The organism is Novosphingobium sp. BL-S-21 (assembly GCF_055521655.1).
This window is the reverse complement of sequence record NZ_CM145495.1, coordinates 377,501-492,843: the sequence shown is the minus strand read 5'-3', so window position 1 is coordinate 492,843 and position 115,343 is coordinate 377,501. Positions and strand designations below refer to the sequence as shown.

80 protein-coding genes (2 of these 80 running past the window's edge) are annotated in these 115,343 nt (G+C 66.0%); 47 read left to right on the top strand and 33 right to left on the bottom strand.

The window, feature by feature from the left end:
- From ACZ1J6_RS01890 to ACZ1J6_RS01880, 3 genes are all read left to right on the top strand, one after another.
- Window positions 1-509: the 3' end of a metal-dependent hydrolase family protein gene (locus ACZ1J6_RS01890; RefSeq protein ID WP_134094247.1), read on the top strand. The gene continues 787 nt to the left of window position 1, outside the view; the window shows 509 of its 1,296 coding nt (coding positions 788-1,296); its start codon lies off the left edge, out of view; the stop codon is at window positions 507-509.
- Complete coding sequence (locus ACZ1J6_RS01885) at window positions 506-1,918, top strand: aromatic ring-hydroxylating oxygenase subunit alpha (RefSeq protein ID WP_134094246.1); 1,413 nt, start codon at window positions 506-508, stop codon at window positions 1,916-1,918. The genes ACZ1J6_RS01890 and ACZ1J6_RS01885 overlap by 4 nt, the downstream gene beginning before the upstream one ends.
- Window positions 1,919-1,982: 64 nt before the next feature.
- The gene (locus ACZ1J6_RS01880; RefSeq protein ID WP_134094245.1) at window positions 1,983-5,444 is read left to right on the top strand and encodes an indolepyruvate ferredoxin oxidoreductase family protein; all 3,462 of its coding nucleotides are present in this window, start codon (window positions 1,983-1,985) and stop codon (window positions 5,442-5,444) included.
- Window positions 5,445-5,448: 4 nt separating this feature from the next.
- Here the strand turns inward: ACZ1J6_RS01880 and ACZ1J6_RS01875 are convergent, their stop codons facing one another.
- The 4 genes from ACZ1J6_RS01875 to ACZ1J6_RS01860 are packed head-to-tail and all read right to left on the bottom strand — an operon-like array spanning window position 5,449 to window position 8,837.
- Entirely contained in the window at window positions 5,449-5,778 is a 330-nt protein-coding gene (locus tag ACZ1J6_RS01875) for a 2Fe-2S iron-sulfur cluster-binding protein (RefSeq protein ID WP_208324844.1), read from the bottom strand.
- A 5-nt stretch (window positions 5,779-5,783) separates the two neighbouring features.
- Window positions 5,784-6,629, bottom strand: coding sequence for an SDR family NAD(P)-dependent oxidoreductase (locus ACZ1J6_RS01870; RefSeq protein ID WP_134094243.1), 846 nt, complete (start codon window positions 6,627-6,629; stop codon window positions 5,784-5,786).
- Between the two features lie 11 nt (window positions 6,630-6,640).
- On the bottom strand, window positions 6,641-7,969 hold the full coding sequence (locus tag ACZ1J6_RS01865; protein ID WP_134094242.1) for a cytochrome P450: 1,329 nt from the start codon (window positions 7,967-7,969) through the stop codon (window positions 6,641-6,643).
- A gap of 16 nt (window positions 7,970-7,985) precedes the next feature.
- Window positions 7,986-8,837 carry an SDR family NAD(P)-dependent oxidoreductase gene (locus tag ACZ1J6_RS01860; protein ID WP_134094241.1) on the bottom strand — a complete coding sequence of 284 codons (852 nt, stop codon included), beginning with the start codon at window positions 8,835-8,837 and terminating at the stop codon, window positions 7,986-7,988.
- A 305-nt stretch (window positions 8,838-9,142) separates the two neighbouring features.
- Between ACZ1J6_RS01860 and ACZ1J6_RS01855 the strand changes: the two genes are divergently transcribed.
- Together ACZ1J6_RS01855 and ACZ1J6_RS01850 are read left to right on the top strand one after the other, a co-directional pair.
- On the top strand, window positions 9,143-11,596 hold the full coding sequence (locus tag ACZ1J6_RS01855; protein WP_134094240.1) for a TonB-dependent receptor: 2,454 nt from the start codon (window positions 9,143-9,145) through the stop codon (window positions 11,594-11,596).
- Window positions 11,597-11,701: 105 nt separating this feature from the next.
- Window positions 11,702-12,673 carry an AraC family transcriptional regulator gene (locus tag ACZ1J6_RS01850; RefSeq protein ID WP_165921433.1) on the top strand — a complete coding sequence of 324 codons (972 nt, stop codon included), beginning with the start codon at window positions 11,702-11,704 and terminating at the stop codon, window positions 12,671-12,673.
- 36 nt (window positions 12,674-12,709) lie between these two features.
- Here ACZ1J6_RS01850 and ACZ1J6_RS01845 read toward each other — a convergent pair whose 3' ends face one another.
- Window positions 12,710-13,027 carry a Rieske (2Fe-2S) protein gene (locus tag ACZ1J6_RS01845; protein WP_134094239.1) on the bottom strand — a complete coding sequence of 106 codons (318 nt, stop codon included), beginning with the start codon at window positions 13,025-13,027 and terminating at the stop codon, window positions 12,710-12,712.
- A gap of 269 nt (window positions 13,028-13,296) precedes the next feature.
- On the opposite strand from ACZ1J6_RS01845, the gene ACZ1J6_RS01840 reads away from it, so the two are divergent.
- The 3 genes from ACZ1J6_RS01840 to ACZ1J6_RS01830 are packed head-to-tail and all read left to right on the top strand — an operon-like array spanning window position 13,297 to window position 17,376.
- Window positions 13,297-13,437, top strand: a complete 141-nt coding sequence (locus tag ACZ1J6_RS01840; protein WP_165921434.1) for a hypothetical protein — start codon at window positions 13,297-13,299, stop codon at window positions 13,435-13,437.
- A gap of 29 nt (window positions 13,438-13,466) precedes the next feature.
- A complete protein-coding gene (locus tag ACZ1J6_RS01835; RefSeq protein ID WP_134094238.1) occupies window positions 13,467-15,281 on the top strand; it encodes a hydantoinase B/oxoprolinase family protein in 1,815 nt (604 codons plus the stop codon).
- Window positions 15,282-15,291: 10 nt separating this feature from the next.
- Window positions 15,292-17,376 (top strand): hydantoinase/oxoprolinase family protein, encoded by a 2,085-nt coding sequence (locus ACZ1J6_RS01830; protein WP_134094237.1) that lies wholly within the window; start codon window positions 15,292-15,294, stop codon window positions 17,374-17,376.
- 38 nt (window positions 17,377-17,414) lie between these two features.
- On the opposite strand, the gene ACZ1J6_RS01825 is transcribed toward ACZ1J6_RS01830, so the two are convergent.
- A complete protein-coding gene (locus tag ACZ1J6_RS01825; RefSeq protein ID WP_134094236.1) occupies window positions 17,415-19,790 on the bottom strand; it encodes a CaiB/BaiF CoA transferase family protein in 2,376 nt (791 codons plus the stop codon).
- Between the two features lie 177 nt (window positions 19,791-19,967).
- Between ACZ1J6_RS01825 and ACZ1J6_RS01820 the strand changes: the two genes are divergently transcribed.
- The 3 genes from ACZ1J6_RS01820 (at window position 19,968) to ACZ1J6_RS01810 (ending at window position 23,618) form a co-directional block, all read left to right on the top strand.
- Window positions 19,968-21,695, top strand: a complete 1,728-nt coding sequence (locus ACZ1J6_RS01820; RefSeq protein ID WP_134094235.1) for an FAD-dependent oxidoreductase — start codon at window positions 19,968-19,970, stop codon at window positions 21,693-21,695.
- Between the two features lie 28 nt (window positions 21,696-21,723).
- Window positions 21,724-22,509, top strand: coding sequence for an enoyl-CoA hydratase/isomerase family protein (locus ACZ1J6_RS01815; RefSeq protein WP_134094234.1), 786 nt, complete (start codon window positions 21,724-21,726; stop codon window positions 22,507-22,509).
- Between the two features lie 143 nt (window positions 22,510-22,652).
- Window positions 22,653-23,618, top strand: coding sequence for an enoyl-CoA hydratase/isomerase family protein (locus ACZ1J6_RS01810; RefSeq protein ID WP_134094233.1), 966 nt, complete (start codon window positions 22,653-22,655; stop codon window positions 23,616-23,618).
- Between the two features lie 10 nt (window positions 23,619-23,628).
- Here ACZ1J6_RS01810 and ACZ1J6_RS01805 read toward each other — a convergent pair whose 3' ends face one another.
- The 6 genes from ACZ1J6_RS01805 to ACZ1J6_RS01780 all read right to left on the bottom strand — a co-directional run bounded on the left by ACZ1J6_RS01805 (window position 23,629) and on the right by ACZ1J6_RS01780 (window position 32,640).
- Window positions 23,629-24,180 carry a hypothetical protein gene (locus tag ACZ1J6_RS01805; RefSeq protein WP_134094232.1) on the bottom strand — a complete coding sequence of 184 codons (552 nt, stop codon included), beginning with the start codon at window positions 24,178-24,180 and terminating at the stop codon, window positions 23,629-23,631.
- A 78-nt stretch (window positions 24,181-24,258) separates the two neighbouring features.
- Window positions 24,259-25,959, bottom strand: a complete 1,701-nt coding sequence (locus tag ACZ1J6_RS01800; protein WP_132267240.1) for a cation acetate symporter — start codon at window positions 25,957-25,959, stop codon at window positions 24,259-24,261.
- 14 nt (window positions 25,960-25,973) lie between these two features.
- The gene (locus ACZ1J6_RS01795; protein WP_132267076.1) at window positions 25,974-26,297 is read right to left on the bottom strand and encodes a DUF485 domain-containing protein; all 324 of its coding nucleotides are present in this window, start codon (window positions 26,295-26,297) and stop codon (window positions 25,974-25,976) included.
- Between the two features lie 230 nt (window positions 26,298-26,527).
- On the bottom strand, window positions 26,528-28,120 hold the full coding sequence (locus ACZ1J6_RS01790) for an amidohydrolase (protein WP_134094231.1): 1,593 nt from the start codon (window positions 28,118-28,120) through the stop codon (window positions 26,528-26,530).
- A 5-nt stretch (window positions 28,121-28,125) separates the two neighbouring features.
- Window positions 28,126-29,730, bottom strand: a complete 1,605-nt coding sequence (locus ACZ1J6_RS01785) for an amidohydrolase (RefSeq protein ID WP_134094230.1) — start codon at window positions 29,728-29,730, stop codon at window positions 28,126-28,128.
- 75 nt (window positions 29,731-29,805) lie between these two features.
- Window positions 29,806-32,640, bottom strand: coding sequence for a TonB-dependent receptor plug domain-containing protein (locus ACZ1J6_RS01780; RefSeq protein ID WP_465127381.1), 2,835 nt, complete (start codon window positions 32,638-32,640; stop codon window positions 29,806-29,808).
- A 676-nt stretch (window positions 32,641-33,316) separates the two neighbouring features.
- On the opposite strand from ACZ1J6_RS01780, the gene ACZ1J6_RS01775 reads away from it, so the two are divergent.
- The 4 genes from ACZ1J6_RS01775 (at window position 33,317) to gstA (ending at window position 37,453) form a co-directional block, all read left to right on the top strand.
- A complete protein-coding gene (locus ACZ1J6_RS01775) occupies window positions 33,317-35,770 on the top strand; it encodes a zinc-dependent metalloprotease (protein ID WP_134094229.1) in 2,454 nt (817 codons plus the stop codon).
- A 49-nt stretch (window positions 35,771-35,819) separates the two neighbouring features.
- Window positions 35,820-36,404 (top strand): Lrp/AsnC family transcriptional regulator, encoded by a 585-nt coding sequence (locus ACZ1J6_RS01770; protein ID WP_207913003.1) that lies wholly within the window; start codon window positions 35,820-35,822, stop codon window positions 36,402-36,404.
- 109 nt (window positions 36,405-36,513) lie between these two features.
- Complete coding sequence (locus tag ACZ1J6_RS01765) at window positions 36,514-36,837, top strand: hypothetical protein (RefSeq protein ID WP_134094227.1); 324 nt, start codon at window positions 36,514-36,516, stop codon at window positions 36,835-36,837.
- Window positions 36,838-36,856: 19 nt separating this feature from the next.
- Window positions 36,857-37,453 carry a glutathione transferase GstA gene (gene gstA / locus ACZ1J6_RS01760; protein ID WP_134094226.1) on the top strand — a complete coding sequence of 199 codons (597 nt, stop codon included), beginning with the start codon at window positions 36,857-36,859 and terminating at the stop codon, window positions 37,451-37,453.
- A 47-nt stretch (window positions 37,454-37,500) separates the two neighbouring features.
- Here the strand turns inward: gstA and ACZ1J6_RS01755 are convergent, their stop codons facing one another.
- On the bottom strand, window positions 37,501-38,910 hold the full coding sequence (locus ACZ1J6_RS01755) for a dihydrolipoyl dehydrogenase (RefSeq protein ID WP_134094225.1): 1,410 nt from the start codon (window positions 38,908-38,910) through the stop codon (window positions 37,501-37,503).
- 397 nt (window positions 38,911-39,307) lie between these two features.
- On the opposite strand from ACZ1J6_RS01755, the gene ACZ1J6_RS01750 reads away from it, so the two are divergent.
- From ACZ1J6_RS01750 to ACZ1J6_RS01725, 6 genes are read left to right on the top strand one after another with little or no spacing between them, the layout of a single operon-like run.
- Window positions 39,308-39,397: a potassium-transporting ATPase subunit F gene (locus tag ACZ1J6_RS01750; RefSeq protein WP_132267089.1), complete on the top strand. Its 90-nt coding sequence runs from the start codon at window positions 39,308-39,310 to the stop codon at window positions 39,395-39,397.
- 11 nt (window positions 39,398-39,408) lie between these two features.
- Window positions 39,409-41,112 (top strand): potassium-transporting ATPase subunit KdpA, encoded by a 1,704-nt coding sequence (gene kdpA / locus ACZ1J6_RS01745; protein WP_134094224.1) that lies wholly within the window; start codon window positions 39,409-39,411, stop codon window positions 41,110-41,112.
- A gap of 10 nt (window positions 41,113-41,122) precedes the next feature.
- Complete coding sequence (gene kdpB / locus ACZ1J6_RS01740; RefSeq protein WP_134094223.1) at window positions 41,123-43,171, top strand: potassium-transporting ATPase subunit KdpB; 2,049 nt, start codon at window positions 41,123-41,125, stop codon at window positions 43,169-43,171.
- A gap of 11 nt (window positions 43,172-43,182) precedes the next feature.
- Window positions 43,183-43,773 (top strand): potassium-transporting ATPase subunit KdpC, encoded by a 591-nt coding sequence (kdpC, locus tag ACZ1J6_RS01735; protein WP_134094222.1) that lies wholly within the window; start codon window positions 43,183-43,185, stop codon window positions 43,771-43,773.
- Window positions 43,770-46,415 (top strand): DUF4118 domain-containing protein, encoded by a 2,646-nt coding sequence (locus tag ACZ1J6_RS01730; RefSeq protein ID WP_134094221.1) that lies wholly within the window; start codon window positions 43,770-43,772, stop codon window positions 46,413-46,415. The genes kdpC and ACZ1J6_RS01730 overlap by 4 nt, the downstream gene beginning before the upstream one ends.
- Window positions 46,412-47,113: a response regulator gene (locus ACZ1J6_RS01725; protein WP_134094220.1), complete on the top strand. Its 702-nt coding sequence runs from the start codon at window positions 46,412-46,414 to the stop codon at window positions 47,111-47,113. The genes ACZ1J6_RS01730 and ACZ1J6_RS01725 overlap by 4 nt, the downstream gene beginning before the upstream one ends.
- 46 nt (window positions 47,114-47,159) lie before the next feature.
- Here ACZ1J6_RS01725 and ACZ1J6_RS01720 read toward each other — a convergent pair whose 3' ends face one another.
- From ACZ1J6_RS01720 to ACZ1J6_RS01680, 9 genes are all read right to left on the bottom strand, one after another.
- Window positions 47,160-48,575, bottom strand: a complete 1,416-nt coding sequence (locus ACZ1J6_RS01720) for a glycoside hydrolase family 28 protein (RefSeq protein ID WP_208324841.1) — start codon at window positions 48,573-48,575, stop codon at window positions 47,160-47,162.
- 15 nt (window positions 48,576-48,590) lie between these two features.
- Window positions 48,591-50,804, bottom strand: a complete 2,214-nt coding sequence (locus ACZ1J6_RS01715) for a galactocerebrosidase (protein WP_208324840.1) — start codon at window positions 50,802-50,804, stop codon at window positions 48,591-48,593.
- Window positions 50,805-50,956: 152 nt separating this feature from the next.
- Window positions 50,957-52,036: a PepSY-associated TM helix domain-containing protein gene (locus ACZ1J6_RS01710; protein WP_134094219.1), complete on the bottom strand. Its 1,080-nt coding sequence runs from the start codon at window positions 52,034-52,036 to the stop codon at window positions 50,957-50,959.
- Window positions 52,036-54,180 carry a TonB-dependent receptor gene (locus ACZ1J6_RS01705; RefSeq protein WP_166675241.1) on the bottom strand — a complete coding sequence of 715 codons (2,145 nt, stop codon included), beginning with the start codon at window positions 54,178-54,180 and terminating at the stop codon, window positions 52,036-52,038. The genes ACZ1J6_RS01710 and ACZ1J6_RS01705 overlap by 1 nt, the downstream gene beginning before the upstream one ends.
- A 303-nt stretch (window positions 54,181-54,483) precedes the next feature.
- Window positions 54,484-55,623 (bottom strand): IS110 family RNA-guided transposase, encoded by a 1,140-nt coding sequence (locus tag ACZ1J6_RS01700; protein WP_431567454.1) that lies wholly within the window; start codon window positions 55,621-55,623, stop codon window positions 54,484-54,486.
- Window positions 55,624-55,949: 326 nt separating this feature from the next.
- A complete protein-coding gene (locus ACZ1J6_RS01695; protein WP_134094217.1) occupies window positions 55,950-58,844 on the bottom strand; it encodes a TIM-barrel domain-containing protein in 2,895 nt (964 codons plus the stop codon).
- A gap of 37 nt (window positions 58,845-58,881) precedes the next feature.
- Window positions 58,882-60,519, bottom strand: a complete 1,638-nt coding sequence (locus ACZ1J6_RS01690; RefSeq protein ID WP_134094216.1) for a DUF5597 domain-containing protein — start codon at window positions 60,517-60,519, stop codon at window positions 58,882-58,884.
- A complete protein-coding gene (locus ACZ1J6_RS01685) occupies window positions 60,516-62,786 on the bottom strand; it encodes a WD40/YVTN/BNR-like repeat-containing protein (RefSeq protein ID WP_243841000.1) in 2,271 nt (756 codons plus the stop codon). The genes ACZ1J6_RS01690 and ACZ1J6_RS01685 overlap by 4 nt, the downstream gene beginning before the upstream one ends.
- Before the next feature lie 246 nt (window positions 62,787-63,032).
- Complete coding sequence (locus tag ACZ1J6_RS01680; RefSeq protein ID WP_431567555.1) at window positions 63,033-64,133, bottom strand: LacI family DNA-binding transcriptional regulator; 1,101 nt, start codon at window positions 64,131-64,133, stop codon at window positions 63,033-63,035.
- Between the two features lie 359 nt (window positions 64,134-64,492).
- Between ACZ1J6_RS01680 and ACZ1J6_RS01675 the strand changes: the two genes are divergently transcribed.
- The 4 genes from ACZ1J6_RS01675 to ACZ1J6_RS01660 all read left to right on the top strand — a co-directional run bounded on the left by ACZ1J6_RS01675 (window position 64,493) and on the right by ACZ1J6_RS01660 (window position 72,377).
- Window positions 64,493-67,390, top strand: coding sequence for a TonB-dependent receptor (locus tag ACZ1J6_RS01675; protein WP_431567554.1), 2,898 nt, complete (start codon window positions 64,493-64,495; stop codon window positions 67,388-67,390).
- Window positions 67,391-67,449: 59 nt separating this feature from the next.
- Entirely contained in the window at window positions 67,450-69,030 is a 1,581-nt protein-coding gene (locus ACZ1J6_RS01670; protein ID WP_134094213.1) for a tryptophan halogenase family protein, read from the top strand.
- A gap of 111 nt (window positions 69,031-69,141) precedes the next feature.
- On the top strand, window positions 69,142-70,704 hold the full coding sequence (locus ACZ1J6_RS01665; protein ID WP_134094212.1) for a GH39 family glycosyl hydrolase: 1,563 nt from the start codon (window positions 69,142-69,144) through the stop codon (window positions 70,702-70,704).
- A 50-nt stretch (window positions 70,705-70,754) separates the two neighbouring features.
- Window positions 70,755-72,377 carry a family 43 glycosylhydrolase gene (locus ACZ1J6_RS01660; RefSeq protein ID WP_134094211.1) on the top strand — a complete coding sequence of 541 codons (1,623 nt, stop codon included), beginning with the start codon at window positions 70,755-70,757 and terminating at the stop codon, window positions 72,375-72,377.
- A gap of 120 nt (window positions 72,378-72,497) precedes the next feature.
- Here ACZ1J6_RS01660 and ACZ1J6_RS01655 read toward each other — a convergent pair whose 3' ends face one another.
- Entirely contained in the window at window positions 72,498-73,334 is an 837-nt protein-coding gene (locus tag ACZ1J6_RS01655; protein WP_243840998.1) for a LytTR family DNA-binding domain-containing protein, read from the bottom strand.
- A gap of 274 nt (window positions 73,335-73,608) precedes the next feature.
- Here ACZ1J6_RS01655 and ACZ1J6_RS01650 point away from each other — a divergent pair, with 274 nt between their 5' ends.
- The 10 genes from ACZ1J6_RS01650 to ACZ1J6_RS01605 all read left to right on the top strand — a co-directional run bounded on the left by ACZ1J6_RS01650 (window position 73,609) and on the right by ACZ1J6_RS01605 (window position 82,082).
- Complete coding sequence (locus ACZ1J6_RS01650) at window positions 73,609-74,406, top strand: sterol desaturase family protein (RefSeq protein ID WP_134094210.1); 798 nt, start codon at window positions 73,609-73,611, stop codon at window positions 74,404-74,406.
- 70 nt (window positions 74,407-74,476) lie between these two features.
- Window positions 74,477-74,935, top strand: a complete 459-nt coding sequence (locus tag ACZ1J6_RS01645) for a c-type cytochrome (protein ID WP_132267121.1) — start codon at window positions 74,477-74,479, stop codon at window positions 74,933-74,935.
- Window positions 74,936-74,954: 19 nt separating this feature from the next.
- Window positions 74,955-75,779 carry a COG4315 family predicted lipoprotein gene (locus tag ACZ1J6_RS01640; protein WP_134094209.1) on the top strand — a complete coding sequence of 275 codons (825 nt, stop codon included), beginning with the start codon at window positions 74,955-74,957 and terminating at the stop codon, window positions 75,777-75,779.
- Window positions 75,780-75,806: 27 nt separating this feature from the next.
- The gene (locus tag ACZ1J6_RS01635; RefSeq protein WP_243840997.1) at window positions 75,807-77,033 is read left to right on the top strand and encodes a hypothetical protein; all 1,227 of its coding nucleotides are present in this window, start codon (window positions 75,807-75,809) and stop codon (window positions 77,031-77,033) included.
- Window positions 77,030-78,721 carry a DUF1592 domain-containing protein gene (locus ACZ1J6_RS01630; RefSeq protein WP_431567553.1) on the top strand — a complete coding sequence of 564 codons (1,692 nt, stop codon included), beginning with the start codon at window positions 77,030-77,032 and terminating at the stop codon, window positions 78,719-78,721. The genes ACZ1J6_RS01635 and ACZ1J6_RS01630 overlap by 4 nt, the downstream gene beginning before the upstream one ends.
- Before the next feature lie 14 nt (window positions 78,722-78,735).
- A complete protein-coding gene (locus ACZ1J6_RS01625; protein WP_134094207.1) occupies window positions 78,736-80,076 on the top strand; it encodes a DUF1552 domain-containing protein in 1,341 nt (446 codons plus the stop codon).
- Window positions 80,073-80,570 carry a VOC family protein gene (locus ACZ1J6_RS01620; protein WP_166675240.1) on the top strand — a complete coding sequence of 166 codons (498 nt, stop codon included), beginning with the start codon at window positions 80,073-80,075 and terminating at the stop codon, window positions 80,568-80,570. The genes ACZ1J6_RS01625 and ACZ1J6_RS01620 overlap by 4 nt, the downstream gene beginning before the upstream one ends.
- The gene (locus ACZ1J6_RS01615; RefSeq protein ID WP_134094205.1) at window positions 80,567-80,899 is read left to right on the top strand and encodes a high-potential iron-sulfur protein; all 333 of its coding nucleotides are present in this window, start codon (window positions 80,567-80,569) and stop codon (window positions 80,897-80,899) included. The genes ACZ1J6_RS01620 and ACZ1J6_RS01615 overlap by 4 nt, the downstream gene beginning before the upstream one ends.
- Window positions 80,896-81,555: a cytochrome b/b6 domain-containing protein gene (locus ACZ1J6_RS01610; RefSeq protein ID WP_134094204.1), complete on the top strand. Its 660-nt coding sequence runs from the start codon at window positions 80,896-80,898 to the stop codon at window positions 81,553-81,555. Before ACZ1J6_RS01615 ends, ACZ1J6_RS01610 begins: the two co-directional genes overlap by 4 nt.
- 146 nt (window positions 81,556-81,701) lie before the next feature.
- The gene (locus ACZ1J6_RS01605) at window positions 81,702-82,082 is read left to right on the top strand and encodes a response regulator (protein WP_134094203.1); all 381 of its coding nucleotides are present in this window, start codon (window positions 81,702-81,704) and stop codon (window positions 82,080-82,082) included.
- On the opposite strand, the gene ACZ1J6_RS01600 is transcribed toward ACZ1J6_RS01605, so the two are convergent.
- Window positions 82,079-83,956: an ATP-binding protein gene (locus ACZ1J6_RS01600; protein ID WP_134094202.1), complete on the bottom strand. Its 1,878-nt coding sequence runs from the start codon at window positions 83,954-83,956 to the stop codon at window positions 82,079-82,081. The two genes, ACZ1J6_RS01605 and ACZ1J6_RS01600, sit on opposite strands and share 4 nt — an antisense overlap.
- A gap of 644 nt (window positions 83,957-84,600) precedes the next feature.
- On the opposite strand from ACZ1J6_RS01600, the gene ACZ1J6_RS01595 reads away from it, so the two are divergent.
- The 4 genes from ACZ1J6_RS01595 to ACZ1J6_RS01580 all read left to right on the top strand — a co-directional run bounded on the left by ACZ1J6_RS01595 (window position 84,601) and on the right by ACZ1J6_RS01580 (window position 90,389).
- Window positions 84,601-85,290 (top strand): cold-shock protein, encoded by a 690-nt coding sequence (locus ACZ1J6_RS01595; protein ID WP_132267139.1) that lies wholly within the window; start codon window positions 84,601-84,603, stop codon window positions 85,288-85,290.
- A gap of 288 nt (window positions 85,291-85,578) precedes the next feature.
- Window positions 85,579-87,609 carry an RNA polymerase sigma factor RpoD gene (gene rpoD, locus ACZ1J6_RS01590; RefSeq protein ID WP_132267141.1) on the top strand — a complete coding sequence of 677 codons (2,031 nt, stop codon included), beginning with the start codon at window positions 85,579-85,581 and terminating at the stop codon, window positions 87,607-87,609.
- A gap of 132 nt (window positions 87,610-87,741) precedes the next feature.
- Entirely contained in the window at window positions 87,742-89,637 is a 1,896-nt protein-coding gene (locus ACZ1J6_RS01585; protein WP_166675239.1) for a TonB-dependent siderophore receptor, read from the top strand.
- A gap of 2 nt (window positions 89,638-89,639) precedes the next feature.
- The gene (locus ACZ1J6_RS01580) at window positions 89,640-90,389 is read left to right on the top strand and encodes a hypothetical protein (protein WP_132267145.1); all 750 of its coding nucleotides are present in this window, start codon (window positions 89,640-89,642) and stop codon (window positions 90,387-90,389) included.
- Window positions 90,390-90,539: 150 nt separating this feature from the next.
- Here ACZ1J6_RS01580 and ACZ1J6_RS01575 read toward each other — a convergent pair whose 3' ends face one another.
- The 3 genes from ACZ1J6_RS01575 to ACZ1J6_RS01565 all read right to left on the bottom strand — a co-directional run bounded on the left by ACZ1J6_RS01575 (window position 90,540) and on the right by ACZ1J6_RS01565 (window position 94,833).
- Window positions 90,540-91,166, bottom strand: coding sequence for a carbonic anhydrase (locus tag ACZ1J6_RS01575; protein WP_132267147.1), 627 nt, complete (start codon window positions 91,164-91,166; stop codon window positions 90,540-90,542).
- Between the two features lie 436 nt (window positions 91,167-91,602).
- Complete coding sequence (locus ACZ1J6_RS01570; protein ID WP_134094200.1) at window positions 91,603-94,512, bottom strand: PAS domain-containing protein; 2,910 nt, start codon at window positions 94,510-94,512, stop codon at window positions 91,603-91,605.
- Window positions 94,513-94,647: 135 nt separating this feature from the next.
- Window positions 94,648-94,833: a DUF1289 domain-containing protein gene (locus ACZ1J6_RS01565; RefSeq protein WP_134094199.1), complete on the bottom strand. Its 186-nt coding sequence runs from the start codon at window positions 94,831-94,833 to the stop codon at window positions 94,648-94,650.
- A gap of 425 nt (window positions 94,834-95,258) precedes the next feature.
- Here ACZ1J6_RS01565 and ACZ1J6_RS01560 point away from each other — a divergent pair, with 425 nt between their 5' ends.
- The 3 genes from ACZ1J6_RS01560 (at window position 95,259) to ACZ1J6_RS01550 (ending at window position 98,749) form a co-directional block, all read left to right on the top strand.
- Window positions 95,259-97,835 carry a TonB-dependent receptor gene (locus ACZ1J6_RS01560; RefSeq protein WP_208324839.1) on the top strand — a complete coding sequence of 859 codons (2,577 nt, stop codon included), beginning with the start codon at window positions 95,259-95,261 and terminating at the stop codon, window positions 97,833-97,835.
- A gap of 218 nt (window positions 97,836-98,053) precedes the next feature.
- Window positions 98,054-98,368, top strand: coding sequence for a hypothetical protein (locus ACZ1J6_RS01555; RefSeq protein WP_132267153.1), 315 nt, complete (start codon window positions 98,054-98,056; stop codon window positions 98,366-98,368).
- 90 nt (window positions 98,369-98,458) lie between these two features.
- Window positions 98,459-98,749, top strand: coding sequence for a hypothetical protein (locus tag ACZ1J6_RS01550; protein ID WP_243840996.1), 291 nt, complete (start codon window positions 98,459-98,461; stop codon window positions 98,747-98,749).
- A 74-nt stretch (window positions 98,750-98,823) separates the two neighbouring features.
- On the opposite strand, the gene ACZ1J6_RS01545 is transcribed toward ACZ1J6_RS01550, so the two are convergent.
- On the bottom strand, window positions 98,824-99,696 hold the full coding sequence (locus ACZ1J6_RS01545; protein WP_166675238.1) for a S1/P1 nuclease: 873 nt from the start codon (window positions 99,694-99,696) through the stop codon (window positions 98,824-98,826).
- 224 nt (window positions 99,697-99,920) lie between these two features.
- Here ACZ1J6_RS01545 and ACZ1J6_RS01540 point away from each other — a divergent pair, with 224 nt between their 5' ends.
- From ACZ1J6_RS01540 to ACZ1J6_RS01520, 5 genes are all read left to right on the top strand, one after another.
- Entirely contained in the window at window positions 99,921-100,526 is a 606-nt protein-coding gene (locus ACZ1J6_RS01540) for an RNA polymerase sigma factor (RefSeq protein WP_132267159.1), read from the top strand.
- Window positions 100,495-101,496 carry a FecR family protein gene (locus ACZ1J6_RS01535; protein ID WP_166675237.1) on the top strand — a complete coding sequence of 334 codons (1,002 nt, stop codon included), beginning with the start codon at window positions 100,495-100,497 and terminating at the stop codon, window positions 101,494-101,496. The genes ACZ1J6_RS01540 and ACZ1J6_RS01535 overlap by 32 nt, the downstream gene beginning before the upstream one ends.
- A gap of 85 nt (window positions 101,497-101,581) precedes the next feature.
- Window positions 101,582-104,497, top strand: a complete 2,916-nt coding sequence (locus tag ACZ1J6_RS01530) for a TonB-dependent receptor (protein WP_166675236.1) — start codon at window positions 101,582-101,584, stop codon at window positions 104,495-104,497.
- An 11-nt stretch (window positions 104,498-104,508) separates the two neighbouring features.
- Entirely contained in the window at window positions 104,509-105,738 is a 1,230-nt protein-coding gene (locus ACZ1J6_RS01525) for an SGNH/GDSL hydrolase family protein (RefSeq protein ID WP_134094195.1), read from the top strand.
- A 2-nt stretch (window positions 105,739-105,740) separates the two neighbouring features.
- A complete protein-coding gene (locus ACZ1J6_RS01520) occupies window positions 105,741-107,837 on the top strand; it encodes a glycoside hydrolase domain-containing protein (protein WP_243841041.1) in 2,097 nt (698 codons plus the stop codon).
- A 36-nt stretch (window positions 107,838-107,873) separates the two neighbouring features.
- Here ACZ1J6_RS01520 and ACZ1J6_RS01515 read toward each other — a convergent pair whose 3' ends face one another.
- The 5 genes from ACZ1J6_RS01515 to ACZ1J6_RS01495 form a co-directional block, all read right to left on the bottom strand.
- Complete coding sequence (locus ACZ1J6_RS01515) at window positions 107,874-109,205, bottom strand: hypothetical protein (RefSeq protein ID WP_243840995.1); 1,332 nt, start codon at window positions 109,203-109,205, stop codon at window positions 107,874-107,876.
- Window positions 109,206-109,548: 343 nt separating this feature from the next.
- Entirely contained in the window at window positions 109,549-112,779 is a 3,231-nt protein-coding gene (locus ACZ1J6_RS01510) for an efflux RND transporter permease subunit (protein WP_134094194.1), read from the bottom strand.
- A gap of 4 nt (window positions 112,780-112,783) precedes the next feature.
- Window positions 112,784-113,941, bottom strand: a complete 1,158-nt coding sequence (locus tag ACZ1J6_RS01505) for an efflux RND transporter periplasmic adaptor subunit (RefSeq protein WP_134094193.1) — start codon at window positions 113,939-113,941, stop codon at window positions 112,784-112,786.
- On the bottom strand, window positions 113,938-115,224 hold the full coding sequence (locus ACZ1J6_RS01500; RefSeq protein WP_134094192.1) for a TolC family protein: 1,287 nt from the start codon (window positions 115,222-115,224) through the stop codon (window positions 113,938-113,940). The genes ACZ1J6_RS01505 and ACZ1J6_RS01500 overlap by 4 nt, the downstream gene beginning before the upstream one ends.
- A 70-nt stretch (window positions 115,225-115,294) precedes the next feature.
- Window positions 115,295-115,343, bottom strand: partial view of a hypothetical protein gene (locus ACZ1J6_RS01495; RefSeq protein WP_134094191.1) — the final stretch only. Its footprint extends 281 nt past the window's final position; 49 of the gene's 330 nt are visible here — the last part of the coding sequence; its start codon lies beyond the right edge, outside the window; its stop codon occupies window positions 115,295-115,297.

The window sequence follows — 115,343 nt, the reverse complement described above, 5'->3', positions numbered from 1 at the left end:
GGATGTTCGTGGTGCCCACGGTCGGGCTGTTCCACCAGATCCTCAAGGGCGAAGCCTCCGCATTCGGCCTCACGCCCGAAGTCGGCGGATATATGAACATTCCCGAGCTGATGGAAAACTCCATCCGCACGCACACGGAACTGCGCAAGCGCGGCGTGCGCCACCTGATCGGCGGCGATTACGGCTTCGGCTGGAGCAAGCAGGGCGAACAGGCGCGGGACCTGCAGTTCTTCGTCGAATACTACGGCTATAGCCCCGCCGCTGCGCTGGTCTGCGCCACCCGCAACGGCGGGCTGGCGATGAGGGCACAAGGCGATCTCGGCACCCTGACCGAAGGGGCGCTGGCCGACCTGATCCTGGTCGACGGCGATCCATTGGCGGACGTCTCCGTGCTGACGGAAACCGCCAGGCTCGTCCTGATCATGAAGGACGGCCAGATGCACAAGAACGACAGCGGCGCCCGCGCGAAAGCATCGCCCGCCGGCCGCAAGGTGGAGAAAGTGGGATGAAGCCTGAGCCAGACACTCTCGCGCTTGGCGAAGCGCGCTGCCCTGCGGAAAGCACGCAGGACATCATCGCCCGCGACCGGGTTCCCGCCCCGGACTGGGCGACCTCGCAATCCTACGAATACCTGGGCAGCCAGGACATATCGAAGGATCGCTACGTCGATCCCGCGTTCCAGAAACAGGAATTCGACAAGCTCTGGACCCGCACCTGGCAGATGGCCTGCCGCGAGGAGCACATTCCCGAAGTGGGCGACTATTACGTCTACGACATCGGACCCTACAGCTTCATCGTCACCCGCGTGGCCGAGAACGAGATCAAGGCGCATTTCAACGCCTGCCTTCATCGCGGCACCAAGCTGAAACCGTCGAACACCCTGGGCAGCGGCAACCAGATCAAGTGCCCGTTCCACGGCTGGAGCTGGAACCTCGACGGCACCAACCGGCACATCCCCTGCCAGTGGGACTTCGCCCATGTCGACCCGGAGCGGATGCGCCTGCCCGATGCCCGGGTGGAGCGCCTGGGAGGCTTCGTGTTCATCAACATGGACCCCGACGCGCCGACGCTGGCGACATATTTCGGCCCAGAAATCATGAAGCATTTCGAGGCCTGGAAGCTGGAAGACCGGTACATCTATCTCCACGTCCAGAAGAGCTATCCGGCGAACTGGAAGCTGACGGTGGAAGCCTTCCAGGAGGCTTACCATGTGCTCGACACCCATCCCCAGGTCGCCCCGGCCAACGGCGACGTGAATTCGCAGTACGACGTCTATGGGCAGCATGTGAACCGGTTCATCTCCACGCTCGGCGTGGTCAGCCCGAACCTGGCCGGCAAGTACAGCGAACAGGACATCATCGACAATTTCACGCTGGGAGACAGCTCCGCGCTGGGCGGCAGCAAGCCGCAGCTGGCCCCGGGCGAGCGCGCGCGGCAGGTCATGGCGGACATGTTCCGCGCCATGTTCGAAAAGGCCGCCGATGCCGACCTCAGCCAGGTTTCCGACACCGAGCTGCTCGACACTTATTCCTATACGATGTTCCCCAACCTCTACGTCTTCCCCGGCATTTCCCTGCCCATGCTCTACCGCTTCCGGCCCGACGCCCGCGACCATCGCCGCTGCATCTACGAGGTCATGTTCATGCGGCCGATCCCCCGCGGCGGACACCGCCCGGAAACCGCGGAAGTGCAGATCCTGGACGACGACCAGTCCTTCGCCGAAGCCGAAGGGATGGACCCCGGCTTCGGCCGCATCCTCGACCAGGATACCGACAATCTCCATGCCCAGCAGGAGGGCCTGGAAGCCAGCGCCAAGCCCGGCATAACGCTTGCCAACTATCAGGAAATCCGCATCCGTCACTTCGAGGCCGCCGTGGACAGGTACATGGCGATGGAGCCGTTCAGGCCCCAATGGTAATGCAGGAAAGCGCGCAGCAGCCCAGGGGAACCGAGACACCGGGGCCTTGCCCGAAGGAATCTGTGTGACCAAGTCCGTCGCCGCCTTGCAGGACCGGTTCGAGCAGACCTCGGGGCAAGTGTTCCTGACATCGATGCAGGCGCTCGTGCGCCTGCCGCTCGACATGGCGCGGCGGGACCGGGCGGCCGGGCGCGACACGGCAGGCTATGTCACCGGCTATCGCGGATCGCCGATCACGACGCTCGACGCGCAATTGTGGTCGGCCAAGGCCTTGCTCGACGCGCACCGGATCCACTTCGAGCCCGGCCTGAACGAGGAACTGGCCGCCACCAGCCTGCGCGGAACCCAGCAAGTGGACTGGTTCGGCAAGCCGCGCTTCGATGGCGTGTTCGCCCTCTGGTACGCCAAGGGCCTTGGCGTCGACCGCGCCTGCGAAGCGCTGAAACTGGCAAACTTCGAAGGCACCCACGCAAACGGCGGCGTGCTGGTGGTTGCGGGGGACGATCATGCGGCCAAGTCCTCGGCTTCCGCACACCAGTCCGAACACACGCTGATCGCCGGATTCCTGCCGATCCTGGCCCCTTCCACCACCGACGAGATCATCGCCTATGGCCTGCTCGGCTGGGAGATGTCGCGGTTCAGCGGCCTCTACGTCAGCCTCAAGGCCGTCACCGATACGCTGGACCTGACCTCCTCGGTCATCCTGCCCGATCTGCGGATCGTGCGTCCCGACCGTCCGGCAGGGGTGGATCTCAACATCCGCCGCAGCCTGCCGCCGCTGACGCAGGAATCGCTGGTGGTGAACGAGCGCCTGCCTGCGGCCGTCCAGTTTGCGCGCGCAAACGGCCTCAACCGGGTGCTCATCGCGCCCGAGCGGCGCAACCTGGTGATTTTGACCGCGGGCAAGCCCTATCTCGACGTCTGCGAAGCCTTGCTGGCGCTTGGCCTCGACGCAGCCCGATGCCAGGCCCTCGGCATCGCGCTGGTCAAGCTGGGCATGACCTGGCCGATGGACGAGGCGTTCCTGCGCAGCGCCTGCGCCGGGGCGCGCGAGATCCTGGTGGTGGAAGAGAAGCGCCCGGTGATTGAGGAGCAGCTGGCCGCCGCCCTCTTCGCCATGCCCGGCCCGCGTCCCCTCCTTCTCGGCAAGCGGGACGAGCATGGCCGCGCGCTGCTGCCGCTCGACAATGTCCTGGATGCGGGACTGGTGCGACGCGTCCTCGTTTCGCGGCTGGCGGGGCTCGGCGTTCTCGATGGGGCCGCCCGCGACGCCGCCGAGCGGCTTGCCACGCTGGAAGCGGCAGCGGCGGAGCCAGCCCGAGCGGTTCGCCCGGCCTACTTCTGTTCGGGCTGTCCCCATAACACCAGCACCCATGTGCCCGAGGGCAGCCTGGCGATGGGCGCAACGGGCTGTCACGGCCTGGCCGCCTTTATGCCCGAGCGCCGCACGATGAATGTGGTCGGCATGGGCGCCGAGGGACTGCCCTGGCTGGGCGCCCAGCATTTCACCGAGACCGGGCATGTCTTCTCGAACATGGGCGACGGCACTTATACGCACTCGGGCATATTGGCGATCCGGGCAGCGCTGTCCGCCTCGGCGAACGTGACGTTCAAGATCCTCTACAACGATGCCGTGGCGATGACCGGGGGCCAGCCGCTGGAAGGCAATATCCAGCCGGAGCAGATCGCCGCCGAATTGATCGCGGAAGGCGTCGATCCGGTGGTCCTGGTCTCGGACCGGCCCGAGCACTGGCGCGGCAAGCTCCCGGCGCAAGTCCGCGTGCTCGATCGCGACCGGCTGGACACGGTCCAGCGCGACCTGCGCACGGTGCCCGGCGTCTCCGCCATCCTCTACGAACAGACCTGCGCCAACGAGAAACGCCGCCGCCGCAAGCGGGGCGATGCGCCCGATCCGGACATGCGGCTCTACATCAACCCCGCCGTCTGCGAAGGCTGCGGCGATTGTTCGCGCCAGTCCAACTGCGTCAGCATCACCCCGCTTGAAACCGCCTTCGGGCGCAAGCGCGCCATCGATCAGTCCGGGTGCAACAAGGACTACAGCTGCGTCAAAGGCTTCTGCCCCTCGTTCGTTTCCGTGCGCGGCGCCCGGGTCGCGCGGCGCGGCGCCGATATGGGCGCACTGGAACCGCTGATCGCAAGCCTGCCCGAACCGGCGCTCGCCGCTGTCTTGGATAGCTATGCCATGCTGGTGACGGGGATCGGCGGCACCGGCGTGCTGACGGTGGGCGCTGTGCTGGGCATGGCCGCGCATATCGAGGGCAAGGCGGCCAAAGTGCTCGACATGACGGGCATGGCGCAAAAAGGCGGCGGGGTGATGAGCCACATCCGCTTCGCCGCGGATCCTGCGCGCATTCCGAGCGCCCGACTGGGCACCGGCCAGGCCGACCTGCTGCTCGCCTGCGACCTCGTGGTCGCCTCTGCCCCCGATGTCGTCAGAACCTTGCGACCGGACAGTCGGGTGGTTGCGAATGTGGATGTCGTGCCGACCGGCGAATTCCAGACCCGCAGGGACATGGACTTGCGCGCCGCCACCTTCTTGCCTGCCATCGCCGCACAGGTCGGGGAGGGAAACGTCGCATCGGTACGCGCGCTCGCCCTTGCGGCCCGGTTGATGGGCGACACGATCTTCACCAACCTGCTGATGGTCGGCTTCGCCGCGCAGAAAGGGCTTCTGCCGGTGAGCGTGAGCGCCATTGCCGAGGCGGTGCGGCTGAACGGCACCGCCGTGGAGGCCAACTTGCGCGCGCTGGCGCTGGGCCGGATCGCTGCGGCGTTCCCCGAGGAACTGGAACCCGTCGCCAGGCTCGATCCGGTTTCGCCCATGCCCGCCGATCTGGAGACCCTGACGGAAAGCCGCAGCCGCCACCTCGCCGCCTATCAGGACGAGGCCCTGGCGGCAGACTATCGCGCGTTCCTGCATGACATCGCCGGGCGGCTGGCGGCGCGCGGGATCGCCGATCCGCAGCCGTTTCTCATGGCCGCGGGAGAGCAGCTTGCCCGCCTGATGTCGTACAAGGACGAGTACGAAGTGGCACGGCTCTACACCGCGCCGGCGTTCCGGGCCGGCCTCGCCGCGCAGTTCGACGGCGACTACCGGCTAGAGGTCAACCTGGCCCCGCCCCTCCTCGCCTTTCGCAAGGATGCGAAAACAGGAAGGCCGCGCAAGATCGCGATGGGGCGCTGGATCTTCCCCCTCTTCGCGCTGCTCGCCCGCATGAAAAGCCTGCGCGGCACCCGGCTCGACCCTTTCGGCATGACTGCGGAGCGCCGCATGGAGCGGGCGCTGATCGGCGAATATCGCGCGCTGATTAGCTCGCTGGCCGATCGCATGACCGAGGACGGGCTCACTGCCGCGACCGAAATCGCCACATCGGCAGCACTCGTCTGCGGGTTCGGGCCGGTGAAGATGGCCGGTGTCGCTGCCTATCGCGAACAGCTCGGCCCCTTGCTGGAACGGTTCGATGCCATCGCCACCGGCGCGGCGCCGAGACAGGCGGCGGCCTGACCGCTCAATAGCCGTTAGGCGCCACTTCGACGCGCAGCCCGTCCAGCTCTTCCCGCAAGCGGATCTGGCAGGAGAGCCGGCTGTTCGGCTTCTGGAATTCCGAAACGAGGTCGAGCATTTCCGCCTCGATCGCATCGGCACCGCCGACTTTCTCCATCCAGGCATCGTCGACATAGACATGACAGGTCGCGCAGGCGCAGGCGCCCCCGCAGTCGGCCAGAATGCCGCTCACGCCGTGCGTGCGGCCCACTTCCATCAGGGACTGGGACGGCTCCACGCCCTCGAACTTCCGCTCCGCGCCGCCTTCCTCCACGAATGTCACTGTCACGCCCATCGCCATCACGCCCCTTCGCCCAGAGCCGCGGCACGCGCTGCCATCAGCTCCCTGAAATGATTGACCGGGTCGCCTGCGGATATGCCGCCATCCACGGCGAGCACGGTGCCGGTGATCTGGGCCGATCGGCCGCCCGCGAGGAACAGGACCGCCTGCGCCACGTCTTCGGGCGTACCCTGGCGCTTCAGCGGCTTGTTCGCATCCCACACCGGCTTCATGGCCACCTGGATACGCGCGGCCGCCTCTGGCGATGCGCCCGGGGGCGCGAAGGCATTGAGATCGGTGGGAATATGACCGGGGGCCAGGCAGTTCACCCGGATGCCATATTGCGCCAGATCGATCGCCATGGACTTGCTGGCATGGATCGCGGCCACTTTCGAGGTGCGATAGGCGAGCATGGCCAGACCCGGAATGAGCCCGGCGATGGACGTGTTGTTGATGATAGATCCGCCGCCGTTCCTGGCCATGTGCCGCGCGGCGCGCTGCGTCCCCAGGATCACCCCCAGCACGTTGACGCGCATCACCTGTTCGAAATCCGCAAGATCGTCGTCGAGGAAATCGGCGCTCGGCCTGCACGAGACGCCGGCATTGTTGAACATCACGTCCAGGGCGCCGAAGCGGTCGACGGCCGCCGCCACCAGCGCGTCGATGTCCTCAGTCCGGCCGACATCCGCCTTTCGGAAGATCGCGGCCTCCCCCAGAGCTAGGGCGGCGGCCTGTCCGGCCTCCTCGTCGATATCGCCGATCACCACCCTTGCGCCTTCGGCCACGAACAGCGCGGCGGTCGCGCGGCCGATGCCCCGCGCCGCGCCGGTGATCACGGCGACTTTTCCTGCCAGCTCCTGACCCAAGTGCCGCTCCCTCATGCCCGCTTGGAGAAGGCGATCGGCAGGCACTCGATCGAATGCGTGGCGACCGTGGGCAGGTACTTCAGGTCCCCCGCCGGAACGGTCAGCCTGAAATCCTCCATGCGCCGGATCACCTCGCGCGCCGCCACCCGGATCTCCATGCGCGCCAGCGACAGCCCGATGCAGCGGTGGGGACCGCCTCCGAACGAAACGTGACGGCCCAGGTTGGAACGCTCCATGTCGAACGTGCGCGGACAGGGGAACACGTCCTGCTGGTCATTGGCCGAGGCATACATGAGCAGCAGATGCGCGCCTTCGGGCAGGCTCCTGCCGCCCAGCTCCACCGGCCGCGTGGTCATGCGCGAAAGGCCGCGCACGGGCGGCTCGATCCGCAGAAGCTCCTCGACGAAGCGCGAGAGCAACCGGTCATCGTCGGCCGATTCCTTCAGCAGTTCCGCGACCTGCGGCTGCGTGGCCAGGATGTAGAGCATGTTCGACATCGCCGTCGCCGTCGTTTCGTTGCCCGCGATCATCAACGCGCGCACCAGCGAGACGGCTTCCCCGAAAGCAAGGGTGGGGTTGTCCTCCCCTTCCGCCCGGGCGTGGACGAGATCGGAGATCATGTCCTCGCCCGGGTTCGCCTCACGGTCGCGCATATGGGCGATCAGGAAGTTCTGGAGGTCGCAGATGTCCCTGGCATTGGCGATCATCTGCTCGCGGTTCTGCATGCGGCCGATCTGCTGAGTCACGGCGATGGACCAGCGCTGGATCTTGTCCGCGTCGTAGACGTCGATGCCCAACTGCTCGCAGATGACGCGGATGGTGACCGGCACTGCGAAGTCCTTCACACCGTCGCACTCTCCCCGATCGATGAAGCCCTCGATCGTCTCGCGCACGATGGTCTCGATCAGGGGTTCCAGCTGCCGGACGCGGTGGGCCGAAAAGGCATTGTCCATCAGCTTGCGGATGCGCGTGTGGTAAGGCGGGTCGGACATGATGGCGTCGGGGAAATAGCCCTGCCCGTCGCGTTCCAGGATCTGCTGGAACTCCTCGAAGAAACCGGCCGCATATTGCGCCTTGTAGCCATGCTCGACCGAATAAGTGATCGGATCGCGCTGGACGGTCTGGATGTCCTCATAGCGCGAGACCAGGTACATCCGCAGCTTCTCGTCGTAATGGACGGGATCGAGCGCCCGCATCGCATCGTAATAGGCAGTGGGCTGGGCCGAGATGGCCGGATCCGTCAGCGAGGCACTGCCGAGAAGCGCCGATCCCTGCGCCGCGGGGCATTGTCCCGCCTCACGGGGCGCGGGGCCGGTGACCTGAGTTTCAGCAGCAGCCATGTCGTATCTCCGCTTTTCAGAGGCTTGCAGCGGCACCGGCCGCCTGCGGAAGCACGCGGTCCGCGACGAGCGCCTCGGTTGCCAGGAACTTGGTGGTCGTCCAGCCGCCGTCCACGGCGATGGATTGCCCGTTGATGTAACTGCCCTCCGGCGAGGCCAGGAAGAACACCGCATTCGCCACGTCCTGAACCGTGCCCTCGCGGTCGAACGGGGTCATTTCCTGGTTGAGGCGCCGGAATCCCTGCAGGTCCCAGTGGTCGCGGGTCATGTCGGTCTTGATGACGCCGGGCGCCACCAGGTTCGAGCGGATGCCCTGCGGTCCGTACTGGGCGGCCAGCGTCTGCGTCAGCCCCACCAGCGCCGCCTTGACGGCACAGTAGATGCCTCCGTCCAAGCCGCCGATCAGGCCGAAGGTCGAGCCCACCGTGACGATCGAGGAGCCGCGCCCAAGGGCGGGCACGGCCTCTCGGCAGAAACGGAACGTGGCCTTGAGGCTGATGTCGATCACTTCGTCCATCGCTGCGTCGTCGGTCTGGTGGACCGGCGCCCAGCGGCCGGAACCGGCGTTGTTGACCAGGCAGTCGAGCCGGCCGAACCTGTCGAGCGCGAAACGGACGGCACGAGCGGCGCTAGCGGGCTCGGCCACGTCGAGCGAGAGGGCCTCCACTTGCGTCAGGTGCGACAGGCCGCGCGCCAGCGCATCCAGCTTTTCCTGCCGCCGCGCCACGGCGACGATCCGGTAGCCCGCCGCCGCGAAACGATGCGCAATCGCCTCGCCGATGCCGGCGCTGGCGCCGGTGATCAACACGACCGGCGCGGATGCCGGATGATGCCCCGAACCCTTGCCCAAGCCCGCTTGCTCCCTCATCCGCCATCCTGCTCCGTGCTTCCGGTTTTCGGACGCAGCGCCTGCCTGCAAGGGCTTGGGCCACGTCCCCGGTGCCGCCACTTAGCCCGAGGGAAGAAGACATCGCCAAGGCAAAACGTGCCTTCGCAGAGCGCTGACAGGCCTGAGCAATTGCCATGGCAGTTTCCGGCAAGGCCCATCGATCGCGCGGCGGTATCTCGCCCACAGGCGCTTGCCGTTGCTGATGCAGGCATAGCGGATCACTCTGGGGCAACTTAGAGTCGAACCGAACTGGGGAAGGTTCCGGCAAGGACAACTTGCGGAAAATGCCAAGCGGGGAGGACCATCTGAAAACCTATCGCAGCCGCTCGCACGTTTCCGGCACAGGCACGGCCGGTCTCGCTTCGCCGACGGCCATGGCCGTGGCTATGGCAATCACCGCGCTGACGCCTGCGCCGGCCTTCGCGCAGGAGGAGCAGTCGACCGCCACCGCCCCGATCGGTCCCGACGAAAGCGGCGTCATCGTCGTCACGGCGCGACGGCGCGAAGAAAGCCTGGCCGACGTGCCGATCTCGATCACGGCAATCGGAGCCGAGGATCTCGTCTCGCGCGCGGTGGTAACCGATGCCGATCTCCAGCGGACGGTACCCGGCCTGACGATCCGCCAGACGCAGGGCAACAATTCGCTGACCTACTCCCTGCGCGGGCAGAGCGCGGACATCTTCAGCGGCTCGCCCTCGGCAGTCGTCACCTACCTGAACGAAGTGCCCATGCCGGTGAGCGGCGCCGCCACCTTCTTCGACCTGCAATCGGTGCAAGTGCTGAAAGGGCCGCAAGGCACGCTGTTCGGCCGCAACGCAACGGGCGGCGCCGTGCTGTTCACTTCGGCCCGGCCGACCGACAGGTTCGAAGGCTATCTGCGCGGCCGCTACGGCAATTACGACCGCCGCGAAGTCGAAGGCGCGATCAACATTCCGCTGGTGGCGGACAAGGTGCTGCTGCGCGCCGCCTTCAACCTGACATATGCAGACGGATATATCCGCGATCTCTACACAGGCGAGGACCTCGGCAGGGTCAATCGCGAAAGCGGCCGCATCTCCCTGACGCTCAAGCCCACGCCCGACCTCGTCAATACGACGGTGGTGCAATATGCGCGCAGCGGAGGGAACAATACCGGCGCCTCCTATACCTACAGCGTCTACGGCTGCGGAGAGACGAACAACGGCTTTGCCCTGTCGTGTAGCGCGGGCCTGCTGTTCGGCCCTTCGCTGGACGGCGTGCTGGGTCCGGGCGCCTGGGCACGGTACCTTGCCGCGCATCCGAACGCCTATGCTCCGGGCCTGATCGCCTATGTCGAGGAGCAAAGACGTCTCGGCCTCTACAAGACCAACCACCCTGCCGGAGCCGATCATTTCGGCGAGAACTGGAACGTCTCGAACACGACGGAGATCGAGCTGGGCGGGGACTTGCGGCTGCGCAACATCTTCGGCCTGGTGGATTCCTACACGGATTCGCAGCAACCCCAGCTCGGCGCGCCCTTCGCCACCATCCTGACCGCCAATGCTCCCGCAGGCGAGTTCGGAAACGTGGAGGACCTGCGCTCCTATTCGGAGGAACTGCAGCTACAGGGCAAGGCCGCCGACGGCGCGCTGGAATTCATCGTCGGGCTCTATCTCCAGCGGCAGAACACCCGGTCGCTCTACCCGCAGACCTATTTCGATCTCTCCCCCAATCCCGGTTTCCCGACTTATGCGGTCAACCATTTCCGCATCAAGAACCACACCGACGCGCTCTACGCGCAGGGCACTTACGATCTCGGGCGCATCGGTGCGCCGGGCTTCCGGCTGACGGCCGGGCTGCGCTACACGCGCGAGCGGGTCTACGGGGTGCAGCTTGCCGGATCGGACAATTTCGGCCCGCCCCAGCAGAAGCGCACCTACCAGGATCCGAGCTGGGAGGTCGGCCTGGAATACAAGCCCGATGCCGACTGGCTGCTCTATCTCAAGACACGCGGCAGTTTCCGCAGCGGCGGCTACAACGGCACGCTCGATCCGGTTGGCATCGTCACGCTGGGCGGCAGCAACTTCTTCGATTCCGAAACGACACAGGACATAGAGGCCGGCGTCAAGTACGGCGGCCGCGCCTTCGGCCGGCCCGCCTCGCTGAGCCTGGCGCTGTTCAACCAGTGGATCCAGCACGTCCAGCGCGTGGAGTTCCCGGATCCCGACGGCCCTGCAGGTCCCCTTGCCTCCATCGCCTTCACCACCAATGTGCCGGCCGAGCGGGTGCGCGGCATCGAGGCCGAGGGTACGGTGATGCCCATGGAATGGCTGCGCCTCGGCGGCCAGCTGGCCCTGACCGATGCGGACTTCACCCGCAACCAGGTGGAGCTGTTCGGCAGCACCTACTTCTACGGCCCGGTTGGCGACACGCCCAAGGCCTCTGGCACCGGCTGGGCGGAAGTGATCCTGCCGGTGGCGCAGGATGCCGGCGAGATCAGCCTGCGCGGCGAAGTCTATGCGCAGACCGGCCAGTATTTCTCGAATGCCGCGGCCAGCGTCTCGCCGCGCACGAAGCTGCCCGGCTATGCCCTGGTGAACAGCCGCCTTAGTTGGAAGAAGATCATGGGTTCGGACTTTTCCGCGGCGCTCTATGGCGAGAACCTGTTCGGAGAGGACTATTTCGTGGGCGGCATGCAGCTTGCCGTCGCGCTGGGCCACAACGGCGCCGTCGTGGGCAAGCCGCGTACCTACGGGCTGGAGCTGTCCTACGCATTCTGACCGGGCCCACGACCGGGCTTCACGACCAGCCTACTGTCGCCGGGCCCACGAATGAGCTATGGTAGATCACAATGCCGCAAGAGCATTTCGGAGAAGGATAAGCAGATGCCCGTTCTCGCGTTCGACATGACCACGGCGAACCACGAATCCCGACGGTTCGAATTTCGAGGCACGAACAAGGCGGACTACTACGACGGCGATCTGGTGCCCTTGTCGTCGCACAATATCGACGTGCGGATCGAGAAGAGCCTCGCGGGCGAATACACGATCTGCAAGGAAGTTTCGCGCTCGGGCCTCGCGTTCCGGCGCTCCTGGGGCCATATCCGCAACGACAAGACCAACCTGGTGATCTTCTGGTTCCTGCGCCGGGGCCAGATGACCATTTCCCACGCCGGCGGCCGGCACGTCGTGAACGCCGGCGAATGTGCGATCACGCGCTCCACGCGGCCGTTCTACATGGAGCTTGTCCCGCCCGAGAACAGCGAGCTGGAGGTGATGCACGTCGTCGTCCCCTCCCACAAGATCTACGCGGTCCTCAGCGAGAACATCGAAGCGGGCCGGGCCTTCCCGGCCTCCAGCGGCGAACTGGCCCTGACCGACCGCATACTCGAACTGGTGTTCGAACAGGACGACCAGATCGACCAGGACATGGCGGAGCAACTGGTGCAGGCGCTGCTCACCGGCATCAGCAAGACGATCACGCGGCTTTCAGGAAACCCGCCCGCGCGCGAGACAATCTGCGACAAGCGGATCGGCGACATCACCCGCTACATCAACCAGAACTTCGCCAACCCCGATCTCAATGCCCGGATGGTGGCGGACAGCTGCGGCATTTCGCTCCGGTACTTGTGCCATGTGCTGAAGAAGAGCGCGCTTTCGTTCTCCAACCTGATCTGGGACAAGCGCATGACCACCGCGCACGACTGGCTGGGCGACGAGAAGATGCAGCACTATGCCATCAGCGAGATCGCCTATCTGGCCGGGTTCAAGAGCAGCGCGCATTTCAGCCGCATGTTCAAGTCACGCTACGGCCTCGCTCCGCGCGAGTATCGTGGCCATCCGTCCATCCCGGCGTAACGGCAACGGACCAGTCGAGCCTCCGCCGGATGGAGCCTAAGGCATTTCCACCTCGATCCATCCTTCGACAAGGCGAACCGCATAAGTAGCGATGGGGCGTTTTGCCGGCGGGTTTCTGGGCTTTCCGCTTGCCAGATCGAAGCGCGCGCCGTGGATGGGACACGCGATCCAGCCATTGCCCATCCGGCCACACTCCAGCCGCTCCTCCGCGTGGGAGCAGATGTTGGACACCGCGAAGAACCGGCCGCCGACATGGCAGATCAGGATGGACCTGCCTGCCAGGTCGACGGCTTTCTTCCCGCCCGGCGGCAGGTCGTTTTCGTGCAGGGCGCGCAGGAATGTGGGCTCGGTCATAGGATCGCAGGTTCGCTCGCCATGGCTGGGTCGCCTCAGCGCTAGCACGGGCCGGGCCTTGCCCGCTGTGCTGACGTTGCACTCTGTCTTGCCGGACGTTGCAGCCGCTGCGGCACTGCTTGCGGGGCCGGAAATGCGGCCGTAGCGACCGGATGCAGAGGCGGCGCGATCGCGCGATGCTCAGGAGGGGGGACAGGATGCGGCGAAGCCCAAGATCCGCAGGATCCGGTCGCGAGAAGCGCGGCGCCGCCAGGCCAAAGCAGCCCCCCGTGGTAGCCGGCGAAGTCGATCTCGGCCTCGCGCTTTCCATCTACGGCAAGCGGGAGGACGGCTCGCTGGTGGAAATCGGCGATCCCGCCTCGCCGCTGGCCCATCAATCCGCCGCCGGCACCTGGCCGACCGAACAGTGACGAGCGAACAATGAGGAGCAACTGGCACCGTGTCCTTTGAACTCAACCGCAAGCTCGCGGCCCGGCGTGCTCCTCTGCCCACGGGGGCCGGGATCGATGCCGTCACCGCCGAGATCATCCGGGGCGCCTTCGAGACGGTGTGCTTCGAGGCCGCGACCCATCTCGGCCGCGCGGCATCCTCGCCGATCATAAATCAATCGAACGAGCGCAATGCCGCGATCGTGGATGCCCACGGCCGCCTTGCCATGGGCGCCATCGGCACGCCGCACCTGACTTTCGTCAATCCGATGATGGTCCGCTGGGGCCTGATGAACTTCGAGACGTTCGACTGGGGACCGGGCGATGTCTTCCTCGCCAACGACCCCGACCATGGCGGCGGCCATCTGCCCGACTACTGCATCTATGCGCCCGTTTTCGACGATGCGGGCGAGCTGATCGTGGTGCAGACGCTTCAGGCCCACCAGGGCGACACCGGCGGCAAGGACCCCGGCGGTTTCACGCTGGAGGCCACCGACATCTTCACCGAAGGCGTCTCCTATCCCTGCCTGAAGCTCGTGCACCGCGGCGAGCCGCGCAAGGACGTGCTGCGCATGGTGGAGCGCAACAACCGCTTTCCCTCGTTCTCAGGCGATCTCGCCGCCATGATAACCGGCGTTCAGAAAGGGGCGGCGCGGTTGCAGGGCCTGATCTCCCGCTATGGCTCGGACCGGGTGAAGGCGGCGATCAATCACTCGATCGCTCACACCGCCGCGCGTTGCCGCGAGGAAGTGTCCGGTTGGCGAGACGGCACGTACGAGGCCACCGTCTTCATCGACTACGACACGGCGGGAACCAAGGACATCCGGGTTCAGGTCGCCTGCCGCGTGGCGGGGGACCGGCTGACGATCGACCTCACCGGAACCGACGCGCGGCCCGAGCTGGTGGGCGTGTGGAACACTTTCGCGAACACGCGCAGCTATATCATGACGCAAGTCGTGGCGGCGATGGCGCCGGACATCGTCAAGAACGAAGGCTTCTTCGATGCCGTGGAGATGATCGTCCCCGAAGGCTCGATAGCGCAGCCACCGCCGAACAAGCCTGCCGCGCTCGGCTCTTTCCATCCGGCCTGCGAGATCACCGAAGCCGTGTGCCTCGCACTCAGCAACGTCGCGCCGCAGCGCTCCGCCCCGCAGCTCTACAAGATCGGCATGCCCAATGCCGTGATCGGCTTCGACGAAGCCGGCACGATGTGGATGGACCAGGGCGTCGATTGCCGCTCGATGGACGTATCCGCCGTGCCGGGGATCGACGGCTGGGGATCGTGCCCGGTCAGCCTGGGCAGCCTGATCCTGTCCGAGGCCGAGGATGCCGAAACGCGCTATCCCATCCTCAACATCAGCCGCGAGATGACGACCGACGCCGGCGGCGCCGGGCAGTGGCGCGGCGCGCCGGGCAGCCTCAACGTCAAGCAGGTGCTGCAACCCGTCACGGCGATGGCCTGGATGGTCTCGGCCGACCACCCCTTGCGCGGCATGTGCGGCGGCGAGGACGCCATTCCCTATTCCAACCGGTTCGAGGTGGGCACGCCGAACGAATACCGGATCGAGCAGACCGCCCAGGCCATGCTCCCGGCAGGCGCGGTGATCGCCTATCAGCATGGCGGCGGCGCGGGTTTCGGCCCGCCGCTGGCGCGCGATCCCGAAGCGGTCAAGGAGGACGTGCTGGACGAATACGTCAGCATCGAGGCCGCGCGCAGCCGCTACGGCGTGATCCTCAAGGGAAGCATCGAGGAATACGACCTCGAAGTGGACCACGATGCCACGGCAGCGCTGCGCCGGAACATGACCATGGCTGCGGCCGCCTGAGGGGAAAACGATGGGCTATCGCGTCGGCATCGACATCGGGGGAACGTTCACCGACTTCGCCCTGCTCAAGGGCACGGAGGTCCGCCTTCACAAGAACCTCTCCACGCCGGAAGACCGCTCGCTCGGCGTCATGACCGGGCTGCAGAAGCTGGCCGACATGGAAGGCCTCGCGCTCGGGGACTTTCTGGGCGCCTGCGATACCATCGTCCACGGCACCACTGTCGCGGACAATACCCTGATCGAGATGAACGGCGCCGTCACCGGCCTCATCACCACCGAGGGGTTCCGCGACGAAGTGGAGTACCGCCGGGGTTTCAAGGAAGACATCTGGGACGTCCGCCTGGAGCCGCCCATCCAGATCGCCCCGCGCCGCCGCCGCCTGACGGTGCCCGAACGCATGTTGCATGACGGGACGGTGCACAAGCCGCTCGACGAAACGGCCGTGCGCGAGACTTGCGCGCGGCTGCGGAAGCAAGGCGTGGAATCGGTGGCGATCTCGCTCCTGTTTTCCTTCGTGAACCCCGCCCACGAAAGGCGCATCGCGGCGATCCTGGCCGAGGAACTGCCCGGCGTGCAGGTCTGCGCCAGCCACGAAGTGCTGCCCCGCGCACCGGAATACGACCGGACCAGCACCACGATCGTCAACGCCTATGTCGCCCCGCGGGTCTATTCCTATCTCGAAAAACTGGTGAACCGCGTCAGGGACGCCGGCTATGCCCGGCAGCTCATGGTCATGCAGGCGAGCGGCGGGGTCATGACCGTCGACTATATAGAAGGCGCGCCGATCCGCGTGCTGGCCTCGGGGCCGGCGGGGGGCGTGATCGGCTCGGCCCATGTCGGATCCGCCAAGGGTTACCGCGATATCCTGTGCGTCGACATGGGCGGAACCTCCTACGACATCTCCGTCGTGCGGGATGGCGGCGCGCCGGCCGAGGCGGGCTGGAACATGCACCACCGCTACCTGATCGGCGTGCCCATGGTGAAAGTGGAAACCCTGGGCGCGGGCGGCGGTTCGATCTGCCACGTCAGCGGCGGCGCGCTTCAGGTCGGCCCTGCCTCGGCCGGGTCCGAGCCGGGACCGATCTGCTACGGGCGCGGCGGCAGCGAACCGACGATTACCGATGCCCTGGTCATGCTGGGCATCCTCTCGACCGACGCGGGTTTTGCCGGGGGCAGCTTCTCACTCTCACGCACCGGCGTGGACGAAGCCTTTGCCGCGCTGGGGCGGGAACTGGGCTACGACGCGGAGCAGGCCGCCTTCGACTGCTGGCGCATGGTCAATGCCAGGATGTCGCAAGGCGTGCGGCGGATCACCGCGGGCAAGGGCATGGATCCCGCCGAAATGGTCATGCTGGCCTATGGCGGCAACGGCCCGGTGTTCGCGGCGATCCAGGCCGAAGATCTGGGCATCGCGCGCGTGCTCGTGCCCAAGGCCTCGCCGACGTTTTCCGCCCTCGGCACGCTCGTGGCCAATCCGAGCATAGACGAGGAGCGATCCTATATCGTGCCCGCGCTTGCCGCCGACAACGACCGCCTGCGGGCGATGTGGCGGGAACTCTCCGATCGGGCGCAGCGCCATTTCGAAGCCGCGCAGTTCGCCGCCGAACGAATCACCGCGCGCTACCAGATGAACATGCGCTATCCCGGGCAGAATTTCGCGCTGACTTTCGACATCCACGCCGGAGACCGGCTGGGCGACCTGACTTTCGTCGATGAAGATCTGCCCGCCCGCGCCATCGCGCTGTTCAACCAGCGCCATCAGGAAGAATACGGCCACATTCGCGAGCACGAACTGCCCGAGATCACCGGCGTCCGTCTCGCCAGTTCGGTGGAGACGCCCTCTCCCGCGGTAGGCAGGGGAACCAGCGTCGCCGCCCATGCCCCGCAGCCGGCCCTGATGCGCCGCGCCAACCTGGGCCAGGGCTTCGAGGAAACGCCGATCCACCGGGGTGCCGAGCTTGGGCCGGGGCACGAGATCCTTGGCCCCGCGATCATCGAGGAAACCTTCACCACCATCGTCGTCTACGCCGGCTGGAAGTGCCTGGTCGACGATGCGGGCGATTACGAACTGGTCAAGACGAGCGAAAGCGGCTGACGCCATCCCGCGCTGGGGACAGACCTTCGCGCGGGTTCTCAGCGCAAGGCGCCTGCTTCGTGGAGGCGGGCCTGCTCTTCCGCCGAAAGCCCCATGATCTCGCCCAGCACATAGCCATTGTGCTCCCCGAGGCGCGGCGCCGCGAGCGTGATGGCAGCCGGGTCCGACATGCGCCATGACGGGCCGAGAACCGCGCGCGGCTGACCGTCCTGATCCTCGACATGACGGTAGAACCCCCGCGCCCAGAGGTGCCCGTCGCCGATCAGGTCCACCGAATTGGCGCTCTTGGCGGCGGCCAAACCCGCCGCCTGCAACGCAGCGGTGAGCACGGCGGCATCCTGCTTGCGCGTCCACTGCGCGATCAGGCCGTCCAGCGCGGCCTCGTTGGCCTTGCGATCCGCAAGCGCGGCGAAACGCCGGTCCTCGGCCAATCCCGGCACGCCGATGCGGGAAGCCAGCTCGCGCCACTCCGCATCGGACTGGACGGCCAGCGCAATCCAGTCCTCACCGGTGCAGCGATAGAGGCCGTGCGGCGCCATGTCCGCATGGCGATTGCCGTCGCAGGCAGCCACCCTGCCGTTCAGGCTGAAATCCATGACCGTATCGCCGATCAGGCTGGTCAGGGTCTCCACCGCGGAGACGTCCACGAACTGGCCTTCGCCGGTCGCCTCGCGGTGGCGCAGCGCAACCAGCGAGGCGAAGGCCGCCGCCGCGCCGAAGCTGGAATCGGCATAGCGGACATTCATGCCGGAAGGCGCCTCGCCTTCGTAGCCGACCAGCGAACTCATCCCGCTGAGCGCCACGAAGCACGGCGCATAGCCGGTCTGGTAGGCAAGCGGCCCATCCGCCCCATACATGCTCATCGATGTGAGAATGATGTCCGGACGCACCGCCCTCAGGGCCTCGTAGCCCAGCCCCAGCCGCTCCAGCGCGCCGGGGCGCATGTTTTCGAGCACGATGTCGCATGTACCCGCCAGCCGCTTGAGCAGCGCCCGTCCCGCCTCGCTCTTCATGTCGATCTGGACCGACAGCTTCTGCGGATTGACCGCCATGAACCCCGGCGCCTTGTTCACATCGCTGACGCCGTAGCTCCGCGTCACGTCCAGCGAGCCCAGACTCTCCACCCGGATCACCTCGGCGCCCAGGAACGCCAGCAGCTTGCCGGCGTAGGGTCCGGCCCAGACTTTGGTCAGTTCCAGCACACGGACCCCGGCGAGCGGCCCCTTTCCGGCCACCTTGCGGGCTGGCGGTCGCGGCGGGCAGTGGTCCGGCGCGGCGCTCCCAAGCTCGGGAGCCGCCGCCGCGATCCTGGCAGGGGTTGCCGCGAGCCGGTAGCCGACGGTCGGGAACAGCGCGCTTCCCGCCCCGCCCGGCAGTTCGGCGCGGGTGAAGTAGTTCCGGTGGCGGACTTGCGGCGATTGGCCGAGATCGCCCATATCGTTGATCGGGACCAGCGTGATGCCGCTGGCCTGCGCCGATGCCGCCGCCTCGTCCTTGTCCAGCCCCGCCAGCCAGCCCACCATGTGCTTGCGGCAGGCCGCGATGCGCTCCGGCGACAGGCCCCGCTCCAGCCAGTCGGCCGGGAAGTCGCGCAGTTCCTCGGGGTCTCCCATCAGGCCGCGCAGCGCATGCCAATGGCCCGGCGTGGTCAGGAACACGTAGATGAACCCATTGCGGCACGGGAAGATGCCGCCCGGCCCGCCAAGATCGAACTGCCGCCGGCTCTCGCTGACGTCCATGTCCCCGGCGATCATCTGACCGAGCACGTAATCGAGCCGTCCCGCGAGCACCTCCTGCGCCGAGACATCGATGAAGGTCCCCTGCCCCGTTCGCCCCTGCCGGTGCAGCGCCGCGGCAAGGCAGAGCGCGCTTTCGAGGCCCGCCTCGTAGCTGGCCAGGAAGCGCCCCGGTCCCTTCAGCGGCGGCCGCTCGGCATCGGCGGCGCTCGGCGTATGATAGCCCAGGCCGCTGGCGTGCGTGACGATGAGGTCCGTCGCATGGGCGCGCTCGGGTGGTGGGTCCAGCCCGAACGGCGTCACCGAGCATAGGATCAGGCCGGAATGATCCGCCCGGAACGTGGCGGGAGAGAGGCCGAGCGCGGTCAGCCAAGCGCCGCCGTGGTCGTCGATCACCGCGTCGGCGCCGGCCAGGAGCCGGTCCAGTCGCAGACGCCCCGCACGCGTGGCCAGGTCCAGCACCAGCGACTGCTTGTTGCTGTTGAGGTAGGCGAAAAGCCCGCTGCATCCGCTTTCCGGGCGGTCATGCAGGAACGGGCCGAGGCGCCGGGTCGGGCTGCCTGCGGGACGCTCCACCTTGATGACTTCCGCGCCGAAATCGGCCAGCAGCTTGCCGCAATATTCCCCCGCGATCTGCTCGGCCAGTTCGACGATCCTTAGCCCCTTCAAAGCCGACACGTCCGCTCCCCCTGCGCGCTGATGCTGTCTCGTCTTGCGGTATAGGCCGGGGCCGGGCGGGCATAGTTGTCCTGATTTGCAGCCGCACCAGCCCGAGAACGCAGTGAGTGAAGAAGGGCAGCGAAGGCGCGGCCGATCATGGCTAGGCCAGGCAGGGAACAGAACGGGAGGATGGCGATGAGCGACATTTTCGACGTGATCGTCGTCGGTTCGGGTGCGGCCGGGCTGACTGCCGCCCTGCGCGCGCACGATCTCGGCCTGCGGGTATTGGTGGTGGAAAAGGCGCACAAGTACGGGGGCACGTCCGCCACCTCGGGCGGCGTCGCCTGGATCCCCAATCACGGGCTGGGCGGCACCAGCGACACGCGCGAAGAGACGCTGACTTACCTCGACGCCGTCATCGGCGGGCCGATCGACCGCGACCGGCTGGAAGCCTATGTCGATACCGGGCGCGAAATGCTGGACTGGCTCGGGCGGGAGGGCATCGCGATGATGCCGATGCCCTGGCCGGACTACTTCGCCGAACTGCCCGGATCGCGCAGCGACCGCAGCCTGGTGATGCCGCCCTGGGACGGTCGCCTGCTGGGAGACAGGTTCCCGCTGGTGCGCGAGCAATATCCCCGCTTCAAGCTGTTCAACCGCTATGCGATGAATCTGGAGGAAACCTTCACCATCGCCGCCCGCAGTGCCGGCTGGAAGCGCATGATCGCCAGGGTTATCGGGCGGTACTGGAAGGATCGCAGCACCCGCAGGATCACTCGCCGCGACCGGCTGTTCGTTTCCGGCGCGGCGCTGATCGGCCCGCTGCTCGCCAGGCTCTTCGAGAAGGGCGTCGAGATCCAGCTGGAGACCGGGCTGGAGCGGCTCCTCATCGCAGACGGCAAAGTCACCGGCGTCGCGGTGAGCCATCGCGGCCGCCGCCATGAGATAGAGGCCCGCCACGCCGTGGTGATCTGCGCGGGCGGGTTCGAGTGGAATCAGGCGCTGCGCGATCGCTTCTATCCGGTCAGGACCTCGATCTGGTGGAGCAGTACGCCGCAGGGCGCGAATGCCGGCGAGGCGCTGATCGCCGCCGAAGCGATCGGCGCGGCCACCGAACATACCGGCGAAGGCTGGTGGGCACCGACGATGATCCTGCCCAGCCGCTCCGCCTCCAATTTCGAGGAAGTGCACCAGGCGGTGTTCGACGTGGGCCGTCCCTACAGTGTCTGCGTCAACCGCGAGGGGGACCGGTTCGTCAACGAAGCCTGCTCCTACGATCGCTTCGGCGCGGCCATGGTGGCCGATCAGCGCGCAACCGGTGCCAACACGCCGTGCTGGCTGGTGTTCGACGCCGCCTTCCGCAGGAAGTTCACGGCGGGCGGCATCCTGCCCGCCGCGATCATGCCGGACCGCGCGATCCCGGTCGACTGGTGGGATCACTATATCTTCCAGGGAGACACCGTGGGCGAACTGGCGCGCAGGATCGACGTCGATCCGGTCAAGCTGGAAAACGTGACGCGCCGGATGACCGAGTATGCCCGCAAGGGCGAGGACCCCGAATTTGGCCGTGGCTCGACGATCTATGACAAGACCTTCGGCGACCCTACCTGCAAGCCCAATCCCGCACTCGGCGCGATCCGCGAGGCGCCCTTCTACGCGGTGCAGATCCACCTGGGCGACCTGGGCACCAAGGGCGGTCTGAAGGCGGACCGCCAGGCGCGCGTGGTCGATACCGGGGGCACACCCATCGCCGGTCTCTATGCGGCCGGAAACGCCGCCGGAAGTCCATTCGGCCTCAACTATCCCGGCGCCGGGGGGACGATCGGCCCGGCCATGGTGTTCGGCTACATCGCCGCGAACGACATCGCACGGCGGGCCGCCATGCCTGAGGCCGTGGACGTGCGGGAACCGGCGACAATCTGAGCGCGATCACAGCCTTGCAGGAGGGCCCATGGCCTCTATCACCGTCGAAAGGATTGCGAACCTGGCTTTGGTACGGCTGGCCCGCGCCGAGGCGCGCAACGCGCTCACCGTCGCCATGGCGCAGGAGCTGACCGCTACGCTGGCCGGCGTGAGCGCCGACGATGCGTGCCGGGTCGTCGTGCTGGGGGGAGACGGCGCGACGTTCTGCGCGGGCCTAGACCTGAAGGCGGCGATTGCGGAAGGGCCGGAAAACGCGCCGGAATGGATGGCGCTTCAGGAAGTGTTCTCGCGCCTGATCGAGCAAATCCGCAAGATGCGCCAGCCGGTCATCGGGGCGATCCAGGGGGCGGCGGTGGGCGCCGGTCTGGGCATCGCGCTCGCCTGCGACGTGCGCATCGCCGCGCCGTCTACGCAGTTTCTGGTCGGAGCCGTGAAACTGGGCCTCAGCGCGGGCGAGTGCGGTATCAGTTATCACCTGCCCCGCCTGATCGGCGCCGGCCGGGCCTTCGAGATCATGCTGACCGGCCGCCCCGTAAACGGCGAGGAAGCGCTGGCCATCGGCCTCGTCAACCATCTGGCAGAACCCGGTAGCCTGCTCGACCGTGCGCTGGAAGTGGCACGAACGATCGCGGCCAACGCGCCTTATGCCGTCAAGCACACCAAGCAGGTGATGTGGGCCAATCTCGATGCCCCGCTCCAAAACGCCCTGGAACTGGAGAACCACGTCCAGGTCCTGGGGTTGCTAACCCAGGATTTCGCCGAGGCCGCCCGAGCCTTCGCCGAAAAGCGCGCGCCCGTTTTCACCGGCCGGTAGCGGCGGGATGGCGCGAAGAGGGTGGTGTCAGTTCACTGCCAGTCATTGCCGCCGCAGGACCGCAAGCCGAGTGATGGGCCGAAGTCGGCCCGACATCCGGGCGGGCCGCCGAATGAGCGTCCTTGCGCGAAAAGGAGAAGACGATGGCTGAAGCGGATCGCCCGAACCCGGAGGACATCATCCTCTACGAAAAGGATCCCGCCACCAAGATCGCCACGATCACGCTCAATCGTCCGGACCTCCTGAACGCACCCACCACCGCGGCGCGGCTGCGCTATGCCGATCTCATCCACCGCGCGAACGTGGACGATGACGTCAAGGTGCTGGTGATCCGCGGCGCCGGCAACAACCTGGGCGGCGGCGCAGACCTTCCCGAACAGGAAGAGATGCTGGCCGCGGAAGGCGAATATTCGCTGCTGCACGAATTCCGCATCGGTCCGGGGGAAGACGTCCGCTATCCTCCCAAGGGCAGCTATCGCTATCTGGCGCAACTGACGCAGCTATACGCCAATTCGAACTTCGGGTGCCGCACGCTGCAGGACTTCAAGAAGATCAGCATCCTGGAGGTGAAGGGCTATTGCTACGGCTGGCACTTCTATCAGGCCGCCGATGCCGACCTGGTGATCTCGTCCGACGATGCGCTCTTCGGCCACCCCTCGTTCCGCTATGTCGGCTGGGCCCCGCGCATGTGGCAGTGGGCCCAGATGATGGGCCTGCGCAAGTTCCAGGAGATGGTCTTCACCGGACGCCCCTTCACCGCAAAGGAGATGCAGGACTGCAACTTCCTGAACAGCGTGGTCCCGCGGGACCGGCTCGAGGCGGAAGTCGCGAAATATGCCCATGCCTGCTCGATCACGCGGCCTACCGATGTCGTCTTCATGCAGAAGACCCTGTTCGAGACCTACAAGCAGCAGCAGGGCGAATACATGGGCTCGATCATGACCGCATGGCTGGAATCGATGCTGGCCCAGGTGAAGAACGATGCCGACGAATTCACGCTCAACAAGGAGACGTTCGACCGGGGTCTCAACAATGCCGTGAAGGACAACGATTCGCTCTACCCGCCCGAATGGCGCCTGAGCAAAGGCGGTCGCAAGGCGGCGGAATGAAACGAGCCGGTCAGTAGGGAACCGCTGCGGCGGCGAGGGTTGAAGAGTTCGGCGCCGAAGAGTTCGGCGTTGGGGCATTCGCTGCCGGGGCTATCGACACGGGCGCGCGGGGGGCTTCCAGATCGCCCACTTCGGCTTCCTTTACTTCAGCCGCTGCCCGCGCGGCGGCGGCCGCGGCTTCGGAGGCCTTGTCCGGTGATGTCGATCCCGGATCGTCGGACAGCGGATCTTCCGCTGCGGTATAGGCCTCATCGAAGCTCTGCCCTTCGGCGCCATATGTCGCGGCCTGCCAGAGCTGGCCGTCCGCGCCTGCGCCATGGTCGTCCTGGCTCTCCAGCCATCGCGGCATGCCCTGGCCGGTGAAGCCGGTATCGCTGACGAAAGAGGCTCCGCTTCCCGATTCGCCATAAGCCGGATCGTAGGCGGGCAGCGCATCCGAAGAACCTGACCGTTGCGCGGCTTCCTCCGGCATCTTCATATGCGTGGGAATCACGCTGGTCGCCGCGAACCCGAGGGCGGCAGCACCCAAGGCACCCGCTGCGACTAGAACGTAACTGGGCAAAGCATCGGCTCCGGCTTGCCCCCCTCCTCCCTCTCAACGCGGCTTGCGCCCGGCCGTTCCTCGGCCGCTGCAATTCGCCTAGTGCGCGCTCGCGCCTGCTGCGCCGATCCCGGTTTCCGACCGTATGCGCTGTGCCGGATAGCCGCTTCTGTCCACCGCCGCCCGCCCGGACCGGTCCAGCAGCGAGACGATCCAGATGGTGAAGAAGGCCAGCGGCATCGAGAACAACGTGGGCGAGGAATAAGGGAACACCGGCTCTGCATTGCCCAGCACCGTCACCCATACCGTGGGCGAAAGAACCGTAAGCACGAGCGCGAGGGCCAGGCCGAGCGAACCGCCCCAGACGACCCCGCGCGTCGTGCAGCCCTTCCACAGCACGGACAGAAGCAGCACGGGGAAATTGCCGGAAGCCGCCAGCGCGAAAGCCAGGCTGACCATGAAGGCCACGTTCTGCTTCTCGAAGAGAATGCCCAGCACGATCGCGATTGCGGCGAGAACTAGCACCGTGCGCCTGGAAATGCGCAGTTCTTCCGCCGAGCTGGCCTGTCCCTTGCGCAGGACCGAGGCGTAGAGATCGTGGCTCACCGCCGAAGCACCGGCCAGCGTCAGCCCCGAGACGACGGCCAGGATCGTCGCGAATGCCACGGCGCAGACGAAGCCGAGGAACAGATTGCCGCCGATCGCGTCGGCCAGGTGGAGAGCCGCCATGTTGCTCCCGCCGCGCAGGCCGCCCGTCAGCGGGTCCAGGAATGCGGGCTCGGTAGCGACCATGACGATGGCGCCGAAGCCGATGATGAACGTGAGCAGATAGAAATAGCCGATCCAGCCCGTGGCCCAGAGCACCGACTTCCGCGCCGCCTTGGCATCGGGCACGGTGAAGAAGCGCATCATGATGTGCGGCAGCCCCGCCGTACCGAACATGAGCGCCATGCCGAAGGAAATCGCCGAGATCGGGTCCTTGATGAAATTGCCCGGCCCCATGATCGAGCGCCCCTTCGCTGCGGCCGAGGCCGGGTCTGCCCCGGCCTGCCCGGCCAGCATCGTCTTCACTTCCACCGCTTTGGCGAACAGGGCGTCCGGCGAAAAGCCGAAGCTGGCCATGACGGCGAAGGCCATGACGGTGGCGCAGCCCAGCAGCAACACCGCCTTGATGATCTGCACCCATGTCGTCGCGATCATGCCTCCGAACAGCACGTAGAGCGTCATGAGCACGCCGACGATGACCACGGCATAGGAGTAGGGCAGGCCGAACAGGAGCTTGATCAGTTGCCCGGCGCCGACCATCTGCGCGATCAGGTAGAACAGGACGACCGCCAGCGTGCTGAAGGCCGCGAAAAGCCGAACCGGGGTCTGCGCGAAGCGGAACGAGGCGACATCGGCGAAAGTGTAGCGGCCCAGGTTTCTCAGGCGCTCCGCCAGCAGGAACAGGATGATCGGCCAGCCGACCAGGAAGCCGGTGGAGTAGATCAGCCCGTCATAGCCGTCCGCGAAGATCTGCGCCGAGATGCCCAGGAACGATGCGGCGGACATGTAGTCGCCGGCGATCGCCAGGCCGTTCTGGAAGCCGGTGATGCCGCCGCCCGCCGTGTAGAAATCGGCGGTGGTCCGGGTCTTACCCGCCGCCCAGCGCGTGATCATCAGCGTGCAGAGCACGAAGGCGCCGAACATGAGGATGGCGGGCCAGTTCACGGCCTGCTGCCGGGTTTCCTGCGTCAAGGCATCGGCCAGGGCGGGCAGCGGCAGGCAACAGGCGGAAACGACAGCGGCCCAGCGCGTCATGCGGAACGGCGCGATCACTGTTCGGCATCCTTCCTGATGGCCTGCAGCAGCGGATCGAATTCGCGATTGGCGCGGGACACGTAGATCCCCGTCAGCGCAATGCCCACAAGGATCACGCCCAGACCCACCGGGATCCCCCAGGTCGTCACATGGTTGCCGATCGGCGTCGCCAGAAGGTCCTTGCGGAAGGCTATGGCCAGGATGTAGCCGAAGAACACCGCCAGCATCACCCCTGTCAGTGTCCAGCTGAAACGCGACCTTCGGGCCACCAGCGCGTGATAGCGCGGGTCTTCGGCAACACGCTGCAACGCGCCGCCTGCCGGTTCTGCAGGATCCATGCTTCGCACCCTCTCTCGCAATATTGCGGCGGATGCTATGCCGAATTTCCCGGAATATCTAATGTTTAATGCGCAGCCGCGACGGGCCTTCCGGGCCATGTCCGCCCGGCAGCCGGGCTGCGCGGCAAGCCGATGCCGCCGCCGAAAGCGCAGTACGAGGAAAGAAGCCGGCCGGGGCAGTTGGCTTTCGTCAGGGTGATCTTGGCCCCGGCCGGTCGGCGCGCCTGAGGCTAAGCGCCGGAGTTTTCGCGACCCGCGGCTTCGTAGTCTATGCCGAGCTGCTGCAGGTAGGAATCGTACTTGGCCGGATCGTAGTATTTGGGCTGCATCGCCGGCCGGATCTGCGCCATCGTGCGCGCATTGCGGTCTATCGCGGGCATGTCGGCGGCGGCGATGAGCGGATCGTACTTCTGGTCCTTCAGCTGGACATCGCGCATCCAGCCCTTGGCATCGGTGATGAGCTGCGGCGTGGTGACGAGGTCGAGTATCGTCATCGCCACTGCCTTGGCGCCGACGACGGTGCCCTTGTGCGCGATCGGCGTGGCCATCGCCATCGCGGCGGTGGCGTGGTGGAAGATCACGTTCGGCACGTTCGCCGGATAGCCGATGGTCACGGTGGGCACCGTCCACATCACGTCGCCGATGTCGTCCGAGCCGCCGAAGCTGGCATTGCCGCGGGTGTCCGGTGTCGAAAGCGGCGCCACCTTGTCGGGCAGCGGCTCGACCTTGAGGTGGTTCTTCACCTGCACGGCCCGGGCAAAGCCCTGGTCCGCGGCGGACCATTGCGGAACACCCACCGCCTCGATATTGGCATAGAGTGCCTCTGCCAGGGGCTTGTTACCGTAGTTCGGCGCGGCGAAGCCCAGGACCTTGCGGCTCACCGTCGTACCCGTAGCCAGCGCCGAGGCTTCGGCCACCTGGTTCCCGGTCTCATAGAGACCGCGCAGCGCGGCGAAGTCCTTCTCGCGGAAATAGTACCAGCTGCTGGCCTTGTCGGGCACGACATTGGGCTGGCCGCCGCCATTGGTGATGACATCGTGCGAACGCTGCGTGAGCGGCAGATGCTCGCGCCGGAAGTTCCACATGACGTCCATCAGCTCCACGCCGTCCAGCGCGCTGCGGCCTTCCCACGGCATGGCCGCGGAATGCGCAGTCTTGCCCTTCCATTCGTATTCGACCGAGATCATCCCGGTCAGCCCGAGATCGCCCCAGCCGGTGCCGAAACCGGTGTTGACGTGAGCGAAGATCGACGCGTCGACATCCTTGAACAGGCCGGCGCGCACGTAATAGGCCTTGGTTGCCAGCAGTTCCTCGGCAACCCCCGGCCAGAGCATCAGCCGCCCCTGGATGCCGTGCCTGGCCATGACCTGCTTGGCGGCAAGGGCCGCGGCCACCATCAGCGGCATGCCCGAATTGTGCCCCTCGCCATGCCCCGGCGCGCCCTCGACCAGCGGCTTCACGTCCGCCACGCCGGGAACCTGGGACACGCCGAGCAGCCCGTCGATGTCGCTGCCCAGCGCGATCTTCGGCCCGCCGGTCCCCCATGTCGCGGTAAAGGCCGTGGGCACGCCGGCAACGCCGCGCTCCACCTTGAAACCGTTCCTTTCGAGGATCCCGGCGAGATATTCGCTGGTCTTCACTTCCTGGAAGCCGGGTTCGGCGAAAGAGTAGATCTCGTCCACCATGACCTGGATCTGCTTGCGCTGCGCCTCCACGGCGGCGCTGACTTCCTGCTTCAGCGCCGGATCCGCGGCGGCCTGTGCGGCGCCGGGGAGGAGCGAGGCTGCCGCAAGGGCGGCGGCGACAAGGGCTTTCTTGCGCATTCGGCTCACTCCGCCGGCTTCGTCAGCGTGGGATACTTCACCCCGAGCTGGTCGAGGTACGAGGGGTACTTGGCGGGATTGTAGTAATACTTCTCCATCAGCGGGCGGTAGAGCTGCATGTTGCGCTCGTTCAGCCAGATCGCGGGCACGTCCTTGTCCGTGAGGACAGGCGCGTAATTGTCCGTCTTGAGCTGGACGTCGGTGAAATAGGCCTTGGCGTCAGTGACCAGCTGCGGTGTGGTCAGGATGTCGAGCACGGTCATCGCCACGGCCTTGGCCCCCGCTTCCACGCCCTTGTGGGCGATCGGGGTCGCCATCGCGAAGGCCGAAGTGGAATTGTGGCCGATCATGTTCGGGATGTTCGACGGGAAGCGGATGGTGATCGTCGGCACGGCCCACATGATGTCGCCGATGTCGTCGGAACCGCCGCCCGTGGAAGGCTTGCGGTTTTCAGGCGTGGAGAGTTCGGTGACCTCGTCCTTCAGCGGCTCCATCTTGCGCTCGTTGAAGGTCTGCGCGGCCTTGGCGAAAGCCTGGTCGTCGGCGCTCCATTTCGGCATGCCCACCGCCTTGATATTGGCATAGGCCGCCTCTGCCAGCGGCTTGTTGCCGAAGTTGGGCGCCGCATAGCCGAGCGTCTGCTGGCTCATCGTCGTGCCGGTGGCCAGAGCAGCGGCCTTGGCGATGTCGTTGCCGGTTTCGTAGAGCTTGCGGATATCGTCGAAGGTGCGTTCGCGGAAGAAGTACCAGATGCTGGCCTTGTCCGGCACCACGTTGGGCTGTCCGCCGCCGTTGGTAATGATCATGTGCGAGCGCTGGGTCAGCGGCAGGTGCTCGCGCCGGAAGTTCCAGGCGACATCCATGATCTCCACCGCGTCAAGCGCGCTGCGGCCTTCCCACGGCATGCCCGCAGAGTGCGCGGTCTTGCCGTGGAAGGTATATTCCACCGAGACCATGCCGTTGCCCCCCATCTCGCCGTAGCCGGTCGAGAAGTCCGAGCTGACATGCGTGAAGATCGAGGCATCGACATCCTTGAACAGACCGGCGCGCACGTAATAGGCCTTGGTCGCCAGCAGTTCCTCGGCAACGCCCGGCCAGAGCATCAGGCGGCCTTCGAGCCCGTGCCTGGTCATGACCTTCTTCACCGCGATGGCCGCGGCCACCATCAGCGGCATGCCGGCATTGTGCCCCTCACCGTGCCCGGGCGCGCCTTCTACCAGCGGCTTGAGGTAAGGCAGGCCGGGGGTCTGCGAGACGCCGAGCACGTCGTCGATGTCGCTGCCCAGCGCGATCTTCGGGCCGCCCTTGCCCCATGTGGCGGTGAAGGCGGTGGGAATGCCGGCAACGCCGCGCTCCACCTTGAAGCCGTTCTTTTCCAGGATGCCGGTGAGGTATTCGGACGTCCGGACCTCCTGGAAGCCGGGTTCGGCATAGCTGAAGATCTGGTCCACCATGACCTGGATCTGCTTGCGCTGGGCCTCCACTTCGGCGGAAACTTCTTCCTTCAGCGCCTGAGGCGCGGCGGCATGGGCTGGCACGCTGCCCAGCCCGGTGGATAGGAGAGCGGCTGCAAGGGCGGCCGCGAACGCCGGGCGCTTGAACGTCTTCATGATACGATCATCCTCTCATGGAGCGTTTTTCCACCGGGCACCGCCGCCCGATGGAAAAACGCGGCAATTGGAAACTCAGAACTCGACCTTGGCGGACATGCGGAAAGTGCGGCCGATCACGTCGTAGCGGCTGCGGTTGGTCTGGGCGTAAGCCGGCACGTTGTTGCCGTCAGGCCCGTTGCCCACGAGCACGGGATCCTTGTTCAGCAGGTTGTTGACGATGAAGGTCAGGTGCCCGACCCCGCCGATCGCCGGGAACTTGAAGTCCACCGAAGCGTCGAAATAGGTCGCGCCCTTGATCGAGTTGTCGTTGATCGTGCGGTATTGCGCGGTGCTGACCGGGCAATCGCCGTCGCATTCGATCCAGTCGTTGCCGTAGACCCCATCGGTGAAGCCGCGCGCCACCAGGTTGAAGCTGACCGGGTCGATGTCGTAGAAGGCGCTCAGTCGGTAGACCCAGTTGGGCGAGGCATACGTGCCGCTGGTCAGGACGCCGGCATAGTCGATCGGGAAGCTGATGCCGTCGTCGACGACGTTCTTGATGTAATGGGTGGTCTGCCCGTGCAGGCGCAGGGTGCCCGGGCCGACCGGGACCGCGTAGCTGGCCTCGATATCGAAGCCGCTGGTTTTCTGGCGCGCGAAGTTGATCGGCGTGAGGTCGATCGTGCTGAGCTGCCCGTTCACGAAATGAATGTTCGGGCAATAAGAGCTGATCCCCTGCTCATAGCACAAGTCTACGGTCTGCTGGGCGGTGATCGAACCGATCGCGTCCTTGATCCGGATGGAATAGTAATCGAACGAGAGCGAGAAGCCCGGCAGGAACGTCGGTTCGAACACGGCGCCAAGAGTCCAGCTGTCGGCGACTTCGGGCTTCAGGTTGCGATTGCCGAAGGCGTTCTGCACGAATTGCAGCGATCCGGTCTGCGGGGCATCGGCGCCGGTCGGGATGATGACCGAATTGGTGCGCGCGGTACCGGCCGCGAACAGTTCCTCCAGGTTGGGCGCGCGGATGTCGTGGCTGATGTTGCCGCGCAGGCGCAGGGAGTCGATGGCCTGCCAGTTGGCGCCGACCTTCCACGTGCCGACCCAGCCCGACGTCGAGTAATGCGTGCCGCGCGCGGCGGCATTGACGTTCATGCCGTCGAAGATGGGCACGTCGAGTTCGAGGAAGCCCTCGTAGACGTCGTACTTGCCCTGGTTCACGCGGAAGTTGCCGTAGAGCCAGCCGGAATTGTACTGCGGATCCACCGAACCGTCGATCTGCTCGCGCCGCCATTCGACGCCGGTGGCGAAGGCCAGGTCTCCGGCCGGCAGCGCAAAGGCCTTGCCCGAGATCGTGGCGGCGGCAACGTCCTGCTTGATCGTCTGGTGGCGCAGCGGCTGGTTGCCGTCGTTGTAGATGTAGTTGAGCGCTTCCTGCGAGGGACCGTCGGTACCCAGCCTGTCGATGGGCACGCAGCCGTTACCCGGATTGGTCAGGGTGGAGCGGCAGACGATATTGCCCGTACCGTCGAACACGGCGTCCTGCGCCAGGGCCATGCGGGAATTGAGCCAGGTATTGGTCAGCTCCTCGCGCGCCTTGGTCACGCCCTTCTGGTAGTAGACATCCCAGTTCATGGCCTTTTTGAACATGTCGAACTGGCCCTTGGCGCCCACGACGCCGCGATAGACCTCGCGCTTGATATTGCTGCCCGGGATCGGGAAGCCGGCATTCGACGTGCCCACCGTGATCGAGGACAGCCCTTGCGCCGCCATCGCCGCGGCAACGGCCGGATACTGGCTGAGCAGGTAGGCATTGTCGGCCGCGATGGAAACGCCGGTGCTGGGCGTCTGCTGGTACGAGCTGGCGCTGACCGAGCGGTTGTAGGAGAACTGCCCGAAGATCTCGATATCCGGCGTGATCTCGAAGCCGGCGCGCTGGAACAGGCTCAGTCGCTCGTCGAGGGGGACCAGGGTATTGGTGCCGAGGTGCCCGTCCAGCGTGGTCTGCCAGTCGCCGCCGATCATCCAGGGGCTGGAGACGGTTCCATAGGTGAGCTGGGCGGTCTGCCCCTCGCCCAGGAAATACGTGCCGCGCAGCGGTCCGCTGGAGATCAGACCGCCTGCCGTGTAGCCGGCCGGGCCGATGCCGCTGCCGACCAGGCGCTGCGGCGCGCCGTTGGTGCCGTCATAGGCGGGGTTGTTGATCTGGAAGTAACCGCTGTCGTTCCAGTCGCGGTTGATCCCTTCCTCGCGGGTCTGCTTGAAGTAGGACACGTTGGTCAGCAGGTGCAGGCGGTCATCCAGCAGCGAGAAGCCCGCGGTGCCGGTGAAACGGTAGTTGTAGGCGTCGCCATAGGTGGAGAGGCCGGTATCGACCCCCAGCTTGACGCCTTCGTATCCCGTATCGAGGATGAAGTTGACCACGCCGCCCACCGCGTCCGAACCGTAGGCGGCAGAGGCGCCGCCGGTGATGACTTCGACGCGCTTCACCAGGTCCTGCGGGATCGTGTTGATGTCCACCGTGCCGCCCACGGTCGAGGCCACCGAGCGCTGCCCGTCGACCAGCACCAGCGTACGGCCCACGCCGAGGCCGCGCAGGCCGATCGAGTTGATGCCCGCACCCGCGTTCGACAGGCCGCCCGAGCTGTTCCCGGACGTGCCGCTGCCGGCGATGGCGGGAAGCTGGTTCACGAAATCGGAGATGTTCGCAGGCGCCTGGGCGGCGATATCCGCCTCTCCCAGTACCGCCACGGGGGTCGGCGCGCTGTAGCCGTCGCCGACGATGCGCGAGCCGGTGACGACGATATCGTTGACCGGTTGCTCATCGACCGCAGCGCTCTGGGCCAGCGCCGGCGTCGCCACCAGCAAGGGCGCCGCCACGCCTGCCAGCAGCAGGGCACGGATCGAGCGCGCTGAAAAGGTATCCATATTGCCTCGGCGCCGCGAGGTCTGGACTGCATTGCGCATCGCGAAAACTCCCTGTGACTGTTTCTCGCCACAGGCGCCCTCATCCCGATGGATGGAGAACTGGCAGCCCCGGACAGGCGAACACGCACCGCCCTCACGGTGCCTTGTCGACGCCCAACTGTGTCGGAACCCCTGTTCCCCGCACCCGCCAAATCCGCGGGCACTCCATCATCCGGCAATGTCCGCTTCGATGTCGGTTGCTCCCGACCCGGACTGCTGCCTGACTACTGCGATACTATCCGCAAGGGTGCGAACGATCCCACGAAAGTTCAGGAGATTTTCACCCCCTCGCGACGGATTTCATCACCGATTAGCAATATCGCGCAAGAAAGATGCATCCGCTCTCGCGAAGACGCACGTTCCTGAAATCAGCCATGGCCTGATTCGCGAAATGCAGTGCAGCATCGCACCTAAGGGCTGGGACTTTCACGAGAGGCAGCCCGCCCGCGCCGGAATTTCACGTCCTTGCGATCGTTTGCGCAGGATTCCATCACGGCGCGGTGCGGCCGGCCCGATAAGTTCGGGGAAGCTGCGTCCGGTTTCGGCTAGGCTTGCTGCAAGAGCGAGACAAGCGCGGCGAACAGGGGCCGCCGTCTCGTTGTCCTTCGAACGTCCGCTTCCAGGGGAACCTTCCAAGATGTCCATCGTCGCCCGCATGAAATCCATTCTCGCCGCCGGTTGCGCCGTAGCCTGCCTCACGCCCATGGCCGTGGCGGCGGCACCGGCCGCGGTGGTCTCGTCGCCGGACGGGGCCCTGCTTCCGGTTCTGGTCGACGCCGCCAAGGGGCGGTTGCTGCTTTCCCTGCCCGCGGCCGACGCGGAGGGTCTGTCGGGCCGCTACCTGTTCACGCAGGCGATCAAGACCGGCCTCGGCTCGGCGGCGATCCGCATCGACCGCGGCATGCAGGGCGATACCAAGATCCTGGTCTTCCGCCGCATGGGCGGCAAAGTCGCGGTGCTGTTTGAAAACCCCCGCTACCGGGCGAGCGGCGATGCCGAAGTGGCCAAGGGCGCCCGCGCGAGCTTCCCCTTCAGCACGGTAGCCATGCTCGAAATGGTGAGTGAAGCGGGCGGCGGCGTGACGGTGGATGCGACGCCGCTCGTCACCAGCGACGCCATGGACCTTGCCGGCGCCATCGGCGAAAGCGCCAAGGGCTACAAGCTCTCGGAGAAACTCAGCGCCCTCGACCCGGCGTCGGTCAAGGTCTTTCCCCGGAACGTCGAGTTCGAAACCGTCCAGACCTTCACCGCCGATAGCGCGGGCAAGGAACTCGACGTGCTCGCCCCGGATGGCCGCGCCGTGAGCGTCACCGTCCATTCCTCGCTGGTGGCCCTGCCCGAGCCCGGCTTCGTGCCGCGCAAGTTCGACATTCGCTCCGGCAGCCACGCCACCCAGGTCTACGATTTCGGCACGCCGCTGGGCAGCCCGATGCTGGTGGAATATGCCAACCGCTTCCGGCTGGAGAAGACCGACCCCACCGCGGCCCGATCGCCGGTGAAGAAGCCTATCGTCTTCTACATAGACAGCGCCGCGCCCGAGCCGATCCGCTCCGCCCTGGCGAGCGGCGTGCGCTGGTGGGCCGATGCCTTCGACGCAGCCGGCTTCATCGACGCCTTCCAGGTGGCCATCCTGCCCGCCGGCGTCGACCCGCAGGATGTGCGCTACAACGTGGTCAACTGGACCGACCGGCAGAACCGCAGCTGGTCCTACGGCGGGGGCGTGATCGATCCGCGCACCGGCGAGATCGTGAAGGGCGTGGTCGTGCTGGGCGCGCTGCGCGTGCGGCAGGACATCACCGTGTTCGAAGGCCTGGTCGGCACGGCGCAGAACAATACCGGCGGCGCCAACGACCCGGTTCGCGTGGCCCTCGCTCGGATCAGCCAACTGGGCGCGCACGAAGTGGGCCATGCCATCGGCTTCGTGCACAACTTCAAGGCCAGCCTGCAGGACCGCGCCTCGGTGATGGACTATCCGGGGCCTAAAGTGGGCATTGCCGACGGCCGGCTGGACCTCGGCGATGCCTATGCCACAGGCATCGGCAAGTGGGACAAGTTCACGGTAGACTGGCTATACGGCCAGCCCGCACCCGGCGTCGACGGCGATGCCGAAGCAGCGGCCAAGGCCGATGCCATTCGCAAGGCCGGCCTGATCTACGGCACCGACATCGACGGCCGCGCCCCCGATCTCGCGGTGCCCGGCGTCAACATGTGGACCGAAGGGCAGGACACCCCCGCCGATCTCGCGCATACGATGGCGGTACGCCGGCTCGCGCTGTCGGGCTTCGGTCCGAACGTGCTGCTGGCGGGTGAGCCGCTCTCCAACTTGCGCCGCAAGTTCGTGCCGATCTGGCTGTTCCATCGCTATTCCATCGACGCCACCGGCAAGCTGGTAGGCGGGGTGAACTACGAATACGCGGTCGTCGGCGATGGACGCGACACGCCCCGCCCTGTCCCGGCCGCCGACCAGATGGCGGCGATGGATGCGCTCATCGCCACGCTCTCCCCCCGCGAACTGACGGTTCCGGCGGCGCTCTCCATGCTGCTGTCCAGCGGCACAAGCGCCCGCACCGATGCCGAGGCAGCGCCCGAAGTGCTGCGCGGGGCCGGATCGGCAGTGTTCGATCCGCTCGTCGCCGCGCAAGTGGGCGCGCAGATGACGCTCGACAGCCTGCTTGCCCCCGCGCGCCTGACGCGCCTGCACATCCAGCATGGCTACGATGCGGCCCAGCCCGGCGTCGCCACGCTGCTCGACAAGCTGTCGCCCGTCATCGCCGCCCATGGCGATGCGGTTTCGCGCCGGATCGCCCAGACCGCCCTGCTGGCGATCGCCTCGGCCCGGCGCGATCCGGACACCCCCGCAGACGTCGCCGCGCTGCTGGACGGCTATCTCAAGGATACCGCCAAGGGCTTTGCCCGGGCCAGGAGCGGCTCCGAGGACGGCCTGTGGCAAGTCTCCATGGCAGCCCTGCTCGGCGATCCCGAGCGGCTGGAAACCGAAATCGGCAAGCTCAGCCGCCCGCGCCCGCCGATCCCCGCCGGCATGCCGATCGGGGGCGAAACCGGCTGGTTCGACAACATTCTGTCCGAATAACGCCTCAGACCCGCACCTTTTGTTTGAAATCGAAGGGAAACCCGGCACTATGGTTTCGAAACAAAAAAGAGGGGCGCTCATCAGGATGGATATGCAATCCAGCAAGCTGCATTGGCTTGAGGCAGCACGCGGCAAGCCAATGCAGCACGAACTGGACGACACCGACCTTCGCCTGATGCGCGCGCTCGTTTCGGACGGGCGTGCATCGGACGTGTGGCTGGGCGAAAAAGTGCACTTGTCCAGCACCGCCGTGGCCCGCCGCCGCAAGATCCTGGAGGAAGCGGGCTACATCACCCATTACTCGGCCAACCTCAACGTCCGCGCGCTGGGTTACGGAACATTGGTGATGGTCTCGATCGAGCTTGTCTCGCAGGCCGAATCCGTGCTGCAGGACTTCGAGAAGGCCGTGCTCGACAGCCCCTCGATGCAGTTCTGCGCCTTCGTCACCGGCGATACCGATTTCCTGATGATCCTCAATGTCCAATCGCTGGAAGACTACGACATGATCTACCGCAAGGAACTGTCGGTGCTGCCGCATGTCCGCCGCATCCGATCGAGCTTCGTGCTGCGGGAAGTGGCCAGCCGCCAGATCGCGCCGGCCATTCTCAACCGGCCGCTTCACGCCGCGAAGTAGTCGCCCCGCGCCGGTATTCCGGCCGGGAAAACCGACAAGGCGCGCGTCCGCCGCGAAACCGCCCGATGCCTGGCGACGTTGACCTGTCGTCAGATCGGGAGAGCGATGGATGACCGAGCCGCATTTCAGGCCCACGATGAAGATGGCCGCAGCCGCGAGACGCGGGCTCCGCCTGCGCGAAAAATTCGGCCGCGGCGGGACCAAAGTGGGCGTCGAGCGCGCGCACCAGCTGGCTAGGCGCCACGATCTTCGTGCAGGCGACGTGAAGTCCATGCACAGCTACTTCGCCCGTCACGCCGTGGACAAGGACACCGCGACCCACAAATGGAATTCGAACAGCGACCCTTCGGCCGGGTTCATCGCCTGGCTGCTGTGGGGCGGGGACGCCGGCAAGGAATGGGCCGATCGCAAGGCCCGGACGCTTGAAGCCTGATCCAGGAAGAGGAACCGTCATGAAGCTCTATTACGCACCCGGCGCCTGCAGCCTTGCCGACCATATCGCGCTGATCGAAAGCAAGCTGCCCTTCACCATCGACAAAGTCGATCTCAAGGCCCGCACCACCGCCGAAGGCGAGGACTATACTGCCGTCAATCCCAAGGGCTATGTCCCGGCCCTCGGTCTCGACACAGGGGGTGTCCTGACGGAGAACGTGGCGATCCTCGGCTATATCGCCGACCGGGCCGGAAACCTCATGCCGCAGGGGCCGCTCGGCCGGTTCCGGGCGCTCGAGGCCCTCGCCTATATCTCGACCGAATTGCACAAGAGCTTCGCGCCCTTCTTCAAGCCGGGCTCCTCGGACGAGGCAAAGTCCGCCGCGAAGACCCAGCTGGGCAAGCGCTTCGGCCTGTTCGAGGATGCGCTGGCCAGCCAGGAATTCGCGCTGGGCGATCAGTTCGGCGTCGCCGACTGCTACCTCTTCGTCATGCTGTTCTGGGCCAGGGAGAAAGTCGGCCTCGACCTGCCGCCCAACCTCTCATCCTACTACGAGCGTCTCTCGCAGCGCGCCGCGATCCAGCAGGCGTTGGCAGAGGAGGGGCTAGGGGACTAGGGGGCTAGAAGGCTAGGCGGCCCAGAGTCAGGACCTGGCCCGGGCCGTCATCCCCCGGGCATGAAGCCATCGTCCCGGTCGGAGGCGGTGGGTGCGCTGATCGCATCGCAGATCGCCCGAAGCGCCGGTTTCAGGCCTTCCTCGTAAGTGGGATGATAGAACGGCATGGCGAGCATCTGGTCGGCGGTAAGCCCCTGGTCGATGGCCAGCGCGAACAAATGGGCGCTGTGTTCCACGGCCGGCCCGACCATCTGGACCGCCAGCAGCCGGCCGCCTTTCGCATCGGCATCGATCTTCACGCAGCCCGCGTTCGTGGCGAAGACCTTGGCGCGTCCCTGGTCTTCGTAGGAGGCGGCGCCGCGCACCGTTGCGGCGCCTTCCGGCACTTCGCCGACCCGAGCCATGGCGGGCGAAGTGAACATGATCGAGAGCGGCGGCATGCGGCGCCCCGGCTTCACCTCGGGGAAGCGGGCGGCGTTGCGACCGGCGATGGCGCCTTCGGCCTGCGCCTCGTGCAGCACCGGCCGGCCATGCTCGGCGTCACCGGCGATGAAGATGGCCTGATCGCCGCACTGCATCGTCCGCGGGTCGGTCTTCGGCGCCCCATGCTTGTCGAGAGCGAGGCCGGTGGTTTCCAGCCCCAGATCGGCAAGCTGCGGAGGGCGCCCCGCCGCGGCCAGGATATGGTCGAAAGTCGCATCCCCCCTGGACTTTCCCGTCCAGGACAAGCGGACCTGCTTGCCCGAGGCTTTCGCCGAGAGCTTCACGCCGAGATGGACGGCAAATTCGGCTTCCAGACATTGGCGCAGGCTTTGCGCGATCGCCTCGTCTTCCAGTCCTGCCAGGCTTTCGCCTTCATCGAACACGGCAACGTCCACTCCCAGCCGCGCCAGCGCCTGCGCCAGTTCGAGGCCCAGGGGGCCCGCACCGATCACGCCGACGGAGCCGGGCAGCGCCTCAAGCTCGAACAATGTCTCGTTCGTCAGCACGGCATGACCGACTTCGCTGAGGAAATCGGGAACCGAGGGTCTGGCCCCCGCGGCGATCACGACGGCTTTCGCCGTGACGCTGGTGCCGTCGTCGATGACCAGCTTGCCCGCACCTTCGAACCGGGCGCGTCCCTTTAGCATCGTGCCCTTGGGCAGCTTCCCGAACTCGGCCTTCACGCCGGCCACGAACCCGTCCCGCAGCGCCCGCAGCCGCGCCATGACCGCGGCGCCATCCACCACAGGCTCCGCGCGGACGCCGAAGACTTGCGCGTGACGGGCCGCATGGGCCGCCTGGCCCGCGGCGATCAGAAGTTTCGAAGGCATGCACCCCACCGTGGTGCAGGTGGTGCCGGCAAAGGCCGGATCGATCAGCAGCGTGGAGGCGCCATTGGTCCGGGCCGCACGCTCGGCAGCAAGGCCCGCCGTGCCCGCGCCGATGATGGCGACATCGCAGGTCCGGTCAGTCATGCCGGGCCGCACCGCCATGGCTGTTCCAGCGGGCCCTGTCGCCCGGCTGCCGTATCTTCGTCATCGCTGTCTCCTTTGCCTGGAACAACTCGCGAGGGCGCCAAGTGTTCGCGCCTTCCGCCGGGACTTGCGGCTCATGAAGCAGGCGGCCAAGGCAGCGGCCCCGTGCGGGCCATCATATGCAAATCCTATGCGACCGGCCCCAGCCTCGTCTCGAATGTTTACGGCGGATGGGGCTAGCGGGGCTGCTGCAATCGCTTCCGCCGCACCGCGCGGCGATGGGCGTGCAGGAGCATCACCATGCAGGACATCCTCTGGATCGGCCTCTTCCTGACCTTGCTGGCGGCGAGCCTCGGCTACGCGGCGCTGTGCGACAGGGCGTGAGGAGCAGGCAGCCATGACCATCGATCTCTGGCTGGGCGCGGGAACCGCGCTCGGTCTTCTCGTCTACCTCGTTGCCGTGCTCGCGCGGCCCGAACGCTTCTAGGAGGCGATCCCATGACTTATCAGGGATGGCTGCTGATCGCAGCTTTCGTCTGTCTGCTGCTGGCGCTCGTCCGGCCGATGGGCCTCTGGCTCTTCGCGCTCTACGAAGGCCGCCGCACCCCGCTTCACTCCGTGCTCGGCCCGGTCGAGAGCGGTTTCTACCGCCTCTCCGGCATCGATCCGCAGGAGGACCAGTCCTGGCGGCGCTACGCCGTGCACATGCTGATCTTCAACGCCGTGCTGCTCCTGCTGACTTATCTCGTGCTGCGGATGCAGGCGCTGCTGCCGCTCAACCCGCGCGGCCTTCCCGCCGTGGGCGAGCACCTCGCGTTCAACACGGCGGTGAGCTTCACCACCAACACCAACTGGCAGAGCTACGCAGGCGAATCGACGATGTCGAACCTCAGCCAGATGCTGGGCCTGACACTGCACAACTTCCTTTCCGCCGCCACCGGCATAGCGCTCGCCTTCGCGCTGTTCCGCGGCTTTGCCCGAAGGAGCGCAGCGGGCATCGGCAATTTCTGGGCCGACATGACGCGGGTGACGCTTTACCTGCTGCTGCCGCTCTGCACCGTGCTGGCGCTGTTCTACATCGCCAGCGGCGTGCCGCAGACCCTGGCGGGATCGGTCGATATCACGACCCTGGAAGGCGTGAAGCAGACGCTGGCGCTCGGCCCCGTGGCGTCGCAGGAGGCGATCAAGATGCTGGGCACCAACGGCGGCGGCTTCTTCAACGCCAACTCGGCCCATCCCTTCGAGAACCCCTCGGCACTGACGAACCTGGTGCAGATGCTCTCGATCTTCGCGATCGGGGCCGGGCTGACTCACGCTTTCGGCAAGGCCGTGGGCGATGCGCGCCAAGGCTGGGCGATCCTGGCCGCGATGATGGCGCTGTTCCTGGCGGGCACGGCCGTGACGTACTGGCAGGAAGCCGCCGGCAACCCGGTGCTTCATCATCTCGGCCTCGGCGGCGGCAACATGGAGGGCAAGGAAGTCCGCTTCGGCATCGCCGCTTCCGCACTGTTCTCGGTTGTCACGACGGCGGCGAGCTGCGGCGCGGTCAATGCCATGCACGACAGTTTCACCGCGCTCGGCGGGCTGGTGCCGCTGTTCAACATCCAGCTGGGCGAAGTCGTGGTCGGCGGCGTGGGCGCGGGGATCTACGGGTTCCTGCTGTTCGCGATCCTGGCCGTTTTCGTGGCGGGGCTGATGGTCGGGCGCACGCCGGAATATGTCGGCAAGAAGATCGAAAGCCGCGAGGTCAAGCTGGCGGTGCTGGCCATTGCCGTCCTGCCGCTCGTCATCCTGGGCTTCACCGCCCTCGCCTCGGTCCTGCCCGCCGGGCTGGCCGGACCGCTGAACAAGGGACCGCACGGATTTTCCGAGATCCTCTATGCCTTCACCTCCGCGGTCGGCAACAACGGCTCCGCCTTCGCCGGGCTGACGGCCAATACGCCCTTCTATGACGGCATGCTGGGCATCGCCATGTGGATCGGCCGCTTCTTCATCATCATCCCGATGCTGGCCGTGGCAGGCAGCCTCGCCGCCCGCAGGCACACCCCGCCCACCGCGGGCAGCTTCCCCACCACCGGCCCGCTCTGGACCGGCCTGCTGATCGGCATCGTGCTGATCGTCGGCGGCCTGACCTTCCTGCCCGGCCTCGCCCTTGGCCCCGTTGCCGATCATCTCGCGATGATCCGCGGCCAGCTTTTCTGAGGATCAACCCATGGCTCGATCCGCCAAGACTTCGCTTTTCACCGCAGACCTGATCCTCCCCGCGATCGGCGATGCGTTCCGCAAGCTCGACCCGCGCGAACTGATCCGCAATCCGGTGATGTTCACCACTGCCGTCGTCGCCGTCCTGCTCACGATCCTGCTGATCGCCGGGCATGACGGACTGGCCGCCGGCTTCAAGATCCAGCTCGTGCTCTGGCTCTGGCTGACCGTGCTGTTCGGCACGTTTGCCGAAGCGCTGGCCGAAGGGCGCGGCAAGGCGCAGGCCGCGTCCCTGCGCGCCGCCAAGGCCGAACTGACCGCCAGGCGGCTGAAGGGAGACGGCCTCGGCGCGGACGACCGCTACGAGGAAGTGCCCGCCAGCGCCCTGCGGCGCGGCGACGTGGTACTGGTCCGGACCGGCGACCTCATCCCCTCCGACGGCGAAGTGATCGCGGGCGTCGCCTCGGTCAACGAAGCCGCCATCACCGGCGAGAGCGCCCCCGTCATCCGCGAGGCGGGCGGCGACCGCTCGGCCGTGACCGCCGGCACCCGCGTGATCTCGGACGAGATCCGCGTGCGTGTCACCGTCCATCCCGGCCAGGGGTTCCTCGACCGCATGATCGCGCTGGTCGAAGGCGCGGAACGCCAGAAGACCCCCAACGAGATCGCGCTGACCCTGCTGCTGGTGGGCCTGACCATCATCTTCCTGATCGCCGTGGGCACGATCCCGGGCTTTGCCAGCTATGCCGGCGGCACAGTGCCGGTGGCGATCCTGGCCGCCCTGCTCATCACCCTGATCCCCACCACCATCGCCGCGCTGCTTTCCGCCATCGGCATTGCGGGGATGGACCGTCTGGTGCGCTTCAACGTGCTCGCCAAGTCCGGCCGCGCGGTCGAGGCGGCGGGAGACGTCGACGTGCTGCTGCTCGACAAGACGGGCACGATCACCGTGGGAGACCGCCAGGCCAGCGAGTTCCGCCCGGTCGGCGGCGCCACCACGGCCGAACTGGCCGAAGCCGCGCTGCTCGCCAGCCTGGCCGACGAGACGCCGGAAGGGCGGTCGATCGTCCTGCTCGCCCGCGAGACATGCGGACCTGGCCCGGACGCGCTGCCCGAAGGTGCGACCGTCATACCCTTCACGGCGCAGACCCGCATTTCCGGCATCGACACCGATGAACGCATGGTTCGCAAGGGCGCGGTCCAGGCGATCCTGCGCGCCCATCCCGGGGCCGCCGCCACCGTTGCGGCCACCGAATTGCGCCGCGTGACGGACGAGATCGGCCGGGCTGGCGGCACCCCGCTGGCCGTCGCTTCGAACGGCCGCCTGCTGGGCGCGATCTTCCTCAAGGACATCGTCAAGGCCGGCATCCGCGAACGCTTCGGCGAACTGCGCGCCATGGGCATCCGCACCGTCATGATAACGGGTGACAATCCCCTGACCGCCGCCGCGATCGCTGCCGAGGCCGGGGTGGACGATTTCCTGGCCGAGGCCACGCCGGAGGACAAGCTGGCACTGATCCGCAAGGAACAGCAAGGTGGACGCCTGGTCGCCATGTGCGGAGACGGCACCAACGACGCACCGGCACTGGCGCAGGCGGACGTGGGCGTCGCCATGAACACCGGTACCCAGGCCGCGCGCGAGGCGGGCAACATGGTCGATCTCGACAGCGATCCCACCAAGCTGATCGAAGTCGTGGGCCTCGGCAAACAGCTGCTGATGACCCGCGGCGCCCTGACGACGTTCTCGGTCGCCAACGACGTCGCCAAGTACTTCGCGATCATTCCCGCCATGTTCGTGGCGCTCTATCCAGGGCTCGGCGTGCTCAACGTCATGCGCCTCGGCACCCCGGAAAGCGCGATCCTTTCGGCGATCGTCTTCAACGCCCTGATCATCCCCTGCCTGGTGCCGCTGGCGCTGCGGGGCGTGACGTACCGGCCGATGGGCGCCGGCCCGCTGCTGGCGCGCAACCTGGCGCTCTACGGGCTGGGCGGACTGATCGCGCCCTTCATCGGCATCAAGCTCATCGACATGGCCGTGAACGGCCTGGGCCTCGCCTGAGGAGACATGGAATGAACCGGGATATCCTTTCGTCGCTGCGTCCGGCCCTCGTGATGACGGTGCTCTTCGCGCTGCTGCTGGGCCTCGCCTATCCGCTGGCCATCACCGGACTGGGGCAGTTCCTGTTCCCCGCCCAGGCGGGCGGCAGCCTCATCGCGGAACGCGGCAGGATCGTCGGCTCCTCCGTGGTGGGGCAGGCCTTCGTTACCGAACGCTACTTCCACACCCGCCCCTCGGCAGCGGGCAAGGGCTACGACGGCCTTGCCTCCTCCGGGTCGAACCTCGGTCCCGCCTCGCGCGTGCTGGCCGAGCGCGTGGGGGGCGACATTCACGCGCTGCAGACTGCGGCACCCGGTCGACCCGTTCCATCCGACCTGGTGACCACCTCCGCCTCGGGGCTCGATCCCGACATCAGCCCCGAGGCGGCCTTGTACCAGGTGGACCGCGTCGCCCGTGTCCGCAATCTCGATCGCGCGGCGGTCGAGACCCTGGTCGAACAGTCCGTGGAGCGGCCGATCCTGGGCTTTCTGGGCGAACCGCGCGTGAACGTCCTGATGCTCAATCGGCGGCTCGATGCCATTGGCCGCAAGCCCGTGCCGTGACCGAAGCCGATCGGCCTTCACCCGAAGCCCTCCTGCGCGCCGCCGCGCGGGAGGGACGCGGCCGTCTCAAGATCTTCCTCGGCGCCGCACCGGGGGTGGGCAAGACCTGGGAAATGCTGACCGAAGGCCGCCAGCGCCGGGAAGCCGGCGCCGACGTCATCGTGGGCGTGGCCGAAACCCATGGCCGGCGGGACACCGAGGCACTTCTGGGCGGCCACGAGATCATCCCCCGGCGGCAGATCGATCACCGGGGCCATGCGCTGGACGAGATGGACCTCGACGCCATTCTCGAACGCTGCCCCGGCCTGGTGCTGGTCGACGAACTGGCGCACAGCAATGCGCCCGGCAGCCGCCATCCCAAGCGCTATCAGGACGTGGTGGAACTGCTCGACGCCGGGATCGACGTCTATTCCACACTGAACATCCAGCACGTCGAGAGCCTGAACGACGTCGTCGCCTCCTTCACCCGCGTCCGCGTGCGCGAGACGGTGCCGGATTCGATCCTCGAACAGGCCGAGATCGAAGTGGTGGACATTCCCCCGGACGAGCTGATCGAGCGGCTGCGGGACGGCAAGGTCTATATCCCGCATGAGGCGACGCGGGCGCTCGGCCACTTCTTCTCGAAATCCAACCTCACGGCCTTGCGCGAACTGGCTCTGCGCCGCGCGGCTCAGGCGGTCGACGCGCAGATGCTGGAGCACCTGCGCGCCCATGCCCTCGCAGGCAGTTTCGCCGCGGGCGACCGGATCATGGTCGCCATCGGCGCGGATGCCCACGCGGCCGGGCTGGTTCGCGCGGGCAAGCGCCTGGCCGATGCGCTGAGGGCGCCCTGGAGCGCGGTCCATATCGAAACCCGGCGGGACCATCACTTCCGCGAGGAGGATCGACGCCGGTTGGCCGAAGCACTGGCGCTGGCCTCCCGGCTCGGCGCATCCACCGCCAGCATTCCGGCCTTCGGTGTAGTCGAAGGTCTGCGCGACTTCGCCCGGCAGGAACGGGCGACCCAGTTGGTGATCGGCCAGATCGCGACTGGTCAGATCATGACTGGCCAGATCCTGCCCGGAACGTCTCACCGCTCCCACTGGCGCGTGCGGCGGCGCGGGTCGGCGGTGGACCGTCTGCTGGGCAGCATTGGCGACGTGGCGATCCATGTCCTGCCGTTCGCGGCGGAGCCCGTCCCGCGAGGCCGGAGGGGACGTGGCCCGCGCCGGCGCTGGGGGCCGCCGTCGCACTATCTCTGGTCCCTGCTGATGGTCGCCGCAGTGACCGCGGCCGGGCGGGTGCTCGTCGAAGTGCTCGATCTTGGCAATATCGCGTTGCTGTTCCTGGTGCCGGTCATGTTCGCCGCCGCGACATTCGGCCTGCGCGCCGGACTGTTCACCGGGCTCGCGGCCAGCCTCGCCTACAATTTCTTCTTCCTGCCGCCCACCGGCACACTGACGGTCAGCAACCCGGAGAACGTCGTCTCCATCCTCGTCCTCCTGGGCGTGGCCTTTGCCACCAGCCAGTTCGCAGCCCGCGTCCACGCGCAGGCGGAACTTGCCGGATCGAGCGCGCGCCAGAACGCCGCGCTGGCCGGCTTCTCGCGCCAGCTCACCGCCGCGGCGACGCAGGAGGCGCTGCTCCAGGCGATCTGCGCGGAAGTCGCCCGGCTGCTCGACGTGAAGACGGTGCTGCTGCTCCCCACCCCCCAGGGCCCCGAGCTTCGCGCCGCCTTTCCGCCCGAGGACCGACTGGGGCAGATCGAGATCGCCGCCGCGCAGTGGGCGCTGGACAGGGGTTTGCCCGCCGGACGCGGTTCCGCCACGCTGACCGCATCGGACTGGCTGTTTCACCCGCTGCGCACCGCGCGCGGTGTCCTTGGCGTACTCGGGATCGCCCGGAGCGACGCCCGCGACCCGCTCCGGTCCGACCGACTGCCCCTGTTGATGAGCCTGCTCGACCAGGCCTCCATCGCCTTCGACCGCATGGCGCTGGAAACGGAGCATTCGCAGGCGCGCCGGATCGCCGCGCCGGACGGGCTGAACGCGGCCTTGCTTTCCGCGCTGGACCAGGATCTGCGCAGCCCCCTCTCCGCAATCGTCGCCGCGGCCCGGGACATGAAGCGACGTCCCTCGGCAGACCTGGCGGGCATCATCGAAACCGAGGCCGCCCGGCTCGACCGCCTGGCAGCGGCGCTCATCGATCTGGCCCGCCTGGAAACCGGCGCCCTGCCCGTGCAAGCCGAAGCGACGGACCTGTTCGGCGCCGTCGCGGATGCCTTGCACGAAACCCGCCGGTCACGGCAGGATTCCGGCGTGACCATAGATATCGCGCCCGGCATGCCCCCCGTGCAGGTCGACCCGGTGCTTCTGCGCCATTGCCTCGTCATCCTGCTCGACAGCGCCGGCAGCGCCGCGGAACGGGAACTCCTGATCCACTGCCGCCGCCTGCCCGACGCGATCACGCTCTCGATAATCGGGGCCGCGCCCCAGCACGCCACCGGGTCCGCGCGCGTTCAGGGCATTGTGAAAGCCTTCGCCCGGGCTATGGATCTGTCGGTGGAAGCGGCGGGCGATGACGCGGCCCCGGGCCCCGGCTTCACCATTCGCATTCCCGCAGCGCTGATCGGCGTGCCTCTCGATAGCAAGGACCTTCCATGACGGCCCCGAAAGTCCTCATCGTCGACGACGAACCGCACATTCGCTCCCTCGTGCAGAGGGCCATGGCGGACGCGGACTATGCCGTGGTGGCGGCGGAAAACGCGCGCGAGGCGCTGGAACTGCTGGCGCAGGAGGAGCCGGACCTCGTCCTGCTCGATCTCGGCCTGCCCGATCGCGATGGCCTGGAACTGGTGCCGCTGATCAAGCGGCATGGCGACAAGGCGCTCATCGTCATTTCGGCCCGCGACGCGATAGAGGAAAAGGTCGCAGCGCTCGACCTTGGCGCCGACGACTATCTCACCAAGCCCTTCGACATCGCCGAACTTCTCGCCCGCGCGCGCGCGGCGCTGCGGGGCAGAATGACACGCGGCGGCAGCGGGAACGGCCGCGTTCTCGTGATAGGCGATCTCTCGATCGACCTGGCCTCGCGCCGGATCGTGAAGGGCGGCCGCGAAGTCCGCCTGACCCCCAAGGAATATGCCGTGCTGTCCCAGCTCGCGGAATTCCCCGGCCGGGTCATCACCCATGACCGGATCATGGCACATGTCTGGCCCGACGCCGCAGAACGCCATGTCGAATACTTGCGCGTCCTGGTGCGGGCCTTGCGCCAGAAGCTGGAAACCGACCCCCAGCGCCCGCGGATCATCGGCAACGACGCAGGCATCGGCTACCGCCTGCGCCTTGCGGAAGACCTCTGATACCGCGTTCCGCGTTCCTAGCCACTGGCCGCTCGCCACCGGCCGATCAGGCGCGGTTCGTGAAGCCTTCGACGTTCTTCGTGACGACCGCGGGGCCGGTGAGCGCGCGAACCTCCACGCCTTGCAGCGATACGTTGCGCACGGGGAGTTCGCTTTCCCCGGCGATCGCGCAGACCGAGCGGGCATGGCCGACTTGCACGTTCCGAACGTGAAGCCCTTCGATGGGGGTCAGCTTGCGGACATACGTGGGCAGCAGGGTCTTCCACTGGTAGAGCACGTCCGTCTCCACGGCCAGAACGCTACCGGCCAGCGTCGTGGCCGTGACGTTCGACATGTGGATGTTGCGGACGAAGCCGCCCCGGCGCTCGTTGGTCTTGACGAACAGCAGGTTGTCGATCGGCACTGCCGTGCCGTCCTTCTTCTGCCCGTCTCCCACGAAGTGGCAGTTGTCCACCCAGACGTTCTCGATCCCTGCCGATAGCTCGCTGCCGATCGCCATCAGTTGATGGCCGTTCACGATGCGGCAATTGCGCATGACGATGTTCTTCGCGGGCACGCCCAGTCTCCAGGCGTCCATGTCGCGCCCCGATTTCACCGATACTGCGTCGTCGCCCTGGTCGAACTGGCAATCCTCGATCAGCACGTTCTGGCTCATCTCCGGATCCACGCCGTCGTTGTTGTGGCCATGCGCGTGGATCCTGACCCGGCGGATGACCACGTCGCGGCAAAGCAGCGGATGCAGGGTCCAGAACGGGCTGCCCTCTATCGAGATGTCCTCCACCAGCACGTTGCGGCAGCGGTTGAACTGGATGAAATGCGGCCGCAGGTTGTTCTCACCCACCGCCATCTGCCGCTCGGCCACCGGCCTGTCGCTGCGCGCCATTTGATAGAGCGCGACCAATGCGTCCATATGCGCCTTGGGGCGGGCGTACCACCGGCTCCAAAGCTCAAGTTTCGCCTGAAGCTTCCCCGGCCCGCTGATCGCGACGTTGTGGCACCCATAAGCATAGATCAGCGGCGAATAGTTGAAGCATTCGATCCCTTCCCACGATGTCTGCACCGCTGGCAGATAGTCCTGCGGATCGTCGGAAAAGAGCAGCGTCGCGCCTTTCGCGAGGTGAAGATTGACGTTGCTGCGGAGGTGGATCCTGCCGGTCGGCCACAGGCCCGGCGGGACCAGCACCGTGCCGGCCCCCGCAGCGCTGGCCGCTGCCACCGCCTTGTCGATGGCCATGCCGGTGCGCTGCTGGTCGTCCTGCCGCGCGCCGAAATCGGTGATCGGGAAGATCCGGCTCGCGGAGAAATCGGGCACCTCGATATCGGGCATGGCGAAAGGCGCTTTCACGCGCACACGCTGCTGCCGCGGGGCCGTTCCGCCAGCGGCAGCGAGGGCGGGCATGGTCAGCAGCGGCGCGGCGCTCGCCGCCTGGAGCAATGTGCGGCGGGAAAGGATGCGGTTCAACGGCCTGGCTCCTGATCAGCTTCGATAGATGGGCACATGGCGAGCACCCGGCACGAAGGGCGCCGGCTCAGGCCCGCCCAGCGGCTTGACGATGATGTTCGCGAACCAGGGACGACTGACCCGGTCGGCTGTCTGCCCGACCAGCAAGCCGGCCATGCCCTTTCCGTAAAGCCCGTCCCGCGCCGTGAGCACGGGCTTGCCGTCCAGCAGGGCCGTGATCTCTTCGCCCTGAAAGCGCAGGCTCAGGTCATGCCAGCGGCCCGGACGCAGCGTCGGCACGGCAGCATGGGCGAGCAGCAACTCCCCGCCCTGCGCGGCGCCTGCCGCCTTGCCGAGAAGCGCCTGCTGTTCGGCATCGCCGACCGGGGCCTTGGGATCCTTCTTCCCGCGAATGGCGACCAGACGGCAATGGCCCCCGTCGGCGACTTCAAAGAAATAGCCCTTGGGGATGAAGCCATAGCCGGTGCCGACATGGTTGATCCGCCCCATGATGCCCGCGACGTCCCCGGCGCCAAGCCAGACCCGGCTCGCGATCTCGTAATCGGACCAGGCCGCGTCGCCCAGGATCGTATAGGGCCGCCAATCCGGCGCCCAGGAGATCGTGGGCACCGGCACGACCTGCCGCAGGCACTGGCCTTGGCCGTCGGGCCGGTCGGTGAGTTCGAAGACTCCGGCGATATCCGCCGTATATCGCGGCAGGTACCCGCTCGCTTGCGGCGCGGAATAGTCGCCGAAGCGGTCGTGATAGGGAAAGGGAAAGGCTTTCGGCGCCGGGATATCGGAGAAGGCGCCCTTCTGCTGGCCGGTGGTGGTCGACAGCGAGTAGATCGCGTCCGGCTCCAGCATGACCGAGACGCTGCCGCCTTGCGGGTGGAGATCCCCCTGCCGGGCGAACTGCTCGCGCGCGGTGCTGCGCCAGAGGCAGAGCGGCCGGCGCGCAAGCCCCGGGCCGATGTCCAGCCGGATCCGCTGCTGCCCTTGGGCGCCCTTCGTCTCGATGATCGTGCTGAAGTTGCCGTCCGGCGATTTCAGCGTGACGAAAGAGCCGCCTTTCGCCAGCACCCCGCTGCCGCCCGGCACGTAAGTCCAGCCGATCTCGGTGAACTGCCCGTAATGCGCATAGCCCCAGAGCGCCTCGCGCACCCGGTAGTGCCCGCTCCATGGTTCGTGCGCCAGCAGGGCTGCGGGGTCTTCGGAGTAAGGCTCCAGCGGATAGAGCGCGGCGATATCATACCAGTTGACGATCTTGGTCGCGCCGCTGTCGATATAATTGCGATTGAAGCATTTGACGATGCCCAGGGCGCAGTCGAAACCCTTCTTGTAGACGTGGTCCTCGCTGTTCCAGATCGGCTTCCCCATCGCCCTGGCGGCCGCGCGTACCTCCGGCGTGGTCTTGAAGTTGGAATGGAACGTGTGAGCGCTGATGATGTCGATCGAGTCCCGCAGCTCCTTGTCGGCCAGCATCTGCGGCACGAAATCCAGCTTCCATTCGGGCCAGTTGTCGAAGGCATGCAATTTGACCTGCCCGAAACCGCGCGTTCTCAGCGCCGTCTTGAAAGCCTTGGCGAAAGCGAAGGAGACGCCCTTTTCGTTGCGGACGCCGATCGCGTCCAATTCGAGCCCGTGAACGCTGCGCAGGCCCTCCAGCCATTTGAGGTAATAGTCGACGGTATCGGCCGAGAAGAACTTGGCGTCGCCCTGTCCCGGCATTCTGTCGAAGTGCCCGCCCGCGTCCCCCAGCCAGCCGGGCGCGCTCCAGGCCGTGGCATCGAGACTGAGACCGGGATTGCGCGCCTTCGCCTCCTTCATGATCCACCAGGTGTAGCCGCGGCCGTAATCCAGATCGTCCCGCGCGTGCATGTGGCTGGGCATGGACCCCTGGGTGGCATTGCCGTCGCCGGGGATTTCCACGAGCAGGGCGCTGACCGATGCGCCAAACCTGGGCTTGAAAAGCAAGTCGAGGATCTGGCTGCGCTGCGGCTCGGGATAGTCCTTGAGCAGCACGGAAGTGGCACCGCCGCCGTTCACCACGCCGATCCCGTCGAAGCGCTCGCCCGGCCGGTCCCCCCGCAGCCTCAACCGGGTTTCGCCGGGCTCCACGCTTTCGCGTGCCATCGCGGGGAAGCTGCGCAAAGCGGTATAATGCAGGGCGGCAAAGGCGCCGACCAGGAGGTGCCGGCGCCTGCCGCTATCGACCGTGCCGTCTGCTTGCCGCAGCCATTTCCGCATCCTCTACCCTCTCCGCCGCAACGTCACGCAGTCCCTGACCGCGTCCGCAGGATCGTTTGTGCCAACGCTGGCACAACCAAGGCTGGCACAATTGAAAGGGCTGCACAATCGCTCTTGTGCCGCGGAACGCCGCAAAGCGGCCGAAAGGCGGATCAGCGGCTGGAGAGCGGCTTTGGCGAAGCGCGCCGCCGCGGCCGTCTGAACCAGAACGACCACAGGGTGAAAGTACCCAGCATGGCAAGGCCGAGGCCGGAGAGCGTCATGACCAGGCGAAACGGCAAGCCGCCCACTTTTCCGGCATGAAGCGGGTAGAGCGCATTGTACGCCGTCACCCTGCCGGAGAGATCGGCGGCGTCGCGGGCCGCGACGATGCGGCCGGTGTCCGCCGCGAACCATACCGTCGTGCGGCCGTTCGGCAACCATTCCCCCGGACCGCGCATCCGCAGGGTTATCAGCCCGCCATCGGCGCGCGGCAGGGCAAGGCTGCGCACTTCCGCAGCGGGGAAGCGCCCGCGCGCGGCGCGGATCATCGCTGCCCAGTCGAGATCGTCGGCCAGCGCGGCTGCCGGTGCAGTGGGCGGCTTCAGCGCCCGGTCGATCTCGCCGGGCGCGCCGGGGCCGAGGATGACGGCGGCCAGCGGCCGGAACACGAGCACCGTGCCGGTCACCAGCGAGAGTGCCAGCAAGGGGGCGATGACGATGCCCAGGTCGCGGTGCTGGCGCACGATGGACGGGCGCGTCATGCGGGCAGGCCAGAGCCGGAATTCGAATGTCCGGCGCGTCCGCCACCACAGGATGGTCCCGCTGATGACGAAGAACAGGCCGCAGAGACCGGCGATCCCGATCACGGTTTCGCCCTCTTCGCCTGCGAGCAGGTGCTGGTGGAAATCGGAAAGCCACAGTTCGGGCCGTGCCCACTGGCTGCTCCAGTCGAGCACCGGATCGCCCGCCTGCGTGACATAGGCCCCGGCGCCGCCCTTGTAGGCCAGCCGGTCCAGCCCGAAGTCCGCATTGGCGAAGGTGATCGACTGCGGCCGCCTGGCCGGATCGGCCATGAGCCGGGCGGCCGTCGCCGCCAGAACTTGCGTGCTCTGCACTTGCGCGTCGCCGGCATGAGGCAGCGCGACCCAGGCATCCCGATGGACGAGGATTGCGCCCGTCAGCCCCATGATCGCCAGCAGCAGGCCGACCAGCCCCCCGGTCCAGCGATGCAGGGTGTCCAGCAGCTTCATCAGAAGCGGTAATCCCAACTCAGCGTGAAGTTGCGGCCGCGACCGGCGAAGAAATGGGCATTGTCGGTCGGGCGCACCGTCTGGGTGTAGTAGTCGATGTAGAAGGTGTCGAAGATATTCTGCGCCGCCAGCGTCACGCCGCCGAAGCGCGTATCGTAGCGCAAGCTGAGGTCGGTCACGTCGTACCCGCCGAAGCTGTAGGTCTCGTTGTAGTCGCCCGGTGCCCGTTCGAACTTGTTCGAAAGGAAGAACTGGGTCTGGACCCGTGCCGAGACGGCGCCCTGGCGGTAGCTGGCCGCCAGGTTGAGGCGATCGGGCGAGATGTTCGCCCCGTCGAGATCGCGGTCGACTTTGTCGATGCCGTCGTCCGAACCGTCGGTGCGCCCGATGAGGTGGGCATAGCCGGTGGAAAGCGTCAGCCCCGGCACCGGGGTCTGGGCCGAGAGGTTGATCTCCAGCCCCTGGATCTCGACGCGCTGGCGCTGCACCTCGAACACGCCGCCGCTCTGCACCAGCAGCGAGCCGTTCTTGCTGGTCGACCAGAAATAGGCCGCGCTGGCATCCAGCGGACCGCGCTTCACCTCGACGCCCAGTTCGCGGTTGTTCGACACGATCGGGCTGATGTTGACGTAGTTGTCGATGTCGACGCCGGGCCGGCTGACAGCGCGCGCGATGCGGCCGACGTCGGGCACCGTATAGCCCTCGGCATAGCTGGCATAGGCGCGGATGCCCTTCCACGGCTCCAGGATGACGCCGCCGTTGAGCAGGTTGTCGCTGAACTTCGGCGTGCCGCCCGAAACCGCAAAGCCGCCGCCGTAGCTGGCGAGCGTGCGATAATCGTCGACGGTGATCCGTACGTCCTCATGGCGCACGCCGGCCGCAAGGTGCAGCACGTCGTCCAGCAGGGCGAGGTTGAACTGCGCGAAAGGCGCCAGACTGCGATATTCCGCCGGCGGCACCCACGAACGATCCGTGGCGATCAGGCGCTGCTCGGTCTTGTCGAACAGCACGTCGAGACCGACGATGACGGTCAGCGCCTCCAGGCCGGGCACCTTGCGTTCGTAGGAGAACTTGCCGCCAAATTTGCGGCTGCGGTTCTGGGACTGGTCGAACAGGGTTCCCAGCGGGGCGATCGCGGCATCCTGGAACGTGGCGATCGGGGCGATCTCACCGCCGTACGTGTCGCGCGAACGGTTGAGGAAGCCCTGAAGCATCAGGTTGCCACCCCAGAGCGCGGTATCCGTATAGGTCATCGCCGCACTTTCCGTGCGATTGGTGGCCGGCACGCCCGGCGGGGTGCCTCGAACCGAGGTCGTGGGCAGGTTGCGCGTGTAGTCCCCATTGGCGGCGACGTAGTCGCCCTCGCCCTTGAGCTGGAAGCGGTTGACCATGAGATCCAACCGCGCCGTATCCGATACCGCATAACCGAAGCGGCCGAACACCGACCACGAGCGGCTGTCCTGGGTCTCGCCCTGGGTCAGGTCGGTGCCGATGCGATCCCCGTGCCCATCGTAGAACACGCCGCGCTTTTCGAAAGCCCCGCCGACCGTGGCGTCGAAGCGCCCCTGCCGCCAGCCGACCAGGCCGGCGACTTTGCCGCCCATGCCGTCATCGCTGAAGCCCGTGTCCGAATTCCCCTGCACCAGCACGCGCCCGGAAATCCCGTCCTGCCGCGGCGGTCCCACCGTCACCTGGTTGACGATGCCGCCGGTGCCGCCGATTCCCTGCAGGGCGTTGGAACCGTAGATCACTTCCACGCGGTCGACGAAGAACGGATCTATGGAGAACCCGTCGCGCGCGCCGTCACGCAGAGGTGCCGTTTGCGGAATGCCGTTGATGGCATAAAGCGGCGAGCGCCCGCGCAGCGTCTCTCCCGCGCCGGACAGCTTCTGCCGGGTGGGCGAAAACGAAGGCGTAAGCGCCGAAACCGCATCGACGATGGAGCCGCCGATGGCCACCTGCTGGCTGAGCGCGGCGTTGTCGATCACGTCGACCGTCATCGGCAGGGTGTTGATCGGCAGCGCGGTGCGGGCCGCCGTGACCACGATCCCTTCGTCCAGCCCCTGGTCCGGTCTGAATTCCTGCGCAGCGACGGGCGCCGCGGTCAGCACAAGCGGCAAGACGAGCATCGAATGACGGATCATGATTTATATGTGGCGTCTCGTGTCAAGTGGCGCGCGCAGAACCTGCGGCAGACCTTGTCCGGTTGCCTTTTTCATTCTGTCGAGATCGGCGGGGTTGATCGTCCTCGTGCAGGCGTGCGCCTGGCGCATCAACTTATATCCGGCAGCTCCATGACGGCTTGCCACAATCCTGCATGCACAGCTCAGACGTTCAAGGGGACGGTTTCACACTTTTTGTCGGTGCATTCGCACCAATCATACTCTCGAAGCCCGTCACCCCGCTTTCAGGCCCTGGCCGGGGCCTGAACTCTCAAAGGCTGATTATCAGGCCGCAGCCGCCTTGTCTGGTATCACCAATCCTTCAGGTATGAGGCCAGTTTCGACATAGCGCCACAGCGTGATTGCCAGCTTGCGGGCCATAGCCACCAACATGATCCGGCGCATGCGCGGCGATTGCCCCTGTGTTCGCGCCCTGAACCATTTCGTCAGCGGACTTTCGGGATGTTTTTGCTGCCAGATCCAGGCGATCTCGATGAGGATGCGCCGAGCCCAGCTGTTGCCAGCTTTTGAGATGCCCTGACATTTCGTCGTCGAGCCGCTGTCGTAGGCACTCGGTGTCAGCCCGAGATAGGAACCCAGGTGCGAGCGGCTGCTGAACTGCCGTGAGAAGATTTCCCGCGCCATGATGGCGGCAGTCGTTCCGCCGACTCCGGGGAGCAGGCGAAGCATCTGGCGCTTCTGCTCGATGGCGGGGTCTTGCGCATCAGCCATGTCGCGCTCCTTCTCGACGCAGCGGATTTGCTCTTCGACCAAAGCCAGCCGTGCATATTCACGTTCGAGTTCATGGCGTAGGCGTTCGGGAAGCGATTTACCTTCGGCGGTGACAAGGGAGGCAAAATCAATCCGGGTCGCGCGCAGCTTTGGTTCGATACCCCTGATCCCTTGTCCAAAAAGCAGGCCCTTGATCCGGTTGATGTGGGCTGTGCGCTCGTGGATTAGACGTTGCCGTTCCCGGTGCGATCGGCGCGCATCTTCTTCTTCGACATCGGGAACGCGCACGACAGCACATACATGATGATCGCCCCGGTCAATCGCGATGACGGCCCGGAGCAGCATCAGGGCATCGATGCGATCCGTCTTCACCCTGCGTGCACGACGGTTCACCTGCAGGCTGGCGGGATCCAGTACCCGGCACTCGATCCCTGAACTGGTCAGGCGGCGCGCCAGCCAGAACCCATCGTAGCCCGCCTCATAACAGATCACGATTCTCGGGATCGATCCGGCGACCTTGCGAAGCCGCGTCACCAAGGCATCAAAATCGCCGCCTGGCAGACGATAGATGCTCGGCTTGGGCTGGTCAGGGTGGGCTACGGATATGACCCAACTCTTCTTGCTCAGCTCGATTGCCGCATAAACGGTTTCGCTGGTCGCCGATCGGAAGGCAAGCTCCTGTTCTGTCGTCATGGCCAATCTCCTGAATGACACTGCCGTCAGAATACCGACTCAGACCGGCGGCCTACATAGGATCTTTTTGAGGCCTCCCTTATCGGGCGGCCTTCTAACGCCACCCCCCTCGAATGCAAGTCACTCGCATTAGCGACTGCTGCCAAGTGACAGCGGGAAGCGGCCCGAGAGCAGCAAGGGCTGCGCGAAGCTCGTTCATGTCGCTTCAGGTTCCTCTCGGATTACGCGATACCGCGCCTGTCGTCGCCGGCCACACGCGGCGGCCGAAAGACATGCCGGAGCGGCCCCGACTCTCGAAGGCGAGAGCGAGGCTGCTCCGTTCATGCTCAGCGCTTGGGGCGCTTCACTTGCAGCGCCTTGCCGGTCCAGCGCACTTCGGCGTCGAACGTGGTGGCTTCGGCTACGCTCTGGCCCGGGGCGATCCACTTGACGCGAACCGTGCGGTTCTGCGGCATGCCGGCATAGCCCTTGCCCTCACGCGCGCCGATGGAGACGGTGCCGCTGGCATCGTCATAGCGCACCGGCATGCGTTCCCACGCCCCGTCGCGGTACTGCTGCGAACGGCCATCGTCGTTGTAGACCGAGAAAGTACCGTTGGCGCCGGTATAGACCACCAGCGTGATAGGCGCGTCGGGCTTCTCGTCGGTGTACTGCATCACCGGGCCCATCGGCACGATGGAGCCGGCGCGGACGAACAGCGGCATGCGCTCGGCCGGGGCCGAGATGGTGGCGCTGGAGCCGCCCTGATAGGTCTTGCCGGTGCCGAATTCGTACCAGGTCACGCCGGTGCCGGGGAAGTAGACCTCCCGCTCGCGCGCCTGATAAGTGGTGACCGGGGCGACCAGGAAGGCCTTGCCGAACAGGTACTCGTCGTTGGCCTTGCGGGCCTTCGCGTCCTCCGGGAAGTCCATGACGAGGCCGCGCATGATCGACCCGTCCTTCTGGTACGTGTCGGCGCCTAAGGTGTAGATGTAGGGCATCAGGCGGTAGCGCAGCTCGTCATACCAGACCATCGATGCGCGCATCGGCGAACCTTCGGGCGAGATTTCGTAGATCTCGCGCCAGGGCTGCTCGCCATGGCTGCGGAACAGCGGGCTGAACGCGCCGAACTGGAACCAGCGCAAGTTCAATTCGCGCCATTCGTCGAGGTCCGCCGCCTTGGGCTTTTCCGCTGCGAAGCGCGGTTCGACCGAGAAGCCGCCGATGTCGTGCGTCCAGTTGGCAAGGCCCGACATGCCGGTGTTCACGCCGGCAGAGATCTGCGCGTGCAGATCGTACCAGCGCGTGGCCACGTCGCCCGACCAGACGGCCGCGCCGTAGCGCTGCAGGCCGCCGAAGCCCGAACGCGTCAGCAGGAACGGGCGCACGTCCGGCTTGAAGCCGCGCCAGCCTTCGAAGAACGAACGGGCGTTCATCAGCGGGTAGGAGTTGAAGAACTCCGTTGCCGGACCCATCGCCGTCGGGCCCATCGTATCTATGCGCTTCTCGATCGACAGGTTCGAATGCATGTCGGGTTCGCTGGCGTCCGCCCACCAGGCGTCGAAACCGAACTTGGCGATGCGGTCCTCCACCTGGCGCCAGAAAATCTCGCGGCCCTTGGCAGAGTACGGATCGTAGAAGGTGTTGGCAAAGCCCGGGCCGACCCAGTCCTTGTTACCCTGGCGCAAATTGCCGTGGTAGATCGCGCCGGCCGCGTCCAGTTCCTTGAAGGTATCCGTGGTCGGATAGAACTTCGGCCAGACGGAGATCATGATGTTGGCATGATCGCCGTGCACCGTGCTGACCATCGCGGCGGGATCGGGGAAGCGGCTGGGGTCGAACTTGTGGCTACCCCAGGAATCGTCCGTCCAGTAGCGCCAATCGAGCACGATATTGTCCAGCGGATACTGCCGCTTGCGGTATTCCTCCACAACGCCGGTCAGTTCCTTCGCGGTGTCATAGCGCTGGCGCGACTGCCAGAAGCCGTAGACCCACTTAGGCATCATTTCCGACTTGCCGGTCAGCTGGCGATAGCCGGCGATCGCGCCATCCATATCGCCGCCCGCGATAAACCAATAATCCTTGTCCCGCGCGACTTCGCTGGTGAACCAGACCGAGTGGCGGTCCGCCTCGGGCAGCGGGTCGTTGTGGAGCAGCGCCATGTAGCCGGCGTTGGGATCCCATTCGATGCGGATGTGCGCGGGCTTGCCCGCCGTCATCGGCACTTCGAAATTGGCGTACCAGGGGTTCCAGTTCTGGCGCCAGCGGTCCAGCTTCAGCTCACCGTCGATATAGACCTTGTAGTAGCTGGAACCGTAGAGCTGGAACTTGTGCGTGCCGGTCTTGTCGGGCTGGAGGTCGCCCTCCCACACCACTTTCTGCGTCTGCACGGCGTTACCGGCGGTGTTCTGGCCCTGCTCCGACGCGACCGTCTTGGCCTTGCCGGCTTCCGGCCATTTCGCCTGATCGTCCAGGAACTGGTAGTCCACCGTGGCTTCCTGGCGGGCGACCGCCAGCTTGTCATCCAGGTAGTACTTGGCGGAGAAGCCCGGCTTGCCGCCGCTTGTCACCTTCATGCCGCCCTTATCGCCAACCAAGGTATAGGCGGCGGGGTTGCCGAAGCGGGTGATGCTCTCGTTATCCCAGAGCAGGCCATAGCCCTTGCTGGAAACGAGGAAGGGCACGCCGATGTCCATGTTGTGCTGGGCGAGTTCCACGTCCTCGCCATTGTAGTCCATCACCGCCTGCTGGTGCTGGCCAAGGCCGTAGAGGCCTTCGTCGGTGCCGCGGTTGAACTGCTGCGAAACGGTGACGTAGGGGGTGCCGTCCGCCTTGGTCTGGGTGAAGACCGTGGCTGCCGATTCCCCCAGCAGGTCCTTGCCCGCTGCGTCGAGGAAGCGCACCTGCCCGCTGGCAAGATCGATATCGGCGGTGGCCTTCGCGGCCTTCACGGTAACGTGGCCGGCATTCTGGCTGACGGTGTACTGGCCGGCGGCCGGCGGGTTCGGCGCCATCAGGCTGGCGCTGGCGGCCGGGGCCTGCATGCCGCGCGCATGGGCGACGACGTGGAAGATGCCGTCACCGTGCAGCGTCACTTCGACGCGATCGGAAGGACCGCTCTGCGGGGTGACCGCTACGCCGCCGGGAATGTTCTCCACGCCCGCTTCGGCGGCCAGCGCGACTGCCGGCACCAGCGACAGGGCGGAACCTGCCAGCAGCGTTGCCATCGTGAATTGCTTCATGTCGTGATCCTCTGCCGCCTTCGGCGGTTCCTTGCGTTTACTTGGAAGAATAGAAGCCGGTGGTGACCTTGATCACCTGCGGCCGGTCGATAAGGTTGATACCGTAGTCGGTCTGGTCACCGTTCCAGACGCGCGTGGTCACCCACTTGCCATCCTTGAACGTACCTTCCTCGATCGCGACGATCACGCCGTTGCTCTCGCCCTTGGCGGGCGAGAAGTTGACGCGCACGTGATCGCCCATGATCAGGTATTCGGTGTCCGAAAGCTGGGCCACGGCCATGCCGCCCACCGGCTGATCGGCCCAGGGTGCGGGCTTGGTGGGGATCCAGGTCCAGTCTTTCTGGCCGAATTGCCACTGGCCCCAGTCGGCGGAGATCTTCCACTTGCCCATCACCGTTTCGCGGGGCGAATTGTCGTCCGGCTTGGCAGCGCCCCAGGTCGGATGCGACGCAGCGATCCGGGCCCAGTCGCTGGCGATCGGCGCCAGCGTGCCATAGGGCAGCGCGAATGCGGCCAGCGTTTCCTTGTCCAGCGCGGCGGCGCCGAGCGGGTAGTTGAAATAGCCGGTGTCATCCATGCCGAACGGCGCGAAACCGATACCGCCGCGCCCGATGGTGGCCCAGAAGAAGCGCGCGAATTCCTTCGCGTTGCCGATCTCCGGCACCATCAGTGCATTGTCGGGACGGGTGTATTTGTCGAGGTACTGGGTCACGTTGGCGCTGTTGCGGTCGTAGATGTCGGGCGCGGCGAAGTCGATCGCGGGGGCGCCGGCCTTCCAGATGTCCAGCACGTCCCACTGCGGGCCGCCGCTGGCGACACCGGTAGGATCGGGCACGTTGGACGGCCCGGCGAGCGAGGCGTTGACGTACATCGGCAGTGGCTTCACCGCCTTGCCCGCCTGCGCCAGCGCATCGACGAACTGGGCGACGTACCAGGTGTTGAACGCGCGCGGTGCCTGCTTGCCGAAGGCCGCTTCCCAGGTGCCCGACTTGCCGGTCTTCTTGGCCAACGCCGCCGGAATCGGCTTTGCGAACAGCGCATTGGCTTCGGCCGAGAAATCGCGCGGCACGCGGTAGGATCCGGTCTCATTCTCCGGCTGGACCATGATCACGGTGTTCTGCCGGTCATGATCGCGCAGGTATTCCATCACCTTCACGAAAGCGCGCCGGTCCGCAGCAAGCGTGTTCTGCGATAGCGGGCTGAGCACGTAGTGGTCCGAACCGTCCGGCGCCTTCATGCGCGGGAAGCGCTTGTTGTCGAGCTTCACCCACGAAGGTGTGTAGCTGGGGCTGGTGTTCTTCCAGGTGCCGAACCACAGCAGCACCACGCGCTTGTCATGCGCACGCGCGGCATCGAGCAGGGTCTGGAGGTACGTGAAGTCGAACTTACCCTCGACCGGTTCTACCTGTTCCCAGGCGACCGGGATTTCCAGCGTGTTTGCGTGGATCGCGTCCAGAACCGGCCAGACGGCATCAAGCGATCCGGCATAGTTGCTGGAATTGTTGGCCTGCGCACCCAGCATCAGGAACGGCTTGCCGTCCACGATCAGCGCGTGACGGCCGTCGCGGCTTTCCATGCGCGGGATCTGCGTTGCGGCATCCTGGGCATAGGCAGGTGCGGCCACACCGATGGCGGTCGCCAGCATGAGCGATGCGATGAAGTCTTTGCTTTTCATTCTGTCCCCTCCGCAGACCGTGGATCGCCATAGACGATGCCCCGGCCATCCGTGCCAATGTAGATGCGCCCGAACTGGCGCGGGTCGCCGGAAATCACGCGGATGCGCAGGCCCCACTGATGGGCCTCGTCATTGATCCGCTGCCACGTTGTGCCGCCGTCGATGGAGCGCCAGACCGCGCGCAGCCCACCGACCGCGCCCAGCGCATAGAGCGCCGCCACATCGCGGCCCGGCGCGGCTTTACCAAGGCCATAGCGTTCGATGGCAATGGCTTGCCCAGTCCGGGTCCAGCTTTCCCCAAAGTCGGTCGAGCGATAGAGCGCGCCGCCCAGATTGAGCCAGAGCGCGCCCGCCCGGTTGGCATCGGCCAGGATCGGCGCAGGCGCCTCGCGGTTGTCGTTGCGCGCTGAGGAAAGGTCGGCCGGCAGGCCCTTGCCCGCGACGGCATGGAATTGCGCGCCGCCATCATTGCTGCGCACCACGCGATTGTTCGCGAAGTCGATCGCGTAGAAGCGACGGGCGTCCTGCTTGTCGGCCGTCACGCGCATGCGGCTCGGCAAGCCGGTGACGGGTTGCCATGTCGCGCCGCGATCACGGGTGATCCGGGGCTGGTCGGTCTCGACCAGGAAAGTGCCGCCATCGGCTGAGACGGTGATCGCGGCATTGCCCGTCTCTTCCGGCAGCGGACTACCGTCAGCATGTGGCGTACCCTGCGGCACGCGCAGCGGCGTCCATGTCGCGCCGCCATCCGCCGACCATGCCAGCGAGGTATCGGGCACCACCGGCGCATGCGTATTGCCACTGCGCACCATCACCAGCGGCACACGGCCGCCGAAGTCCAGCGTATTGGTGTTCGACAGGAACGGATTGACGTGCTGGCTGGCGGGCGAGACGGCAAAGTCGTCGTGCCGGAAGCCGCCGATATCGCCGAAGCCTGAAACCAGATGCGCGCCGCCTGTGGGGCTGACGAATGTGATGATCGCCGTCTGCTCGATCCCCTGAGTCCACGGCGCCCAGGCCATCGTGCCCGGCTTCTGCAATTCGTCGGTGGCATAGACCGTCGCGCCCGTCACATAGGCGGCGTGGTTGGCGTCGAACGGATCGATCGCAAGGCCCGCAATCCAGTGCCCGAAGTTCGCCTTGGCGCCGAAATCGAGGAACGGCGTTGCCGACACATCACGGGTCGAGCGCTTCCACAATTCGTCCCAATGCGCGCCCCCATCATGGCTGAGCCAGACGGTGTCGACCGGCTTGCCCCGGTCCACCGTGCTGACGGCGATGGTCTGCGGGTCGGACGCGGCCACCGCAACGCCCATGTAGCCACCAACGGGCGCGTCCGGGCCCTTGATCGGCGTCACGTCGCGCCAAGACCCGAGCGCCGGATCGAAGCGCCAGACCGCGCCGCGCGTGATGCCGTTGGGGCCGATCCCGTCGCAATAGGTGATCGTCAGTAGTCCGTCGCGCCCGATCACCGCCTTTACCGGCAGCAGATCACTCGCCGGGCCGCCCGCAACAGCGCGCCACGTCCTGCCGCCATCGTCCGACCGGAACAGGTGGCGCTCGCCCAGATCGGCGCTGCCCACGAAGACGCGGCCGCGCACTTTGGCATCGAACACCACGAACGAAAGTCCGCCGTGCGTCTCGCGCCGATTGGTCGGCAGCCCCAGCACCGCGAGCGGGAAGGCATCCAGCTTGCGCCAGTTCGCGCCCGCGTCGTCGCTGGCCCAGAGCCCCTGATGACGTGAGCCGAACAGCAGGCGATCGTGCGCGAACGGATCGATGGCGAGCCGTTCGCCCAGCCCGCGCCCGTTCTCGTTGCCGCCCATCGCGAAAGGCACGCGCGTCTCGCGCCAGGTCTTGCCATAGTCGGCCGAGCGGAAGATCGCAGCCGGCGCGGACCAGTTCATGCCCGCGGCAAGATAGACCGTTCCGGCATCGACAGGATCGGCGGCGATGCTCTCGATTCCCATGAAGCTGCCTTCGGCAACGCCGTCCTGAAGCGGAATCCACGTCCCGGCGCGCCCATCCCAGCGATAGGCGCCACCCATGTCGCTGCGCAGCCATGCAAGGCCCCGCTCCACCGGGCTGAACACCAGGCCGGGGGTAAAACCGCCGCCGCCCACGCGCACGCTGCGCCAGTCGTAAGGAACAGCGTTGGAGGACGCCGACGAGAGATGGGTGCCGGCGTCCCTTGCAACGACCGGTCCGCACGCTGCCGCTACCGCGCCAACCGCTGCGATTGCGAAAGAAATCGATCGCGCGCTCATTGCCCTACGGATGCCCACGCCCCCATTCATCCTCTCGCTTCAAGAAGCCGACGCGCTCGTTGACGCGCCGTAACATCCATCAGCTCATATCGATAACGCTAACATAACAGAAGAAAAATGACGGTCACGCAAATAGTTCGGCGGCTATTACGGGGGCAGGCCACGACAAGATAAGGAATTTAGATGGCTGTCAGGCCATGCTGAACCAAGTTAATACCCGTAGCTGAACGGACGCTTCCGCTGCGTTCAGCCCCAGCTGGGCACTGGCGGGCGCATCGCCGGCCGGCGCCTTGGTGCGGCATCGGACTGGCGACGTACCAGCTTGTAATCCACCTCGATCCGCAAGTCGCCGATCTGCTCCTTGCGGTCGTTGCGCAGCAATGTCACCAGCAGTTCCACCGCGCGGCGGCTCATCTCCATGATCGGCTGCTGGATCGTGGTAAGCTCTGGCCAAATCGTCGTCGCCAGTGCCACGTCGTCGAAACCGCAGACGGTAAGATCGCCCGGCACGTCCAGACCGCGCCGATGTGCGATCGCCACCGTCGCCGCCGCCATATCGTCGTTGCTGGCAAAGATCGCCGAAGGCTGATCCTCCAGCGAAAGCAGCTCCTCGGCTGCATCCAGCCCGGATCGGTACGTAAAATAACCCTGGGCCACCAGAGCCTCGTCAAAAGGTATCGACGCTTCGGCCAGCGCCTCGCGATAGCCTTCCAGCCGCGCGCCGCTGGCGGAAAGTTCGGGATGGCCGACGATGAAGCCGATCCTGCGGTGACCCAGTTCGATCAGGTGCGCGGTCATCTCGCGCGCCGCGCTGCGATCGTCGATCATGATAGTGGCGATGCCTTCATGCGGAACCGCCGTCGTCACAGCCACGGTGGGCGTGTCCGTCTGGCGCAGGACCAGGAGCACCTCGTTCGCCTCGTTCAGCGGCGGCGGCAGGATCACGCCGTGAATGCCGCCGGCCACCATGCGCTTCGCGGCGAGACCCAGGTCCTCCCCGTCCTCCACTTTCTGGACGATGATCTGCACATCCGAGCGCCCCGCCTCCTCCAGACTGCCCACGACAAAGGCGCTCAGGAAGGCCTCCGATGGGTTCGAATAGAGCAGGCCCAGCCGCAGTTGCGACGCACCGGCCAGACTGCGCGCGGCCCGGTTCGGCGCATAGTTGAGCTTCGCAATCGCGGCATTCACGGCATCGCGCGTGGACTGCCGAACTTTTTGCTCGGAGTTGATCACCCGCGAGACGGTCATCATCGACACCCCGGCAAGCGCGGCAACGTCGACGATCGTCGGCGCCTTGGCCGGACGGGGCTTAGAGCTGCGGCGTTTGCGCTCACTTTCGGACATGGTCACCGTCTAGCACGTCTGCTGCCGGTGGAAAGCGGATGCTTGATCGAGGCCGAAAAATCGCATTCGCCGCTTGATGGTAGCGCAATCATCATCAACGGCTCCGGAGCCGATTTCCAGTTTCCTGCACTGCGACGCCAGCGCGCTGCTCTCCCGATTCTCCGAATACAGCTTCGGAAACGATCCCGAAAGCGAACCAGAGACAACGTGCAAACCATTGCTATAGCGTAAATGGTAACGCTCCCAATTTTGTTGCCCGCGTTTCAAATCTATTCTATCGAATCACATCGAAGATCGCTTGGGGCGACGAGTCTGCAGGAGGGGGCACATTCTCCACTGCAGAGTTCAGGAGGGGAATTATGCGTAAATTGAGCTTTCGCACGCACGCCAGCGTCATTTGCCTTGGCCTTTCGACCGCCGGCATCGTGCCTTGCGCCATGGCGCAGGATGGCACCGCCCAGGAAACGCCGGTCGCCGATACGGACGCCATCGTCGTCACCGGGCGCCGTGCAGCGCTTCAGTCCGCGGATGACCGCAAGAAGAACGCCATATCGATCGTCGACTCGGTGGTCGCTGACGATGCGGGCAAATTGCCCGACAACTCCATTACCGAAGTCCTTCAGCGCGTTCCGGGCGTCACCATCGTCCGCTTCCAGTCGCTGAACGATCCCGATCACTATTCCGCCGAGGGTTCGGGCATCCAGATCCGCGGCCTCTCCGGCGTCGCCTCGCGCCTCAACGGTCGCGACATCTTCAGCGCCAATGGCGGGCGTTCGCTGCAGTTTAGCGACGTCACGCCCGAACTGATGCAGGCTGTCGACGTCTACAAGTCGTCCACGGCCGACCAGATCGAAGGCGGCACCGGCGGTTCGGTCGATCTGCGCACCAAACTGCCCTTCGACTACGGCTACGGCCTGCACTTTGCCGGCACGGCCGACGTCAGCATGGGCGATCTGTCGCAGAAGACGGACTACTCCGCTTCGGGCCTGGTTGCCGGCAAGTTCGACACCGGCATCGGCGATCTCGGCTTCGTGTTCGACTACGCGCACAGCCAGTTGTCCACGAAATCGCAGTTCGTCCGCATGGAAGAGTTCTATCGGACGAACATCCAGGGCAATGACTACTTCATCCCCGGCGGCTACACCTACGGCGAGGAAAACTACCAGCGCAAGCGTGACGGCATCTACGGCGCGGTCCAGTGGGCGCCGACTCCCGAACTGACGCTGACCGGCATCTACTTCCAGTCCAAGTACAGCAACACGGACTCCGAATACGGCTCGTTCGTCACCTCGCAGAACCTTGCCGTCGATCCTTCGCAGAGCGTGTTCGACGACAACGGCGGGCTGATTTCGTCACCCGCGGTGTTCCAGCGTGACGCCGCAACGGGCCTGGCTACCGGCGCCGCGATTTCAAGCGGCGGCACTTCCGCTTACTGGGAGGGCAAGAACAAGACCGAGGACATCTCGGGATCGCTGACCTGGGCCCCCACGAGCCTGCCGATCGTCGTGCAGGCTTCCTACCAGCACACCAAGTCCACCGCGACGGTCGATCGCATTTCGGTGTTCCGCACCGTCGACTTCCCCACCAGTTACGGGCTGGACCTGAGCGGCAGCCTGCCGCAGATTTCCGTACCGGCGGGCACTCAGGCCGCGTTGCTCGACCCTGCCAACTATGCCTGGCAGGCGGTCATGCCGCATAACAATGACAACTCCGGCAAGATGGACACCGCCCAGGGCGACCTGACATGGGACGTCGGCGAAGGCTTCTTCAAGTCGGTGAAAGTCGGTGGTCGGTGGTCGAAGCGCACCGAGCGTGACCTGGACAACGGCTACGCCTGGTCCGCGCTGGGCCAAGGCTGGAACGGATCTCCCGTGGTTTCCTTTGCGGATGGCCGTGCGGGCGACTACGAAACCCACGTTTTCAAGAATTTCTTCCGTGGAGACGTTCAGCTACCCGGAACCCAGTATTTCCCCGCCCAGGATTTCATCCGCAACACCAGCGTCCAGGGCTTCTTCGACCTGTACGGCGGCGCGCCGGGACGCACGCCGGGCTTCATTCTGCCCAACGATCAGACCGACTTCAGCACCAAGACGCTGGCTGGCTACGCGATGGTCAATTTCGGCACCAATTGGGGAGAATCCGAGCTGTCGGGTAACGCCGGTGTGCGCGTCGTAAACGTCAAGAATGACAGCACGGGCTATTTCCAGCAGACTTCCACGCAATTTTCGCGCAACGGGGCGATCTTTACGCTCGCCAATGCCGCCGAAATTCGCGACGACGGGGCGGAATATACCCGCGTCCTGCCCGCGGTTAACCTGACTTATGCCCCGGCCGACGCCATCAAGATCCGTGCAGCGTACAACATCACGATGGACAACGCCTCGTTCTACGACTTGCGCGCATCGGGAACCTTGGGCGTGAACACCCTGTCCGGCTCCGGCAACGGAGCACCCGACACTTTCGCGAACTATACGACGACCAGTGGCGATCCGACCCTCAAGCCCACCATGTCGAACAATTTCGACCTCTCGCTGGAGTGGTATCCCAAGGCCGGCACGACGCTGCACGTCGCCGGCTTCTACAAGCGAATCAAGGACCTTGTCGTATTCGGCGCCGCCCAGCGCCAAGTCACGGTGCAATTCGCCGATGGCACTTCGGAACAGGCCCTCGCCACCACCAACGACGCGCACACCTCCGATGAGACGGCCACGGTCAAGGGCATCGAACTTGGCGGCCGAACGTTCCTCGATCAGCTTCCCGGCTGGCTCGCCGGGATCGGCGTGGAGGCGAACTACACCTTCATCGACAGCAAGAATCCGGGCGACCTCTACTTCGATATCGACGGCGTCCAGCGTAACAACGTTCCGTTGAAGGGGCTTTCGAAGCACAATCTCAACGCCGCCTTCCTCTACGAAAAGGATCCGTTCTCGCTGCGCATCGCCTATAGCTGGCGTTCGAAATATCTGCAGTCGACCACGGCAAGCGGCACGAACAATACTTATACTTATGTGGACGCATCCGGCACATCCAAAAGCGTGGCGACCAACCTTCCGGTTTATGGCGCCAGCTACGGGACGTTGGACGCGGGCCTGACATTGCGCGTCAACGAGCACTTCAACGTCCAGCTCCAGGCGCAGAACATCCTGAATGCAACCCAGAAGACGCTCATGGGCGGAAACCCCGGAGGCGAACTTTACGGGCGCAGCTGGTTCCAGAGCGATCGTCGCTACCGAATGGGTATCAACGTCACGTTCTGATAAGTACAAGTCGGGCGGACCAGGCGGTCCGCCCGATCTGCGTTGGGGAGATTGGCGCGATGCGTGCCGAGGCGAAGCAGGTTCTCATAGTCGGAGGCGGCACGGCCGGTTGGCTGACCGCCGGCTACCTTGCCAGGACACTGGGTGCAGACCTGCCCGGCGGCGCCCGCATCACACTCGTCGAATCTCCGGAAATCGGCATCATCGGCGTGGGGGAAGGCACCTTCCCCACCATCCGGCGTACCCTGGCGCGGATCGGCGTCCCCGAAAAGGAACTGCTCCGCCGCTGCGAAGCGACATTCAAGCAAGGCGTGAAATTCGTCGACTGGCTGCACCCGGCGGGACAAGGCGCTCAGGCCAATTACCTCCACGGATTTCAGGAAGCGGACGACCGCAAGGGCGGGCCGGAGTATCTCCCCTACTGGCTGCTGGGCGAGGCCGGCGAAACGCCTTGGGACGAGGCCAGCACCCCCCAGAAGCGCACGGTGGACGCCCTGCGCGGGCCTAAACTGGCGTCTCATCCCGAATATGCCGGCGTAATGAACTACGCATTCCATTTCGATGCCGGCGCTCTGGCAGAGCTACTGCGCGATCAAAGTGTCGCCAATGGCGTGCGGCACATATCCGACACCGTGGTGGACGTTTTCTGCACCGAGGAAGGCGCCATCTCCGGCGTCGTCACGCAGAACCACGGCGTACAGGAGGCTGACCTCTACATCGATTGCACCGGCTTTCGCGCGGAACTGATCGGCAAGGCGCTGGGCCAGAAGTGGAAAAGCTGCACGGACGTGCTGTTCTGCGACAGCGCGATCGCCGCACAAGTCCCTTATGACGCGCCGGACACGCCGATCCAGTCCGCGACGCTGTCCACCGCCCGCGATGCGGGCTGGATCTGGGATATCGGCCTCCAGACGCGCCGCGGCACCGGATACGTCTATTCCTCCGCCCATTGCGAGCCCGAGGAAGCGGAGCGCACCTTGCGCAGCTATCTCGGTGCACAAGGCGAGGCGGTCACGACACGCCGCTTGCGGTTCGACGCCGGCTACCGCGAAGTGAACTGGCACAAGAACTGCGTGGCCGTGGGTCTCTCCAGCGGCTTCTTCGAACCGCTGGAAGCTACCGGGATCGTCTTCTCGGAAATTGCCGCCGGCGCCATTGCCAATCTCTTCCCCTGGGCCGGCGACTATGAGACCTCCGCCCGTCAGTTCAACGCCATCATGCTGCAGCGGTACGAGCGCGCGCGGGACTTTCTGAAACTGCACTACAGCCTGACGAGGCGCGTCGATTCCGATTTCTGGATCGACAACGTGCGCCAGGAAACCATTCCGGACAGCCTTCTCGAACTGCTGGACAGGTGGCGCCATCGTCCTCCCAACGAGAAGGACTTCAATCCCAACATAGACGTGTTTCCGGCCACCAGCTGGCAATGCGTGTTGTACGGCATGGGCTGGAAAACGGACTTGTCGGCCCAGGCCGGGGTCATGCGTCTTCGCGCCGAGGCGCGGGAGGCGTTCGAGCAGGTGCGGCGGCAGAGCGGCTTCGCCGTGGAGAACCTGCCGGATAACCGCGCGCTTCTGCGCCGGATGCTCGCGGAGCCGGCGGGATCGACGGTGCAGGCCTTTGCCGGCGCGGCGGGATAGGTCTGCATCCCCACATTGACCGGCGAAGGCCCATGCGGCGCCGCTGCGCCTGAAATTGTTTGCGCTACCATTCCGTTCGATAGCGGATCGGGATCTGCTGGAAGAGGATTTATGAAAGCCACTACCCTGTCACTCTCCGCTCTCGCCTGTGTTCTGGCAAGTCCGGCGCATGCCGAGGGGAACGGCCCCCAGCGCTCGGTTCGGATCGATGCCGCCGCAGACGCGGGGCCGGTCGACCGCTTTTTCGATCTCTCGGTCGGTTCCGACTACCCCGGCACGCTGAAGCGTCCCGACAGCCAGGCACAGCTGCAAGTGGTGTCGAAGGAACTCGGCTTTCGTTACATCCGCTTCCACGACATCTTCCATGATGTGCTGGGCACCGTGCGCAAGGTGGACGGGCGGATCGTCTATGACTGGACCGAGATCGACGCGCTTTACGATGCGCTGCTGGCGAAGAACATCCGGCCATTCGTCGAACTGGGATGGACCCCGGCAGCGATGCGCACCTCGGACCTTCAGCTGTTCTACTGGAAGGGCAATACCTCGCACCCCGACCCGGCGATGTGGCGCGATCTGATCCGGACGTTCGTGACTCACATGCGCGAACGATACGGCGCTGACGAAGTGCGCAGCTGGTACTTCGAGCTGTGGAACGAGCCGAACCTGGACGGTTTCTGGGAAGGCGCCGACCAGCGCGCCTATCTTGACCTCTATCGCGATACCGCCAGAACCATCAAGGCGATCGACCCCCGGCTTCGGGTGGGCGGCCCTGCCACCGCAGGGGCGGCCTGGGTGCCCGAGTTCCTCGACTACGCCCGGCAGAACCAGCTTCCCGTCGATTTCGTGACGACCCACAGCTACGGCGTCGAAGGCGGGTTTCTGGACGAGCAGGGCAAGCAGGATACCAAACTTTCGCCCTCACCCGATGCCGTCATCGGCGATGTACGCCGTGTGCGTGCGCAGATCGAAGCCTCCGCCTTCCCCGGCATTCCGCTCTATTTCACCGAGTGGAGCACCAGCTACACCCCGCGCGACTTCGTGCATGACAGCTATATCAGCGCGCCCTACATTCTCACCAAGCTCAAGAAATCGGCCGGCCTGGCCCAAGGCATGAGCTACTGGACCTACACCGATTTGTTCGAGGAACCCGGCCCGCCGCCCACCCCGTTCCACGGCGGCTTCGGGCTGATGAACCGAGAAGGCATCCGCAAGCCGGCCTGGTTCGCCTACAAGTACCTCCATGCCCTGCGCGGCCGCTCGATTCCGGTGGCCGACGAATATGCACTGGCATCGCGCAGCGGCAGGACCATTGCCGCCGTGGTGTGGGATTGGCATCAGCCGGTCCAGGCACTCAGCAACAAGCCATTCTACACCCGCCTGCAACCATCGCAGCCCAGCGAACCGGTGGAATTCCGCGTCGACCATCTCGCGCCCGGCAGATACCGGATCGTCACCCGCCGCACCGGCTACCGTCACAACGATCCGCTCTCGCGCTACATCGACATGGGCATGCCCGGCTCCATCGACGCCGCCCAGATCGCGCTGTTCCAGAAGGACACCGCCGATCTTCCGGAAACGGACAAAACCATCTCGGTCGGCCGTGACGGCACAGCGCGGATTGCCCTGCCCATGCAGACCAACGACGTCGTGCTGGTCACGATCAACCCCGCCTGAATCGCCATTTTCCGCGGCAGACCTCATTTCGCAACGACCAGGGAATTCTCGTGAGCTTCACGCGACGCACCATTTTCAAGGGCGCCCTCGCCGGCGCCGCGCTTCCCGCATTGCCGCACGCGCTTGCCGCCGGGGAAACCGCCCATGCCGCCCAGACTCCTCCGACATGGGGATCGGGAGCCGAAGGCCAGCGCAAGGCCGACCTCGGCAATGGAACCTATCGCAATCCGATCCTTTCGGGCGACCATCCCGATCCCACGATCCTGAAGGATGGGGACGTCTATTACATGACGTTCTCTTCCTTCGACTACTACCCCGGCCTGGTGATCTGGGAATCGCGCGACCTGGTGAACTGGTCGCCGATCGGCCCGGCGCTGGGCAACAACCTGGGCAGTGTCTGGGCGGTCGATCTGATCAGGCACAAGGGCCGTTACTTCATCTACCTGCCCGCCGCACCGGACGGCAAACCCTGGTCGATCTACGTGATCTGGACGGATGACATTCGCGGGCCCTGGAGCGAACCCATCGATCTCGACATTCCCGGCTGCATCGATCCCGGGCACGTCGTGGGCGAGGACGGCAGGCGCTACCTTTTCACCAACGGCATTCGCAAGGTGCGCCTCACCGACGATGGCCTGGCCACTGACGGCCCGCTCGAGAAAGCCTACGATCCCTGGCGCTATCCCGATGACTGGATCGTCGAGAACTTCGCGCCCGAAGGCCCCAAGCTCATGCGGCACAACGGCTGGTTCTACTTGGTCACCGCCATTGGCGGCACGGCCGGTCCGGTAACCGGACACATGGTCATCGTGGCACGGTCGCGGTCCGTCCATGGACCCTGGGAGCATTGCCCGCACAATCCGATCGTGCGCACGCAGAGCACGGCGGAGCCCTGGTGGTCGCGCGGCCATGCCACTCTGGTCGAAGGCCCGGCGGGCGACTGGTGGATGGTCTACCACGGCTACGAAAACGGCATGCGGACTCTCGGCCGGCAAACCCTGCTGGAGCCGATAGAATGGACGCCTGATGGCTGGTTCAGAGCAAAGGGCGGCGACCTGTCGCAGCCGCTGGCCAAGCCAGCCGGCGGAAAGCTGTCGCCTTCCACGCCCGCGCTCTCGGACGATTTCTCGCAGGACCGCATGGGCCGGCAATGGACGTTCTTCGCGCCGACCGGCAACGAAACCCGCGCCGCCTATCGGGAAGGCGGCATGGTAATCACCGCCAGCGGCACGTCGCCCGATGACTCGCCGCCGCTGACCTGCATTGCCGGCGACCGTCGCTATCAGGCCGAAGTGACACTGGACCTGCTGGGGGAGGAGGCCGAGGCGGGCCTTTTGCTATTCTACAACCACAAGGCCTATGCCGGCCTGGGCTTCACATCCAAGGTATTGAAGCTCTTCGAATATTCCCAGGAACTGACCTGGGCCGGGATCGCCCAGAACGCGCAGAGCATCCGTTTGCGGGTGACCAGCGACGAGAACGTGGTCACCTGGCACTATTCGCACGACGAAGGCCGCACCTGGAAGCGCCACGACACGCGCATGGAAGTCTCCGGCCTCCATCACAACACCTTCGGCGGCTTCCTCAGCCTGCGCTTGGGGATCTACGTGGCGGGCAAAGGCTCCGCCCGGCTGCGCGACTTCCGCTACCGCGCCAACAACGCGGTGGCATGACGGCAATCCATGGTGGCTGGGCCCTGTTCCTGATTTGCGCTTGATCGGCTGACGCGAGACGGCCGCGTCGCAGCTGTTGCGGAAATGCGATGCGCCGATCCCGCGCCCGCGTTCCGGGCCTCACGTCAGTCGAGCATCGTTTTCCGCGAAGAACTGCTTGCGTTCGAGCCGCGAGACCGAATCGCGGGCCACGGGCGCCTTGGCGCCGTTGAGCAGAGTGACGGTGCGATTGCGGCCGTCGGCCTCGACAGAGGCGATGGCGCCGCGGGCCATCCACCAGCTGCGATGGACCTGCTCGCCAGGGCAATCGTCCATCTCGCTGATGGCATCGCGAAGCCGCATGAAGACCAGCTCCGAGCCGCGGACGCCATGGACGCGGACGTAGTGGTCCTCGCTTTGCAAGGCGATGACGGGGCCATGGAAGCCGGGCGAAAGACGGCGGAGAAGGCGCGGCTCGGCCTTTTCATCGGGCGTCGAAATGTTCCCAGGTACCGCCCGAGCGACGGGCGCCGCCTCGGGAGCCAGGGCGACCGGCCGATCCTTCCGCGCGAGGGCCGCCGCCAGGTGCAGGTCCACGGCGCGCGCCCAGATGGCAACCCCCAGAACGCCGATCGCGCTCAGCATCGCGAAAGGCAGAATGCCGCCGAACCCGTCCAGCCCATGGAAAAAGGCCCCGGCGCTCCAGGACCACAGCATGGCGAGCGGGAAGCTGGACAGGAACACGCCCGAATAGACCAGCATCCTCTTCGGCAGCGCGGTGGCATCGGCGATGCTGGTCCAGAGCAGGATCGAGGGGCGTACCAGCACGTAGGCGCCCATGAGGTGCATCCACCAGCGCCAGACCCGACCCATGAAGTCGTCCTCCAAATACGTCCCGAAGGGGCCGAGGAAACCGATTATCGCCGCGACGATCGCCATGGCCCAGAATTCGATCAGGATTCGCCGCAACCAGTTCACGCCAACTCTCCCTGCCTGCGACGCGCCAATTGGAAAACCGCCGTGTTTCTGCCGGCTTGGCGTCGTATCCCCCTGCGTAACGTAAAACCGATTGTCCGCCAATCGCCGCCTGTCACCTGAGCCTCGACAACGCCGCCGGCAAGTGGCTCGCGGCATCGCAGCACAGGATACTATCATGGTCACCGAACACTATCGCCCCCTTGTCCTTGCCGGAGCGCTTGCCGTCCTGGCGCATGTCGTCGCCTTCGCCGTGGCGCTTGCCTGAACAGCCACGATGATCGGCACATTCTTCACCGGCGAGCAGGCCCTGGCGGTCTGGCTCTGGGCGTTCGTGGCGACCGGCGTGATCGCCGGGATCGTCAGCGGCTTCTTCAAGGCCCGGAAAATCCAGCCGCGCGGCTTCAAGTGGAAGATCCTGCGCAACGAGGCCATCGTGGCGGTGATCACGCTTGCAATCTCGGGCAAGATCATCGGCTCGGCCTCGGCCTGGCTCAAGACGCACGGCTGGATCACGTTCCAGAGCGGAGCAGCGCCCTGGTGGATGATCGCGCTGGAATTCGGCGCCTACTTCTTCCTGTTCGACACTTACTTCTACTGGCTCCACCGCTGGATGCACAAGGAGCCGGTCTATAGCTGGGTCCACAAGCTCCACCACAAGTCAACATCGCCGAACCTGCTGACCACCCTGTCGGTCAATCCGCTGGAATCGATGATCAACGGCGGCTTCGTCCCGCTGTTCCTGGCCGTCTTCACGGTCCACCCGGCCACGATGGCGCTGATCCTGCCGACCAATATCATCATGGGCCTCTACGTCCATTCGGGCTACGAATTCCTGCCGCGCTGGTGGAACCGCACATGGGCCACGAAGTGGTTCATCACGGCCACCTTCCATGACCAGCACCACCGCTACTTCACGGGCAACTTCGGCGGCTACACCACGATCTGGGACCGCCTCTGCGGCACCATGCGCAAGAAGTACGAAGCCGATTTCGATGCGGTAAAGGCCCGCTCCGCTCGGCGCACGGCCGCCCCCGCACTCGCGGAGCTGAGCGCCGAGCGCGCAGAAGCCTGACCGACCCAGGACCACGCAAAAAGACACAACGATCGGCCGGAAAACGGCCACGAAGACGGGAGAGTGACAGATGAACGTTCGGGCAAGAACGAGCGCCATGGTCCTGGCGGCGGCGCTGGCGGCTACCCCGCTGCTGGCCGCACCGGCCGACACCGTCCGCGCCCGCGTGGACAACTACCGGGAACTCGGCGCCGCCTTCAAGGGTGTCAACGACGGCCTGCGCGGCAGCGAAGTGCAGACCGTGCTGATCGCGCAGTCCGTTCGGCAGATCCGCAACGCCTCGCGGGGGCAATACGAGTGGTTTCCGGCAGGATCCGGCCCGCAGTCCGGCGCCAAGACCCGCGCGAAGGCCGAGATCTGGTCCCAGCCCGCGAAGTTCAAGGGCGCGCAGGACGCTTTCGCGAAAGCCGCCGACGATCTGCAACGCGCCGTGACCGCCAAGGATGTGGCCGCAATCCGCCTCAGCGCGCAGAAGCTCGGCGGGACCTGCAAGGCCTGCCATGACGCCTTCCGCGCGCCCGAGCACTGAGATGCGGCTGGACACCGGCATGACCCGGGACGCTTCCCTGGCCGCTCTTGCAGCGCTGGCGGGACTGGGCGCGGCATCGCTGCCCGCTTCGGCCCAGCCCGCGGATCTCCCGATCGCCGCAGCGGACGGATCCCCCTTTCCCCCGGGCGTGCGCGTCCGCAAGCTCGGGAACGCCAGCGTCTATACCGATGCGAAAGGCAAAGTGCTTTACGGCCTGGACATGCGCACGCTCCTGCGCTGGGCGCCTGATCCGGCCCGGTTCTGCGATGCGGATTGCGCGCAAAGCTGGACGGCACTGGCTGCCCCCGCGGGCTCCGCCGCGAATATCCGCTATCCCGCCGGCTTCGAGAAGACCGCCGATGACCGCTTCATGGACCCGCGCAAGGCCCCGGACTGGACCGTGATCGATGGGGCGCAGGGCAAGCAATGGGTCTACAAGGGCTGGCACCTCGTGTTCACGCGCGCCGACGCGAAGGCGCGCCCCGCCGACGGGGATGGCGCCGCCGGGAACGACGCCGACGCCGACGACAGACGCTGGAACACGCTGAAATACGTGCCGCCGCCGCCGAAACCGGCCGCTCCCGGCGTCGTCACCACGGCCTTCGTCGACGGCGCCTATGCCTTTGCCGACCGGGAGGGCCGCGTGCTGTTCACGGGCAAGTGCGAGAGGGAATGCGCCTGGCGGCCGCTTCCGGCGCCCATGGCGAGCAGCGGCCTAGGCGAATGGAAAGTCAGTCTCGCCGGTGACGCGCCCGAATGGACCTTCAAGGGCAAGCGCGTCTTCGTCGGCGCCGCCGGCGATTCGGGCACTGTCCCGTCCGGAGGCCAGATACTGCGACCCTGACAACGACGACAAACGGGGAGAGGCAAATTGGACAGAGGAAAAACAGGGCTGGGCCTGATGTGCGGCGGGGCTGCCATTGGCGTGGCAGCGCTCATGGCGCTGACCGGCTCACTCTCTATGGAGGCCCCGGCGCGCGCCGAGGCGCCGCCGCGCACGCTGCCCGCCCCGCCGCCGGGCGGGGTCATGGGCTTCGTGGTCCAGGACTTCGTGCCGCCGGTGATCCAGGGCATGGACGCCTGCCCCAAGGGCACCAGCCCCAAGGTTCGCGACATCTATCTGGCCTCGCTTCCCGCCGACGAACGGGCGCGGCTGGAGCGCAAGGAAAACGAACCCGAACTCACCAAACGCTGGCAGGCTACCGTGTTCGGCGCAGACGGCACCAACATCTGTTCGCAGCCCGACAAGTTCGACAGGCCGCTGCTCACGACCGTGCAAAGCGCTCATGCGGGCGGGCTGGATCTGGACGTGGATGCGCCCGGCGAAAGCTGCTCGCACGAAGAGTTCACCGCACCCGACGGGCGCACCGGGATCGACAACCAGGAATACCGCGTGATGGGCTGCACGCTCGAATGGCGCGGCAAGGACGGGATCGGCGGCGACCTCCTCACCGGCATGCGGCAGTTCCACGCCTCGGGCGAGTGGACGCAGGTCATCCTCCTGCGCGGCGTCGACAGCCTGGAAAACGACGACGATGTGGAAGTGATCTACGCCAACACGCCCGATCGTCCGCAACTGGACAGTCACGGCAACTTTCTGCCCGGCTACAGCTTCACGATCTCCGACAAGCCGCCGCGCCATCGCAATGCCCTGCACGGCCACATCGTGGGCGGCGTGCTGGTCACCGATGCGCAGGACATCAAGCTGGCGCAGACCTGGGGCCAGGGCGGCGCCCGCGACATCCGGGGTGCGCGGACCGCCTACGATTTCCGGCATGGCAAGCTCAGGCTCGCCTTCCAGCCGGACGGATCGCTGCGCGGCCTTGTCGGTGGCTACCGGCCGGTGTTCGACGTGATCCAGAGCCCCGCGATCGGCGGTGCCGGTGCGGCTCTGGCTGCCGGCATCGACTGCGCGGGCACCCTGGCGACCTTGCGCAAATATGCCGATGGCATTCGCGATCCGAAAACCGGCACATGCTCCGGCGTATCCAGCGCCATGAACCTCTACGCCGTCCCCGCCTTCATCAACGACGTGCCGGCTCCATCTGCCAGGATCGCGCCCGCCGGGACCGCACATGCCGGGAACAAGACCCTATGAGCCCGTTTCGCACCGTGCCACTCGGCATCGCGGCGGTCACGCTTGCCGCCACGCTCTGGCTGGCAGGCACCGCATCGACTTCCGCGCCCGTCCATGCGGAGGCCAATGGCTCTCCGGCGCTGCTCACGGATCCCCAGGTCGTCGGAATGCGGCGCCTGACCGAGGCGCAATACCGCAACAGCATTGCCGACATCTTCGGCAGCGACATCCGCGTGGCGGGCCGGTTCGAGCCGATCGTGCGCCCCGCGCACCAGCTCATCGCCTCGGGCGCCCGCAGCTCCGCCATTACGCCTTCCGGGCTGGAGCAGTTCGACGCCATGGCCCGTGAGATCGCCCGGCAGGTCTTCGACGAGGAGCACCGCGCGCAGTTCACCGCCTGTGCCCCGGCCGATCCCGCGGGCGCCGATGCGTCATGCGCGGGCCGCACCTTGGCGCCGCTCGGCCGCCTGCTGTTCCGCCGCCCCCTCAGCGAACAGGAACTGGCGCTTTACGTCCGCATCGCCGGGGAAGGTGCCGGCCCCACCAGGTCCTTCGCGAAAGGGCTGGAACTGGCGCTGGGCGCGATGCTCGTCTCGCCCTTGTTCCTCTACGTGGTGGAGACGGCCCAGCCCGATCCCGAGCGCCCCGGCGTGATGCGTCTGGACGACAATTCTCGTGCCGCCCGGCTCAGTTTCATGCTGTGGAATTCGGCGCCGAATGCCGCCCTGCTCGATGCGGCGGCCGCGGGCAGGCTGACCGATCAGCCGCAGCTTGCCGCCACCGTCCGCCGGATGGTCGCCTCGCCCCGCTTCGAGCAGGGTTTGCGGGCCTTCTTCGCGGACATGCTGCTGTTCGAGAAGTTCGACGAGCTGGCCAAGGACCCGGTGATCTATCCCTATTTCAACCAGGACGTGCTCCAGGCCCTGCCCGAGCAGATGCTGCGCACGATCACCACGCAATTGCTGGACGGCGACGGCGATTACCGGGAGCTGTTCACCACCCGCAAGACCTGGATGAACCGGGCGCTGGGCGCGCTCTACCGGGTGCCGGTCAGCCAGTCTCAAGGCTGGGTGCCTTACGAATTCACGGCCGAATCCGATCGTTCGGGACTGCTGGGCCTCGCCGGGTTCCTGGCGATGTATTCCCATTCCGGACGCAGCTCTCCGACATTGCGTGGCCGGGCGATCCGCGAACTCCTGCTCTGCCAGCCGGTGCCCAATCCCCCCGGAAACGTGAACTTCACCGCCGTGCAGGACACGGGCAACAAGGCGATGCCCACGGCCCGCATCCGCCTGGATGCCCATACCACCGATCCGGTCTGCGCCGGGTGCCACAAGATCACCGACCCCATCGGCCTCCCGCTGGAACGCTTCGACGGGATCGGCGGCTTCCGCACGTTCGAGAACGAGGCCGCGATCGACGTCTCGGGCGAAATGGACGACACCCGCTTCACCGGCGGCGACGGGCTGGGCAAGGCCATTGCCGCCAGCAAGGACGCCACGCTCTGCGTCACGTCCCGCGCACTCGAATATGCGACCGGGCGCCCCAGCGAGGACGGCGAACTGATCGAACGGCTCGAAGGCGGCTTTGCGGCCCAGGGCTACCGGTTGCGCCAGTTGATCGAGACGATCGCGAGCCTGCCGCAGACTTACGAAGTTCCCACCGAAAGCATCAAGGCCGGCACCACCCTGGTGGCGACGCGGCGCTAGAGAGGAAACCATCCATGGCATTCGACATCTCGCGGCGCCTGGCGCTGAAAGGCATGATGAACGGCGCCGCCATCACGGTGGGCGTACCGCTGCTGGACATCTTCCTGGACGGTAACGGCGTGGCGATGGCTGCGACCGGCGCTCCCGTGCCGGTCCGGTTCGGCACCTGGTTCTGGGGGCTGGGCGTCAACCCCAGCCGCTGGTTCCCGGACAATCCCGGACCCGGCTACGACCTCAAGCCGGAACTGGAAGTGATCAAGGACCATGCCCACAAGATCAATATCCTGGGCAACTTCAACGTCATGCTCGACGGCGCCCCCAACCTGCCCCACACGTCCGGAGGCCCCGCGATCCGCACCGGCCGCGCCCTCACGGCCGAGGGCGGCCTGCCGGGCGAGAGCTTCGACGTCACCATCGGCGACCGCATCGGCACCCGCACCCGGTTCCGCAGTCTCGAAACATCTGCCTCCGGCGATCCCCGCAACTCGCTGAGCGGGCGCGGCGGCGGCAATCTCAATCCATCCGAAGGCTCTGCGGCCGGGCTGTACAAGCGCCTGTTCGGCACCGGCTTCAAGGATCCGAACAGCGCCGATTTCACCCCCGACCCCGAAGTCATGGCGCGGCGCAGCGTGCTCTCCGCCGTCACCGATCAGCGCAAGGCGCTGGAGGGCGCGGTGGGCGCGGCCGACCGGCAGAAGCTGGACCAGTACTTCACCTCGGTGCGCCAGCTCGAAAACCAGCTCGATGTCGAACTCACCCGGCCGCAGCCCCTCCAGGCCTGCCTGGTGCCGCAGCCTGTCGCCGACCGCGCGGTCAATGCCGAGATCGAGAACGTCGTCGCCAACCATGCGCTGATGACCGATCTCCTCGTCATGGCGCTGGCCTGCGACCAGACCCGGGTGTTCAACATGATGTTCAACAACGGCGCCTCCTCGCTCACGCGGATCGGCAGCACGATCACGCACCACCAGCTTACCCATGAGGAAGCGCTCGACAACCGGCTCGGCTACCAGCCCGAGGCGACCTACTTCCTCAACCGCATCTTCGAAGCCTGGACCTACTTCGTCGCCGCGCTCGACAAAGTGCAGGAGGGCGACCGGACCTTGCTCGACAATACGCTGGTCTTCGCCCACTCCGAGACCGAATTCGCCAAGTTCCACACGATCGACAACATTCCCATGATGACCGCCGGCAGCGCCGGAGGGCGGATCAAGACCGGCATCTATGTCGACGGGTTGGGCACGCCGATCAGCCGCGTGGGCCTGACGCTCCAGCAGGTCATGGGCGTACCCATCGACAAATGGGGCGCGAAGAGCATGGAGACCGGGAAGTCGATCGGGGAGCTGGTCGCATGAAGGCGCGTGCATGGCTGGCGGCACTGGCCGCGATCCCGCTGCTGCCCGTCCCGGCCGCGGCCGAGGGACAGGCTGCGCCCCGAGAGGCCCCCGCGCGCCTGGTCGGCACGGTGCTCAAGTCCGCCTCGATCGACCGGGAACTCGCCTTCTACCGGACGGCCTTCGGCATGACGCTGGCCATGACGCTCGATCACGGCCAGCGCCGCGAATACATGCTGCGGTTTTCCGCCGATCCGGGCGAGGCCGGGCTGATCCTTGTCCACGACAGCGCGCCCGGCGCCCCGGCAAGGCTCACGCATGGCGACGCCTTCGATCGCATCGTCCTGCGCGTCACCGACATGGACGGCCTGCTGGCCCGCCTCGACGCCGCCGGGATCGCCCATCCCCCGGCTCGCGAAGTCGCTCAGGGCTACCGCGTCCTGCAGCTTGAGGACCCCGAAGGCTATTCCCTCGAAGTGATCCAGAGCACGCGCGCCCTAGGAGCACCGCGATGAGCATTTCGCGCAGACAGATCCTCGCGCAGGCCTGCGGGCTCGGCATGGCGCTGGGCGGCAGCGCATTTGCGGGCCGCCTGAATGCCCAGGCGAATGACGCGGCCGCCAAGCCCGCCTGCTACGACCCGGCCACGCTGCCTTATATGCAGAAGAGCCGAAGGCGGGCGCTCGGCTATGTCGACGCCTCGACGAACCCCGCCCGGCGCTGCGGCCTCTGCGCGTTCTTCACCGGCACGTCGGCCGCCTGCGGGAATTGCCAGATGCTGTCCGGTGGCCCCGTGGCGGCCGGCGGCCTGTGCCAATCCTTCGCGCCGAAAGCCGCCAAGTGAGCGCGGCGGCCGGCATCCGGGTGTGGGACCTGCCCACCCGTCTCTTCCACTGGCTACTCGTGCTGCTGTTCGCGTTCTCCTGGTGGAGCGCGGAGAATCGCCACATGGACTGGCACTATCTCTCCGGGATCACCCTGCTCGGCCTCCTGGCGTTTCGGCTGCTGTGGGGGCTGTTCGGATCGAGCACCGCGCGGCTGGCCGCGCTGTTCGCTTCCCCGCGCGCCGTCGGAAGGTATCTCGGCGGGCAAGGCACGCCCCGGGCGGGGCATAACCCGCTCGGCGGTTACAGCGTGCTCGCCATGCTCGCCTTCCTGTCCCTGCAAGTGGGCACCGGCCTCTTCGCCACCGATGTCGACGGTCTGGACTCCGGGCCGCTGTCCTTCCTGGTGTCGTTCGATCAGGGCCGTCTCGCCGCCACGATCCATGCCTTCAGTTTCGACGCATTGCTGGTCCTGATCGGGCTCCATCTGGCGGCGATCGCCTTCTACGCCCTGTTCCGCCGGCGCAATCTGCTTGTCCCGATGCTGACCGGGCGCGATCGCGGCGCTGGAGCGGAAATCGTTCCCATGAAACCGGCCCGGTTCGGCGCTTTCGTCATCGCCGCCGGACTGGCCGCCCTCCTGGCCTGGCAGGCGAGCAAGGGCTTCGGGCTTTAGGCGCCCACCACCGATCCGGCAGGCCCCACCCCTGTCGACGCTTCACCCCATGCGCGCGAGACCTTGCCGATCAATTCGCAAGGCCCGGGAACGAGGCGGCCCCACGGTTCGTATAGTTGGTTCATGACCATGGACCGCCACTCGATATGACATTGGAAAAGAAAGTGCTTTTGGTCGAGGACGAGGCGCTGATCCGCGTGATCGGCACTGACGCGCTCGAAGAAGCCGGGTACGACGTCCTGGAAGCAGGCAGCGCCGACGAGGCGCTCGAGATCCTGGAAGCCTACAGCGAGGTCCTGGTGCTGTTCACGGATATCCGCATGCCGGGAAGCCTGAACGGACTGGAACTGGCCCGCATCGTCCACGAGCGATGGCCCAAGATGAAGCTCCTGCTGACTTCCGGCGACACCTGGCCGTCGGAAAATGAAATCCCCGACGACGGCCGCTTCCTTCCCAAGCCCTATCGCGTGGAAACGCTGCGCCGTGAAATCGACGAGATGACCAGAAACTGCAGCCCGACGACTTAGGAGAGCGCTGAAGGCGCGCGCTTCCCGGCGTCGGACAAGGCCAGGGACAGTTCTTCCACCGAATATGGCTTGTGGAGCAGCCCGAAACCATGCTGGTTGTTATTGGCAAGAACGTGGCTGTATCCGCTGGTGAGCACGACGGTAACGCCGGGCCACCGGTCCCGAACGCGCTGCCCCAACTCCACCCCGTCGATGCCCGGCATCACGACATCGGAAAACACGGCGTCGATTCGCTCGCTCGCCGTCTCCAGGATGGCGATGGCCGAAGCGGCATCGTTGGCGACGAGGGTCTCGTATCCCAGGTCCCGAAGCAGGTCCGACGCGAACTCGCCCACTTGCTCGTTGTCTTCGACAATGAGAATCCGGCCTTCCGCAAGCCATGATCCCTGCTCGGCGTCGCCCCCCTGCGACGAAGCCGGAGCCTCGACTTGCGGCAGGTACATGATGAAAGTGGAGCCCTGCCCCAGCATGCTCCGGACCTCGATCTCGCCGCCCGATTGCTTGGTGAACCCATAGACCTGGCTGAGCCCCAGGCCGGTTCCCTTGCCCACCGCCTTGGTGGTGAAGAACGGCTCGAAGATGCTGTCGATCTGATCGAGGGCAATTCCCGAACCTTCGTCGGTGACCGAAATGCGCACGAAAGATCCCCGCGGATCCGTCATGCCCTGCATCGGCAGAACGCCGTCGAACGTGTCGATCTCCACGACCAGACGCCCTTCGCCGTTCATCGCGTCGCGCGCATTGACGGCCATGTTCACGAAGGCCGTCTCGAACTGGCTGGCGTCCACTTCCACGAAACAGGGCGAGCGCAAGGACGTGACGTCCACCGACACCCGCGAGCCGACCACCGTGCGCAACATATCCGAAATGGTGCCGATCTTGTCGCCGACCTCGAACACTTCAGGCGTCAGCGCCTGGCGGCGCGCGAAAGCCAGCAGTTGTCCAGTGAGCTTGGCGGCCCTGTCCGCGGTGTCGGAAATCGCCTTCACGTATTTCTGGCGCTTTTCCGGCGTCAGCTCGCGGCGGCTGAGCAGATCGGCAGAAGATCGGATGATCGTCAGCAGATTGTTGAAATCGTGCGCCACGCCGCCCGTCAACTGGCCGATCGCATCCATCTTCTGCATGTGCCGAAGCTGGCTTTCGGATTCCGCCAGCTCCCGCGTCCGGGCCTCCACCCGCTCTTCCAGAGTCTCGTTGAGCTGGCGCAGGGCGATCTGGACCTGGTCCTGCTGCTGCTCGGCCGCGCGCAGCGCCGCGCAAGTATCGCGAAGCTCCGCCTCGCGGGCGCGCAGCGCTTCTTCGGCAATCGTGCGTTCCAGCAGGTCGGCCGCCTGCCGGGCGAGAATGTCCAGGAGCCTGAGGTCGCGCTCGGACGGGCGATGGGGCTTCGTCCAGTGAGTCGAGATCATCCCGAGCAGCGTGCCCGAACGCGACAGGAGCGGCGTGGTCTGCGCCGAGCGGATACCGGCACGGCGGAAAGCCATGAGGTCATCCGTGCCGGCGATCTCGTTCCATTCCTCGAAATCGGGAATGATGGCCCTTTGCCCGAACCGCAGCGCCATCGTGCAACTGCTCAGCGCGCTCGGGCTGACCCATTGCCAGAAGGCGATCGCCTCTTCTGGCAAGCCGCGGTGGCACAGCAATTGCAGTTTTCCGCCGTTGCCGGAAGGGTCGCCATAAGGGCACAGCAGCTGCATGGTCCCGAACTGCGAGCCGGTGATGGCCACCGCCGCATCCACGATCTTGCCGTAGAGTTCGACCAGGTCATGCTCGGCGATCAGCTCGACGCTGATCCGCTGGAGCAGGTCGATGTCCGACAGATCGGCGTTTTCCTCGGCCGGCGCCGACAGGGGGGAGCGGAGCAGATCGGTCATTTTCTCGGCACTCAAGAGCGTTCCCGCGCGATGGCGTGGCAGATCGATGCTAGAACCATATGCCCCGGAAGTCTGTCCACTTCTGCCCATAAGCGACGGACCGGATGGAAGTTTCCTGATGGCCGGCCACCGCACGATTTTCGTCGCAGGGCGGGGAAGGCAGACCGCACGGGAATTCGGCCTTCGGGAGGCGCTCTGCCCGAAAGATCCACCCTCGTCGTAAAAAATGCTGCGGGTATCGGCTCCCCGATGGCCTGCCGGATAATTCGGTGCTATGGGCCGGCGGATCAGGGATTCCGGTCCCAAGAGGTGCTCCGGATATAAAGTGCGCCTTTGATATCATTAATACAATCAATGAAGGCGATTTCCGTGTTCATAACGGCAAAACGCTCGATTTGGGGACAGGTTTTTCAGAACGCCCAAAAGCGCAAATTGGCATTTTTGAATTTCAGAGTATGGGTTACTAGAATAGTTCGCTTAGATTTTGATTTTCAATGCCCCTTGCATCTTACGATCAGTCCCCGGCCATCGTGTTCCCGACAGGGAAACCGCGTATTCAAAGCTGATTGTTCTTCCGTCCGGCGTGCCGCGTTCAAGCGCACGGGCGAATTCTCACCGAACGCAGTGAAGGTACGTATTTAGTCATGTCGTTTGACAGAGGAAATCGCGGTAACGGTCGCGACAGGTTCGGCGGTGGTAACGACCGTTTCGGTGGTGGCAACGACCGTTTCGGCGGAAACGATCGCTTCGGCGGCGGTAATGATCGCTTCGGCGGTGGAAACGACCGCTTCGGCGGCGGCGGACAGCGCGGCGGCGGCTTCGGCGGCCCGCGCGGCGGCGGCGCACCTGCACAGGTAATCGGCCAGGGCAGCGGCGTGGTGAAGTTCTTCAACACGGATAAGGGCTTCGGCTTCATCCAGCGCGACGAAGGCGGCGACGACGCTTTCGTGCACATCAGTGCCGTGCAGGACGCCGGCCTGACGACGCTCGCCGAAGGCCAGACGCTGGAATTCCAGCTGGTGGAACGCGGCGGCAAGGTCTCCGCAACCAATCTCTCGATCGTGGGCGAAGTGATCACCGCCTCGCGCCGCGAATCGGCACCGGCCCAGCGCCAGTCGACCGGTGAACGCGCCAGCGGCACGGTCAAGTTCTTCAATGCTGCCAAGGGCTTCGGCTTCGTCAGCCGCGAAGATGGCCAGCCCGACGCATTCGTGCATATCAGTGCCGTTGAGCGTTCGGGCCTGTCGGGCCTGCACGAAGGCGATCAGCTCGAGTTCGAAATCGAGATCGATCGTCGCGGCAAGTCCTCGGCCGTCAATCTGGTCCTTCGCTGAGTTGCAGGCCTTGGCCCGTTTTACGGGCCAAGGCCTTGACAGCACGTCGAATATTGACTGGACCCGCTTCTGCCTGGTTTAACCGAGGAAACTCGGCAACCAGGCGAACGGTTGTAGGTGCATCGCTGCGTTATTATCTGTAGCCTGCCGGCTTCAGGTAATGACCCCTGTAGCGCGACAGCCCCATGGCGTTTTGCAGGCATGTCAGGCAAGGCATTTACAGACCCCTGTGTCTGTCCTGGCGGAGCAACCGCCACGGATGGGACATATGGGATATAAGGCGAACGAATGAGTAACGAAGATTTTGGCGCGGAGAACGACGCTCCGCTGATCGATTCCAGCCGAGGCTCGGTCGAGCGATTGATCGCGCGCGCCAAGCGCCTTGGGGTCATTTCGGTCAGCGAGTTGAACGCTGCCCTGCCCCAGGACGAGATGTCTTCCGAGCAGATCGAAGACGTCATGGCCGCCATCTCGGAGATGGGGGTCAAGATCGTCGAGAACGAAGACGATGATGATTCGTCCGATTCGGAGGCGGATCAGGAAGCCGACGACGATCGCGATGGCGACGGCGCGTTTGCAGAAAGCGGCGAAGGCACCCGCCGCCGCACCGCCGACAGCAAGAGCACCGAATCGCTCGGCCGCAGCGACGACCCCGTACGCCTCTACTTGCGCGAAATGGGCGCCGCGGAAATGCTCAGCCGCGAAGGCGAAGCTGCGATTTCCAAGCGAATCGAAGCCGGCCGCGACATGATGATCCTGGGCCTTTGCGAGAGCCCGATCACGTTCCACGCCATCATCCAGTGGTCCGAAGCGCTCAACAACGGCGAGATGCAGCTGCGCGAGATCCTCGATCTCGACGCCATGCTCTCGAAGGAGCCCGCGCCGGAAAGCCTGTCCGAAGACGGTGAAGGCGACGACGACGGCGAGATCAGCGAAAAGACCGCCGGCCCCTCGTTCAAGGACGAGGACGAAGTCGAGGAAGAGTCCGGCGACGAAGTCGACGAGGACGGCAACCCGATCCCCAAGCGCGAAGCCGAGGAAGAGGAAGAGGACAACACCCTCAGCCTCGCCCAGATGGAAGCGGCCCTCAAGCCCGAAGCGCTTGAGAAGTTCATGCTCATCACCGAGCTGTTCCAGGCCTTCGAGCGCCTCCAGTCGGAGCGTCTCGACGCGCTGGCGCTGGGCATCGACTTCCCGGCCGCCAAGGAAGACCAGTACCAGCAGCTGCGCGAAGACCTGACCGCGCAGGTCGAATCGGTGAAGTTCCACGCGACGAAGATCGAATATCTCGTCGACAACCTCTACGCCTTCAACCGCCGCCTCACCACGCTGGGCGGCCAGATGCTGCGCCTGGCGGAGCGTCACAAGGTGAAGCGCGCCGACTTCCTGGAAACCTATGTCGGCCGCGAGCTGGACGACACCTGGCTCACCGACATGGCCAAGAAGGACAAGAAGTGGGCGGCCTTCGCCGAGGCCGAAGTCGATCCGGTCGAACGCATCCGCGCGGAAGTCTCGGACATCGCCGCCGCCACCGGCATGGCGCTTCCCGAGTTCCGCCGCATCGTCAACATGGTCCAGAAGGGCGAGCGCGAGGCGCGCATCGCCAAGAAGGAAATGGTCGAGGCGAACCTGCGCCTGGTGATCTCGATCGCCAAGAAGTACACGAACCGCGGCCTTCAGTTCCTGGATCTCATCCAGGAGGGCAACATCGGCCTGATGAAGGCGGTCGACAAGTTCGAGTACCGCCGCGGCTACAAGTTCTCGACTTATGCCACCTGGTGGATCCGTCAGGCGATCACGCGTTCGATCGCGGATCAGGCCCGCACGATCCGTATCCCGGTGCACATGATCGAGACGATCAACAAGCTGGTCCGCACCAGCCGCCAGTTCCTCCACGAGCAGGGCCGCGAGCCCACGCCCGAGGAAATGGCCGAGCGCCTGTCCATGCCGCTCGAAAAGGTGAAGCGCGTCCTCAAGATCGCCAAGGAGCCGATCTCCCTTGAAACGCCGATCGGCGACGAGGAAGACAGCAGCCTCGGCGATTTCATCCAGGATGCCAATGCGGTCATCCCGGTCGATGCGGCGATCCAGGCGAACCTCAAGGAAATGATCACCCGCACCTTGTCGTCCCTCACCCCGCGTGAGGAACGCGTGCTGCGCATGCGCTTCGGCATCGGCATGCACACCGACCACACCCTTGAGGAAGTCGGCCAGCAGTTCTCGGTTACCCGCGAACGTATCCGCCAGATCGAGGCCAAGGCGCTGCGCAAGCTCAAGCACCCGAGCCGCTCGCGCATCATGCGCGCGTTCCTGGACTAAACACCGAATCCGAGCATGGATCGGCGGAAGTGCATTGCCACGGCAATGCACTTCCGCCGATCCTGCCCGCGCCGATAGACGCCCCCTACGATCCGCAGCCGCGCACCTAACCTCCGGCACCATGCCGTCCCCGTGCAGGGGATAGCGGCATTCCAGCAGATCCTCGATCTCACCAGCGCCTTGCGCAACGTCAGCGGCATCCAGGCTGGGACCAATGCCGGCAACCGCTCCGAAAGCTTCACGATCCGCGGCTTCCGCTCATCGTACTACGCCGTCGATTCGATCATGCTGAGCCCGGCGATCGAAACCAACGACAGCTACCGCGACATGGCCAATATCGAGCGCATCGAAGTGCTTAAAGGCCCCGCTTCCGTGCTCTACGGTCGCGGCGATCCGGGCGGCCTCATCAACATCGTCACCAAGCAGCCGCGCTTCGAGCGCGCGATGAACTTCTCGGTCCAGGCCGGCAGCAACGATTTCGCACGCGGCCAGATCGACGTGACCGGCCCGGTCGATGCCGCCAAGACCCTGGCCGTGCGCTTCATCGGCGCGGCCCAGACCGGAGACACGTTCCGCGACATACTGGTGCCCTACCGCCGCCAGTTCCTTTCCGGATCGGTGCTGTGGGAGCCGGACGACCGCACCCGCGTGATCGCCAGCCTCACTTATGCGCATCAGCACAACCAGACGGACCGCGGCATCATCGCCACGACCGATGCCGATGGCGACCTGGTGGTCGACCTTCCGCGCACCCGTTTCCTTGGCGAGCGCTGGGCAACCACCGAATCCGAGCGCTACGAATTCAACTACCGCATCGAGCACGAGCTGACCGACTGGCTGACGATCCGCCAGATCGGCCACTACGACGAAGGCAAGCTCGACCTGTTCGGCATCAACTACGGCAACACCGTGGCCGTCAACGCCGCGACCGGCGCGCGCACCATCACCCGCACCGCCGTCGAGCAGCATGAGAACAATCACAACTACGACGCGCAGGCCGACATGGTCGCCCGCTTCAAGACCGGCGGCATCGGCCATACCGTCGTGTTCGGCGGCGAATATGTGAAGTCCTACCGCTTCCGCACGTTCGCCCGTGCCACGCTGGCCCGGATCGACATCGACAACCCGGTCTACGGCGCCGAGCCCGGAACTTTCGTTCCCGCCGCCGACCGCAAGGTCCAGGCCAAATCCTGGTCCGGCTACCTGCAGGACCAGATCGACATCGGCGATCAGATCAATCTGCTGGCCGGTGTGCGCTACGACCATGCACGGCAGTCCGACCACGGCACGACCCAGTACGAATCCGATGACAAGGCCTGGTCGCCCCGCGTGGGACTGGTCTTCAAGCCGGTGCCCAATATCTCGCTCTTTGCCGACTTCACCCGTTCGTTCCAGTCGAAGCCCGAACCGACCATCGACGGCAAGCCCATCGATCCCGAAAAGGGCAAGCAGTACGAGGCCGGCGTCAAGGCGGAGCTGTTCGGCGGCCGTCTGGGCGGCACCCTGGCCGTGTACCAGCTCACCCGTGAAAACGTGACGCAGCAGGACCCCAACAACGTCGGCTACAATATCAACGCCGGCGTGCAGCGGTCGCGCGGCGTGGAACTCGATCTCTCGGGCTCGATCAGCCCCAGCGTGAAAGTGATCGCCAACGGCGCCTATACCGACGCGACCGTGCGGGAATCGACAGACTACGCGCGCGGCAACCAGTTGATCGGCGTGCCCAAATGGAGCGGCAGCTTCTGGCTGACCTGGGAACCGGTCGACGGGGCGCTTCGCAACTTCGGCCTTGGCGGCGGCGTCTTCTCGGCCAGCAACCGCCAGGGCGACCTTGAGAACAGCTTCAGCATCGGCGGCTATACGCGCCTGGACAGCAGTGTCTGGTACAAGCTGGCAGACAAGGTCCGCCTGTCGCTCAATGTCAAGAACATCACCAACGACTACTACATGGAATCCTCGGTTTCGCGCTCGCAAGTCGTGCCGGGCGAAGGTCGCAGCTTCCTTGTCGGCCTGAGCGGGAGCTTCTGAGGATGGGCAAGGCGTTCGCCGCCATCGTCGTGCTGCTGCTGGCGAGCGCCGCGGCGCCCCTTCCCGCGCCCGCGGGGGATGCGGGCCGCATCCTGTTCCTGATGCGCGCCGATCCGCCGGGAGGTTCGGCCGATCCGCAAGTCAAGGCGCGGCTGGAACAACTGGGCTACAGCGTGACCGTCAGCGAGGGGCTGGCGGGTCAAGGCGGTGCCGGCATGCCGGATCCTTGCGGGTTCGATCTGGTGGTGATGTCCTCCACGGTCCGCTCCAACCAGTTCACCGCCGAACGCTCGGTCATCACGCGCCTTCGAGACATGGGCATCCCGCTGGTGACCTGGGAGAATGACCTGCTCGACGACTTGTGGATGACGGGCCTGCGCCGCGACAGTGACTTCGGCGAGCTGGAAACGGGGCACTATTTCTGGCTGGTCCGCGCGCCTCATCCGCTGGCGGCGGGAATCCCCGCAGGGCTCGGGACCTGGACCGAAGCCCGAACACCGGCAGGCTGGGGCAAGCCGGGGCTGGGCGCCGACGTCATCATGACCTGGCCGGGCGAGCCGGAGAAATCGACCCTTTTCGGCTACGAGGCCGGGGCGACGATGGATCACGACCACCTCGCCCCTGCCCGCCGGGTGTTCATCGGCATGGAAAACAACAGCTTCACCCGCATGACCGATACCGGGCGCAAGCTGTTCGACAGCGCCATTGCCTGGGCCAGGGCCGGCCGCAAGTCCTGCGGCGCGAAACGGTGACGGCCGCTTGGAGGTAGACCTTGCCGAGGGCCGGAAGCTGCCGGAAGGCCGCCGATCGGCCTCAACCGGCAACCTGTCGTATCTCTCTTTGATGCCGGCGAGAGTCCGACTTTCGCGGTCGGGCTCTCGTCTGCCGGGGTGGACGGCGGCTTAGAGCCAGCGCACCCGGCCGGTGGCGAGTTCGTACACCGCGCCCACGACCTTGAGTTCGCCCCGCTCCTGCGGCTCGATCAGCATCGGTTCGGAGAACGTCTGGAGCCGCTCGACCATGCGGCGGACATTCTCCTCGACGGCCACGTCCACCAGCTTTTCCTCACCGACATTGCGCTGGGCTGCCAGCACCGCCGGAATGATCGGCTCGATCATGCGGCCTATGCTGCCGGGGAAGCGCACGTCCTTGGTCACGACGTCCGCGGCAGCCGCGACGGCGCCGCATTTCTCGTGGCCGAGCACCACGATGAGCGGCACTTTCAGCACGCTGACCGAATACTCCACGGAACCCATTCCCGCCGCATCGACGTTGTTTCCGGCCGTTCGCACGATGAACAGCTCGCCAAGACCCGCTCCGAACAGCTGCTCGGGGCCGACGCGCGAATCCGAGCATCCCACCAGGGTCGCGAAGGGCTGCTGCCCCTCGGCCAGCGCAAGACGGCGCTCGCGCGAGATGTCCGACTGCGACGGCTGGTCGGCAACGAATGCGCGGTTCCCGTCCACCAGGCGCTGCAGAGCCTCGTCCGGTGTCGGCTGCGCGGTAGCCAGGGTGTTGGATGTCGCCACTAATCAATCTCCTTCGAACATGCGGATGAGGCAGGAAATGGCCTTCGCAAGTCTCAGGCGCTTAGCTCGCCGGTTACGTATCGTTTCCGGGCACGCGGCATGGGTTGCGGCCCGCTCGCGCAGGCATCGGCAGGGGCTGCGGCGAAATGCGCAGGGGAAGCAGCGCCGCAAGGATCGCGCGCCCGATGGCCCTGACTATTCCGAGAGGCCGCGGAACATCGAGTCCTTACAAACGCTTGGCTGTCACTTCGGGCGATTGCGACCCACGCCCTCTGATGAAGGCGCGTCCGGATCGGCTTGGTGGATTGCTATGTGGCCGTCAGTCTGTGTCGGTCAGACGCACCAGGCTGAAACTGAGGCCCCGTAGCCGAATGCATCTCTACGGGGCCTCTATTCATGGTGCGGCGGGCAGGTCCGTTCACCGCCCGCGCGCAGGTCATTCCGCGGTGATGTCGCGCACGCGGGATATCAGGGTGTCCACCGCGAAAGGCTTGGTCAGCACTTGCATGCCCGGCTCGAGATGACCGTTGCCGATCACCGAGTTCTCCGCATAGCCGGTGATGAACAGCACCTTCAGGTCCGGGCGGCTCTGCCGGCCGGCATCGGCCATCTGGCGGCCGTTCATGCCGCCGGGCAGACCGACATCGCTGATCAGCAGGTCGATCCGAACGTCTGACTGCAGCACATGCAGGCCGGAAACGCTGTCCGCCGCTTCGATCACGGCATAGCCCAGGTCTTCGAGGACATCGGTGACAAGCATCCGCACGCTCGGCTCGTCGTCGACGACCAGCACCGTTTCCCCCACTTCGGCGCCGAGATCGGCCGTGTGCGTGGCAAGTTCGAGGTCGCTGCCGACCTCGCCGTAATGGCGCGGCAGGTAGATGCAGACCGTCGTGCCTTCGCCCAGTTCGGAATAGATGCGGACCTGCCCGCCCGACTGCTTGGCAAAGCCATAGATCATCGACAGCCCCAGCCCGGTGCCCTGCCCGATGGGCTTGGTCGTGAAGAAGGGATCGAAGGCCTTGGCGATCACGTCGGCGGTCATGCCGGTTCCGGTATCCGTGACGCAGAGCGAGAGGTATTGCCCTTCGGGAACGTCATGCGTGCGCGCGCCCGTGCGGTCGAGCCATTTGTTCGCAGTCTCGATGGTGATGCGCCCGCCCTGCGGCATCGCGTCGCGCGCATTGATGCAGAGGTTGAGCAGCGCGTTCTCCAGCTGGCCGGGATCGACCAGCGTGGGCCAGAGACTGGCCGCGCCCACGGTCTCGACCTGGATCGCCGGCCCGACCGTGCGCTGGATCAGCTCCGCCATGCCGTTGACCAGCGCATTCACGTTGGTCGGCCGCGGATCGAGCGTCTGCCGCCGCGAGAACGCCAGCAGTCGGTGCGTCAGGGCGGCGGCGCGGCGCGATGCGCCCTGTGCCGCGACCAGATACTTGTCGACATCGGTCAGCCGCCCTTGCTTGAGCCGGGTGCCCACCATTTCCAGGGCGCCGGATATGCCGGCAAGCAGATTGTTGAAATCGTGCGCCAGGCCGCCCGTCAGCTGCCCCACGGCTTCCATCTTCTGGGCCTGGCGCAATTGCGCTTCGGCATGCATCAGTTCGGCGGTACGCTCGGCGACGCGCTGTTCCAGCGTCTCGTTGAGCGCACGCAGCGCGCTGGCCGCGCTGTCGCGTTCCGCCTCGATCATGCGCCGCTGCTCGATATCGAGAAGCACGCCCGGCGAACTCACCGCCGTCCCGTCCGGCCCCATTTCGACGCGGCCGTTCGCCTCGATCCAGTAATAGCGGCCATCGGCCCGCAGCACGCGGTACTGATGCGCATAGGCCCCGCCTTCCGCCATGGCCTTGTTCATCGCCTCGGAAAGCCGCGCCTGATCGTCGGGATGTACCGAACGCACGATCTGCGCGAGGTTCAGTCCCACGCGGTCCTGCCCCGGATCGAAACCGAAAGTCTGGGCGAAACCTTCATCGACCGTGAAGCTGTCCGTCGGGATGTCCCAGAACCAGGTGCCGATGATCGCGCCTGCGGACAGGGCGAGATTCACCCGATCGATGTTCTCTCGGGCGATCGCCTCACTGGCCCGCAGGGCGTCTTCGGCCCGGCGCCGTGCCTCGATGTCGCGGAACATGACCGAGACCTGGCGCAGCGATGCCGGTTCGACCCGGGAGGCGGACACTTCGATATGCCGCCCGGCGGCCAGGAAATAGCGCTCGAAACGGATCGGCTTGCCGGTGCGCAGCACTTCGCCGTAAAGTTCGGCCCAGCCTTCCGCATCTTCCGGCTCCAGATCCCGCAAGCTGCGCCCGACGATATTGGCAATGCCGGATTGGCGCTCGTAACCCGAATTCGCCTCGATATGGACGTAGTCGCTCAGGGGACCGTGCGGGCCGTCGAAGAATTCGATGATGCAGAAACCGTCGTCGAGCGCCTCGAACAAGGCCCGGTAACGTTCCTCGCTCCGCGCCAGGGCGGCCACGATTTCCCGGTGCCCGCTGATGTCGCGCACGGCGCCCACGAAGCCGACCTGCGTGCCGGAGCTATCCCGCTCGTATTCGGCGGTACGCGACAGCCAGCGTATTTCTCCCGTCGCCGCATCCTTCACGCGGTAGTCGACCGAGAGTTCGCCGGTCCCCGCAGAGCGGGCGTGCAGGCTCGATACCCGCGCCCGGTCTTCGGGAACGACGCATTGCTCGAAGTCCGAGGTCTGGTAGCTCGCCTTGACCGGAAGCCCGTAGAGCCGGCAAAGCTCGGGCGTCGGGTAGACCCTGTCCTGCGCGATCTCTACCGTGAACAGGCCCACTTTGCCCGCTTCCTGCGCGTGCCGGAGGCGTTTCTTCTCCATCTCGGCCACGGCGGCCGCGCGGCGCAGGTCCAGCGCCGTCAGCGCCTGCCGGGCAAGGACCCGCAGGGCCTTTTCCTGCACGGCATCCAGTTCGCGCGGGACATAGTCCAGCACGCAGAGAGTGCCGACCGGGTAGCCGTCCTCCGTCTTGAGCAGCGCGCCCGCATAGAACCGCAGGCCCGGTTCGGCCATGACCAGCGGATTGTCCGAAAACCGCGCGTCCTGCGTGGCATCGGTCACGAGGAGGAAGTCTTCTTCCAGCAGGGCCTTGATGCAGAACGAGGTCTCTATGGGCGTTTCACGAAGGCCAAGGCCCACTTCCGCCTTGAAGAACTGGCGCCCTTCGCCCACGAAATTGACGACAGCGATAGGCGTGCCGCAAATCGCAGCTGCCAGCTCCGCGATTTCGTCGAAGGCCTTTTCGCGCGGCGAATCCAGCACGTCGTAACGCGCCAGGGCCTCGAGACGGGCAGCTTCGAAATCACAAGGTTCGGTCATCAAAAAGGCTCTTCATCCGTTCCGCAGGCTGCCCGGCGCTGCACGGTTGCAAATCGCGGCGCGTGACGGGGAAGCGCTCCGGCGAAGAGGCCGTTCCCTGTCCTCTGCGAAAAACCGCCGCGCCGAAGCACGCCTTCACCCACGGTCGCGCGCCGCAAGGCGTTGCAACCGGCGCGGAAGTTCGCGCTCGATCGACTTGCGGCCATGGGGCTGCAGCTTGCGCCACTTGCGCACTTCTTCGAGGGTACGGGCGCATCCACGGCACCAACCCGACTTACCGTCGAACTGGCACACCGATATGCAGGGATCCTTGGCACTCACAGACGCATTTCCATGCGCCGCCTTTAGCGCCGCTTCCCTGTTCCTGCGAGGTATAATCCGGAAATCGCGGCAGCGGCCCCCGCGCGCAAGGGCCGAGCGAGACGAAACAGAGGCCAACTTAATTGCCAGAGGAAAGTCGCGTACTACCTATTAAAGGGCCGCTCGTTCTGGAACAATTTTTCCTTCATTTTTGAACAGGTCAGGCCATCTACACACCAGCCCGGCGCATAGGCCCACTGGCTTAAGGCGGCTTTTCTGATCCAAAGCCGCCATTCCCACCATTCGCCTTGCCTTCACCGGATATAGCCGCGCCCGGTACTGAAACCTTACTGTCACCAAAGGTAAGTCAAACCGCCACGTCGCTTGGCTAACCGACCTGTCGCTCGGTGAACGCACCGGCAGCAAGGTTTGGGGAAGACAATCAGATGACGGCAATTCCATCGGCCTCCAGGGCCGTGCGCTGCGCAATGCTCGCCGGTACCGCGCTCGCTCTGTGCTCCGCGGCGCAAGCGATGGCGCGTGACGAGGCCCCTTCGGCAAGCGCAGACGTCGACGCGGGCGAGAGCAACGGCGCGATCATCGTCACCGGCGCCAAGACCACCCGCTCCGCCACGGCGATCTCCGAAGTCGAAATCCAGAAGATCCTGCCCGGCGTCTCGCCTCTGAAGGCGATCCAGACCCTGCCCGGCGTCCTCTACATCACCGCCGATCCCTGGGGGAACAACGAGCAGAACGCGCAGATCTTCGTCCACGGATTTGCCGGCAACCAGCTCGGCTACACCATGGACGGCATCCCGCTGGGCGACCAGAGCTACGGCAACTACAACGGCCTGTCCCCGCAGCGCGCGGTCATTTCCGAGAACGTCGGCCGGGTGGTCGTGGCCACCGGCGCGGGCGACCTGGCAACACCCTCGAACAGCAACCTCGGCGGTACGGTCGAGACCTTCTCCTCCGATCCCCAGGCCGAATTCGGCATTCGCGGCGCGCAGACCGTTGGCAGCTACGGCACCTCGCGCACCTATCTGCGGGTCGACAGCGGCGACATCGGCGGCGGGAATTCGGGCTATATCTCGGGCGTCCGCCAGAGGGCGCGGGCCTGGGACTTCGACGGCATCCAGAAGGGCTGGCAGGCCAATGCGAAGTTCGTGCACGACAGCGATGCCGGCAAGCTGACGCTCTATTTCGACTACAACGACATGACGCAGCCGAACGAGGATGCGACCGTGTTCTTCAAGCCTTCGGCAGGCGGCACGGCCACCCCGGTCCAGCTCTATACCCCTTATACCAAGCCCTTCTTCTATCCCGATTTCGACGGTTATCGGACAAGCTACCTGACCCCGCTCGGAAACTCTCCGGCGTCCGAGGGCAGCAATTACCGCAATTACTATTCGGACGCCCAGCGCACCGACTATCTCGGCTATGTGCGCTACGATGCCCGCCTTTCGGACAAGATCACCTGGTCGACCACGGGTTACTATCACCACAACGACGGCGCCGGCGTGGTGGCCGGCCCGCTCGGCCAGTCGATCACCACGGCGCAGGCCTATCTCGATCCGAACTATGCCAGCCTGCCCACCAATTGCCGCTTCGGCGCCAATGGCAACGGCATCCGCCCCACCGCCTGCACCGCGCTGACCACCGCCCAGGCGGCCGCATCCGGCGCCGCACTGCTGGCCGCGACCGGCGGCTCCGGCATGATTACCCGCACGACCGAATACCGCATCGACCGCTTCGGCGTGATCTCTGCAGCGAGCGTCGAACTCGGCAGCCACAAGATCGAATTCGGCGGCTGGTTCGAGCACAACAGCACCACCCAGTGGCGCCGCTGGTACGCCGTGCCGGTTTCCGATCCCTCGCTGAGCACGCCCTATGTCCGCCCCCGCGATGTCATGGACCCGCTGTTCACTCAGTATCAGGGCGAGGCGCGAATCAAGCAGTTGCAGCTCCACCTCCAGGACACCTGGCAGGTGACTGACGCGCTGCTCGTCCAGGGCGGCGTCAAGACCAGCGCGCAGTGGGCCAGCGGCCGCTTCCCGGTGCAGCCGCGCCTCGGCTCGCTGGGCGGGACCACCGCCCTGCCCGAAGGCAAGATCAATACGAAGAACTGGTTCCTGCCGGCCTTCGGCGCGACTTATGACTTCAACGGGCACGAGCAAGTCTACTTCAACGTCCAGAAGAACCTGCGCCAGTATCAGGCCTATCTCGCCGGCGGCGGCGGTCCCTGGTTCACCGGCAGCCAGGCCGCGTTCGACGCCTTCGCCGACGAGGGCAAGCCCGAGACCAGCTGGACGTACGAAGCGGGCCTGCGCACCAGCCGCAGCTTCTCCAACGGCTGGGCGCTTCAGGCGCAGATCAACTACTATCACGTCGATTTCAGCAATCGCCTGCTCGCCATCCCGACCAATCCGGGCGGGATCGCCGGCAGCGGCATCACCGGCGGCACCTCCACCCTGGTGAATGTCGGCGACGTGAAGACCGACGGCGTCGACGCGGCCGTCACGCTGCGGATCGGGAACGTGTTCTCGCTCTACAATGCGATCTCGTACAACCTGTCCAAGTACCAGAACGACTACACTTCCACCGCGCAGGGCATCGGTGCGGCCACTGACACCTGCATCGGCGGCTACATCGTCACGGGCGGGATCGTGCCGACTTGCGGCAAGCAGCTGCCCGGCACGCCCAAGTGGATGAACAAGACGGTGGCGACGCTGAATGTCGGTCCGTTCGAGGTGCAGGCGATCGGGGACTTTGTCGGCCGCCGCTTCGCCACCTTCACCAACGACGCCAGCGTTTCCTCCTACTTCCTGACCTCGCTGCGCGTCGCCGGGCGGGTTCCGGACGGTGTCCTGCCGCTCAAGAAGGTGGAACTCGCGCTCAACGTCACCAACCTGACGGACAAGGAGGGCGTGTCGACGCTCTCGATCGGATCGGCCACGAACAGCTATTCGGCCTATCCCATCGCACCGCGCCAGTGGTTCCTGACCTTGTCGGCGGCCTATTGAGCCCAGGCGCCTCGTCCGGGCGGAAGCGGCGATGATACGATGTCCGCGAGAGCCTGACCGGGCTTTCGCGGACATCGCGCGCCGCGCCCCCTCGGCCGCGAACTCCCGCAGGCGAGCGGCCCGGGCCTTGCGGCGAATAGCGGCCTCGTCCGGAAATGTTGTTCGCCACCGCCGATCGGCAGGTGGTTTGCCGGCCGAGACCTGCTAGGCGTACCGGCATGACCAACAAGCTAGCCGGTATCGTCGAGGTCGATGGACTTCAATATGAATGGGAGCTGCGCAGCGAGCCGCAGTGGGACGACTTCGACGGCTGGAGAGGCATGACCGTTGCATTGCAGCGCAAGAACACGCAGCGCGGCGCCTTGCTGGAGTTCCCCCCGCCGAAACGCCTGATGAAGGGCATGCAGCGCGGACGCCTCCAGATCGGCGACGCGATCGTCTCGCGGGGCATCCGCGCCGCGCTTGAGGCCGGCTGGGAACCCACGTCTCGCGGCAAGCCCATGGTGTTCACCGTCGATGCGGACGGCAACTGAAAGGGCTGCCATGCCGGCACCCGAGAGTGCGGTGACATCCGGTGAAAGCCGCGCGAGCAGGCGCCATTTGCCTCGCGCGCAAGATCGCCTATGGCAAGACCAGCGAACCAACAGGCAGGTAAAATGGCAGAATCTTCGATCGACGAGCAACGTGAACACTTTGCTTATTGCGTCCAGCTGTTCGGCGGCACCACCGCTTTCTCCCGCCGCCTCGGCATAGACGAGCGCGCGATCCGGCGGTTTGTGAACGGGGAGCGCCCGCTTGGCGCGGGTCTTCTGGAAGACACCGCAAAGGCCCTGCGCCAGCTCATCGCCGAAGCGACCGCGGCCGAACAGGAGATCGCGGCAAGCCTGGGTTCGGGGCCGAACACCGCTTCCTGAGGCGACGGGCCGCTCCAGGCGGAGCACAGACCTCCGGCCCCATCGGGAGGCCGAAGGTCTTTCGCGCCAGCCGGTCAGGTCCCCATCAAGTTCACCAGATATTCGGCCAGCCGCAGCCCTGCCTGCTTGAGCCGATAGGAGACGAGGTAATAGTTCTTCGTCTCGTAGTCGGCAGGCATCGTCCTGGCCGCTGCCGGGCACGCGATCCCCGTGCGGCCGCCGCATGCCAGGACCTTGTAGGCGTCGTTGGCACTGGGCGTCACGGGATCGAGGAAGATGTACTTCTTCGCCAGGTTCCGGCTTTCCACGGCCCAGTCGCGCGGCGTCAGGCCGGTGGGCGGCGCCAGCGTGGCATCGTCCCACAATTGCCGGCCCAGTTGCACCGCGGTCAGGCCATGCCGCTTGATGATCGCGTAGTCCCAAACCGCATGAACGTCGCTGGCCAGAGCCGCGCCATTGGCATCCACGTTGAGTATTCCTCCGGGGATCAGCACTTTGTCCTGCGCGCCGCCGGGCTCCGACCCATGGAGCGGCTGATGCAGGTCTCCCACCAGGTGCAGGATGAACTTCAGCGCCTCCAGCCGCTGCTGCCGGGGGTTGTTCGCATCCTTCAGAACGGCGGCGTAATGGGCGATGGCCTTGTCGGCGCAGCTGACCTCGGGCTGGTCGGCGATGCAGGCCGGGTCCGAGGCCGAGGGCACGGCGCCCAGCACGGGAATGCGCACGGTATGGATAAGCTCGGGGTGCGCGGTACGGACATCGTCCGCCCAGCCCGCGACCGCCTCATCGTAGAATTCGGCGCCGTCCAGAATCTCGGCCAGCTTGTTCCAGACCTCGCGGTTGTCGGTCTTGAGCTTGGCTTCCGCGACGAAGCCGATCGCGGCGTGGCCGGTCCTTGTCCAGGCATGGGCAGCGCTCGTGGTCGCCACAAGCGAAACAGACGCCATGCCCAGCGCCGCTTGCAGCCATATTCTGAATTTCGCCATTGGTCCTCCGGTGTCCCGACCGAACGGTGTCAGCATCGGCCTTTCGCTGCAGGGATCGGGGCTGCGAGCGCCTGGGCCGCCTGCTAGATGCGGCGCGCCCATCTATCCGCCATGCCGGAGAGAACTTTCATCCTTGGGCGCCGCTGTATCCAAATTGTCATGCAGCCCGGATAGTCGCGGCGTCGATGTCCTTTTCCCGTGAACGCGCCGTCTGGCTGGGACGCAATGTCTTCCCGCATGAAGCTGCCCTGCGGCAGTGGCTGTCCGCGCGCACGGCGTCCGCGGGGCTGGAAGTGGACGATGTCGTCCAGGAAACCTACGCGATCCTCGCCTCGATCGAGCGGGTGGACCACATTCGCAATGCGCGAACCTATATGTTCGAAGTGGCCAAGTCCGTCGTGCTGCAATCGCTGCGCCGCGCCAGGATCGTGACCATCGACGTGCAAGCCAACGCACAGTTCCTGGAGATCCCGGAAGACGCCCCGACGCCTGAAAGGGTCGCTGCGGACCGCCAGGAACTGTCGCAAGTCTCCGCGGCCATCGCCGCCCTGCCCGACCGCTGCCGCGAAGTCTTCACGATGCGCAAGATCCAGGGCCTGAGCCAGCGCCAGGTGGCCGAAGCGCTCGGCATCGCCGAGAGCACGGTCGAGAAACACATGGTGAAGGCGCTCGCGATCCTGACAAATGCAATCGGGCGTGGCGGAAATGTCCGCAATGCGTCATCTAGCGTGCGTGAACAGCGAGACGACAGCGAGACCAGTGACAGATCCCGACCGCGTGAACGCGCTTGACGAGCGCGCGGCGCAATGGGCGCTGCGCGTCGATGCCGCCACGCTGAATCCGCAGGACCAGGCCGAACTCGACGCCTGGCTGGCCGCCGACCCGCGCCACGCCGGCGCCTTCGCACGGGCGATGGCGGCAAACGCCTATTTCGAGCGCGCCGTGGCGCTCGGCGTCGACCGCGACATTCCCGAGGTGGCCACCGGCATTCCCGAGGTCTCGGCCGAAGCCCCGCGCGTTTCCGAGCGGCGCGTGATGAGCCGCAGGCTATGGCTGGGCGGCGCGGCCGGTGCCATGGCGGCATCGCTCCTGGTGGCCCTGGGCCTGGACCGGCTGGCCGGAAGCACCAGCCTAACGGCAGACAAGGGCACCGTGCGCCGCACCGCGCTCGAGGATGGATCCGCCGTCACGCTCAATGCCGGAACCGAAGTTTCGGTGGCGATGAAGCCGCTGGAACGCCGGATCAGCATGCTGGCCGGGGAAGCGAATTTCGACGTGGCCAAGGACACTTCCCGCCCCTTCATCGTCGAAGCGGGGCCGGTGCGGATCCGGGTGGTCGGGACGAGCTTCCTGGTCCACCTTTCGGAGCTTGGCGAAGTGGCGGTCATCGTGCGCGAAGGCCGCGTGGAAGTGCAGGCGAAGGGCATGCCACCGGCCTTGCTGGCTGCGGGCGACCGCATGACCGTACCTGCGCAAGGCGCGATCACGCGGGAGCAGCTTTCGGTGGGCGAAGTCGACCGCCTGGGCCTGTGGCAACGCGGCGAGATGGACCTTACCGGGCTGACGCTGGGCGACGCGGCGCGCCAATATGCCCTCTATTCGGACCGCCGGATCGTCATCGACGATCCCCAGGTGGCCGGCCTGAAAATGGCGGGCGTCTTTTCCACGAGCGATCCCAAGGGCTTCGCGCAGGCCGCCGCCCTCGCCCACGGCCTGCGGCTGACCGAGCGCGACGATGCCGTCGTGCTGTCGCGAAAATAAAATCGCCTGGGGATGGAGGATCGTCGGCGGCCTCGCATCTAGCCCTCGAAAGCGGCAGACGCGCCGCTGGTGGGGATCGTTACTCATGCATTCGAGACTTCTTTCCGGCTGCGGCATGGCTGTCGTCGCCTGTGCCATTGCCACGCCTGCGCTTGCCCAGCAGCGCCAGTTCGACATTCCCGCCCAGCCGCTGGCGAGCGCGATAGCCTCGCTGGGCAGGCAGGCGCAGATCCAGATCGTGGCGCCGGGCGAGGGCCTGGAAGCATTGCGCAGCCGCGCCGTGAAAGGCCCCATGGATGCCCGCGCCGCGCTGCGCCTGCTGATCGCGGGCACCGGCCTGGAAGTGGCCGCCGACGACGGTGCGCGGATCGTCCTGCGCCGCGTGAAGCTGAGCGAGGCGCGCGCGCCGGTTCCCAGCGATGCCGCCGCCGCGGATGACATCGTGGTCACCGGCTTTCGCGCCAGCCTGAGCACCGCCCGCGACATCAAGCGCAAGTCCGACGCGATCGTCGATGCCATCGCCGCCGAAGATATCGGCCAGTTGCCCGACAACAGCGCCACCGAAGCGCTCGCCCGCCTGCCCGGCGTGCAGGTGTTCCGCAACCGCGGCGAAGGCCAGGCCATCACCATTCGCGGGATCTCCAGCGTGGTGACGACCATCAACGGCCAGGAAGCCTATACGGGCGTATCGCGGCGCACTCTGCTCAACAGCTATCCGGCCGGACTGATCCGCTCGATGGAAGTCTACAAGGCCCTGACGCCCGACCTGATCGAAGGCGGCATCGGCGGCGCGGTGGACGTCCAGCTGCGCCAGCCCCTGGACTTCAGGAAGGGCATCAGCGTCGCGGCCACCCTGCGCGGCAGCTACGACGATCAGGCCGACAAGCTGATGTACAACGGCGACGTGCTCGTCGCGGGGAACTGGGATACCGGGGCGGGCGAAATCGGCGTGCTCGTCAACGCCAGCTATACGCGGCGGGACTACTACGAATCGTATCGCGAAAGCCTGGGCCCGCAGACTACCCCCGCCGGCTACAGCCTGCCGACCGGCATCCTCGCCAAGAACCCCAAGGGCCACTACGAGCGCCCGGTCCTGACCGGCGAGATCCAGTGGCGCCCTGCCTACAACTTCGGCATGCACTTGCGCGCCACCAATGTCACGGACGACAACACTTACACCGATACCGATTTCCAGACGAACATCGCGGCGAACACCGCTCTCGGCAATGTCGAGCTGGTAGAGGACACCCAGATCGTCAAGAGCGCCCGCTTCACCGCAACGGCCAACTCGGGTGCCCGCTCCAACCACACGCGCCAGTTGCTGGACACGACCCAGATCGAATTCGGCGCCGACTTCAAGTCGGGCATCGCCGCGCTGACCACCAGCGCGGTCTATACCACATCGCGGATCGAGACGGACCAGCAGCTGTTCCTGCTCGGGTTCAACCAGGCGCCGGTCATCGACGCGACCTTCCAGAGCGACGGCAAATGGGGCGGGCTGTCCTATGCTTACCCGACTGCCGAACTGGGTGATATCGACCAGTTCCATGTCCGCGCCTATTCGGACACGCGCCAGCGGGAAAAGGGCAAGGGCCTGCAATGGCGCACGGACCTGGAACTCGATACCGGCACCGGCTTCTTTCGCGCCTTCAAGACGGGCTTTCGCTATGCCCGCCGCACCGCCGAATATCGTTCGGGCACCGGGCTGGTGGACCTGAACGCGCTCAAGCTGCCGATGTCCGCCTTTCCGGGCGGAGAGACGCCCGCCGTGCTGTCGCGCCGCCCGGGCGGGGACGATGCGGCCATCCCCCCGGGCTGGGTCGGCTATGACGCCACTTATCTCAACAGCGAAGCGAACGTGATCGCGCTCAACGATTACGTGAGCACGCTCAAGCCCGGCTACTTCACCGACGACGGCCGCCCGGCTTACGATCCGCTTGCCGCCTTCGACGGCAAGGAACAGAGCTTCGCGGCCTATGGGCAGTTCAAGTACGGCTTCGAACTGGCGGGCATGCCGGTCGACGGCGTGGCGGGCCTGCGCGTGGTGAACACCTGGCTCTCCATCGACGGCACCCAGAGCATTCGCGAAAACACCCCGACGACCGGCGGCACCATTACCCGATACGCGCCGATCCACGGCCGGCAGAACTACGTGGACGTGGACCCCGCGATCACGGCGATCGTGCATTTCACGCCCGAACTGCAGCTTCGAGGCGCCTGGACGCGCACATTCAGCCGGCCAGACTTCGCCAACCTCAATCCCACCGTGGCACTCGTGCAGGTCCAGAGCGCGTCGGGCGACTACACCGGCATCGCCACTTCGGGGAATCCGGACCTGAAACCGGTGCGCTCGACCAATTGGGACTTGTCGCTGGAATATTACTTCGGCCGCACGGGCTCCATCTCGCTTGCCGGATTCTACCGGGACGTGACGGGCTACATCGTCAAGACGACGGTGGAAGACGATGCGATCCCCGGCGCCTTGGGAACCGTCGACGTGACCAAGTACGTCAATGCGGGCGACGGATATATCAAGGGCGTGGAAGTGGGCGCGAACACCTTCTTCGACTTCGCACCGGGCCTGTTGCGGCACTTCGGCGCCTCGGCGAACTACACATATATCGATTCCGCCCAGAACCTCCCGGCAACGGAGGTGACCGCCGCCTTCAAGGGGCAGACGGCCGGCATCTCGAAGCACAGCTACAATGCCAGCCTGTTCTACGATGACGGCCGGTTCCGCGCGAAAGTCGCCTGGTCCTGGCGCAGCGACTTCACGCTCAGCTACAATCTGACCGATCCCTCCAGGAGCCTGAACTGGTACCCGATCTCACGCCTGGCGGCCTCGGCAACCTACAACTTCAACCGCAACCTCTCGCTGACGGTGGACGGCACCAACCTGCTCAATCGCCCGCAGCGGGCCTATTGGGGCACCAAGGCCTTCACCGACCGCGTCTATTTCGAAGGCCGCGTCTATTCCGCCGCCCTGCGATTCAAGTTCTGAAGGGACCGAACATGAAGCGCCTGATGGCCGCCGCCTGGCTCGTCCCGGCTCTTGCCGCCCCTCTCGCCGCGGCTGCCGCGGCGGCCACGAGCCAGGAGCACGCCCGGCCCGCCGACGAAGGCTGGGCGGGGGCCTGGGGCTATGCCACCTCTCCTGCGACAGGCAGCGTCAAGACCGAGAACCAGGAAGGCACTTATCGCTATCGCATCCGCGCCAGCCAGACGGGGGACGCGGTGCGGCTGGAGCTGAGCAACCCGCAAGGCGCCCGAAGCCTGCACATCGCAGCGATCTCGATTGCCCGTGCAGCCGGAGCGGAAGGCTTCGCGCTCGCGGCCGCGAGCCGCAGGCCCCTGGCCTTTCCCGCGGGGGGCGGCGCGATCATAGCGGGCGGCCAGGTGACAGAGACGCTCTCCAGCGACTTCCCCGTGACGGCGGGCGAGGACCTGCTGGTGGAAATCGTGACATCCGGCCCCAGCACCGCGGTGGCCGGCAATGCGGCATTCCCGGCGGCGTTCGCTCCCGGCACCGTCGATGCGCAAGGCACCGCGCTGCAACCCGCCAAGCTGCGCCCGCTGGTCACCCAGCTGGCCGTCCATAACCCCGCCGCGGCCTGCACGATCGTCACGCTGGGCGATTCCATAACCGAAGGTGCGCGCGGCACCCGTCCGGACTGGCGGGGCTGGCCCGGCGTGCTGTCCAGAAGGTTAGTCGACAGTCGCTCGGGGCCGCGGTGCGGCGTGGTCAACATGGGGATCAGCGGCAATCGTCTGCTGCGCGAAGGCCGCGGGACCGCCGCGGTGGACCGCTTCATGCGCGACGTCGCCTCGGTGCCCGGTGTCAGCCACCTGATCGTGCTGGAAGGCGTGAACGACATCTGGCGCGCCACTCTGCCCGGCGAACCGGCGCTCGGAGCGTCCGACCTCATCGCCGGGTACAGGAGGCTGATCGCGGCTGCCCACGCGAAAGGCATCCGCATCTACGGCGGCACGATCACGCCGGGCTTCGGCTGGAAGGCTTTCACCCGCGAGATGGAAGAGACCCGCCAGAGCGCCAATGCCTGGATCCGCGGCGCGGGCGAATTCGATGCCGTGATCGACTTCGACGCAGCCTTGCGCGACACGTCCAGCCCGCCCATGGTCCAGCGGCGTTACGATTCCGGGGATCACCTCCATCCCGGCAACGGCGGCTATGAAGTCATGGGCCGCGCGATCCCGCTTTCCCTGTTCAGGAACACACCTTGACGATGATGAAGACCGGCAGGCTTGCCGTGCAGCTACGCTTCTGGATCTGCCCCCTCGGGATCGGGCTGCTCTGCCCGCCGGCCTGGGCCGATGAAGCGCCCGCTCCGGTGGACCTGGTCGATCCTTTCGTCGGGACGTCAGGCGATCACGGCCAGCTGACGCCCGCCGCGACCGGCCCGTTCGGCATGGTGCAGCTGTCTCCCGATACGGTGCCGGCGCAGCATGCCGGTTACGACTACCAGGCGGACCATCTCCTCGGCTTCTCCCATACCCGCGCCGTCGGGGTGGGCTGCGGCGGCGGCGGGGGCGATCTGCTCGTCTCGGTCGGCTACGCGGGGGACACGGCGCCCTGGGCCATGGACAAGGCGTCCGAACAGGCCGGACCGGGCTGGTACAGCGTGCGCTACGGCGGCGGCATTCGCGCCGATCTCGCCGCCGCAGGCGCGGTGGGAATCTCGCGCTTCACCATGCCGCGTTCCGGAACCATCCGCGTCGTGCTCGATCCGCGGCACAGCTATACCAAGCGCCACAGCGCGCAATGGCAGAAGCGCAAGGCCGGCGACATGCGCGGCAGCATGTCCGCCGGAACCGTGTGCGACCAGGGCGTCTATCACTTGTCCTTCGCCGGCGCGCTCAGCCGTAACGGCCAGGCGGTAAAGGTCGCCCCGATTTCACTCGGTGACGAGCGGCAGGCCTACGATTTTGCCGTCAGGGCCGGCGATCGCGTCGAAATGCGCACCGGGCTCTCGGTCGTGGACTCGCGCTCCGCACGGCGCGTGCTGGAAAGAGGCGCGGCGCATCGGTCCCTCGAACACGTCAGGCGCGAGGCGCGGACGGAGTGGGCGCGCGAACTCGCCCGGGTGCAAGTGCCGGGCAGCGGCGAGCGCGCACGCCTGTTCTACACTCACCTTTTCCGCGTCCTTCAGACCCCCGCGAGGATCGACGACGCGGATGGCCGCTACCGGCAATCGGACGGCACCCTGCACCGCACACCGCGCGGCCATCATCGCTATTCGGGCTGGGCGATCTGGGACAACTATCGCACGCAGTTGCCGCTGATCGCGCTTCTCGATCCGGTCAGGTCCGAGGACATCGCCGCGTCGCTCGCGGAACTCTACCTGGCGGGCAAGGCGCAGTGGAGCACGCAGAACGAACCGTTCATCACCGTGCGTACCGAACACGCCGGTGTCGCCCTGCTCGATTTCCGCCGCAAGGGAATCGGCGGCTTCGACGCGGCGGAGATCCTTCCGCTGATGATAAAGGAACTCGACGCGCTTCCGAACGAGGCGCCCGACCAGCAGATCGAGACGGCTTACGACATCTGGGCCGCCGCCGAACTGGCAAGCGACATCGGCAACCGCCCGCTCGCGGCCAGCCTGCACGAACGGTCGCTGCGCTACCGGACCATGTGGCAGCGCGTGTTCAAGGAAGTCGCGCCCGATTCCGACGTGGTGAAGGCGCGAGGGCTCTATCAGGGCACTTTGTGGCAATATCGCTGGGCCCCCGTGTTCGATCTCGACTGGATGATCGACCAGGAACTGGGGCGCGCCCGTTTCGGCTGCGAACTCGGCCGCTTCTTCGACCAGGGGCTGTTCAACATGACCAACCAGCCCGACATCCAGGCGCCGTTCCTGTTCTCCGCCGCGGGCCAGCCCGCCCGGACCGCGTCGCTGGTCCGCGAGATCCTCGATAGCCCCATCGACCACTGGTACACCAATGCCGGCAAACGCCCCCGGCCCTGGCACGGACGCAGCTTCGCACTCGATCCCGTCGGCTATGCCGACGGCATGGACGACGATGCCGGCGGCATGGCAGCCTGGTATGTCTGGGCATCCCTGGGGCTCTACCCCCTGACGCCCGGCAAGCCGGAGTACGTCGTCACCACCCCCGCGTTTCCGGAGGCGACCGTGCATCCTCAAGGCGGCGCTCCCTTCAGGATCGAGCAAAGGCACAGCACCGGCAAGAGCCAGACCGCGACGTGGAACGGTGCTTCGCTGCCGGCGATGAAGATCGACCACCGTGCCCTTACCGAAGGCGGCCGCCTGCAGGTGGCCTCCGATCAGGCAGGCGGCGGCGCACTTCCGCCGGTGCAACGATAGGGAGATGGCTGAGACCGGAAAGACTGCCTCGCCCGATCAGAAATAATATCCCGCCATGATCAGCAGGGAAGTCTTCCAGCGGTCGTCCCCGCCTTGCGCGCCGCCGGACACGAACTGGCCGGCGCCGACATAGGGATCGTTGCGGCCGACCAGCATTTCCGTCCAGACGCGAATGCGTCCGCTCGCCTTGTCAGTCCAGAAGGCGCCCAGATTGAAGCGCTGGGTATCGGCGAAGCCCTTCGCATCCTTGAAGACGCGGGCATAGCTGCCGTAGAGATTGATCTTGAACGGGAAGCGCCCCGTCTCGATCGGATGGCTCAGTTCGCCAAAGGCCATCGTGCTCCTGGCGGCGATATTGTACGAGGAATCGTAGTCGCCCACCGCGATCAGGTCGCTGCGGCCGGCATTGGCGGGATTGATGGCTTGCCGGGCCACCAGCAGTTTCTTGCGCAGCGCCGTGGTTTCGTCGGTCAGGCTGAGGGCATAGGCGCGCCGCGAGCCTTCCTTGCCCGTGTCGAAGTTGTGCACGTCCGAAAGCCACGCCGACCCTGTCAGCGTCAGCTTCCCGTGATCCGAGGCGGCAAGGGCATATTGCACCCTGCCTGCAACGATGTTCCGCTCTGCATTGTCCGAGGAATCGGGCAGATAGGAATCGCCGCGCACGATGTTGACGCTGTAGCGGGCACTGTCCCGGCCCTGGCCCATCACGGCCGGTCCCGTCGTGGGGAAGAGGCCGGCGGCAAACGAGAGCTTTTCGCCCGAATGGCCGTAGCTGATCCCGACATCGTAGACTTCCTCAAGCCCGTAGACGAAGCCCAGGCTGTTGTACCAGGAATTGCCCCAGTAGCGGTCGTCGAAGGGCACCGGTTGCAGGCCCAGGGTCACTTTGTCCGTCGCGGAGAGCTTCGCGCCGATGTAGGCGTAGGCGGGAAAGTTCACTTCGCCGGGATAACCGTCATAGCCGTTCTTGCGGCTGTAGATGAAACTGCCGCCGTAGAAACGATATTCGGCGGCCCCGAAGAACGTGGACGAATCGTAGTCGAGCTTCAGGATCACCGTATCGAACGACAAGTGAGTCGACGTGCGCCGGGAGCCCGACCCGTCGACATCGTTGAACCGCACGTCCACCCGCCCGCGAATGCCCACGCCGAACTTGAGAACCCCGTCCTTCGCCGGGGGCTTTGCGTCCTCTTCAGGCAAGGCCACGGGGGCGGCGGGCGCGGGCGGATCGGCCGGCAAGGCCGCGCTATCGCCATGCCCGGCCGAGGCTTCCGCGCCGGACGGTTCCGGCTGCCCGTCCGCGGGAAGTGCGGGCATGACAGCCGCCAGCGCCGCCGCCTGAACAAGCGCATGGCCCAGGATCAGCATAGCTGCGGTTCCCGGACCGGGATCATGCCTGCGAACGCTTTCGAGCCTCCAACGAAGATGACTGCGTACATCGTTCAGGTTCCTTGTCCCGAGCCGGTGAGCTTGCGCCGCTCCCGCGCCCCGGCAAGGGCGCGCGGGAACTTCTGGATGCCTGGTCGCCCGGCGGGTTGTCCTAGCGCAAGGCCTCCCGCAGCAGCACATCGGAAAATCCCGAGGGCCGACGCGGCGCTGGAATCGGCGGATCGCCAGACGTCCTACCGACGTCCTACGACCATCGGAAGTCGCCGGATAGGTCCGCCATGCACCGTGGCATCGCCGGCTGCGACACCGGCGCCGAAACCGTTCACGGGAATGGGGCCGATCCGTCCGAACCGGGCGGATCGCCGCGACCTTCCTCGGCCGGAAGGTCGTTGCGGCCGTAGCGGGCGTAGAGCGTGGGCAGCACGAAAAGCGTCAGCAGGGTTGCCGAGAGCAACCCGCCGATCACGACCGTGGCCAGCGGCTTCTGCACTTCCGCCCCCGCTCCGCTGCCCAGCGCCATCGGCACGAAGCCGAGACTGGCGACGAGCGCGGTCATGACCACGGGTCGCAGGCGCTGGAGCGCGCCGATGCGCGCGGCCGCGGCGCGCTCCGTGCCCTGGCGCATCAGGTCCTGGATCGACGAGACCATGACCAGGCCGTTAAGCACCGCGATCCCCGACAGCGCGATGAAGCCCACGGCCGCGGCTATGGAGAAATCCATACCCCGTGCAAACAGGAGCAATACTCCCCCGACCAATGCCATCGGCACCCCGGTAAACACGATCGCCGCGTCCCGGATCGAGCCAAGCGCCCCGTAGAGCAGCAGCAGGATCAGGGCGAAGCAGGCGGGGATCACCAGTTGCAGACGCTCCCTGGCGGAGGCGAGATTCTCGAACTGGCCGCCCCATTCCAGATAGCTGCCCGGGGGAAGACGGACCTCGCCGGCAATCGCCGCCCGGGCATCTTCCACCACGCTGCCGACATCGCGGCCACGCACATTGGCCTGGACCACCACGCGGCGCTTGCCGTTCTCGCGGCTGATCTGGTTCGGGCCTTCCGCGATCCCGATATCGGCAACGCTGGCAAGCGGCACGAACCGCCCGCCAGGCACCGGCACCGGCACCTGCCGCAGCAGGCCGATATCGGCGCGCTGGGCTTCGGACAGGCGGATCACCACCGGGAAACGGCGATCGCCCTCGAAGATCATGCCAGCCTCGCGGCCGCCCAGCGTGGCGGTGACGATGTCCTGCACGTCCTGCGCGGTCACGCCGAGGCGGGACATGGCATCGCGATCGACGCGAATGTCGAGCATGGGCAGGCCCGTGGTCTGCTCGACCTTGACGTCAGTGGCGCCCCGGGTCCGGCGCAGCACCCCGGCGATCTTCTCGGCCGTGGCATTCATGGCGCCGAAGTCTTCACCGAAGACCTTGACCGCGATGTCCCCGCGCACGCCTGCGATCAGTTCGTTGAAGCGCATCTGGATGGGCTGCGTGACTTCGTAGGCATTGCCGGGGAATTCGTTCAGCGCCTTTTCGAGACGAGCGACGAGTTCGTCCTTGGCAAGGCGCTTGTCCGGCCACTGATCGCGCGGTTTCAGGATCACGAACATGTCGGTGGCATTGGGCGGCATCGGATCGGATGCGAGTTCGGCCGTGCCCGTCTTCGAAAAGACGAACTGCACTTCCGGCTGCCGCGACATCATCCGCTCGATCGGTATCTGCATCGCCTGGCTCTGCTGCACCGAGGTGGCCGGAATGCGCAGCGCCTGGATCAGCAGGTTGCCCTCATCGAGCTGCGGCAGGAACACTTGTCCCAGCCCCATGAACGCGGCGATGGCCACGGCGAAGCCAGCCACGCCGACACCCACCGTCATCGTCGGCCGCTTCATCGCCTTGTCGAGGCCCGGCTCGTAGCGCGCCTTGAGCCAGGTCATGATCCGGCCTTCCTTTTCCTCCACGCGGCGGGAGAGCCAGATCGCGATCGCCGCAGGCACCGCCGTCAGCGAGAGCACGAAGGCAAAGGCCAGCGCCATGATGACCGTCAGCGCCATCGGCACGAACGTCTTGCCCTCGACACCGGTGAGCGTGAGCAGCGGAACGTAGACGAGAATGATGATCGCCTGCCCATAGACCGAGGGCCGGATCATCTCGCGCGCAGCCGTGGCGACCGTGGCCAGGCGCTCCTCTACGGTGAGCAGGCGGCGGCCATGATGCTGTGCCTCGGCAATGCGCCGCAGCGCGTTCTCGACGATGATGACGGCGCCGTCGACGATCAGGCCGAAGTCCAGCGCGCCAAGGCTCATCAGGTTCGCCGAAACGCCGGTCCTGAGCATGCCGAAGCTGGTCAGCAGCATGGAAACCGGGATCACCATGGCAGCGATCAGCGCGGCGCGGAAGTTTCCGAGCAACGCGAACAGCACGACGATGACCAGCAAGGCGCCTTCGCCCAGGTTCCGGGCGACAGTCCTGATGGTCGCATTGACGAGTTCGGTGCGGTCCAGGACCGGCTGCACGATCACGTCGGGCGGCAGCGAGGCATTGATCTCCCGAAGGCGATCGCCGACCGCCGTGGCGACCGTGCGGCTGTTCTCGCCGATCCGCATGATTGCGGTGCCGACCACGACCTCAGTACCGTTTTCGGACGCCGAACCCATGCGGACCGCCTGTCCGGTCCTGACGGCGGCAACCTGCCCGAGAGTGACAGGAACCCCCTCTCGCGTGGCAATGACGACTTTCGCAAGCTCGCTGGCGTTCTGGATCAGCGCGTCGGAACGCACGGCCAGCCCTTCGCCGTTACGGTCGACGAAGCCGCCGCCGACGCTGGTGTTGTTGCGCTCCAAAGCCGTGGCCAGATCGGTGAGCGTGATGTTCATCGCCACCAGGCGCTGGACGTCCGGCACGACCAGGAACTGCTTGGCATAGCCGCCGATGGAATCGACCCCGGCAAGCCCCCTGGTGTTCTTCAGCAAGGGCGCGACGATCCAGTCCTGCGCCGTGCGCAGATAAGTCGCCTTGTCGGTATCGTTTGTCAGGCGCTCGCCTTCCGGCGTGATGTAGCTGCCATCCGGCTGCATGCCCGGCTCGCCGGGCAAGTGCTTGTCATCCCTGCGGTGTTCGAGCCGGACGGTCCACATATAGACCTCGCCAAGGCCCGTGGCGATCGGGCCCATCTCCGGGTTGACGCCAGGGGGAAGGTCTTGCGTCACCCCGCTGAGGCGTTCGCCCACCTGCTGGCGCGCGAAGTAGATGTCGGTGCTCTCGTCGAACACCGCCGTGATCTGCGAGAAACCGTTGCGGCTGAGCGAGCGGGTGTGATCGAGGCCGGGAATGCCGGCCAGCGCGGTCTCGATCGGGAAGGATACCTGCTTTTCGACCAGTTCGGGTGAGAGGGCCGGGGCGCGGATATTGATCTGCACCTGGTTGTTGGTGATGTCCGGCACCGCGTCGATGGGAAGACGGTACAGGGCGGCCGCGCCGATGGCGGCGGCAAGGGCGGTGAGCAGCAGGACGAGCCAGCGCTTGTCGACCGCCCAATTGACGATGGAAGCGATCATCGGCTCAGTCCTCGTGCGCCGCTTCGCCCTTGCCGAGTTCGGCCTTGAGCGTGAAGCTGTTGGTGGTGGCGATCTGCTCGGTGCCCGTCAGGCCCGAACGGACGATCACGGTGCCCCCGGCATTGTCGCCCGGCGTCACCGGCACCGCCCTAAAGCCTGCTCCGGTGCGCACGAAGACCACGCTCTTGCCCTCCACCGTCTGCACGGCGGTGCTCGGAACGCGCACGGCGCCGTCCCCGCTTTCGCCGCCAAGCTGGACGGAAGCCGTCACGGGTTCGCCCACGCGCCATTCTCCGCCGCGGTTGTCCAGCGCGGCGATGACCGGCACGAGGCGCGTCTGCACGTCGAGCGCGGGGGATACGAACGTCACTTTGCCAGTGGCCCTGCGGCCGGAAGCCGTGACGGTCACCGGGCTACCCGGTTTCACCCGGCCGGCGTCGGCAGGTTGCAGGCTCAGTGCGAGCGAGACGCTCGAAAGATCGGCGATCCGGTACAATTCGGCATTGGCGTCGACCGTCTGGCCCAGGATGACGCTACGGGCGATCACCTGCCCGGAGATCGGCGCGGTAATGCCAAGGCGGTTGAGCCCGCCGCCTCCGGCACCGGCGGCGGATACCTGTCCCTGCGCCTGCCGGTAGGCGATCCGCGCTTCGGTTGCTGCGGTGCGCGCGGCAATCAGATCCTGCTCCGGCGTGACGCGCTGGCTGAACAGACGCTGCTCGCGGGCAAGATTCGCGTTTGCCAGGGCCAGACGCGCGCGGCTGGCTTCGACTTCGCCCTTGAGGACGGCCGCTTCCCGGCTCTCGATCACGGCCATGATCCCACCGCGACCGACCGACTGACCGAGATTCTGGCCCAGCGCCACGACACGGCCGCCGATCGCGGCGGAAACGACCTGCATGCCTTGCGGGTCGGCCTCGATGGTCGCGGGCAGTTCGAGAGTGCCGGAGCCTCCCACCATCGGACGGCCGATCTGGATGCCTGCCGAAGCGATCTGCGCCGGTGTCAACGTGATCTCGCCTTCCCCGGCGTGGGCGGCTTCAACCTTTTCCGGCGTGGGCGCAGCGTCCTGGGAACCCCCACCACCGCAGGCAGCGAGTGCGAGCGGCAAGGCCAAGGCGAAGGGAAATGCGGCGTAGGCGTATCTGTTGAAGGTCTTCACAATCCGTTCCCCACTTGCGGTGCGACGGCGGGCGCGGTCAGGCGCTCCATCTGCGCGCGGGCATTCTGATAGGCGGCAAGCGCGTCGATCGCAGCGACGCGGGTTTCGGCAAGCGTCCGTTCGGCATCGAGCAGATCGAGCTGACCGAACTTGCCCTCGCGGTATCCGATGCGCGCGATGCGGGCCGCTTCCTGTGCTGCGACCAGCGCCGGTCCCGATGCGGTCCGTGCCAGCGTGGCGGCATTGTCCGCCTCGGCCTGGGCATTGGTGATGGCCTGTTCGATATCGAGCGCGCTGGCCCGGCGCTGGGCTTCCGCCTGGCTGCGCTGGGCATTGGCCTGGTCGAACGCGGCCCGGCCATTGTTGAAGACCTGCAAGGGAATCGAGACGGTGAACACGGCCGCGACGTCATTGGTCGCCTCAAGGCGCCGGACCGAAGGCCCGACATCCACGTCCGGCACCCGGTTCGCACGCGCAAGGCGGAGGTTGGCATCGGCTATGGCCAGATTGGCCTCCGCCGCCGCAAGCGCCAGCGTGCCCTGTGGGTCCACCGGAACACCTGGGCCGTACCCATCGGGCGGCAAACGGTCGAGAAGGCCGACGTCGAGTTCGCCATCGATCGATCGCCCCATGCGCCGCTCCAGATTGGCGCGGGCTGCAAGGGCAAGGCGATCCTGCCGTTCGACATTCGCCTCTGCCGACAACCGCGTCACATCGGCCCGCTGCCGTTCGAGCGGAGAGGCTCGACCGGCCTGGACGCGCAGGCTGGCCGCGCGAAGGGCATCCCCGGCGATCCGCGCCTGATCGCGTGCCGTCTCCCGGCGGCGCATGGCCGAGATCGCCTCGATATAGAGCCGGGTGGCCTGAAGCCGCACGTCTGCGGCCATGATCGCGGCCTGCAGCTCCGTCCTGGAAAGTTCGGCCGAGGCGACCGCCACGCGGGCACGGCGCTTGCCGCCCCGTTCGAGCGTTTGCAGGAAGCCGACAGTCGTTTCGGAACTGCGGAGGCCGCTATAGGCGCCCGTTCCGGCGACATTCTCGACTTGCGCCTGCGCCACGGGGTTGGGGCGGAAGCCCGCTATCCGCCGGTTTGCTTCCGCCGCCCGGATACCGGCATCGGCGGCCTCGATGGCAGGGGCGCTGCCGCCCGCCGCCGCAACGGCATCCTCGAGTGTGAATAGTGGCGTCGGCACCTGGGCCTCGCGCATCGCGGCAAAGCCCTGCGCTTGTGCGGCGGCGACGCACGACGTGGCGGCCAGCAGAGCCGCTATGAACCTGTACATGAAGATATTCCCGATTGAAGAATGACAGACCGCCGGCGCGCTCAGGCGCGCCAGGGCCGTTCGGATTCAATCAGGCAATGGGAGGACGCAGATCCGGGCCGGCGATCCACCGGCCAAGG

Excerpts from the sequence above, each read along its gene's own strand:
- ACZ1J6_RS01775 (WP_134094229.1), top strand. The coding sequence starts at position 33,317 with ATGTCCATCGTCGCCCGCATGAAATCCATTCTCGCCGCCGGTTGCGCC.
- ACZ1J6_RS01690 (WP_134094216.1), bottom strand. The coding sequence starts at position 60,519 with ATGAAAAGCAAAGACTTCATCGCATCGCTCATGCTGGCGACCGCCATC.
- ACZ1J6_RS01620 (WP_166675240.1), top strand. The coding sequence starts at position 80,073 with ATGAAGGCGCGTGCATGGCTGGCGGCACTGGCCGCGATCCCGCTGCTG.
- ACZ1J6_RS01650 (WP_134094210.1), top strand. The coding sequence starts at position 73,609 with ATGATCGGCACATTCTTCACCGGCGAGCAGGCCCTGGCGGTCTGGCTC.
- ACZ1J6_RS01625 (WP_134094207.1), top strand. The coding sequence starts at position 78,736 with ATGGCATTCGACATCTCGCGGCGCCTGGCGCTGAAAGGCATGATGAAC.
- gstA (WP_134094226.1), top strand. The coding sequence starts at position 36,857 with ATGAAGCTCTATTACGCACCCGGCGCCTGCAGCCTTGCCGACCATATC.
- ACZ1J6_RS01800 (WP_132267240.1), bottom strand. The coding sequence starts at position 25,959 with ATGACGCGCTGGGCCGCTGTCGTTTCCGCCTGTTGCCTGCCGCTGCCC.
- ACZ1J6_RS01865 (WP_134094242.1), bottom strand. The coding sequence starts at position 7,969 with ATGGCTGCTGCTGAAACTCAGGTCACCGGCCCCGCGCCCCGTGAGGCG.
- ACZ1J6_RS01540 (WP_132267159.1), top strand. The coding sequence starts at position 99,921 with ATGTCCTTTTCCCGTGAACGCGCCGTCTGGCTGGGACGCAATGTCTTC.
- ACZ1J6_RS01765 (WP_134094227.1), top strand. The coding sequence starts at position 36,514 with ATGACCGAGCCGCATTTCAGGCCCACGATGAAGATGGCCGCAGCCGCG.
- ACZ1J6_RS01500 (WP_134094192.1), bottom strand. The coding sequence starts at position 115,224 with ATGTACAGGTTCATAGCGGCTCTGCTGGCCGCCACGTCGTGCGTCGCC.
- ACZ1J6_RS01675 (WP_431567554.1), top strand. The coding sequence starts at position 64,493 with ATGCGTAAATTGAGCTTTCGCACGCACGCCAGCGTCATTTGCCTTGGC.
- ACZ1J6_RS01605 (WP_134094203.1), top strand. The coding sequence starts at position 81,702 with ATGACATTGGAAAAGAAAGTGCTTTTGGTCGAGGACGAGGCGCTGATC.
- ACZ1J6_RS01570 (WP_134094200.1), bottom strand. The coding sequence starts at position 94,512 with ATGACCGAACCTTGTGATTTCGAAGCTGCCCGTCTCGAGGCCCTGGCG.
- ACZ1J6_RS01850 (WP_165921433.1), top strand. The coding sequence starts at position 11,702 with ATGCCCGTTCTCGCGTTCGACATGACCACGGCGAACCACGAATCCCGA.
- ACZ1J6_RS01555 (WP_132267153.1), top strand. The coding sequence starts at position 98,054 with ATGACCAACAAGCTAGCCGGTATCGTCGAGGTCGATGGACTTCAATAT.
- ACZ1J6_RS01670 (WP_134094213.1), top strand. The coding sequence starts at position 67,450 with ATGCGTGCCGAGGCGAAGCAGGTTCTCATAGTCGGAGGCGGCACGGCC.
- ACZ1J6_RS01615 (WP_134094205.1), top strand. The coding sequence starts at position 80,567 with ATGAGCATTTCGCGCAGACAGATCCTCGCGCAGGCCTGCGGGCTCGGC.
- ACZ1J6_RS01680 (WP_431567555.1), bottom strand. The coding sequence starts at position 64,133 with ATGTCCGAAAGTGAGCGCAAACGCCGCAGCTCTAAGCCCCGTCCGGCC.
- ACZ1J6_RS01550 (WP_243840996.1), top strand. The coding sequence starts at position 98,459 with ATGGCAAGACCAGCGAACCAACAGGCAGGTAAAATGGCAGAATCTTCG.
- ACZ1J6_RS01780 (WP_465127381.1), bottom strand. The coding sequence starts at position 32,640 with ATGGATACCTTTTCAGCGCGCTCGATCCGTGCCCTGCTGCTGGCAGGC.
- ACZ1J6_RS01750 (WP_132267089.1), top strand. The coding sequence starts at position 39,308 with ATGACCATCGATCTCTGGCTGGGCGCGGGAACCGCGCTCGGTCTTCTC.
- ACZ1J6_RS01810 (WP_134094233.1), top strand. The coding sequence starts at position 22,653 with ATGGCTGAAGCGGATCGCCCGAACCCGGAGGACATCATCCTCTACGAA.
- kdpB (WP_134094223.1), top strand. The coding sequence starts at position 41,123 with ATGGCTCGATCCGCCAAGACTTCGCTTTTCACCGCAGACCTGATCCTC.
- ACZ1J6_RS01700 (WP_431567454.1), bottom strand. The coding sequence starts at position 55,623 with ATGACGACAGAACAGGAGCTTGCCTTCCGATCGGCGACCAGCGAAACC.
- ACZ1J6_RS01525 (WP_134094195.1), top strand. The coding sequence starts at position 104,509 with ATGAAGCGCCTGATGGCCGCCGCCTGGCTCGTCCCGGCTCTTGCCGCC.
- ACZ1J6_RS01715 (WP_208324840.1), bottom strand. The coding sequence starts at position 50,804 with ATGCGGAAATGGCTGCGGCAAGCAGACGGCACGGTCGATAGCGGCAGG.
- ACZ1J6_RS01855 (WP_134094240.1), top strand. The coding sequence starts at position 9,143 with ATGCCAAGCGGGGAGGACCATCTGAAAACCTATCGCAGCCGCTCGCAC.
- ACZ1J6_RS01705 (WP_166675241.1), bottom strand. The coding sequence starts at position 54,180 with ATGATCCGTCATTCGATGCTCGTCTTGCCGCTTGTGCTGACCGCGGCG.
- kdpC (WP_134094222.1), top strand. The coding sequence starts at position 43,183 with ATGAACCGGGATATCCTTTCGTCGCTGCGTCCGGCCCTCGTGATGACG.
- ACZ1J6_RS01510 (WP_134094194.1), bottom strand. The coding sequence starts at position 112,779 with ATGATCGCTTCCATCGTCAATTGGGCGGTCGACAAGCGCTGGCTCGTC.
- ACZ1J6_RS01600 (WP_134094202.1), bottom strand. The coding sequence starts at position 83,956 with ATGACCGATCTGCTCCGCTCCCCCCTGTCGGCGCCGGCCGAGGAAAAC.
- ACZ1J6_RS01725 (WP_134094220.1), top strand. The coding sequence starts at position 46,412 with ATGACGGCCCCGAAAGTCCTCATCGTCGACGACGAACCGCACATTCGC.
- ACZ1J6_RS01885 (WP_134094246.1), top strand. The coding sequence starts at position 506 with ATGAAGCCTGAGCCAGACACTCTCGCGCTTGGCGAAGCGCGCTGCCCT.
- ACZ1J6_RS01545 (WP_166675238.1), bottom strand. The coding sequence starts at position 99,696 with ATGGCGTCTGTTTCGCTTGTGGCGACCACGAGCGCTGCCCATGCCTGG.
- ACZ1J6_RS01755 (WP_134094225.1), bottom strand. The coding sequence starts at position 38,910 with ATGACTGACCGGACCTGCGATGTCGCCATCATCGGCGCGGGCACGGCG.
- ACZ1J6_RS01875 (WP_208324844.1), bottom strand. The coding sequence starts at position 5,778 with ATGGGCGTGACAGTGACATTCGTGGAGGAAGGCGGCGCGGAGCGGAAG.
- ACZ1J6_RS01560 (WP_208324839.1), top strand. The coding sequence starts at position 95,259 with ATGACGGCAATTCCATCGGCCTCCAGGGCCGTGCGCTGCGCAATGCTC.
- ACZ1J6_RS01530 (WP_166675236.1), top strand. The coding sequence starts at position 101,582 with ATGCATTCGAGACTTCTTTCCGGCTGCGGCATGGCTGTCGTCGCCTGT.
- ACZ1J6_RS01640 (WP_134094209.1), top strand. The coding sequence starts at position 74,955 with ATGACCCGGGACGCTTCCCTGGCCGCTCTTGCAGCGCTGGCGGGACTG.
- ACZ1J6_RS01645 (WP_132267121.1), top strand. The coding sequence starts at position 74,477 with ATGAACGTTCGGGCAAGAACGAGCGCCATGGTCCTGGCGGCGGCGCTG.
- ACZ1J6_RS01820 (WP_134094235.1), top strand. The coding sequence starts at position 19,968 with ATGAGCGACATTTTCGACGTGATCGTCGTCGGTTCGGGTGCGGCCGGG.
- ACZ1J6_RS01580 (WP_132267145.1), top strand. The coding sequence starts at position 89,640 with ATGGGCAAGGCGTTCGCCGCCATCGTCGTGCTGCTGCTGGCGAGCGCC.
- rpoD (WP_132267141.1), top strand. The coding sequence starts at position 85,579 with ATGAGTAACGAAGATTTTGGCGCGGAGAACGACGCTCCGCTGATCGAT.
- ACZ1J6_RS01515 (WP_243840995.1), bottom strand. The coding sequence starts at position 109,205 with ATGCTGATCCTGGGCCATGCGCTTGTTCAGGCGGCGGCGCTGGCGGCT.
- kdpA (WP_134094224.1), top strand. The coding sequence starts at position 39,409 with ATGACTTATCAGGGATGGCTGCTGATCGCAGCTTTCGTCTGTCTGCTG.
- ACZ1J6_RS01860 (WP_134094241.1), bottom strand. The coding sequence starts at position 8,837 with ATGAGGGAGCAAGCGGGCTTGGGCAAGGGTTCGGGGCATCATCCGGCA.
- ACZ1J6_RS01710 (WP_134094219.1), bottom strand. The coding sequence starts at position 52,036 with ATGAAGCTGCTGGACACCCTGCATCGCTGGACCGGGGGGCTGGTCGGC.
- ACZ1J6_RS01630 (WP_431567553.1), top strand. The coding sequence starts at position 77,030 with ATGAGCCCGTTTCGCACCGTGCCACTCGGCATCGCGGCGGTCACGCTT.
- ACZ1J6_RS01520 (WP_243841041.1), top strand. The coding sequence starts at position 105,741 with ATGATGAAGACCGGCAGGCTTGCCGTGCAGCTACGCTTCTGGATCTGC.
- ACZ1J6_RS01845 (WP_134094239.1), bottom strand. The coding sequence starts at position 13,027 with ATGACCGAGCCCACATTCCTGCGCGCCCTGCACGAAAACGACCTGCCG.
- ACZ1J6_RS01770 (WP_207913003.1), top strand. The coding sequence starts at position 35,820 with ATGGTTTCGAAACAAAAAAGAGGGGCGCTCATCAGGATGGATATGCAA.
- ACZ1J6_RS01685 (WP_243841000.1), bottom strand. The coding sequence starts at position 62,786 with ATGAGCGCGCGATCGATTTCTTTCGCAATCGCAGCGGTTGGCGCGGTA.
- ACZ1J6_RS01785 (WP_134094230.1), bottom strand. The coding sequence starts at position 29,730 with ATGAAGACGTTCAAGCGCCCGGCGTTCGCGGCCGCCCTTGCAGCCGCT.
- ACZ1J6_RS01695 (WP_134094217.1), bottom strand. The coding sequence starts at position 58,844 with ATGAAGCAATTCACGATGGCAACGCTGCTGGCAGGTTCCGCCCTGTCG.
- ACZ1J6_RS01830 (WP_134094237.1), top strand. The coding sequence starts at position 15,292 with ATGGGCTATCGCGTCGGCATCGACATCGGGGGAACGTTCACCGACTTC.
- ACZ1J6_RS01790 (WP_134094231.1), bottom strand. The coding sequence starts at position 28,120 with ATGCGCAAGAAAGCCCTTGTCGCCGCCGCCCTTGCGGCAGCCTCGCTC.
- ACZ1J6_RS01795 (WP_132267076.1), bottom strand. The coding sequence starts at position 26,297 with ATGGATCCTGCAGAACCGGCAGGCGGCGCGTTGCAGCGTGTTGCCGAA.
- ACZ1J6_RS01665 (WP_134094212.1), top strand. The coding sequence starts at position 69,142 with ATGAAAGCCACTACCCTGTCACTCTCCGCTCTCGCCTGTGTTCTGGCA.
- ACZ1J6_RS01815 (WP_134094234.1), top strand. The coding sequence starts at position 21,724 with ATGGCCTCTATCACCGTCGAAAGGATTGCGAACCTGGCTTTGGTACGG.
- ACZ1J6_RS01595 (WP_132267139.1), top strand. The coding sequence starts at position 84,601 with ATGTCGTTTGACAGAGGAAATCGCGGTAACGGTCGCGACAGGTTCGGC.